The sequence below is a fragment of the Maribacter sp. 6B07 genome, assembly GCF_002700155.1.
GTDB lineage: Bacteria > Bacteroidota > Bacteroidia > Flavobacteriales > Flavobacteriaceae > Maribacter > Maribacter dokdonensis.
The window spans coordinates 662779-778121 of the sequence record NZ_PDUT01000001.1 but is presented as its reverse complement, the minus strand read 5'-3'; the positions used below and the strand labels follow the sequence as shown (position 1 = coordinate 778121).

Annotated in this window: 91 protein-coding genes and 2 tRNA genes (2 of these 93 only partly in view); 41 read left to right on the top strand and 52 right to left on the bottom strand. The window is 35.9% G+C overall.

The features are described from left to right. The 3 genes from CSC80_RS03320 to CSC80_RS03310 all read right to left on the bottom strand — a co-directional run. Positions 1 to 203 carry the 5' end (the start) of a thioredoxin domain-containing protein gene (locus CSC80_RS03320; protein WP_099189752.1) on the bottom strand. 1852 nt of this gene lie to the left of the window's left edge, so only the first 203 of its 2055 coding nucleotides appear in the window; it begins with the start codon at positions 201 to 203; its stop codon lies beyond the left edge, outside the window. Positions 204 to 268: 65 nt separating this feature from the next. Beyond that, on the bottom strand, positions 269 to 469 hold the full coding sequence (locus tag CSC80_RS03315) for a dodecin family protein (RefSeq protein ID WP_036151958.1): 201 nt from the start codon (positions 467 to 469) through the stop codon (positions 269 to 271). A 71-nt stretch (positions 470 to 540) separates the two neighbouring features. Then, positions 541 to 1452: a NifU family protein gene (locus CSC80_RS03310; protein ID WP_099189750.1), complete on the bottom strand. Its 912-nt coding sequence runs from the start codon at positions 1450 to 1452 to the stop codon at positions 541 to 543. 123 nt (positions 1453 to 1575) lie between these two features. Here CSC80_RS03310 and CSC80_RS03305 point away from each other — a divergent pair, with 123 nt between their 5' ends. Next, positions 1576 to 2598, top strand: a complete 1023-nt coding sequence (locus CSC80_RS03305) for a type IX secretion system membrane protein PorP/SprF (protein ID WP_058103916.1) — start codon at positions 1576 to 1578, stop codon at positions 2596 to 2598. 48 nt (positions 2599 to 2646) lie between these two features. Here CSC80_RS03305 and CSC80_RS03300 read toward each other — a convergent pair whose 3' ends face one another. After that, positions 2647 to 3822 carry a vWA domain-containing protein gene (locus tag CSC80_RS03300; RefSeq protein ID WP_099189748.1) on the bottom strand — a complete coding sequence of 392 codons (1176 nt, stop codon included), beginning with the start codon at positions 3820 to 3822 and terminating at the stop codon, positions 2647 to 2649. A 202-nt stretch (positions 3823 to 4024) separates the two neighbouring features. On the opposite strand from CSC80_RS03300, the gene CSC80_RS03295 reads away from it, so the two are divergent. From CSC80_RS03295 to CSC80_RS03265, 7 genes are all read left to right on the top strand, one after another. After that, entirely contained in the window at positions 4025 to 6226 is a 2202-nt protein-coding gene (locus CSC80_RS03295; protein WP_236973315.1) for a histidine kinase, read from the top strand. Continuing rightward, on the top strand, positions 6223 to 6954 hold the full coding sequence (locus CSC80_RS03290; protein ID WP_099189746.1) for a LytTR family DNA-binding domain-containing protein: 732 nt from the start codon (positions 6223 to 6225) through the stop codon (positions 6952 to 6954). Before CSC80_RS03295 ends, CSC80_RS03290 begins: the two co-directional genes overlap by 4 nt. 7 nt (positions 6955 to 6961) lie before the next feature. After that, positions 6962 to 7471 carry a gamma carbonic anhydrase family protein gene (locus CSC80_RS03285; RefSeq protein WP_099189745.1) on the top strand — a complete coding sequence of 170 codons (510 nt, stop codon included), beginning with the start codon at positions 6962 to 6964 and terminating at the stop codon, positions 7469 to 7471. A 76-nt stretch (positions 7472 to 7547) separates the two neighbouring features. Continuing rightward, positions 7548 to 8435 (top strand): ACP S-malonyltransferase, encoded by an 888-nt coding sequence (gene fabD, locus CSC80_RS03280; RefSeq protein ID WP_099189743.1) that lies wholly within the window; start codon positions 7548 to 7550, stop codon positions 8433 to 8435. 156 nt (positions 8436 to 8591) lie between these two features. Beyond that, complete coding sequence (locus CSC80_RS03275; protein WP_099189741.1) at positions 8592 to 13352, top strand: Calx-beta domain-containing protein; 4761 nt, start codon at positions 8592 to 8594, stop codon at positions 13350 to 13352. An 8-nt stretch (positions 13353 to 13360) separates the two neighbouring features. Continuing rightward, positions 13361 to 14341 carry a type IX secretion system membrane protein PorP/SprF gene (locus CSC80_RS03270; protein ID WP_099189739.1) on the top strand — a complete coding sequence of 327 codons (981 nt, stop codon included), beginning with the start codon at positions 13361 to 13363 and terminating at the stop codon, positions 14339 to 14341. Between the two features lie 11 nt (positions 14342 to 14352). Continuing rightward, the gene (locus CSC80_RS03265) at positions 14353 to 16266 is read left to right on the top strand and encodes an OmpA family protein (RefSeq protein ID WP_099189737.1); all 1914 of its coding nucleotides are present in this window, start codon (positions 14353 to 14355) and stop codon (positions 16264 to 16266) included. An 18-nt stretch (positions 16267 to 16284) separates the two neighbouring features. Here CSC80_RS03265 and CSC80_RS03260 read toward each other — a convergent pair whose 3' ends face one another. The 5 genes from CSC80_RS03260 to mutS all read right to left on the bottom strand — a co-directional run bounded on the left by CSC80_RS03260 (position 16285) and on the right by mutS (position 21188). Continuing rightward, positions 16285 to 17535 (bottom strand): divalent metal cation transporter, encoded by a 1251-nt coding sequence (locus CSC80_RS03260; RefSeq protein WP_099189735.1) that lies wholly within the window; start codon positions 17533 to 17535, stop codon positions 16285 to 16287. A 35-nt stretch (positions 17536 to 17570) separates the two neighbouring features. Continuing rightward, positions 17571 to 18206 carry an ElyC/SanA/YdcF family protein gene (locus CSC80_RS03255; RefSeq protein ID WP_099189733.1) on the bottom strand — a complete coding sequence of 212 codons (636 nt, stop codon included), beginning with the start codon at positions 18204 to 18206 and terminating at the stop codon, positions 17571 to 17573. A 101-nt stretch (positions 18207 to 18307) separates the two neighbouring features. Then, positions 18308 to 18394, bottom strand: a tRNA-Leu gene (locus tag CSC80_RS03250). 43 nt (positions 18395 to 18437) lie between these two features. Further along, positions 18438 to 18510: transfer RNA gene (locus CSC80_RS03245), tRNA-Gly, on the bottom strand. 95 nt (positions 18511 to 18605) lie between these two features. After that, positions 18606 to 21188, bottom strand: a complete 2583-nt coding sequence (gene mutS, locus CSC80_RS03240; RefSeq protein WP_058104321.1) for a DNA mismatch repair protein MutS — start codon at positions 21186 to 21188, stop codon at positions 18606 to 18608. 165 nt (positions 21189 to 21353) lie between these two features. Between mutS and CSC80_RS03235 the strand changes: the two genes are divergently transcribed. After that, complete coding sequence (locus CSC80_RS03235) at positions 21354 to 21884, top strand: RNA methyltransferase (RefSeq protein WP_099189731.1); 531 nt, start codon at positions 21354 to 21356, stop codon at positions 21882 to 21884. Between the two features lie 112 nt (positions 21885 to 21996). On the opposite strand, the gene folK is transcribed toward CSC80_RS03235, so the two are convergent. Then, entirely contained in the window at positions 21997 to 23145 is a 1149-nt protein-coding gene (gene folK, locus CSC80_RS03230) for a 2-amino-4-hydroxy-6-hydroxymethyldihydropteridine diphosphokinase (protein ID WP_099189729.1), read from the bottom strand. Positions 23146 to 23217: 72 nt separating this feature from the next. Between folK and sppA the strand changes: the two genes are divergently transcribed. Genes sppA through CSC80_RS03215 form a run of 3 tightly spaced genes read left to right on the top strand, consistent with a single transcriptional unit; the run spans position 23218 to position 28467 of the window. After that, entirely contained in the window at positions 23218 to 24978 is a 1761-nt protein-coding gene (sppA, locus tag CSC80_RS03225) for a signal peptide peptidase SppA (RefSeq protein WP_099189727.1), read from the top strand. A 4-nt stretch (positions 24979 to 24982) separates the two neighbouring features. Then, the gene (locus tag CSC80_RS03220) at positions 24983 to 25699 is read left to right on the top strand and encodes a queuosine precursor transporter (RefSeq protein WP_099189725.1); all 717 of its coding nucleotides are present in this window, start codon (positions 24983 to 24985) and stop codon (positions 25697 to 25699) included. 32 nt (positions 25700 to 25731) lie between these two features. Continuing rightward, complete coding sequence (locus CSC80_RS03215; RefSeq protein ID WP_099189723.1) at positions 25732 to 28467, top strand: AsmA-like C-terminal region-containing protein; 2736 nt, start codon at positions 25732 to 25734, stop codon at positions 28465 to 28467. Here the strand turns inward: CSC80_RS03215 and CSC80_RS03210 are convergent. Continuing rightward, positions 28460 to 29254 (bottom strand): DUF2797 domain-containing protein, encoded by a 795-nt coding sequence (locus CSC80_RS03210; RefSeq protein WP_091606769.1) that lies wholly within the window; start codon positions 29252 to 29254, stop codon positions 28460 to 28462. The two genes, CSC80_RS03215 and CSC80_RS03210, sit on opposite strands and share 8 nt — an antisense overlap. 79 nt (positions 29255 to 29333) lie before the next feature. Here CSC80_RS03210 and CSC80_RS03205 point away from each other — a divergent pair, with 79 nt between their 5' ends. Together CSC80_RS03205 and CSC80_RS03200 are read left to right on the top strand one after the other, a co-directional pair. Continuing rightward, positions 29334 to 30848 carry a GH3 auxin-responsive promoter family protein gene (locus CSC80_RS03205; RefSeq protein ID WP_099189721.1) on the top strand — a complete coding sequence of 505 codons (1515 nt, stop codon included), beginning with the start codon at positions 29334 to 29336 and terminating at the stop codon, positions 30846 to 30848. Positions 30849 to 31100: 252 nt separating this feature from the next. Further along, entirely contained in the window at positions 31101 to 31661 is a 561-nt protein-coding gene (locus tag CSC80_RS03200) for a hypothetical protein (RefSeq protein ID WP_099189719.1), read from the top strand. 78 nt (positions 31662 to 31739) lie between these two features. Here CSC80_RS03200 and clpX read toward each other — a convergent pair whose 3' ends face one another. The 6 genes from clpX to CSC80_RS03170 form a co-directional block, all read right to left on the bottom strand. Next, on the bottom strand, positions 31740 to 32975 hold the full coding sequence (gene clpX, locus CSC80_RS03195; protein WP_058103897.1) for an ATP-dependent Clp protease ATP-binding subunit ClpX: 1236 nt from the start codon (positions 32973 to 32975) through the stop codon (positions 31740 to 31742). A gap of 87 nt (positions 32976 to 33062) precedes the next feature. Continuing rightward, on the bottom strand, positions 33063 to 33743 hold the full coding sequence (gene clpP, locus CSC80_RS03190; RefSeq protein ID WP_058103896.1) for an ATP-dependent Clp endopeptidase proteolytic subunit ClpP: 681 nt from the start codon (positions 33741 to 33743) through the stop codon (positions 33063 to 33065). 87 nt (positions 33744 to 33830) lie between these two features. After that, positions 33831 to 35153, bottom strand: a complete 1323-nt coding sequence (gene tig, locus CSC80_RS03185; RefSeq protein ID WP_099189717.1) for a trigger factor — start codon at positions 35151 to 35153, stop codon at positions 33831 to 33833. Between the two features lie 100 nt (positions 35154 to 35253). Next, positions 35254 to 35601, bottom strand: coding sequence for a phage holin family protein (locus tag CSC80_RS03180; protein WP_074672087.1), 348 nt, complete (start codon positions 35599 to 35601; stop codon positions 35254 to 35256). A gap of 27 nt (positions 35602 to 35628) precedes the next feature. Further along, entirely contained in the window at positions 35629 to 36405 is a 777-nt protein-coding gene (locus CSC80_RS03175; protein ID WP_099189715.1) for an alpha/beta fold hydrolase, read from the bottom strand. Continuing rightward, complete coding sequence (locus CSC80_RS03170) at positions 36402 to 37115, bottom strand: pyridoxine 5'-phosphate synthase (protein ID WP_099189713.1); 714 nt, start codon at positions 37113 to 37115, stop codon at positions 36402 to 36404. Before CSC80_RS03170 ends, CSC80_RS03175 begins: the two co-directional genes overlap by 4 nt. A 92-nt stretch (positions 37116 to 37207) precedes the next feature. Here CSC80_RS03170 and CSC80_RS03165 point away from each other — a divergent pair, with 92 nt between their 5' ends. The 7 genes from CSC80_RS03165 (at position 37208) to CSC80_RS03135 (ending at position 44411) form a co-directional block, all read left to right on the top strand. Beyond that, entirely contained in the window at positions 37208 to 37864 is a 657-nt protein-coding gene (locus tag CSC80_RS03165; protein WP_058103891.1) for a CBS domain-containing protein, read from the top strand. A gap of 1 nt (position 37865) precedes the next feature. Next, complete coding sequence (locus tag CSC80_RS03160) at positions 37866 to 38747, top strand: NAD kinase (protein WP_099191392.1); 882 nt, start codon at positions 37866 to 37868, stop codon at positions 38745 to 38747. Positions 38748 to 38859: 112 nt separating this feature from the next. After that, positions 38860 to 39546 carry a DUF6089 family protein gene (locus tag CSC80_RS03155; protein WP_091606752.1) on the top strand — a complete coding sequence of 229 codons (687 nt, stop codon included), beginning with the start codon at positions 38860 to 38862 and terminating at the stop codon, positions 39544 to 39546. A gap of 8 nt (positions 39547 to 39554) precedes the next feature. Beyond that, positions 39555 to 40295 (top strand): isoprenyl transferase, encoded by a 741-nt coding sequence (locus CSC80_RS03150; RefSeq protein ID WP_099189711.1) that lies wholly within the window; start codon positions 39555 to 39557, stop codon positions 40293 to 40295. A gap of 4 nt (positions 40296 to 40299) precedes the next feature. Continuing rightward, entirely contained in the window at positions 40300 to 42894 is a 2595-nt protein-coding gene (locus tag CSC80_RS03145; RefSeq protein ID WP_099189709.1) for a POTRA domain-containing protein, read from the top strand. Positions 42895 to 42997: 103 nt separating this feature from the next. After that, on the top strand, positions 42998 to 43849 hold the full coding sequence (locus CSC80_RS03140) for an OmpH family outer membrane protein (protein WP_099189707.1): 852 nt from the start codon (positions 42998 to 43000) through the stop codon (positions 43847 to 43849). A gap of 52 nt (positions 43850 to 43901) precedes the next feature. Further along, positions 43902 to 44411: an OmpH family outer membrane protein gene (locus tag CSC80_RS03135; protein WP_071341305.1), complete on the top strand. Its 510-nt coding sequence runs from the start codon at positions 43902 to 43904 to the stop codon at positions 44409 to 44411. A 50-nt stretch (positions 44412 to 44461) separates the two neighbouring features. Here CSC80_RS03135 and CSC80_RS03130 read toward each other — a convergent pair whose 3' ends face one another. The 4 genes from CSC80_RS03130 to gcvP form a co-directional block, all read right to left on the bottom strand. Next, positions 44462 to 45316, bottom strand: coding sequence for a glycosyltransferase family A protein (locus CSC80_RS03130; RefSeq protein WP_099189705.1), 855 nt, complete (start codon positions 45314 to 45316; stop codon positions 44462 to 44464). A gap of 14 nt (positions 45317 to 45330) precedes the next feature. Further along, a complete protein-coding gene (locus CSC80_RS03125) occupies positions 45331 to 45852 on the bottom strand; it encodes a methyltransferase (protein WP_071341307.1) in 522 nt (173 codons plus the stop codon). A 2-nt stretch (positions 45853 to 45854) separates the two neighbouring features. Continuing rightward, positions 45855 to 46913, bottom strand: a complete 1059-nt coding sequence (locus CSC80_RS03120) for a ketoacyl-ACP synthase III (protein WP_099189703.1) — start codon at positions 46911 to 46913, stop codon at positions 45855 to 45857. Between the two features lie 162 nt (positions 46914 to 47075). After that, a complete protein-coding gene (gene gcvP / locus CSC80_RS03115) occupies positions 47076 to 49928 on the bottom strand; it encodes an aminomethyl-transferring glycine dehydrogenase (RefSeq protein ID WP_099189701.1) in 2853 nt (950 codons plus the stop codon). Between the two features lie 129 nt (positions 49929 to 50057). On the opposite strand from gcvP, the gene CSC80_RS03110 reads away from it, so the two are divergent. Further along, a complete protein-coding gene (locus tag CSC80_RS03110) occupies positions 50058 to 50885 on the top strand; it encodes a hypothetical protein (RefSeq protein WP_099189699.1) in 828 nt (275 codons plus the stop codon). Here CSC80_RS03110 and CSC80_RS03105 read toward each other — a convergent pair. Next, the gene (locus tag CSC80_RS03105; RefSeq protein WP_317038724.1) at positions 50878 to 51108 is read right to left on the bottom strand and encodes a hypothetical protein; all 231 of its coding nucleotides are present in this window, start codon (positions 51106 to 51108) and stop codon (positions 50878 to 50880) included. The genes CSC80_RS03110 and CSC80_RS03105 overlap by 8 nt on opposite strands. Positions 51109 to 51110: 2 nt before the next feature. After that, a complete protein-coding gene (locus CSC80_RS03100) occupies positions 51111 to 51665 on the bottom strand; it encodes a sigma-70 family RNA polymerase sigma factor (protein WP_058103880.1) in 555 nt (184 codons plus the stop codon). A 69-nt stretch (positions 51666 to 51734) separates the two neighbouring features. On the opposite strand from CSC80_RS03100, the gene CSC80_RS03095 reads away from it, so the two are divergent. Continuing rightward, positions 51735 to 52088: a rhodanese-like domain-containing protein gene (locus CSC80_RS03095; RefSeq protein ID WP_099189697.1), complete on the top strand. Its 354-nt coding sequence runs from the start codon at positions 51735 to 51737 to the stop codon at positions 52086 to 52088. A gap of 33 nt (positions 52089 to 52121) precedes the next feature. Here CSC80_RS03095 and CSC80_RS03090 read toward each other — a convergent pair whose 3' ends face one another. The 5 genes from CSC80_RS03090 to CSC80_RS03070 form a co-directional block, all read right to left on the bottom strand. Further along, positions 52122 to 52520 (bottom strand): response regulator, encoded by a 399-nt coding sequence (locus tag CSC80_RS03090; RefSeq protein WP_058103878.1) that lies wholly within the window; start codon positions 52518 to 52520, stop codon positions 52122 to 52124. 7 nt (positions 52521 to 52527) lie between these two features. Continuing rightward, positions 52528 to 56694 (bottom strand): PAS domain-containing protein, encoded by a 4167-nt coding sequence (locus CSC80_RS03085; protein WP_099189695.1) that lies wholly within the window; start codon positions 56692 to 56694, stop codon positions 52528 to 52530. 275 nt (positions 56695 to 56969) lie between these two features. Continuing rightward, positions 56970 to 58994, bottom strand: coding sequence for a M3 family metallopeptidase (locus CSC80_RS03080; protein WP_099189693.1), 2025 nt, complete (start codon positions 58992 to 58994; stop codon positions 56970 to 56972). A 51-nt stretch (positions 58995 to 59045) separates the two neighbouring features. Beyond that, positions 59046 to 59534, bottom strand: coding sequence for a 5-(carboxyamino)imidazole ribonucleotide mutase (gene purE / locus CSC80_RS03075; protein WP_099189691.1), 489 nt, complete (start codon positions 59532 to 59534; stop codon positions 59046 to 59048). A gap of 5 nt (positions 59535 to 59539) precedes the next feature. Beyond that, entirely contained in the window at positions 59540 to 60694 is a 1155-nt protein-coding gene (locus CSC80_RS03070) for a 5-(carboxyamino)imidazole ribonucleotide synthase (protein ID WP_099189689.1), read from the bottom strand. 135 nt (positions 60695 to 60829) lie between these two features. Between CSC80_RS03070 and CSC80_RS03065 the strand changes: the two genes are divergently transcribed. From CSC80_RS03065 to CSC80_RS03055, 3 genes are all read left to right on the top strand, one after another. Next, complete coding sequence (locus tag CSC80_RS03065) at positions 60830 to 61939, top strand: adenylate kinase (protein WP_083414243.1); 1110 nt, start codon at positions 60830 to 60832, stop codon at positions 61937 to 61939. 53 nt (positions 61940 to 61992) lie between these two features. Beyond that, a complete protein-coding gene (gene obgE, locus CSC80_RS03060; RefSeq protein WP_099189687.1) occupies positions 61993 to 62994 on the top strand; it encodes a GTPase ObgE in 1002 nt (333 codons plus the stop codon). Between the two features lie 66 nt (positions 62995 to 63060). Then, positions 63061 to 63579, top strand: a complete 519-nt coding sequence (locus tag CSC80_RS03055) for a DUF4136 domain-containing protein (RefSeq protein WP_058103871.1) — start codon at positions 63061 to 63063, stop codon at positions 63577 to 63579. 98 nt (positions 63580 to 63677) lie between these two features. Here the strand turns inward: CSC80_RS03055 and CSC80_RS03050 are convergent, their stop codons facing one another. Both CSC80_RS03050 and CSC80_RS03045 read right to left on the bottom strand, forming a co-directional pair. Beyond that, on the bottom strand, positions 63678 to 64685 hold the full coding sequence (locus CSC80_RS03050; RefSeq protein WP_099189685.1) for a transglutaminase domain-containing protein: 1008 nt from the start codon (positions 64683 to 64685) through the stop codon (positions 63678 to 63680). Next, positions 64682 to 65416: a carboxypeptidase-like regulatory domain-containing protein gene (locus CSC80_RS03045; protein ID WP_099189683.1), complete on the bottom strand. Its 735-nt coding sequence runs from the start codon at positions 65414 to 65416 to the stop codon at positions 64682 to 64684. Before CSC80_RS03045 ends, CSC80_RS03050 begins: the two co-directional genes overlap by 4 nt. Before the next feature lie 269 nt (positions 65417 to 65685). Between CSC80_RS03045 and CSC80_RS03040 the strand changes: the two genes are divergently transcribed. After that, positions 65686 to 67734 (top strand): M13 family metallopeptidase, encoded by a 2049-nt coding sequence (locus CSC80_RS03040; RefSeq protein WP_099189681.1) that lies wholly within the window; start codon positions 65686 to 65688, stop codon positions 67732 to 67734. 166 nt (positions 67735 to 67900) lie between these two features. Here CSC80_RS03040 and CSC80_RS03035 read toward each other — a convergent pair whose 3' ends face one another. Further along, the gene (locus CSC80_RS03035; protein WP_236973314.1) at positions 67901 to 73936 is read right to left on the bottom strand and encodes an MG2 domain-containing protein; all 6036 of its coding nucleotides are present in this window, start codon (positions 73934 to 73936) and stop codon (positions 67901 to 67903) included. Between the two features lie 251 nt (positions 73937 to 74187). Next, on the bottom strand, positions 74188 to 75330 hold the full coding sequence (locus CSC80_RS03030; RefSeq protein ID WP_099189676.1) for a histidine decarboxylase: 1143 nt from the start codon (positions 75328 to 75330) through the stop codon (positions 74188 to 74190). A gap of 170 nt (positions 75331 to 75500) precedes the next feature. On the opposite strand from CSC80_RS03030, the gene CSC80_RS03025 reads away from it, so the two are divergent. The 3 genes from CSC80_RS03025 to CSC80_RS03010 all read left to right on the top strand — a co-directional run bounded on the left by CSC80_RS03025 (position 75501) and on the right by CSC80_RS03010 (position 81511). Then, positions 75501 to 75953, top strand: coding sequence for an Lrp/AsnC family transcriptional regulator (locus CSC80_RS03025; RefSeq protein WP_099189674.1), 453 nt, complete (start codon positions 75501 to 75503; stop codon positions 75951 to 75953). A 254-nt stretch (positions 75954 to 76207) separates the two neighbouring features. Beyond that, positions 76208 to 79771 carry a metallophosphatase gene (locus CSC80_RS03020; RefSeq protein WP_099189672.1) on the top strand — a complete coding sequence of 1188 codons (3564 nt, stop codon included), beginning with the start codon at positions 76208 to 76210 and terminating at the stop codon, positions 79769 to 79771. A gap of 144 nt (positions 79772 to 79915) precedes the next feature. Beyond that, positions 79916 to 81511: a choice-of-anchor I family protein gene (locus CSC80_RS03010; protein ID WP_180268577.1), complete on the top strand. Its 1596-nt coding sequence runs from the start codon at positions 79916 to 79918 to the stop codon at positions 81509 to 81511. Positions 81512 to 81600: 89 nt separating this feature from the next. On the opposite strand, the gene CSC80_RS03005 is transcribed toward CSC80_RS03010, so the two are convergent. Further along, positions 81601 to 82092 carry a hypothetical protein gene (locus CSC80_RS03005; RefSeq protein ID WP_099189668.1) on the bottom strand — a complete coding sequence of 164 codons (492 nt, stop codon included), beginning with the start codon at positions 82090 to 82092 and terminating at the stop codon, positions 81601 to 81603. Between the two features lie 11 nt (positions 82093 to 82103). Continuing rightward, positions 82104 to 82865: a DeoR/GlpR family DNA-binding transcription regulator gene (locus CSC80_RS03000; RefSeq protein ID WP_071341332.1), complete on the bottom strand. Its 762-nt coding sequence runs from the start codon at positions 82863 to 82865 to the stop codon at positions 82104 to 82106. Between the two features lie 308 nt (positions 82866 to 83173). On the opposite strand from CSC80_RS03000, the gene CSC80_RS02995 reads away from it, so the two are divergent. From CSC80_RS02995 to CSC80_RS02985, 3 genes are read left to right on the top strand one after another with little or no spacing between them, the layout of a single operon-like run. Next, entirely contained in the window at positions 83174 to 84733 is a 1560-nt protein-coding gene (locus tag CSC80_RS02995; RefSeq protein WP_343224329.1) for a glycerol-3-phosphate dehydrogenase/oxidase, read from the top strand. 57 nt (positions 84734 to 84790) lie between these two features. Continuing rightward, positions 84791 to 86287, top strand: coding sequence for a glycerol kinase GlpK (gene glpK / locus CSC80_RS02990; protein WP_058103860.1), 1497 nt, complete (start codon positions 84791 to 84793; stop codon positions 86285 to 86287). 28 nt (positions 86288 to 86315) lie between these two features. Beyond that, positions 86316 to 87053: an MIP/aquaporin family protein gene (locus CSC80_RS02985; protein ID WP_099189664.1), complete on the top strand. Its 738-nt coding sequence runs from the start codon at positions 86316 to 86318 to the stop codon at positions 87051 to 87053. A gap of 5 nt (positions 87054 to 87058) precedes the next feature. Here the strand turns inward: CSC80_RS02985 and CSC80_RS02980 are convergent, their stop codons facing one another. From CSC80_RS02980 to CSC80_RS02930, 11 genes are all read right to left on the bottom strand, one after another. Then, a complete protein-coding gene (locus tag CSC80_RS02980; RefSeq protein ID WP_143751716.1) occupies positions 87059 to 87649 on the bottom strand; it encodes a hypothetical protein in 591 nt (196 codons plus the stop codon). 149 nt (positions 87650 to 87798) lie between these two features. After that, positions 87799 to 88251, bottom strand: coding sequence for a hypothetical protein (locus tag CSC80_RS02975; RefSeq protein WP_099189660.1), 453 nt, complete (start codon positions 88249 to 88251; stop codon positions 87799 to 87801). Positions 88252 to 88314: 63 nt separating this feature from the next. Next, positions 88315 to 88881, bottom strand: a complete 567-nt coding sequence (locus CSC80_RS02970; RefSeq protein WP_099189658.1) for a Crp/Fnr family transcriptional regulator — start codon at positions 88879 to 88881, stop codon at positions 88315 to 88317. 214 nt (positions 88882 to 89095) lie between these two features. Next, positions 89096 to 89530, bottom strand: coding sequence for a DoxX family protein (locus CSC80_RS02965; protein ID WP_201796619.1), 435 nt, complete (start codon positions 89528 to 89530; stop codon positions 89096 to 89098). 50 nt (positions 89531 to 89580) lie between these two features. Continuing rightward, positions 89581 to 90057, bottom strand: a complete 477-nt coding sequence (locus tag CSC80_RS02960) for a Crp/Fnr family transcriptional regulator (protein ID WP_099189656.1) — start codon at positions 90055 to 90057, stop codon at positions 89581 to 89583. Between the two features lie 106 nt (positions 90058 to 90163). Beyond that, positions 90164 to 91348, bottom strand: a complete 1185-nt coding sequence (locus tag CSC80_RS02955) for a YHYH protein (RefSeq protein WP_099189654.1) — start codon at positions 91346 to 91348, stop codon at positions 90164 to 90166. 171 nt (positions 91349 to 91519) lie between these two features. Next, positions 91520 to 92305 carry an SDR family oxidoreductase gene (locus CSC80_RS02950; protein ID WP_099189652.1) on the bottom strand — a complete coding sequence of 262 codons (786 nt, stop codon included), beginning with the start codon at positions 92303 to 92305 and terminating at the stop codon, positions 91520 to 91522. Positions 92306 to 92361: 56 nt separating this feature from the next. After that, positions 92362 to 92679: a cupin domain-containing protein gene (locus CSC80_RS02945; RefSeq protein ID WP_099189650.1), complete on the bottom strand. Its 318-nt coding sequence runs from the start codon at positions 92677 to 92679 to the stop codon at positions 92362 to 92364. 88 nt (positions 92680 to 92767) lie between these two features. Beyond that, positions 92768 to 94942 (bottom strand): OmpA family protein, encoded by a 2175-nt coding sequence (locus CSC80_RS02940; protein ID WP_180268576.1) that lies wholly within the window; start codon positions 94940 to 94942, stop codon positions 92768 to 92770. A 1-nt stretch (position 94943) separates the two neighbouring features. Beyond that, the gene (locus CSC80_RS02935) at positions 94944 to 95897 is read right to left on the bottom strand and encodes a type IX secretion system membrane protein PorP/SprF (protein ID WP_099189646.1); all 954 of its coding nucleotides are present in this window, start codon (positions 95895 to 95897) and stop codon (positions 94944 to 94946) included. A gap of 3 nt (positions 95898 to 95900) precedes the next feature. Then, positions 95901 to 98753 (bottom strand): gliding motility-associated C-terminal domain-containing protein, encoded by a 2853-nt coding sequence (locus CSC80_RS02930; protein WP_099189644.1) that lies wholly within the window; start codon positions 98751 to 98753, stop codon positions 95901 to 95903. Positions 98754 to 99006: 253 nt separating this feature from the next. Here CSC80_RS02930 and CSC80_RS02925 point away from each other — a divergent pair, with 253 nt between their 5' ends. After that, on the top strand, positions 99007 to 100362 hold the full coding sequence (locus CSC80_RS02925; protein WP_091606642.1) for a Mur ligase family protein: 1356 nt from the start codon (positions 99007 to 99009) through the stop codon (positions 100360 to 100362). Positions 100363 to 100468: 106 nt separating this feature from the next. Here CSC80_RS02925 and CSC80_RS02920 read toward each other — a convergent pair whose 3' ends face one another. Further along, positions 100469 to 100912 carry a DUF1569 domain-containing protein gene (locus tag CSC80_RS02920; protein ID WP_091606640.1) on the bottom strand — a complete coding sequence of 148 codons (444 nt, stop codon included), beginning with the start codon at positions 100910 to 100912 and terminating at the stop codon, positions 100469 to 100471. Between the two features lie 57 nt (positions 100913 to 100969). On the opposite strand from CSC80_RS02920, the gene radC reads away from it, so the two are divergent. From radC to CSC80_RS02890, 6 genes are all read left to right on the top strand, one after another. After that, the gene (gene radC / locus CSC80_RS02915) at positions 100970 to 101668 is read left to right on the top strand and encodes a DNA repair protein RadC (RefSeq protein WP_058103845.1); all 699 of its coding nucleotides are present in this window, start codon (positions 100970 to 100972) and stop codon (positions 101666 to 101668) included. A gap of 48 nt (positions 101669 to 101716) precedes the next feature. Further along, the gene (locus CSC80_RS02910) at positions 101717 to 102970 is read left to right on the top strand and encodes a polysaccharide deacetylase family protein (protein ID WP_236973313.1); all 1254 of its coding nucleotides are present in this window, start codon (positions 101717 to 101719) and stop codon (positions 102968 to 102970) included. Next, complete coding sequence (locus CSC80_RS02905) at positions 102957 to 103646, top strand: YjjG family noncanonical pyrimidine nucleotidase (RefSeq protein ID WP_099189640.1); 690 nt, start codon at positions 102957 to 102959, stop codon at positions 103644 to 103646. The genes CSC80_RS02910 and CSC80_RS02905 overlap by 14 nt, the downstream gene beginning before the upstream one ends. A 49-nt stretch (positions 103647 to 103695) precedes the next feature. Then, positions 103696 to 104241: a hypothetical protein gene (locus CSC80_RS02900; protein WP_091606629.1), complete on the top strand. Its 546-nt coding sequence runs from the start codon at positions 103696 to 103698 to the stop codon at positions 104239 to 104241. Beyond that, positions 104238 to 105680 (top strand): DUF5723 family protein, encoded by a 1443-nt coding sequence (locus tag CSC80_RS02895; RefSeq protein ID WP_099189638.1) that lies wholly within the window; start codon positions 104238 to 104240, stop codon positions 105678 to 105680. Before CSC80_RS02900 ends, CSC80_RS02895 begins: the two co-directional genes overlap by 4 nt. Before the next feature lie 77 nt (positions 105681 to 105757). Then, complete coding sequence (locus CSC80_RS02890; RefSeq protein WP_099189636.1) at positions 105758 to 106660, top strand: hypothetical protein; 903 nt, start codon at positions 105758 to 105760, stop codon at positions 106658 to 106660. Here the strand turns inward: CSC80_RS02890 and CSC80_RS02885 are convergent. Next, positions 106657 to 107934, bottom strand: coding sequence for a replication-associated recombination protein A (locus CSC80_RS02885; RefSeq protein WP_099189634.1), 1278 nt, complete (start codon positions 107932 to 107934; stop codon positions 106657 to 106659). The genes CSC80_RS02890 and CSC80_RS02885 overlap by 4 nt on opposite strands. A 138-nt stretch (positions 107935 to 108072) precedes the next feature. Between CSC80_RS02885 and CSC80_RS02880 the strand changes: the two genes are divergently transcribed. Continuing rightward, on the top strand, positions 108073 to 108822 hold the full coding sequence (locus CSC80_RS02880) for a rhomboid family intramembrane serine protease (RefSeq protein WP_099189632.1): 750 nt from the start codon (positions 108073 to 108075) through the stop codon (positions 108820 to 108822). 3 nt (positions 108823 to 108825) lie between these two features. Here CSC80_RS02880 and rlmB read toward each other — a convergent pair whose 3' ends face one another. The 5 genes from rlmB to CSC80_RS02855 all read right to left on the bottom strand — a co-directional run. Next, positions 108826 to 109560, bottom strand: a complete 735-nt coding sequence (gene rlmB / locus CSC80_RS02875) for a 23S rRNA (guanosine(2251)-2'-O)-methyltransferase RlmB (RefSeq protein ID WP_058103837.1) — start codon at positions 109558 to 109560, stop codon at positions 108826 to 108828. A gap of 65 nt (positions 109561 to 109625) precedes the next feature. Continuing rightward, positions 109626 to 110372, bottom strand: coding sequence for a hypothetical protein (locus tag CSC80_RS02870; RefSeq protein ID WP_058103836.1), 747 nt, complete (start codon positions 110370 to 110372; stop codon positions 109626 to 109628). 62 nt (positions 110373 to 110434) lie between these two features. Next, positions 110435 to 113806, bottom strand: a complete 3372-nt coding sequence (locus CSC80_RS02865; RefSeq protein ID WP_099189630.1) for a VCBS repeat-containing protein — start codon at positions 113804 to 113806, stop codon at positions 110435 to 110437. A gap of 89 nt (positions 113807 to 113895) precedes the next feature. Next, positions 113896 to 114762, bottom strand: coding sequence for a hypothetical protein (locus tag CSC80_RS02860; protein WP_099189627.1), 867 nt, complete (start codon positions 114760 to 114762; stop codon positions 113896 to 113898). 11 nt (positions 114763 to 114773) lie between these two features. Beyond that, positions 114774 to 115343: the 3' portion of a SusD/RagB family nutrient-binding outer membrane lipoprotein gene (locus CSC80_RS02855; protein WP_058103833.1), read on the bottom strand. The gene runs 1107 nt beyond the window's last position; only the last 570 of its 1677 coding nucleotides appear in the window; its start codon lies beyond the right edge, outside the window — the gene reads right to left on this strand; it ends in the stop codon at positions 114774 to 114776.

The following is a 115343-nucleotide window of genomic DNA, read 5'->3' as shown; positions in this document are numbered from 1 at the left end:
TCAAAGCATTCATGCTCCATAACATGGCACCAATGACATGCTGCGTAACCAATACTTATCAATATTAATTTATTCTCGTCTTTTGCCTTTTGTAATGTGTCTTCGTTCCAGGCTTCCCAATGAACAGGATTGTGGGCGTGTTGAAGTAAATAAGGACTACTTTCTTTAATAAGGTTGTTAGTATGCTTTTGTGAATGGGGCATTGTGTAAATTTGATTTAAGGCAAAAAAAAGCGCCAAAAGGCGCTTTTAATATTGTAGCAAAATGGTTACTTCACTTCAAAAGTGATTTTAACATTTACTCTGTAATTTTTGATTTTTCCATCTTCAACGGTAGCGCTTTGCTCGTTGATATAAACCGATTTTATATTTTTTACTGATTTAGATGCTTCCGCAACTGCTTTTTTTGCTGCATCTTCCCATCCGTTGTCAGAATTTGCTAAAATTTCGATTACTTTTAAAACTGCCATAATTAATGATTTTTAGATTTCCTACAAGTTACAAAAATTGAAGGCACACTTTAATTCATTTAAATCGATAATTAGCCGTTTAGCGCAACTACCTCATTTACCTTGTCTCCCATCATATTTTTCAACATTGTTTCTATACCGTTTTTTAGGGTAAATGTAGAAGACGGGCAACCGCTACAGGCGCCTTGTAGAATTACGTTTACAGTTTTGCTGTCTGTGTCATAAGATTGAAACATAATATTTCCTCCGTCACTAGCTACAGCCGGTTTTACATATTCTTCCAAAATATCAACAATCTCTTGTGAAGTTTCATCAAGCTCAACAGTACTTTCGGCAGTAATTGTTTCGGATACTTGAGCTTCAGCTCCAATAGCTTTGGCATTATCCGCTACTATTTGTTTTCCATCGGTAATAAAATTTCTTATTACTTCTCGTAGTTCAATGGTTATATCATCCCATTCCGCAACTTCATATTTAGAAACAGAAACGTAATTTTCATCTATAAATACCTGTTTCACAAACGGAAACTGAAAAAGTTCGGTAGCTAGTTTAGAATCTCTTGCTTCGTCTATATTCTTAAATTCGAATGCAGACCCTACTATTTTTTTACTGGCTACAAATTTCATTGTAGATGGGTTGGGCGTTACTTCCGCATATACGGTAACCGGTATGGGTTTGTCCATATCTTCCTCTATGACTATTGGCTCACCTGCATTTAAATATTCAACTAGTTGCTGTGCCACTTCATCTTTTACATCTTCCCATTGAACAATATCGTAACGTTCCAATCCAATAAAATCTCCAGAAATATAAACTGTTTTAATAAACGGAAGATAGAATAGTTGTTGGGCCAACGGGCTATTCTTGGCTTCGTCAATATTTTTAAATTCGTAATTTTTTCGCTGTACTAACAAGTGGTTAGTTTCGAATTTTAATATATGTGGGTTGTTGGTTTTTACTACCGTGATTGAATACTCTTTCATATCTCAAAAATTTTAAGCAAAAATACAAAGGAAATCTTAGTTTGTAGCTACATAATAATGTTGAGGTTAACTCGTTATACACTTTATATTAGCGAAACTAACCCCTAGTTTTAAAGTCCCAAGATGAAATACCATATTCTATTATTGTTTACCGTGCTTGTGATTGGTCTTAAATCTAATGCACAAGAAGGTATTCCTGTTTATTTCGATTATTTGTCAGATAACTATTATTTGGTTTTTCCTTCTATGGCCGGTATTGGTGAAGGTGGAAAAATTAGGGCTACTGCAAGAAAGCAATGGTTTGATGTTGATGATGCACCTAGTTTGCAAACCATTAATGCCCATTTTAGGTTAGGTGATTCTCCAAGTGGTATAGGTGCAATAGTTTTTAACGATGCTAATGGCTATCATTCTCAAACCGGACTTAAACTTACTTACGCTCATCATTTAAGAATGGGCGGTAATGATGTAAGACAGTTAAATCAACTATCTTTTGGTCTTAGCGGTACTATATTACAGAGTAGCTTGGATGAAACCGAATTTAGATCGGTAACTCCCGATCCTGCCGTTTCAGGAATAAAATTAAGTTCTTCTTACGCAAATGTCGATATTGGTGTTTCATACAATTATGGAGAGTTTTACACGCATTTTGCGGTTACAAATGCATTGACCGGAAGCAAAAGAAATTTGTACTATAGGGATAGAAATGATAACCCAGATGAATTAGTAATTGATAATATTAGAAGGTTTTTAGTATCTGCAGGGTATATCTTTGGAAGAAGTGAATGGCAGTTTGAGCCATCAGTACTTTTTCAGTTAACTGAATTTACCAAGGAGAAGAGTTTAGATATTAACGCCAAGGTTTATAAAGATGTAGATTTTGGTCGTATTTGGGGCGGACTCTCATATAGAAGAAGTTTTGATGGAGCTCAATATCAAGATGCAGGTTCATTTGGAGAGCAACGCTTACAGTTGATAACCCCTATAGTTGGTGCTAATTTTAAAAACTTTATGGTGTCGTATAATTATTCGTATCAAATGAATGATTATCGTTTTGATAATGGTGGGTTTCACCAAATTACCTTAGGGTATGATTTTGGACAGACAGAGCGAAAGTATGATTGCTACTGTCCTGCCGCTAATTAAAATAAAAAGGTCAGCTAGTTTGTAACGGACCTTTTTATTGAAATTGATTTACTCCAAGCTATAATTTTTTGATTCGGCTTGCTTTTTAATCGCCTTGATCATGGCATTTTCTAATTCACCTGATTTATCAGCGTTTTGATGTTCGGCTATATATGCTAAACGTTTAGAGTTATATTCTTGAATCTCTTTTTGTATCTGTATTCTCTCTGCTTTTTTAGATTCAATATAATCTTTGATTTCTTTTTCGTTTTTGTTCTTCAGCTCATTGGGTAATTGATCTTTTTCAACAGTACTAATTTCAAATTCCTCATCGGCATAGGCATCAACTAAGTCCCATTTTTTATTATTGTAAAGTCTTGAACTTTTGCTAACAGCTCTTTTAACGGCAATGGCTTCTTCCATCTCTAAAGCATTTTCATCTTGAACTCTCTGTGCCTGGTACTTTTCTCTTCCTAAAGTACCGTACGAAATATATGTGGTGTTTAATTTTGAATTGAGCTTGATTATGATGTCATCATAAGGAGTGTTTATATGAACCACTTTTTTATTGTGATCAATAGCCATATACTCTCCTCCTGTTAATGAAGCCCCTTTTTTCCAATCTGTGTTTATACCTAATTCGTAATTTCCACAAAAAATAGTGTTGACCGTAACCCCTTTTTCATTAGCATTGGTGGTCGCATTTCTATAATTATACCTTCCTTGGTCAAAAGGCTCGTTACCGGCAATGAAAATCATTCGTAGTAAATCTGGATTTTGGTTCCATGGTAATTGTTGTAGCGATGTTTGTAAAACTTTACCACAGTATTCTTCACCACCGTTGGTGGTTAATGAGAAGAGTTTTTCAGAAATTTCATCAAGATCACTACTAAATCCAAGAACTTGTTGAATGTATCCTTCACTTGCTGAAAGATTGTCATTCCCATATTGATATATTGCAATTTGTAGGTTGGGTCTAGTGTCATTTCCGCATTTAGCCAAACTGAACTCGTTTACGATATCCCAAAGTTGAGACTTGGCTTGGTTAATTAAACCGTCCATGCTATTACTTGTATCCAATAACAACGCTATTTGAATAGTATTGTCTTTTTTTGGTTCTACTGGGTTAGTAGCATGTGCAATTAGTTCAATTGGTTTTCTTCTTTCGTTAGTATTACAGGCATATACGCTAGATATGGTCAATAGTGCAATACCTATAGATCCAAGTTGTTTTAAGATTTTCATAATTTTCGTTTTTAATTCAAGACGAAACTAACTGCTAAGTTTTTCTTAGAATAATTGAAATGAGCGAAGGTGCCTTATGGCTTAGTAAAGTGGTTTTATGGGTTTGTTAACTTATGAATAATGCTAGATTAAGTGTAAGTTTTGCAATTACTTCATTTTTTAGTACCATAATTATCAGCTAAGTTTACCATAGTAATTGAGTATGAAAGATTATTGTATTTACATAATGGTTTGTTTGTTTTTGGGGTGGAACGTTATCTATTCACAATCTCAAAACAATGCACTAAAATTCAATTTAAAAGGTAGGGTTGAGGTTAGGAGCACAGGACAACCAATTTCCGGTGTTTCTATATCAAATGATATAGGGGTGTTCGTGGTTACTAATGCCTTGGGAGAATTTGAAATTAAAACAAGAATTGGTGATCAACTCATAATTGAGCATCAGGATATTGAGACATTATGGTATAATGTAGAAAAAAATGATGATGTACTGATCTTGGTAGAAGGCTTTGAGTCTTCGGTTAGTGACAGGTCAAATTCACCGCCTGATATTTCTATAAGACATCAACAACTGTTAGATTCCGCAGAACACTACAAAGCCAAGGATATTGAAAAGAGTATTGACTTTGTGGCCCAATCTATAGCTTTATTAGGAAAAAGAGGGAGAAGGAAGGAATTGGCACGATCGCTTTCCAAACTTGGGGAGGTCTATCAATATCACAAGCAATTGGACTTAGCTATTGATAACTATGAAGATGCGTTAGAGAACAATAAGACCATTGCCACATCTTTATTGTTGGGCAGGGCGTACAATTTAACGTCAAGATTCAATGAGACTATAGGTTTATTGGATCCCTTGTCGAAGGTAAAAACTATGCCGCCTTATCAAAGTGCAGTACTTTATGAACTATTAGGTGATGCTAAAAAGGGTGAGGGCAAAACCAAAGAAGCAATAGAGTTGTATAACAGAGGTCTGTTGATTGCCGAAAAAAATCAGAATACCTCAAAAATGATCGACTTGAATTCCAAATTGGCCGATTCATATTCTATGGATAACCAGGCTATGGCGGCAGAGGCTTATTATGGAAATTCATTGGAGCTTGCGGTACAATCAGCACCAAAAAGGGCATTGCAAGAAAAAGAAAAGGTAGCGGATTTTTACAATACTAAAAGTAGGTTCAATGAAGAAATCAATATGCGTAAAAGCAGTTTACAGGAATTAAAAAGATTGAACGCGCCTAATGTTGGACTTAAAAAGCTTGAACTTGGAGATACGATAACATCCCAACGAATAAACTATAAGATTGCCAATGCCTACATCTCTCAAGATAAGTACAATGAGGCTATTCCCTTTTTGGAAAAGAGTATTGTTGAGGCTGACTCAGACGATGATTTGGTGGTGCAAAAAGATGCCACAAGAAAACTGTCTGAAGTGTATAAAGTGAAAGGGGATTTCACAAAGGCCTTGGAAACTTACCAGACCTACGTGGCATTGGTAGATTCATTATATGTACGAAAAGAACAAGAAATCTCTAGGGCTAGTCGCTTTAATAGAGAGATAGCAAATGCTCAAAACCGACTTACGGGCTTGGAACAGGAGCGAGAACTGTCTCAAAGTAAATATGATTTGGCTTTAACGGAGCAAGAGCTGGTAAAGGAAAGTAATAAGAGACAACAGCTGGTTATCTACTCTTTAATATTTGGGTTATTATTGACCCTTTTGGCAGCCTTCTTCTTTTATCGAAGTAATCAACAACAGAAATTGGCAAATAACTTATTAGCCTTGAAATCATTGCGCTCTCAAATGAATCCGCATTTTATTTTCAACGCATTAAATTCCGTTAATAATTTTATTTCTAAAAGTGATGAGCGCAGTGCTAATAGATATCTTAGTGACTTTTCCAAATTAATGCGCTCTGTACTAGAAAACTCTGAAGAAGATTTTATTCCCTTAGAAAAAGAATTACAGCAATTGGAATTATATATAAAGCTAGAGCATTCTAGATTTGAAGATAAATTTGATTATCAAATTACCGTAGATGAGTCTGTACAGGTGTCCAAGTTTCAAATACCTCCAATGTTATTGCAACCCTACATTGAAAATGCCATTTGGCATGGATTAAGATATAGGGAAGAAAAAGGAGAGCTTTTAGTTGCCGTTAAGGAGAATAGTAAAGACTCTATAATTATTTCAATCACAGATAATGGTATTGGAAGAAAGAAATCTGCAGAAATAAAAACCCAAAATCAAAAGAAACAAAAATCTAAAGGAATGGGTATTATTCAAAAACGCGTGGCAATATTGAATGATATGTATACCGATAAGGTGGATATTAAAATTTCAGATTTACAAGAGAACGGAACCGGAACTAAAGTTTTATTTATTTTAAAAAGGGAGAAATGAGCTTAAATGCAATTATAGTGGAAGATGAGGCCAATAGTAGGGAGATATTACGAAATTATATCTCTAAATATTGCCCTAGTGTTCAATTGTTGGGAGAGGCTTCATCAATTAAGGATGCTTTGACCTTAATTGGGAGTAATAGTTTGGATCTCGTTTTTCTAGATGTAGAAATGCCGTTCGGTAATGCTTTTGATTTACTGGATCAACTGCCCGATAGAACTTTTGAAACCGTTTTTGTTACCGCGTATGATCATTATGCAAAAGATGCTTTAAACAATCATGCTGCATACTACCTAACCAAGCCAATTAATATTGATGAACTGGTAAATGCAGTAGCTTATGTAGAAACTGTTCGTGAAAAAGAGGCAAGTTTGGAAGGAGAAGTACTAAGTACAAAATTTAATGGGGTAGAAGGGAAATTGACTTTGCCTCAACAAGATGGTTTTCAAGTCCTGAATATTGCCGATATTTTGTATTGCAAGGCAGATGATAATTATACTGAAATTTACCTGTTGAACAAGAAAATATTAGTGAGTAAAACCTTAAAGTATTTTGAGGATGCATTAAAAAATTATCCTTTTGCGCGTGTTCATAAATCTTTTTTGGTCAATGTGAACGAGGTGGTGAAGTATAAAAAAGGTAAAGGGGGCAGCGTGGTGATGTCTAACGGAAAAGAAGTTATGGTGTCCGCTTCAAAAAAGAAAGATTTTCTATCATATTTTAATTAATGTACAAATGATAAAAGCGGTTAAGGGTAAAGAACCAATTATAGGGGAAGATTGTTTTATAGCTGAAAATGCAACAATAGTTGGTGAGGTAAGTATGGGCAAGCAATGTAGTGTTTGGTTCAATGCAGTATTAAGGGGAGATGTTCATTTTATAAAAATGGGCAATAAAGTAAATGTTCAAGATGGTGCTGTGGTTCATTGTACTTATTTGAAGTCTCCAACAACTATTGGTAATAATGTTTCTATTGGTCATAATGCAATTGTTCATGGTTGTACCATTCATGATAACGTATTGGTGGGTATGGGAAGTATAATTATGGATGATTGCATTGTAGAAAGTAATAGTATAATTGCAGCAGGAGCAGTTCTTACAAAAGGAACCCATGTGCCGTCTGGAAGTATTTTTGCCGGTATGCCCGCAAAGAAGATAAAGGATATTAGTCCTGAGCTCAGTTCAGGTGAAATTAATAGAATTGCAGAGGCATATACAATGTATTCAGGCTGGTTTAAAGAATAATCGTTGACTCAAAAAGAATTGAGGGTATGGCAATCTAGCTAAAATACGTACTTTTGATCCACCAAAACTAAAAGTTATGAACGCATATGTTTTTCCTGGGCAAGGTGCTCAATTTGTTGGAATGGGGTTAGATTTATACGAGAAATACCCTATTGCAAAAGAATTGTTTCTTAAAGCCAATGATATTTTAGGCTTTGAAATTACTGAGGTTATGTTCAATGGTACTGCTGAAGGTTTAAAAGAAACCAAAGTAACCCAGCCTGCTATTTTCTTGCACTCCGTGATTTTAAGTAAGGTAATGGGGGATACGTTTAAGCCAGATATGGTTGCAGGTCATTCTTTAGGGGAATTTTCTGCACTTGTGGCAAACAATACCCTTAGTTTTGAAGACGGACTTAAATTGGTATCGCAACGTGCTTTGGCAATGCAAAAGGCGTGTGAACTTAAGCCATCGACTATGGCTGCGGTATTAGGGTTAGAAGATGCTGTTGTAGAAAAAGTTTGTTCAGAAATTGACGGAATTGTTGTGGCTGCAAATTACAATTGCCCTGGTCAATTGGTTATTTCAGGTGAGGTGCCTGCTGTAGAACAAGCTTGTGAAAAGTTAAAAGAAGCTGGAGCAAGACGTGCATTAATGTTACCCGTAGGTGGTGCTTTTCACTCTCCATTAATGGAACCTGCTAGAGAAGAATTGGCTGCGGCCATAGATGATACAACTTTTTCAATGCCAAGTTGTCCTATCTATCAAAATGTTCCTACAACTGCGGTGCACAGTGCAGATGAAATAAAAAAGAATTTAATGTTGCAATTGACGGCACCGGTAAAATGGACACAAAGTGTGCAGCAAATGGTCAATGATGGTGCTACTATTTTTACTGAAATAGGTCCTGGTAAGGTATTACAAGGGTTGGTAAGAAAAATTGAGCCTTCGGTTACAACGCAATCACCGCAACTAACAGACTAGCCTTTGTTTCCTTAATATTACCATTTAACCCATAAATCCTTTTTTCAACTGTTTCTGAGAGGTTTACCTTGATTTTTTTGTAATATTGAGACCCTAATTTTTGGTTGTGAATGTAGAACTTTCCCAATCATAATTTAGGGTTTGATAAAGAATGCTATGAAAATAAGTATATACTATAGTCTTTTGAATTTTCAGAATACTAAACGATTTAAGCAATTTTTCTTTGTTTTTACATTGTTGGTTTTTTGGGTTTTTTCCCAAAGTGTTTCTGCGCAATTTGTATCTATTGAAAATGATAGAGATGCAACTGAAGGTAATATTTTACCTGGTAGATTTATAGTTCGCGTGGCTTCTCTTAGTTTTTCAGGGAATGTTACTGTCAATTATGATGTGATTTTAAGTAGTACAGCAACAGAAGGTTCTGATTTTGGAACTCTAAGTCGTTCGGTTCCAATAACTGTTGATTTTTTTGGGGGAGGTAGTGAGTATATAAATGTTAGTGTGTTAGATGATTTATTTGTAGAAGGGGAGGAAACGGTAATCGTTAAATTATCACCAAGTAATGATTATAATATTGATTCTGCAAATGACGAGGCAACTGTAACTATTGCAGATGATGATACTACAACTTTACAGATTAATAATGTACAAGCTACCGAAGGAAATAATTTAGTATTTGATATTAGTACTGATCAAGCTGTTGTCTATGAGCATACCGTAACAGTTGATTTTTCTGGCGGTACTGCAACTAAAGGTACTTTAGGGTTTACTGATCCGGACGATTATAATGGCGACCAACAAGAAATTACTTTTTTGCCAGGGCAAACATCTAAACAAATGGCAGTTGTTACAGGTAACGATACTCGAGTTGAGGGCAATGAAACATTTATTGCAACATTATCAAGTGATGATAATACAAGTGTAATTGCGGGAGATACGGGTACGGGTACAATTCTTAATAATGACCTTGCTCAAGTTACTGTTTTGGCAAATAGACCAAGTACCAATGAAAATGGCTCAGGAAACAATGGCCGATTTAGAATAGAGTTAAGTGAGGAGAATGATACGGGTGGTGCCTTAACTGTAGACTATGCCATTAGTGGTACCGCAACAGAAGGCGATGATTTTACCATTACCGGTAATGCCAATATACCAGACGGTTCAGATTTCACCAATCTTAACATTGCCCCCGTAGATGATGCTTTAATTGAAGGTGATGAAACAGTAGTAATTACGCTGAACAGTATTAATAGTGCGCTTTATGAAATTGGAACACCTAATACGGATACTGTTACAATAGTAGATGACGATGCTTTCGTAGCATCTGTTACTGCTACTGATGCTACTGCTGTAGAAGCAAATAATGTAACGAATACCGGGTTGTTTACAATCAGTTTGGATCAGGTAAATAATACTGGTAATCCAATTACAGTAAATTATACGATTGCAGGTACAGCAACATCCGGGTCAGATTTTTCAGCATTGAGCGGTTCTGCTATTATTGCAGATGGCAGCCAAGATGCAACGGTTTTGTTAACTCCCATAAATGATAATTTAGTAGAGAATGCTGAAACTGTAATTTTGAATCTGGCAACAGGAACCGGATACAATTTAGGAAATGCAGGTTCTGCTACTGCTACTGTTAACATAAATGATACCGATATTTTTGAAGCATCTATTGAATCTACGGATGCCACTGCAAATGAGAGCCCTCTTGGTGTTGGGGTGTTTACCGTAGATGTAGAGAAAGTAAACGCCACAGGGGACGATTTAGAAATTGATTACACAATTGGAGGAACTGCCGATCAAGGAGATGATTATACTAATCTTTCGGGGTCTGTGGTAATAGAAGAAGGTGAGAGCACAGGTACCATTACTATTACTCCTATTAATGATGATGACATTGAAAGTAATGAAACGGTGATTTTAACTTTGGTCAATGGAACGGGATATACTGTTGGTGGTCCAAGTAATGCTACTGTAGTCATTGTTAGTGAGGATACCAATGTAGCGGAAATTACAGCTTCAGATGGTACTGCGGCAGAGAGTAACAATGCAGTTTCACCCGGTGAATTTACAATTGGTCTTAGTGTTCCTAATAATACGGGTACCACAATGACCATTAATTATACTATTGCGGGAACGGCTGGTAATGGAACAGATTATACAGCTATAAATGCAAATGCGGTAAACATTCCAAACGGTCAGCAATCTGTAGAAATAGATATTTCGCCAATCAACGATGCAATTCAAGAAGGGACGGAAACTGTTATAATTACATTGCAAAATGGTACTGGTTATTCTTTAGGTTCGGTTGCTACGCAATCGGCTACGGTTGAAATTGAGGATAATGACCAAGCGACATTAACAATTTCTAACGAATCATTAAATGAAGACGATGCTGCCGGTGAAATGGTTTTCGAAGTGGAATTGGATTTAGAGGTTATTGGTGGTACAACGGTTTCATATTCGTTTTTTGATGATACTGCAGAAGGTGGTGGTGTAGATTTTACTGGTAACAATGGTTCTCTGATATTTACTGGCGATGCCGGTGAAACTCAAACTATAACAGTAGCTATTAATGATGATGCTGTTTTAGAAAACACAGAGACTTTTACCGTACAATTGGGGTTGCCAACAAATAATGTGCAACGCGCAAATGGAGGTACGGCTACAGGTACTATACAAGATGATGATAACTGTGTGGCAGCGCCAATTTTAGACGAGTCTGTTTCAAATATTTATTGTGTTGAAAATGCTGGTGATCCCTTTTCGGCTAATCTATTTGATTATACTTCTAGTACTGCACCTGCGGGAACGGTTTTAACCTGGAGTAGGGTTTCCAATCCGTTAAATACGAATTCGCATCTAACCGTTGCAGAGGCTCAAGATGTTGATTTGCCAGCGTCTTATTATGGTTTTTTCTATGATGAAGATAATAATTGTGCAAGTGGTACTATAGAAGTACAAATTGTTCGTAATGTATTGCCTCAATTGACGGTTATCAACGATAATGAACGTTGTGGTCCGGGCACATTATTATTGAGTGTAGAACCTAGTGATGGCGCCTCTGTAAATTGGTATGATTCTTTAGATGCTGTTACTCCGATCGCCACCGGTGAAACGTTTACGACGCCTTCATTGAATGCTACTGCTACGTATTATGTTGAGGCTACCGAGAATGAATGTACTACTGAAAGACAACCTGTAGTAGCAAGAATCGGGTCTCAGGCTTCAGTCGGGACAGCAACAAATGGTTCTATATGTAATGTGGCAGCAAACGGACTTACGGCAATAGATCTAGATTCTAGGTTAAATGGTGCGGATCCTGGTGTGTGGATTTTTGTATCGGGTCCTGATAATATGACTATTAGCTCTACTAATGTTGTTGAGTTTGAAGGGGCTACTTCTGGTGCTTATGTGTTTAGTTATACTACAACAGATTCTACGGCTCCTTGTGAAAACCCTACCGTTGAAGTTACGATCAATGTGAGCGATTGTGAAACTGATGACGATAATGATGGCTTATTAGGTGGTCAGGAAGTGGTTTTGGGGACTGACTCCAATGATCCTGATACTGACGGTGATGGTATTGAGGATGGTGAGGAAGTAGGTGATGATATCAATAACCCTTTAGATGAGGATGGCGATGGTACTATTGATGCATTGGACTCTAATACGGACGATGCCGATAATGACGGGGTTAATGATCAGCAAGATCCTGCAAATAATAATCCATGTATACCTAATAGATTTAATGGTAGTTGTGATAGCGATGGTGACGGTATTTCAGATTTAGATGAACAAACAAATGGTTCTGATCCAGATGATCCTTGTGATCCGGTAGCCACACCAAATTGCGATGCGCCTATAGATTTAGAAGTGTTAAAATCAGTGGATAATATTGACGCATTGGTTGGCGATACTATCGTATTTACCATTTTGGTCACTAACTTATCAGATAGAACGGCAAGGTCAATAGTAATTGGTGATTTATTGGAGCTTGGGTTCGAATTTGTGTCCGCTGATTCTGCCGATTATGATGAAATAACGGGTAATTGGAACATTCCAGAACTTGAAGCAGGTATTTCTGTTGAATTGAATATTACTGTTCTTGTCGCAGAACAAGGTCCGTACACAAATACCGCTGTACTATTAGAATCTATACCAACGGATAATAATCCTGATAATGATGAAGCTACGGTAGATTTAAGTACTGAGGCTCCAGAAGGTGTAGACCTAAGAATTTCAAAAGAGGCTAGACCGGATAAGGTGTTAGTGGGAGATGAAGTTGAGTTTGTGATCAGGGTAACCAATATTTCTGTATCTGATGTAGTGACAGATATTATTGTGAATGATCAAATATTACTTGAAAACGGGTTTATGTTTGTTTCGGCAGAATCTGATTTCAATGGCGTTTATGATGAGAATACCGGTAATTGGAATATTCCGGCTTTGGAAAGAGAAGAAACAGCAACTTTAAGGATTAGGGCCGTGGTTCCGGCTACAGGTACGTATACAAATACCGCAAATATCGTAAGGTCTACCCCAAGAGATAGCAATACGTTAAACAATGAGGCTACCGTTGAGGTTGAAGTGATTGAAAAAAGTCCGGCAGACCCAGGCTTCTTGTTCAACCAATTTTCTCCCAATGGAAATAATCAGAATGAGGTACTGCGTATAAACCGTACAGATCCTGAAACCGGTATTGATGTTGCCTTACATTATAAGATCAAGATTTATGATCGATACGGGAACTTGGTATTTGAAACGGAAAAAGTAAATGACGGTGATGTATGGGACGGTACCTATAAAGGAAAAGAAGTGCCAAAAGGAACTTATTTTTATATTATGAATTATAGTATCAATAACGGACCCGAAACATTGGATAAGGGTTGGATACAGCTTATTAGATAAAATAAATTATGGATTATAACTTTAATAAAACTAGTTATACTATTGCCTTAGTGCTATTTTCTCTGATAGGCTTTAATGCATTTTCACAGAAAGAACCGCAGTATACCCAGTACATGTACAATATTGGTAGCTTTAATCCTGCTTATGTGGGTACGGTAGAAAACCCTGAGTTTTCTGGTCTGTATAGAGCTCAATGGATAGATATTCCCGGGGCACCCCGTACATTTCGTTTTGGAGCTAACCTTCCTTTTCAAAATGAAAAAGTTGGATTGGGTTTAAATATTGTTAGTGATCAATTAGGACCAACAACGCAAACCTATGCAGATGTTTCTTATTCATATCAAATTATGGTTACAGATGAGACTAAACTTTCTTTTGGTATAGATGCAGGAGGTTCTTTTTTAAATGTTGATTTTTCTAAAGGAACTTTTGAAAATCCGGGTGAGGACCTTAATGATGAAATGTTGAGCAAATTTTATCCAACCGTTGGTGCAGGTGCTTTCCTGTATGCTGAAGATTGGTACTTAGGTGCCTCTGTTCCTAATTTTTTGACAGAAGGTGTGTATAATGATGAAGTATCATCTATAGTTGAAGACAAACTTCAATTTAATTTTATAGGTGGCTATGTATTTGAACTTTCAGATAATTTAAAGTTTAAACCGGCATTTTTGGTCAATACTATTGCAGGTTCACCCGTGAATGTAAACTTATCGGGTAATTTTTTAATTTCAGATGTATTTACAGCTGGTGCATCCTATCGTCTAGACAATGCATTCAGTGGTTTAGCAGGCTTTCAAATATCAAACCAATTGTTTGCAGGGTATTCTTATGATTACAATACAAACTTGTTAGGTGAGTTCAATAATGGTTCTCATGAAATAATACTAAAATTCTATTTAGGTAGACAAGGAGCAGCGAAATCAAAAGGAAGTGGTGACAAGAATGCGAAAGGAAAACCTAAACAAGTAGATTCACCACGTTTCTTTTAAATAGAACTATAATGAAATTTAAATTTCTCATAACAATTCTGATTATTATACCGCTTTTGGGTTTTGCCCAAGACAAGAAGTCCAAGGCAGATAATCTTTTTTATGGATATCGCTACCAACAGGCAATTGCAGAGTATAAAAAGGAAATGGAAAAGAAACCATTGACTAACCATCAATTACTGAATTTAGCGGACTCATACTTTAGCACGGGTAAATATGATAATGCTTCAGAGCTATATTTAGAGGTCAATAAGAATGACACTATTATGTCTGTGAACAGGTTCAATAAAATGTTGCAAAGCCTTTCTAAAAATTCAGAACGAGATAGAGTGAAAACTTTTCTTAGGTCAAAAGCGGATAAATTATCTCCAGAACTTTTAGAAAACGCAGAGTTCAATTATAGCTTATTGGAAATTCCGGCAGGCAATGAAGATAAAACAATTCGCGATTTAGGGCTTAATAGTCCTCAGGGAGATTTCTCCCCAGCGTTTTATAAAAATGGAATATTATTCAGTAGTAGTAGATCTAGAAATTCTAAAAATGTATATGGCCCTACGGGCGAATCGTATTTGGATATTTATTTTGCTAGAATAAGTTCAACAAATACGCTTTTAGATGTAGAAACTTTTAAAGAAATACCGGCTACCGAGTTTCATAAATCAACACCTTATTACTCAACAAAATTGTCCACGTTCTTTTACATTCTTTCCAACACCGAAGATGGTGAATTAAGATATGATGAAAATGGGAAGAATGCTTTAGCCATTGGTACACTTTCAGAAAATGGTAGATTTAGATTTATCTTAAAGGATTTAAGTACTTCTTTTTATTATCCATTTTTTGATGATAATACTGAACGATTATATTTTGCGGCAAATTTTGATGATAGTTATGGTGGTACAGACCTATATTATGTGTACACCAATAATGGTCAAATAATGTCTGCTCCAATTAATTTGGGACCTAGAATAAATTCGCCCGGAAATGAAATAGCTCCATATATCTATGAAGGAAGCTTATATTTTTCTTCCGACGTTTTTTATGGTCTAGGTGGTATGGATGTTTATAAATCTAATATACTAGCTAATGAAACATATACCATTCCTGTAAATTTAGGTGAAGGTATCAATTCGGTATCCGATGATTTCGGCTTTATAATCCAGAAGGCTAAGGAGGGTAATGGATTGTCCGGTTTTTTCGCTTCAAATAGAAAAGGCGGAAAAGGTGGGGATGATCTTTATGGATTTATGCTCGATAAATCACCAGGATTAAAAACATTTGCACTTGGGGGCAAGGTGGTTAATCTAAGAAATAAAGCAGGTTTGGAAGGAGCACAGGTAAGACTGTTGAATCAAAATGGAGATATTTTAAAGGAAGTTGTGTCTAATTCGGACGGAAGTTTTAGAATTGAAGTTCCATGGATGTCTCAGGTCACCATACAGGCAATGAGTGACGGTTATTCTATTTTCTCCACCACCTACTCTGAAGAAGGGATGGAGGAAATTCAAAATTCCTCTTACAATATGGGTCTTGCCAAAATGGAAGATTTGGTAACGGAACGGGAAGAGAAAACAGTTATTAAATTGGATAAGTTTTATTTTGATAAGGGAAAGTCAATTTTGAATGCTCAAGTAGAGGGGCAATTGAAAAAAGTTATAGACGCGGTAGAGCGCTTTCCACAAATAAGATTAAGAATTCTTTCGTACACGGACAGTAGAGGTAGTAGTTCGTACAATAAAAGATTGTCGCAAGACAGGGCCAATACCATTAAGCAGTATTTGTTGAACAATGGTTTGGGTTCACATAATATACTTGAGGCTACGGGGTATGGAGAAGAGAATATTGTAAACAATTGTACCAATGGCGCTTATTGTTTAGATTTTCTTCATAAGCAGAATGAACGAACGCTTTTTGTAGTGGAATAGGGAAAGCAACCTTGCCTACTATAAAATGATAATATAGAAATAGTAAAGCGCAAAGAGGGAGAGAAACAAAATACCTACATAGGTTAAAAATCTTAGCTGCTTATTGGGCCAAAATTTTGGGTCTAGATCACTACTGGTAACATTTTTTAAATTCATGTATCCTACTAATGGCGCTACAACGAAAGATACAAAAGTGGCCAAAGCAACTAAATTTCCCATGTTTGCACTAAATGCGGCAATGACAACAAAGTTGATGAAGGTCAAGATGAGTATTCCTGTGGTGTAAGCGTTTTTTGTGCTATACCATTTCTCTTTTGGTTTTAATAGGGAAATAATATCCAAACTTACCCTTGCCAACGCATCATGTGCCGTCATGCATGTGCTAAACATAGTGGCAAATGCTGAAATTGCTATAAATAGATAAGCCCAAGTGCCAATATGCTCAGTAAACAGGCGAACAACTTGATCCGCAAAGCTTATGGCATTATTACTGAGCTGGGTGTTGGTTCCATATAATGTATACCATCCTATGACCATAAAAAATACCGCAAGAATTGCCGTTATAATATAGCCCATATTAAATTCTTGTAAAGATTCTTTTAAACTTGGCTTTTCTTGATTTTTCCATTTTTCTATGCTCCACAAGCTAATCCAGCTAGAAGCTTCAACGGTCGTGGGCATCCACCCAATTAACCCTATTAAAAAAAGAATTCCTACTTCATTGAAAATAGGTAGTGGTTCAAAGTCCAATGCATGGTCAACCGGTCCTTTGACAATCACTAGTACGGTTGTAACCAATAGCGCAATGAACAATATGCTTATTACAAACTTTAAACTAATCTCCAAGAATCTATATTTTCCAAAAATCAAAAGGGCACTAATGATCAAGAAAAGCGATAAAGCTACAATAGCAATAGAACTATGTCCAATATTAAACAAGTTTATGAATAGCCCTGCAGTAACGGTGTACAATGCCGCTAAGATGGTAAAAGTGGTAACAAATGTTATGATGGCATAGAACCATAAATAACCTTTACCACGGTTTAGGTATCCTTCTATCAATGTTTTATTGGTGACGTTAGTGTACCTTACTCCAAATTCGAAAAATGGATACTTTAATACGTTGGCCAGTATAATAGGTATTATCATAAGCCAACCATATTGGGCACCGGCTTTAGTAGATAGTACCAAGTGAGAGGTGCCAATGGCCATACTGGCAAATAAGATTCCTGGACCTAAATTTTTCAGTACTGTTTTAAAACTTGGCATTACTTATAAGATTAGTTGGTAAGATTAAAAGTAAGCTATTTTATTTCTATAGTGGTGCCATAGAATTTTGGTTGGGTATTTAAAAGCATATCGATAAATACCTTTACCCGTGCCAAATATTCCCTTAGCTGCACTTTTATGCCTTGACTGGTAGAAACGTCTTGAGCGTTAAATCCAATAGCGTTAAGCCCCTTTTGTTTGGCTATATAAATAGCTCTCTCGTTGTGGAATTTTTGCGAGATTACGGTAACATTGTTCAAACCAAAAATAAACTTTGCTCTAAACATTGAGTCTAAAGTCCTAAAACCTGCATAGTCCAAGAAAATTGCCCGCTCAGGAATACCAGCCTTTATCAAATCTTTTTTAAAGGTATCTGGCTCATTATAGTAAATACTGCCATTATCACCACTAACAAGTATAAATTCTATTTTACCGGCATTGTACAACGCTTTTGTGGCATTTATACGATAAGTATAATACGGATTGGGAGAGCCATTGGTTAGTTTGTTTGAGGTTCCTAAAACTAAACCTACTCTGTTCTTGGGTGTTGATGAGATGTCGGTAAAGGTTTTTCCGTCAGCGGTGTTTGAAATTATGATATTACATGTAAAAATGACGAATACTAACAGTATGAAAAGTAATCCGAGTATTTTGAGAATTTTTTTTGGCATGTAAACTATTTCAATACTAAAGTTAGTAAATAACTTTCGACTTCAATTTGTAAAGTACATAAAATAAAAAACCCCTGAAATCAATTGATTTCAGGGGTTTGTGGTACTCGAGGCGGGACTTGAACCCGCACGCCCCAAAGAGCACAGGATTTTAAGTCCGGCGTGTCTACCAATTCCACCACTCGAGCATACTTGGTTTTTTTAAAAATGTTGCTGAACAACATTTTGCAGAGCGAAAAACGGGATTCGAACCCGCGACCTCCACCTTGGCAAGGTGGCGCTCTACCAGCTGAGCTATTTTCGCAAGTTTATGAACGTGCATCTCTTAAAAGATGCGGGTGCAAATTTAATACAATTCTGTAAATTCCAAAGTAAAAAAGTGTAAAAGAATTAAATATTTTATGATGTCGCCTTTTTGTCCTTGGTTAACAGACGTTTAATCTCATTTAATTTCATTAATGCTTCTACAGGTGTGAGCGTATCTATGTCCAAATGGGTTATTTCATCCTTTATTTCTTCCAATAACGGATCGTCCAAATTGAAAAAACTAAGTTGCATTTCGTCAGAATCGTTTATAAGCTTATCCGTAACCTCACCACTTACATGTTTGTTTTCTAATTTTTTTAGAATCTTGTTGGCTTTTTGAATTACTTGTTGTGGCATACCGGCCATTTTAGCTACATGAATACCAAAACTATGTTCACTACCTCCGGGGATTAATTTTCTTAAGAAGAGAACGTTGTCTTTTAGTTCTTTGATAGCTACATTGAAATTTTTAATACGGCCAAAGGTATTGGTCATTTCATTTAGCTCGTGATAATGGGTGGCGAACATGGTTTTTGCCCTTGCTGGGTGCTCATGTAAATACTCGGATATGGCCCAGGCAATAGAAATACCATCATAGGTACTGGTACCACGACCTATTTCATCTAACAGTACCAAACTACGCTCAGACAGGTTGTTAAGAATAGAGGCGGTTTCGTTCATTTCGACCATAAAAGTAGATTCGCCCATTGAAATGTTGTCGCTGGCTCCTACACGGGTAAATATTTTATCAACGACGCCAATTTTAGCCGTTTCCGCAGGAACAAAACTTCCCATTTGTGCCAATAGCACTATTAATGCCGTTTGCCTTAGTAATGCGGATTTACCACTCATATTGGGACCGGTGATCATTATGAACTGTTGATTGGATCTGTCTAACTGTAAATCGTTTGCAATGTACTGTTCACCTAATGGTAATTGTTTTTCAATGACAGGGTGTCTTCCTTCGGTAATCTCTAAATCAGTAGAGTCGTTCAATGTAGGGCAGTTATAGGCATTCTCTTTTGCCAATTGGGCAAATCCGCAGAGACAGTCTAACTGCGCAACCAGGTGTGCATTGTTCTGTACGGGGGTAATGTATTCTTGCATCCACACAACCAATTGAGAGAAAAGCTGCTGTTCCAAGGTTAGAATACGGTCTTCAGCTCCTAAAATTTTTGCTTCATATTCTTTTAGTTCTTCGGTAATGTAGCGTTCTGCATTAACCAAAGTTTGCTTACGTGTCCAATTTTCCGGAACCTTGTCTTTATGGGTATTTCTTACTTCTATGTAATATCCAAAAACATTGTTGGACGCTATTTTTAGGGATGTAATGCCGGTTGCAGCTGTTTCCCTTTCCAACATATTATTTAAATAGTTCTTTCCAGATGTGGCTAAACCTCTTAGTTCGTCTAGCTCTTCTGAAAATCCTTGGGCTATAGTGCTACCTTTTAAAATGTTTACAGGTGCCTCTTCGCTAAGCATTTCTTTGATTTTAGCCCTTAACAAGTCGCAGGATTGTATTTGATCCCCTGTAAGTGCCAAAGATTCGTTTTCAGATGAAGTAGCCAATTGTTTGATAGGTATTAAAGCTTCGAGCGAATTCTTTAATTGAACCACTTCTTTAGGGTTTACTTTTCCTGTAGCTACCTTAGAGATCAATCGCTCTATATCGCCCATCTGCTTAATATGGTGCTGAAATTTTTCTAATGTCACCTCATTTTGGTGTAAGTAAGAAACAATTTCCTGTCGCCGGGTAATTTTTTGCAGGTTCTTAAGGGGTAGTGCAAGCCATCGTTTTATCATTCGCCCACCCATGGGTGATATCGTTTTGTCGATAACATCTAAAAGCGTCACCGCGTTTACATTGGTGGAATGATAGAGTTCAAGGTTCTTAATGGTAAACCTATCCATCCATATATAATCATCTTCAGCAATACGTTGTAATTTTGATATATGCTGTAATTGTCTGTGCTGTGTTTCTCCTAAATAGTGTAAAACGACCCCAGATGCTATAATCCCACAGGTTAGATGGTCAACGCCAAAACCTTTTAAGGTGTTGGTGTTAAAGTGTGAGGTAAGATTTTCCAAGGCATAATCTTCTTGGAAAACCCAATCTTCTAAATAAAAGAGATGGTGGTTTTTACCGAAAACATCTAAAAACTCTTTCTTATGGGCTTTAGATATCAATACCTCATTAGGTGAAAAATTTTGTAATAATTTATCAATTTGTTCTTCGCTGCCTTCAGAAGTTAAAAATTCACCTGTAGAAATATCAACGAATGAAATCCCTATTTTTTTCCTTCCAAAATGAATAGCACAAAGAAAATTATTGGTCTTTGAGTTTAAGATGTCATCGTTCATGGCTACCCCAGGTGTAACCAATTCCGTAACTCCTCTCTTTACAATGGTTTTGGTCTGTTTAGGGTCTTCTAATTGGTCGCAGATAGCAACGCGTTGCCCCGCTTTAACCAATTTGGGTAAATATGTGTTCAATGAATGGTGGGGAAATCCGGCCAATTCTGTTCGTTCTCCACCATTATTTCTATTGGTCAGTATAATACCAAGAATACGTGAAGCCTTCACTGCATCTTCACCAAAAGTTTCATAAAAATCACCTACTCTAAAAAGCAATAGGGCATCAGGATATTTGGTCTTGATGGTGTTATATTGCTTCATTAAAGGGGTTACCTTTTTTGTTTTGCTTTTTTCCGCCACTTTATCTTTATCTCATTAATTTTGCACCTTCACGAAAATATGGTTTTATCCCTGAAATTTTAATTATTGTTGATATTTGAGGATAAGTTTACGATCATATTGTGCTAATGAAATTGAATTGGGACTATGAGGAAATTACGAAATGATGAACTGGGGAGAATAGATGTTGAAGCATATAAAAGTGCAGGAAAATCACCTATTATAATTGTACTTGATAATATAAGAAGTTTAAATAATATTGGTTCGGTTTTTAGAACGGCCGATGCTTTTCTTGTTGAAAAAATATATTTATGCGGTATAACGGCTACTCCTCCCCATAAGGATATTCATAAAACCGCCTTAGGCGCAACCGATAGTGTAGATTGGGAATATGTTCCAAATACAATAGAATTGGTTGAAAGGCTTAAAAATGAAGGATGTCATGTAATTTCTGTAGAACAGGCAGAGAATGCAACTCAATTGAATGATTATGCTCCTGCTAAAGAAAAGAAGCAGGTCCTGGTTTTTGGAAACGAGGTTAAAGGTGTTGCTCAAAATGTGGTTACGGCAAGTAACGAAGTATTGGAAATACCTCAATTTGGGACTAAGCATTCCTTAAATATTTCGGTTAGTGTAGGTATCGTAGTTTGGGATTGCTGGAGCAAAATTAACGCATAAAAAAACCTGGTCGTAGACCAGGTTTTTTAGTATAGTTTGAGTTAGTTAGTTGCACGTATGCCTTCACAAGAAAAGATTTTCTTTTCATTTACACAAGAAATCCGGTAATTTATTATTGATATAAATTGGTCAGGGCGAAGTCTTCAATCTTGGTTAAAACCGTTTCATAATCATTGCTGCTACTTACGAAATCTAAGGCGCTAACGTCTATAATTAGTTGGTTTTCTTTAGGGTAGGTGCGTAAAAAGTCAAAATAGCCCCTATTGATTTTTTCTAAATAGGTAAGTTCAATATTCTGTTCGTAGTCTCTTCCTCGTTGCTTAATTTGCTGTAATAGTCGTTCTGTAGTTTGATACAGATAAACGTAAATTTTAGGTTTTTTAACTTCTTTGTACATGAAGTTGAACACTTTTCTATATAGGTCAAACTCGTTTTGTTGTAGGGTGACCTTGGCAAATATTAGGGATTTATAAATGTCATAATCACTTACCATAAAACTTTTAAAAAGATCCAATTGATTGGTGTCTTCTGTGAATTGTTGATAGCGGTCTGCTAAAAATGACATTTCTAATGGAAAGGCATATCTGGATTGGTCAATATAAAAATTAGGTAAAAAAGGGTTTTCGGCAAATCGTTCTAGAATTAATTTTGCATTGAAATCTTCAGCAATTTTTGTGGCCAAGGTTGTTTTTCCAGCACCAATATTACCTTCTATAGCTACATATTGTAAACTGGCAAAAAACGTATGTCTATTTTTAAAAAGCCTGGGCACTTGTTTGGTAATGGTGCTTTTGTCTTTACATTCTTGTAATAAATTGCGGGTGTCTTTATTAAAGATAGGATGGTAAAATTGTGGTGAAATATCTGCAAGAGGTTTTAAAATAAATTTTCTCTCTTGCATTTTTGGGTGCGGTATCGTAAGCGTTTCGGTATTTATAACCTCTTTTTCATAATATATGATGTCAATATCCAAAGTTCTACTCTCGTACGCGTCGCTGTTTTTTCTTTCCCTTCCAAAAGCTGTTTCAATGGATAATAACTTAACAAGTAGTTCTTCTGGTGTAAGTAAGGTCTGTAGTTCTAAACAGGCATTGAAAAAATCTTCGCCTTCAAAACCCCAAGAAGGGGTTTCATAGGTGGCAGATACTTGTCTTACCTCGCCCGCAACCTTGCCAATTTCAAAAATGGCCTTTTGTAATAATAATTGGCGGTTACCCAAATTACTTCCTATTGATAAAAGTGCTGTTTTGTATACTCCCATAATGTTAGAACAAAATAACTAAAACATATTCACATTAGTTATCTTTGTTAACTATTTAAAAGAAAGATTTAAATGAAGTTTTTAAGAAATTTTCTAGCATCTATTTTAGGTTCTCTATTTGCTTTTGGTATTTTGTTCGTAATGTTTTTAATATTTGTAAGTCTTGTAAGCAGTAGTGAAGATGCTGTTGCGGTAAAAGATAATTCTATTCTTGAGTTACAGTTACAAAGACCAATATCTGATTATACCGGTAGCAATGAGCTTGATCCGTTTGCGGGTATTTTTGAAGAATCACAAGGTTTAGATGAAATTATCCATGCTATTGAGGTAGCTAAAAATGACGACCGCATAAAAGGAATCAGTATCAATAATAACTTTATTATCGCCGGTTTGGCACAGACTCAGGCAATTAGACGTTCTTTAGAGGATTTCAAAGCGGAGGGTAAGTTTATATACGCATACGCAGATTTCTTTATGCAAAGAGATTATTATTTGGCCAGTGTCGCAGATTCTGTTTTTATAAACCCGGTAGGAGTTTTAGATTTCAAAGGACTTTCCACTGAGGTGCTTTATTACAAAGAGCTCCAAGAAAAATCTGGCGTTAAGATGGAAGTTATACGCCATGGAAAATACAAAAGTGCCGTTGAGCCCTATTTGGAGAATAATATGAGTGAGGCAAATAGGAGCCAATTGACCGCTTTGTTGCAGTCACTTTGGAATTCAATGGTGACCGATATTTCAGAAACACGTTCTATTTCTGAATCTGACCTGAACGTTATAGCAGATACTTTAGGTGGTAGAACGCCTAACTTTGCAAAGTTATCTGGGTTGGTAGATGATGTAGTATTTTATGATCAATATGAAAATAAATTGGCGAATGCGCTGGAACTAAAGAAGGATGATAAGATTAACTATAGTTCTTTAGATGATTATGTAAAGTATTCCAATAAAAAGACTTTGAAATCTGGTGATGATAAAATAGCCGTAGTTTTTGCGCAGGGAGAAATATTTTATGGTGAAGGTGGCCCAAATATCATTGGCCAAGGTATAATTAATGAAGCCTTGATTAAAGCGCGTGAAGATGAAAAGGTAAAGGCTATAGTGTTGCGGGTGAATTCACCTGGGGGTAGCGCTTTGACTTCCGATATTATTTGGCGAGAGGTGGAATTGGCTAAAAAAGAGAAACCGGTAATAGTTTCCATGGGTAATGTGGCGGCATCTGGAGGATATTATATTGCTGCGGGAGCTAATAAAATTTTCGCCGAACCTACTACAATAACAGGGTCTATTGGTGTATTTGGTACAGTGCCCAATTTAACTGAGTTGGCAGACAATGTTGGTATAAACGCAGAGCAGGTTGGCACCAACAAGAATGCAGTAGAATATTCGCTTTTTGAACCAATGCAAGAAAGTTTTAAAAATCAGGTTCAAGAAAGTATTGAGGAAACCTATGAAACATTTTTGCAAAGAGTGTCGCAAGGTAGAGGTATGACAATGGCACAGGTGGATAGTGTGGCACAAGGCAGGGTGTGGAGCGGTACCGAGGCTCTAGAGATTGGATTAGTAGATGAATTGGGTAATTTGGATGATGCTATATCTGCGGCGGCAGAAATGGCAGAAATAGATACTTACGGAGTTAAAAAATTTCCTAAATATAAAAGTGGCTTTGAACGTTTTATGGAAGATTTGGAAGGTGCAAGCGTAAAAATAAAAGAGAACCTTTTAAAAGATGAAATAGGGGAAGAGGCTTATCAAGTACTTAAGGAATTGCAATCTTTTAAAAAGCAAAGTGGGGTTCAGGCAAGAATGCCGTTTGCTTTAGATATTAAATAAGTATATGACCTTAAAGGATAGAAAATTAGCACACCGTATTTATCTGTGTTTAGGGGCTTTGTTTATTACTTCCCTAGTAGTCTCCAACCTGATTTTTCAAAAATTTTTTTATTGGAATCCCTTCGGGGATTTCACTGTTTTTGGTGTGTCACTTTTTGAAATATCCGTGGGTATTTTGCCTTACCCGATTACATTTTTGATTACAGACCTCATATCTGAAATTTACGGTAGAAAAATGGCTAACCAAATTGTTACGGCAGGTATCTTTGCTTCATTCTTTTCCATGGGTATAATATTGGTAGCTGAGGTTGCCCCCGCTATACCATCGTCGCCTATAGATGATACTACATTTACACAGGTTTTTGCTTTATCGCCAATAGCGGTCTTGGCTTCTATGATCGCGTATTTGTTGGCGCAATATGTAGATGTTGCCATTTATCATTTTTGGAAAAAATTGACAAAAGGAAAGTATTTATGGTTGCGTAATAATTTTTCAACTTTCCTGTCACAATTTCTAGATACGTTTACCGTTGTGGCATTATTATGTGTGTTTAAAGTATTGCCTTGGAATCTTTTTTTCGGACTTGTAGTGAGCGGATTTATTTTTAAGATTTTTATAGCATTTATAGACACCCCTTTTCTCTATTTCTTCGTATATATAATGAGAAAACGTTTTAATCTAAAGCCAAATGAAGAATTGGATTTAGATGTATTAGAATAAGAACAGTAAACTAAACAGTATAAAATTATACTATGGGTAAGAAAATATTGAAGATTGTAGGTGTATTTCTATTGCTAATTGTAATTGTATTGATAGCGGCACCTTTTTTCTTAGAGGCTAAAATTGGAGACATTATTAAAAATAATGTGAATAATAATGTAAATGCAACTTTGGATTTTTCTGAGGCAAACTTAAGTTTGGTCAAAAGCTTTCCAAATGCAGAAGTGAATTTCAAAGATGTGGTGTTAATTAATAAGGCGCCATTTGAAGGTGACACCTTGTTCAAGGCAAACAATTTGGATTTGACCATGGGAATAATGCAGTTGTTTAAAAGTACTGGCGATGCTATTGCTATTAATGATATCAATTTAGAGGGGGCTCTGGTCAATATTGTAGTCGATAAAGAAGAGAATGCAAATTATGATATTGCCATTGCTTCTGAAACTACAACAACCGTAGAAGAATCTAATTCAACAGATGGTTTTTCTTTTGATCTACAGTCTTATGAAATCACCAATTCAAGAATTTATTATACCGATAAATCTACAGGTATAGCTTTTAAATTGGATGATTTTCAACATAATGGTACGGGAGACCTGTCATTGGCAACTTCTGAATTGGATACGCATACCAACGCTCTTATTTCTTTGGAAATGGATAGTGTTAATTACTTAAACAAGAATAAGATCAAGTTAGATGCACTTATTGGTATAGATTTAAATGAGAACAAGTATTCTTTTTTAAAGAATGAGGCCTTGATCAATCAATTACCATTGGTGTTTGATGGTTTTGTTAAGTTGAACGATACCAGCCAAGAAGTTGATTTAACTTTCAAAACTCCGTCATCCGATTTTAAAAATTTCTTAGCTGTAATACCGGAAATTTATTCTAAGAATATTGAAAATGTGACCACAACAGGTGATTTTGCTGTAAATGGTAATTTTAATGGAGTGGTGGATGAAACCCATATTCCTAAATTTCACATAGAACTTAAATCTGATAATGCATCTTTTAAATATCCAGATTTACCTAAAGCGGTTAAAAATGTGTTTTTTGATGTTCAGATAGATAATAAAACAGGAATTGTTGAAGACACCTACGTTAATATCAACAAGGCATCGTTCATGATAGATGAAGATAAGTTTAACCTTACTTCTAATATTACCGAGCTTATGGGTAATACAAAGGTTAAGGCTCATATGGATGGAAATATGAACTTGGCCAATATCTCAAAAGCATATCCGGTACCAGCTGAATATAATCTAAAAGGAATGTTGAAGGCTGATATTACAACTGCTTTTGATATGGCTTCAGTAGAAAACGAGCAATATGAGAAAACGAGTACTACAGGAGATTTGAGCTTAACCGATTTTGAATATAACTCAGACGAACTTGCAAATCCGGTAAAGTTTAAGGCGGCACGTTTAACCTTTAACCCTAAGACAGTTACCTTAAACAATCTGAATGGTACTACAGGTACAACGGATTTTGATGCAACAGGAACTATAAACAACCTTTTAGGTTTCATGTTCAATGATGAAAAGGTAGAAGGTAATTTCAACTTGAAGTCTAATACTTTTGCTTTAAGTGATTTCATGGTTGCCGAGACAGAGACAACATCTTCTGCAGGTGAAAATGAATCAACTGGTGGAAATACGGTTGAAGAAGAAAAAATTAAAATCCCTTCATTCTTGGACGCTACAATCAATGCAGATGCTAAAAAAGTGATATATGATAATATCGTCTTAAGCGATGTAACCGGTGTTTTAAAAATTAAAGATGAAACGGCAACATTAAGTAATATGTCTGCCGGAATGTTTGGTGGGAAAATAGGGTTTAATGGCCAAGTGTCTACTAAAACGGAAACTCCTACTTTTAACATGAAGCTAGATCTAAATCATTTGGGTATTCAAGAAACTTTTGCTTCCGTAGATCTTTTTAAAGCAATAGCTCCCATAGCTCAAATGTTGAATGGAAAATTAACCTCGGATATTTCTTTATCAGGTAATTTAACAGATGATCTTTTGCCGAACCTACTGTCCCTGAGTGGTGATTTATTTGCTGATATCATGACGGAAGAAGTAAATACTGAATCTGCACCAGTATTAAATACCCTTGTTTCTAAGTTGAATTTTATAGATGTAAATCAGTTGAATTTAAAAGATATTAAAACATCATTGTCTTTTAAAGATGGTTTAGTTGCGGTGAAGCCGTTTACATTGAATTATAAGGATATTGCTATTAATGTAGATGGTAACCATTCTTTTGATCAAAAATTGAATTATAAAGCATCTTTACAGGTACCGGCAAAGTACCTTGGGTCTGACGTTACCAAACTTATAGCTAAAATTGATGATGCTACTTTAACCGATCTAACTATTCCCGTTGTTGCAAGTATTGGCGGGGCGTATAACAGCCCAACTGTTACAACCGATCTAACATCAGGTGTAAAGGCGCTTACTAGTAAATTAATAGAGATTGAAAAGCAAAAGTTAATAAATAAAGGTACTGATAAGGCCAAAGATCTTATTGGTAGTCTAATTGCAGGCAATAAGGCTACCCAAGATTCTGTAAGCGGTGAAACGTCTTCGACCAAAACGAGCGCAAAAGATATTCTAGGCGGAATTTTAGCTACAAAAAAAGATACAGCAACAACCGTTAAGAAAGATTCTACCCCTGCTAAAATTGAGAAAGAAGCAGTGAAGGAAAAAGCTAAGGATATTTTAGGAGGCCTATTCGGAAATAAGAAAAAAGATAGTACTAACTAATGGTTAAGCCAACATAGTAGCCCTCGCTACCCCTAACGTTGAATACAGTATTATCTTCAAAAATTAAATACTGACCTTTTATACCTTTTAATTTGCCTTCAAAAGAAGGGGTTTTAGTAAGGTTAAGGCTTTTAACTTTTGTAGGGTATTGCAATACTGGAAATTCTAATTCCGTCTCTTTGTTGGTTTCTAGGTAATACGGCAATGCTTCCTCTGGTATGTATTGTTTTAGTTTTTCTCGCCATTCTTGTAGATTTTCGTCCACGACATTATTGGTAAGCATAGTACGCCAGTTTGTTTTGTCTCCAACATGGTCTTTTAGGGCAACTTCGGTAATTCCTGCCAAATAACGATTAGGTACTTCTACGATTTCAATAGCTTCGTGCGCACCTTGGTCGATCCATCTGGTAGGTACTTGTGCTTTTCTGGTGACACCTACCTTAACATTACTAGAATTGGCTAAATAAACAATGTGAGGCTGTAGTTGTACCTTTTTCTCATAAGCTAGATCTCTATCTTCTTGATCTAAATGGGCTTTGCTCAGCTCTGGTCGCATGATCCAGTCGCCTGCAGATGGTATTTCAAAAAAACATGTTCTACAAAAGCCTTGTCTATATATAGGTCTGTCGTTACCGCAGTTAAGGCATTGGTGTTTTATGAATTCTATTTTCAGCGATTTGTCAAGTACTTGGTTCACGTTTAGGAAATCGGACTCAAAAAGCATATAATATTGAATTGGACTTCCTATTTCGGTCTGCATTTTTCTTAGTACTCCTTCGTATTGCATGTTAATTTAGCTTATTGATTTGTCAATTTGAAAATGATAATTAGATACGCTACTTTTAGCAAGACAAAGATACCTATAAATGCCAATTACCCTATTTAATTCTATTGCCTCTTGGTTGCTTAAAAAGCGATTTCACCAGATTGAACTTTTTTTAAAATATCCCGAAGAAGTCCAAGAAGAGGTTTTGTTGCAGTTGTTAGAATTTGCAGAAGATACAGAGGTGGGTAGAACCTATGATTTTGAATCTATTGAATCTTATAATCAATTTAAAGAAAGATTGCCAATTGTTTCTTACGAGGAAGTTCAGCCTATAATTGAACGTACCCGGAGAGGGGAACAGAATTTGTTTTGGCCAACCAAAGTTAAATTGTTTGCCAAGAGTAGTGGAACAACCAATGCTAAAAGTAAGTTTATACCGGTGAGCGCAGAGGCTTTGGAAGATTGTCACTATAAATCCAGTAAAGATCTTTTATGCCTTTATTTAAACAACAATGAAAATTCACAACTGTTCACTGGTAAAAGTCTTCGTTTAGGTGGTAGTAAAGAGTTATACGAGGATAATGGTTCTTTGTTTGGGGATTTATCTGCCATACTAATAGATAACATGCCCTTATGGGCCGAGTATAGCAGTACGCCTAGTAACAAGGTGTCGTTAATGAGCGATTGGGAAAGTAAGCTTTTGGCCATTATTCATGAAAGTGTTCATGAAAACGTAACTAGTTTGGCCGGTGTGCCATCATGGATGTTAGTACTTATGAATAAAGTGCTAGAGCAAACAGGTAAGGATAATTTATTTCAGGTGTGGGAAAATCTTGAAGTTTATTTTCACGGTGGTGTAAATTTTAACCCATACAAAGAGCAGTACAAAAAGATACTTCCTAAAAGCAATTTTAGATATTACGAAATTTATAATGCCTCTGAAGGTTTTTTTGCCATTCAAGATAGAAATGGTGCAGACGATTTACTGCTGATGTTAGATTACGGTATTTTTTATGAGTTTATACCTATGAACATATATGGCGAATTAAATGAAGAAGCTATACCGTTATGGGATATTGAACTTGGTAAAAACTATGCCATTGTTATAACGACCAATTCTGGTCTGTGGCGATATAAAATAGGAGATACGGTACGTTTTACTTCAAAAAGCCCGTATCGCATTAAAGTTACCGGTAGAACAAAACATCATATTAATGTATTTGGCGAAGAGCTTATAATTGAAAATGCCGAAGAAGCTTTAAAAATAGCATGTGCAAAAACCGGCGCAGAAATAATGGACTACACCGCCGGACCGGTTTTTATGGTCAATAAAGAAAAAGGTGCACATGAGTGGATCATGGAATTTAGAAAACTACCTGAAAATTTTAAAGCGTTTGTTGAGATTTTTGATAATGCATTAAAATCTCTTAATTCTGATTATGAAGCAAAGAGACTTCATAATATTACTTTGAATGCTCCCATAATTCATGAAGCCAGAAAAAATCTTTTTTATGATTGGTTGAAGAAAAATGACAAACTTGGCGGGCAGCATAAGATACCCAGATTGTCTAATAAAAGGGATTATTTAGATGAGCTTTTGCTCATGAACAAGTAATTTGCTCTATACACACTAAATATTAGTCCAATCACAACAAAATTTTATTTTTTGGCAACACTTGCTCTAAATTAGCTGATGTTAATGTAAACTTTGTTTTCAGTTAAACGCTGATGTTTCATTTTTTTATAAATCTTAAAATTAGGGACTACATCGATAATATTAACCTGTAGACAATTAAATAGGGATTGGTAGGATAATTAATACAACTTGCTGAAGCAAAACTTAACCAATACTATAAATACTATTATTATGGCAGAAAAATTAGTGATCGTTTCAGATATGTGGGGCGCTAAAAAAGGATTGTGGATTACGTCTTATTTAGGGTATCTACAACAGTATTTTGATATTACTTTTTATGATAGCCAACAATTGGCAAATTTGGATATTTTGATCCAAACGGAAGAAAATGTACATAATGCCTTTATTGAAGGTGGTACGGACACTGCTGTGTCTCATTTGTTAAAGAAAGAAACGGAGCCTTGCTACTATTTAGCTTTTAGTACAGGTGCTACCATAGTTTGGGAAGCTGCAAAAAAAGGTTTGCCTGTTAAATCTTTATATGGTGTTTCTCCAACTAGAATCAGAAAAATGAACGATAGGCCTAATATTCCTTTTCAGTTGGTATACGGTGCTAATGACGAGTTTAGACCTAGCGAAGAATGGGGTGATAAACTAGGTGTTGAAATGGAAGTATTGCCAGGTTATGGGCATACACTTTATACTGATGAGAAAATCATTAAAAAAGTCTGTATGGACTTATTGCAAGAGGTAACACAGATTGCGCCACAGGTTAAAAAAAAGGTGGTGTAATTATCTTATAAAAGAATATAATGCATAAAAAAAGCGAAGATGAAAATCTTCGCTTTTTTGTTTTGTATACATTGGTATTTATGAAACGGCCTTTAATTTTTTAATGGTATCATGAGATAACATTTCTTCGGCATATGGTTTTGTTACCTTAAAGTTGGTTTCACCTGAACTAGGCATTTCAAACATCGCATCGGTGAAAATAGCTTCGCATAAAGAACGCAAGCCTCTAGCTCCAAGCTTATATTCAATAGCTTTTTCTACAATATAATCCAATGCTTGGTCGGTAATACTAAAAGTAATATCATCCATAGCAAACAGTTTTTCATACTGTTTAATGATTGCATTTTTTGGCTCGGTTAAAATTGCTCTTAATGTTTTCTTGTCTAACGGATTCATATGTGTAAGAACCGGTAGTCTACCAATTATTTCAGGAATAAGTCCAAAATCCTTTAAATCTTTAGGGATGATATATTGTAATAAATTGTCATCATCTAAAGTACTGTCGGATTTTGAAGCGCTATACCCAACGGCTTGCATGTTTAACCTTTTGGTAATGGCGCGTTCTATACCATCAAAAGCTCCACCGGCAATGAATAGAATATTCTCGGTATTGACTTCAATAAACTTTTGGTCAGGGTGTTTTCTTCCTCCCTTAGGCGGAACATTAACCGTTGTGCCTTCTAAAAGTTTTAATAAACCTTGTTGAACACCTTCACCAGATACATCTCTTGTTATGGAAGGGTTGTCGCTTTTACGTGCAATTTTATCAATCTCATCTATAAAAACAATACCTCTTTCCGCTTTCTCTAGGTTGTAATCCGCTGCCTGTAAAAGACGGGTTAAAATGCTTTCTACATCTTCACCAACATAACCAGCTTCGGTTAATACGGTAGCATCAACTATAGCTAACGGTACATTAAGTAATTTGGCAATAGTCTTTGCCATTAAGGTCTTACCTGTACCGGTCTGACCAACCATAACAATATTACTTTTTTGTATCTCTACATCATCTTCTTTTGAGGAAGGTTGTAATAATCTTTTGTAATGATTGTATACTGCAACAGACATTACCTTTTTGGTACGTTCCTGACCAATTATAAAAGTGTCAAGAAACTCTTTGATCTCTTGTGGTTTTTTTAAAACAAGTTCAGAAGAAAGATCGTTGGTCTTCGTTTGTTTTGATTCTTCTGCTACAATACCATGTGCTTGCTCAATACAACGGTCGCAAATATGTGCGTCAAGACCAGCAATCAACAAGTTTGTTTCTGGTTTTTTTCTGCCGCAAAATGAACACTCTAAATTTTCCTTTGCCATTATCTATCTTCTCAATTCTATACCTAAACGATTTAAAATCGTTTTTGGTTTAAAAATCATCTATTAATTTGAATAAGTTAGTCGAAATTATTTCTTCTCCCTTACCAAAATTTCATCTATCATACCGTATTTTAGAGCTTCATCTGCCTTCATCCAGTAATCACGATCACTATCTTCACGTACTTTTTCGATATCTGTACCAGAGTGCTCAGCAATGATCTGGTAAAGCTCATCTTTTAATTTTAAGATTTCTCTAGCCGTAATTTCAATATCACTGGCTTGACCTTGTGCACCACCTAAAGGTTGGTGGATCATAACACGTGAATGCTGTAAACCACTACGTTTTCCTTTTTCTCCTGCACATAATAATACGGCACCCATTGATGCTGCCATACCTGTACATATTGTTGCTACATCTGGAGAGATAAACTGCATGGTGTCATAAATACCTAAACCTGCATACACACTGCCTCCAGGTGAGTTAATGTAAATTTGAATATCCTTCTTGGCATCTACACTGGCCAAAAACAATAATTGTGCTTGTATAATGTTGGCAACCTGATCATTAATACCGGTTCCCATAAAAATGATGCGGTCCATCATTAAACGCGAATAAACGTCCATTGCTACAATATTCATAGAACGTTCTTCAATAATGTTCGGCGTCATGTTCGTTGGGTACATGCTGCTCATTATAGAATCGTAATATGTGCTACTTATTCCTTGGTCGTTTATAGCGAAATTCTTGAATTCTTTTCCGTAATCCATAAATTGTATGTCTATATTTTTGAGTAAAAAAAGGTGCCGAAAATTATATTTCCGGCACCGTAAAGATACTTAATTTATTGTTTGGAATTATCCGTAAACTTCTTTCACGAAATTTTCATAGGTAACCTCCTTAGTCTTAAGGTTTGCCTTTTCTTTGTAAAGATTCAATAATTTTTGACTCATCAATTGTTCAGACAGTCTTTTTACTTCATCTTGGTTACCTAAAACACGAGCAGCTATAGAATCTAACTCCTCTTCTTTTGGATCTAATTGACCAAATTGTGCCATTTGAGAACGAATAAATCCTTTAGAGAATTCTTTCAATTCGTCAAACTGAACTTGTAACTCATTATCGCGAATTATTTTACCTTCAATAAGCTGGTAACGCAATCCTTTTTCTGATTTAGCATACTCTTCAGCTGCTTGCTCTTCAGATAATGGTTCTTCACCGGTCATTTGAATCCACTTGGTCAAGAAACCTGTAGGTAGTTCAAATTTGGTGTTTTCTATAAAGTATTCAGTAACATCGTTCAATAACTTTTGATCTGCCTGTTGCTCAAATTGCTTTTCTGAATCTTCCTTAATACGCTCTTTTAATTCCTTTTCAGATTTTACGCTATCAGGACCAAAAAGCTTATCGAAAAGCTCTTGGTTCAATTCTGCAGCTTCTCTTTCGTTAATTTCCGATATAGTAAAGGTGATTTCGGTATCCAATGCTTCGGCTTTTTGCTTGTCAATACCTAAAGCGCTAGATAGCATATGATCTTCTTTAAATAGACCTTTGGTTTTTAGTGTAACAACATCGCCTACTTTTTTACCTTTTAAAGCATCTAAAGCTTTTTTGCTTTTCAATTTGTCCGTTTCGATCATTGTTTTGCTATCGATCTCTTCAGCTTCATTGAAAAAAGTACCACTTACTTCATCGTTTTTGCTAACCTCATCTTTACTGACTAGTTTACCGTATTGTTTTTGAATACGCTCAACCTGCTCGTTGACCATTTTATCGTCAGCTACAATTTTGTATTGGGTTATTGCCTTTTTGGTCTTCAAGGAAACCTCAAAATCAGGTGCAAGCCCTAATTCAAACTCAAACGCCAATTCATCTTGGTCCCAGTCAAAATTGTCTTGTTGTTTTGGTAATGGGTTACCAAGAACATCTAATTTTTCTTCTGTAAGATATTTGTTAAGATTGTCTTGTAATAATTTGTTGACCTCATCTACCAATACAGCTTTACCATATTGCTTCTTTATAAGCCCCATAGGAACTTGGCCTTTTCTAAAACCAGGAATATTAGCTTGCTTCTTATAATCCTTTAAAATGGTGTCTACCTTATCTTGGTAATCTTCTTTTGTGATAGCAACTTTAACTACTGCATTTAAATCGTCTATCTGCTCTTTCGTAATATTCATTCCTTAATATCTATTTGCATGTGTAAAATGGGATGCAAAAATACTACATTTTGCAAAGTCAACCAATTTTTTAAAGTATTGAATTTCAAATCACAAGCAACTATGACTTGTCTTCTTTTAACAACGAAAAAAATATTGATTGTAAAAATGATAGCAAGAGGCTAAAAATCAATGCCCACCAAATGTTTCCGACAGCAAAACCGTCAATGAGGTTGTCTGCCAAAAGAATGATCAAAGCGTTTATGATCAGTAAAAAAAGACCAAAAGTTATTACCGTTACCGGTAATGTTAGGATTACCAATATAGGTTTTACCAGTAAATTCAGTATACTGAGTACAACGGCAACTATGACCGCGGTCATAAAACTATCTACGGATACATTAGGTAATACATTCGCTAAGATGATAACAGCAATTGCACTTAAAAGGATTCTCAAAATTAGTTTCATAGGGGTATATTTTATAGGGTTAAAAGTTTAGCCTTGGTCAAAGAAGTTCATTGATTTTTCAAAGAACTGTTCTGGGTTTTCCGCATGTAGCCAATGCCCAGCATTGTCGATACTTTTAACAGTAGCTTTTGGAAAGTGTCTTTGTATGGTTTCAAAATCATTTTTAGTGACATATTCAGACTTGTCTCCTCTTAGAAATAAAGTGGGTCCGTCAAAGCTATCCGTACTGTTGATATTGTCCCCAATATCTTCCATTTTTTCACTTAAAACCTCTAGGTTAAATTTAAAACGTAGTTTTTTATTTTCATCCCTTTCAAGATTTTTTAATAAAAACTGACGAATACCAGGGTTTGCTAAATGCTTTTTTAATTGCTCGTCGGCATCTTTTCTGGATTTTAAATTAGTAGTGTCAATGGCATTTAGACCGTTAATGATATCTTTATGATGTGGCGGATAGTATTTTGGTGCTATATCGGCAATTAATAATTGGTTAATACGCTCAGGATAGGTGCAGGCAAATTGCATGGCGGTCTTACCACCCATTGAATGTCCAATTAAAGCAGTGGTTTCAATTGTATGCGCATCTAAATAATTTAAAAAATCGTTGGCTAAAATGTCATAGTTGAAATCTGGTGAATGAAAGCTTTTGCCGTGATTTCTTTGGTCTATTAGGTGTACGCAGAACCCATTTTCTGCATATTGTGCTCCTAATGTTTTCCAATTATCTAGCATGCCCAGGAAACCGTGTAAAATACATAGGGGTTTGCCTTCGCCTAAAATTACCGAATGTAATATCTGTTTCATTTTAATCTTTGTAAATACATGTTTACTACATTGTCCAGCCCTAAATAAAGTGCTTCACTAATTAGAGCATGGCCAATGGATACCTCTAGTAAGTTAGGAATATTTTTTGCAAAATATTCAATATTGTCCAAGCTTAGGTCATGACCTGCATTGATGCCCAAACCTAGTTCATTTGCTTTTTTTGCAGCTTCTACAAAAGGTAGTATGGCCTTCTCTTTATTTTTTTCATAATCGACAGCATAGCTTTCCGTGTAAAGTTCTATTCGGTCGGTACCAACAACTTTTGCTCCTTCTATCATCTTTGGGTCCGGATCTACGAAAATAGATGTTCTGATTCCGGCAGATTTGAACGTTTTTATAACATCGGTTAAAAATTCTTTATGTTTTATGGTATCCCAACCTGCATTAGAGGTGATTGCATCAACGGAGTCCGGTACTAACGTCACTTGTTCTGGCTTTACTTCTAGTACCAAATCAATAAATTTTGATATTGGGTTGCCTTCTATGTTGAATTCTGTTTGAACCGTTTTTTTTAGATCTCTGGCATCTTGATATCTAATATGCCTTTCATCTGGTCTTGGGTGAATGGTTATACCTTGGGCGCCAAAACTTTCTATGTCTGTAGCTACCTTGAGTAAATTTGGAACATTACCGCCACGGGCATTTCTAAGAGTTGCAATTTTGTTAACGTTAACGCTAAGTTTTGTCATTGTGTCTTATTTACCTTTTAAGAGCATCAAAAATACAAATAAGGCACGCCTTTTGATATTATTAATTGTTATTTTGCGTTATAAATAGGCTTATGCATATTCAAGAACATATCATTACGAACTTACCGGTATTCGATATCAAGGATACTTCTGAAAAAATATTGGAGTTTTTTCAAGACACTACCTATTCCCATATTGCTATATTGGAAGATGGAAGGTTTTTAGGTTTATTTTCCGAGATTGATGCGGACGGTTTATTGCCGGACTCAAAAATAGAAGACTTTAGGTATGAGCTTCAAAGTTTTTTTGCCCGTAGGGAAACCAATTGGCTTGATGTTCTTGAGGTTTTTGCCCGTAACGAGGCTAATTTACTGCCTATTTTGAATGAAAAAGAAGAGGTGGTAGGTTACTATTGCCTTACCGATATTGTTGCGGAGTTCATTGATACCCCTTTCTTTACAGATCCAGGTAGTATTTTGGTAGTGGCTACAGGTATTAAGGATTATTCCTTTAGTGAAATTGCACAAATTGTAGAGAGTAATAATGCCAAACTCATTGGTGGATTTATTACCGATACCCAAAATGATATCGTACAGGTGACCTTAAAGATTACCGCCAATAACTATAATAAGGTAGTACAGACATTTAGGCGTTATAATTACCATATTTTATTTGGTAATAGTGATGATGAGTTTCTGGAAGATTTGAAAAAACGATCAGATTACTTGGATAAATATCTTAATGTATAATATGAAAGTAGCGGTATACGGTCAAACCTATCAAGATAATGCTATTGAATATCTCATTGAACTGTTAGATGAGTTGAACAAAGTATCTGCAGAAGTTTCCATAGAGAAAGATTTTTACGAGCTATATAAGTTGCATGATGAATCTGAAACATTTCCAATATTTACTATTGAAAAGGGTTTGGATGCCACTTTTGATATGTTCGTGAGTTTTGGTGGTGACGGTACCATATTAAGAGCTACAACATTTGTTAAAGACTTAGGTATACCTATAGTAGGTGTAAATACAGGTAGATTGGGATTTTTGTCAACGTTTAAGAAAGAAGATGTTCGTAAAGTAGTGCAAGAATTTAAGCAAGGGGCGTATACTGTGGTAGAACGTAGTTTGGTTCAACTGAATACCAAGGAGTTGGATGTTGAGTTCGGGGATTTGAATTTTGCTTTGAACGAAATTACGGTCAGCAGAAAAGACACTACCTCTATGATTACGGTGGAGACCTATTTAAATAATGAATACCTTACCTCTTATTGGGCAGACGGTTTAATAATTTCTACACCAACAGGTTCAACAGGTTATTCATTAAGTTGCGGTGGTCCTGTCATTGTGCCTACTGCTAAATCATTGGTGTTAACGCCAATTGCTCCCCATAACTTAAATGCAAGACCGTTGGTAATATCAGATGACACGGTAATTCGGTTAAAGGTTTCGGGTAGGGAAGATAACCACTTGGTGTCCTTAGACTCTAGAATAGCTTCTTTGGAGAATGGTGAAGAGATAACCATTAGCAAAGCTCCTTTTACAATTAAAATGATAGAATATACTTCAGAAAGTTTTTTAAAGACCTTAAGAAATAAGCTGCTTTGGGGTGAAGATAGACGAAATTGAACCTCCTTTAGAACAATAAATACTTTCAATTGCTGTTTATCCTTTGAGAACATAAAAATTATGGTACCCATTTTTTAGAGCCCTATAGTGCCAATAATTAAAAACCCATTTTATGCGTTATATAACGTTATTGATCCTTTTACTTTCATTTTCGGGTTTGCAATCGCAGACATATGAAGTAGGTATTTTTGCAGGTGGAGCCAATACTATAAGTGATGTAGGTAGAACAAATTATATTTTACCTTCCGATATTGCTTTTGGCGGATTGTTCAAATGGAATATCAGTAAAAGATATGCTTGGAGAGGAAGCTTAACGTACGGCAAATTCACTGCAGATGACAATAAATCTAGTTCTACGGCCAGGCAGCAAAGAGGTTATGTCATAGATAATTCTATTTTAGAAGGTTCGGTTGGGCTAGAGTTTAATTTTGTTGAATATAATTTGCACAAACTGGGTCCGGCATTTACACCTTATTTATATACCGGTCTTACTTACTTTAGATATGATTACCAGTATTTTAATGGTGGGGTTCTTCAAGAAATAAATCAGAAAGAAGGTAGTTTTGCGGTGCCAATGACCGTTGGTTTTAAGTATCGTATCAATCAGTTTCTTATTTTTGGAGGCGAAATAGGGGCTAGGTATACCTTTACCGATAATTTAGATGGTAGTAATCCAGAAGGTTCTAACTTTGAGGAATTCCAATTCGGAAACATTTTTAGTGATGACTGGTATGTTTTTTCTGGATTAACCTTGACCTATACTTTTGGCAGAAAGCCTTGTATGGATTGTTTTGAGTAAATATAAAGATGAGCGATAGTAACGAAATTGACAAGCTGAATGTTCCAAAGCACCTTGCTATTATTATGGACGGTAATGGTAGATGGGCAAAAGAACGTGGTAAACTAAGGGTGTTTGGTCATGAACATGGGGTAAAGACCGTTAGGATAGTTGTAGAACAATGCGCTCAATTAAAAATAGATTTTCTTACACTTTATACATTTTCAACAGAAAATTGGAACAGACCAAAGATAGAAGTGCAAACACTTATGCGCCTTTTGGTCTCATCTTTAAAGAAAGAACTTAAAACTTTTAACAAAAATAACATACGTTTAAATACTATTGGCAACATAGATGCATTGCCTGCAAAAGCTTATAAGGAGTTGGTAGATGTAATGGAGCAAACTAAGCAAAATACAGGGATGACATTGACCCTTGCCTTAAGTTACGGGGCTCGCGAAGAGCTACAGTCTATGGTCAAAGAGATCAGTACCAAAGTTAAAAATAATATAATTTCAGTTGAAAAGATTGACCAAGACATTATAAATAGCCATCTTTACACGCATGATTTGCCTGACGTAGACTTACTTATCCGTACTAGTGGAGAACATCGGATCAGTAATTTTTTATTATGGCAAATAGCTTATGCGGAGTTATATTTTATTGATGTATATTGGCCTGATTTTAGAGAGCATCACTTAGTGGAGGCCATCAAAAACTACCAGAACAGAGAACGAAGATTTGGAAAAACTAGCGAACAACTCACTTAAAGATATGACTAGGTTCATATCCTTGAACCAATTTTTAACCACCCTTTTATTTTTAACCACCTTTATTGCCGCTGCACAGGATCAATCCTATGAAGATGGCAAAAGTTATATTTTAGGAGGGTTGGATGTAACTGGTCTTCAAAGTTATAACGAGCAAACGGTTAAAACCTATACAGGTTTAAGAGTAGGGCAGCCTATAACGTTGCCAGGAGAACAAATTAGTGAAGTCATTAAAAAACTTTGGGGTCTAGAACTTTTTAGTGAAATTGACATTTTCATTACCAATATAGAGGAGAATACTGTTTTCTTAGAGTTGAATATTATTGAAAGGCCTACCTTGACCAATGTTAAGTTTTATGGTGTTAAAAAAGGTAAGGTAGAAAGTCTTATTAAAGATACAGATCTAAAAAAAGGAAAGAAAATTACTGAAAGTTTAATTTCCAATTCAAAAAACTATATTACTAATAAGTATAAGAAGCAAGGGTATTTAAATGCCGAGGTTACTATAGCCACTTCTAAAGATACAACGGATACCAATACCCAGAATATGGTGGTAAACGTTAATAAAGGTGATAAAGTAAAGATTCGTAGTATTAGTTTTGAGGGTAATGAGCAATTATCCGATAAAAAATTACGTAAAGCCTTAAAAAATACAAAGCAGAAAAAATTAGGTCGTTTTTGGAAAAAATCGAAATATATTGAAGAAGATTATGAAGAGGACCTTGGTCTTTTGATTGATAAGTTTGCTGAAAATGGATATCGTGATGCTAGGGTAATCTCTGATACTATAATCAAAGTCGATGAAAACAATATCGATTTAAAGATTAAAGTGGAAGAAGGCGATAAGTACTACTTTGGTAATATTGATTTTGTGGGTAATACCGTTTATACCGATCGTCAATTGAATCAAGTATTGGGTATAAAAAAGGGAGATACCTACAATGGTGTTTTATTGCGTGAAAGAATTGCGGATAATTCTAAACCAGACCCTAATGATGTCACTAGTTTGTATCAAAATAATGGTTATTTGTTCTCGACCATTAATCCGGTAGAAATTTCAGCTGCCAATGACACTATTGATTTTGAAATTAGGATTATAGAAGGTAAAGAAACGTTTTTAAACCATGTAACCGTTTCTGGTAATGATAAGACAAATGACCATGTCATCTATCGTGAACTGCGTACAAGACCAGGTCAAAAATACAACAAGGCAGATATTATCAGAAGTATTCGTGAGTTAGGTCAGTTGGGCTTTTTCGATGCTGAACAAATTACTCCAGATGTATTGAACGCCAATCCTAATGAGGGTACTGTAGATTTAGCTTGGAGTCTGGTAGAATCCGGGTCAAGTCAAATAGAACTACAAGGTGGTTATGGTGGCGGTGGCTTCATTGGTACTTTAGGGTTATCTTTTAGTAATTTCTCTATTCAGAATTTATTCAAAGGTGAAAAATATAAGCCGGTACCTATGGGTGATGGTCAAACCTTTGCACTACGTTTACAGGCCAGTCAAACGTATAGAGTCTATAGCTTAAATTTTGCTGAGCCATGGTTGGGTGGTAAAAAGCCGGTACGTTTTAACCTTAGTATGTCTAGAACACAGCAATTTGCTGCCTCTTATGATAGTAGTGGCGATATTGATATAGATAAGGATCAACAATTTTCTATTACGGGTATTACGGCAGGTTTGGCAAAACGTGTACAATGGCCAGATGATTTCTTTACCATTTCACATTCCGTAAGTTACCAGTTATATGATTTTAGAAACTATAATATTGGTCTATTTAACTTTGGTGATGGTAAGGCAAATTCATTAGCGTATACCTTTGGTATTTCAAGAAACGCAACGCAAGGTGGTAGAATTTTCCCAAGAGGAGGGTCTAATTTTGAAATTAGTGCCAAGTTTACTCCTCCTTGGTCTTTGTTTAGTGATAAGGATTATAGGTCATTACAAGATCGATCTAATGAAATAGAAAGTATTCCTGCTGCAAGTAGAACTAGTACTGAACAGGCAGAATTGGAAGATTTGGATCAGGAAAGGTTTAGATGGTTAGAGTATTATAAAGTCAAATTCAAGGGAGATTGGTATACTACTTTAGTAGACAAGTTGGTGTTGCGTAGTAATGCTGAATTTGGTTTCCTTGGTAATTATAATAGTGCTGTAGGAGATGTACCTTTTGAACGTTTTTATGTTGGTGGTGATGGTTTAGGTAACTTTACATTAGACGGTAGAGATGTAGTACAATTAAGAGGTTATGACAATCAATCTATAACCCCTTATTCTGAAGGGGCAACTTCACCCGATGGTGCTTTGATCTATAATAAATTCTCTTTAGAGCTTAGATATCCTTTGACTCTGAAGCCGTCTGCATCCATTTACGGACTAGCATTTTTAGAAGGTGGTAATGCGTTCAACAATTTTCAAGAGTTTAATCCGTTTGAATTAAAACGATCGGCCGGTGTGGGGCTGCGCATCTTTATGCCAGCATTTGGTTTACTTGGTATTGACTTTGGTTACGGATTCGACGAAGACTATGTGCCAGGTTCTGTAGGACCAAGCGGATGGCAAACGCACTTCATCATTGGTCAACAGTTTTAGTTTTCATTGAATTATTATCATTGTGCTTTTTGCTAATCCTTTAATTTTAAAAGATTTAGTAATTTTGGCACGATATTTTCTATAGGATTAAACGAGATTAACAATGAGTACAAAAAGAAAAGTTCTATTAGTTGTATCGGTCATATGTATGACAATACAGGGTTTTGCCCAACGTGGTGTAAGAATGGCTTATGTGGATATGGAGTACATCTTGCAAAATGTAGAGGAGTACAGAGAGGCAACAGAACAGTTAGAGACTAAGGTGCAACGTTGGAAAGTTGAAGTAGAGCAGAAGCAGAGTATTGTTGAGCAGATGAAAAAGGATTTAATGGCAGAGAAAGTGCTATTAACACCTGAACTTATAGAAGAACGGGAAGAAGAAATACAGATTTTGGAACGTGAAATGATCGAGTATCAACAAGATCGTTTTGGACCTCAAGGGGACTTGGTGTTGCAAAAAAGAAGGTTGATTCAGCCTATACAAGATCAAGTGTTCAATGAAGTTCAGAAAATTGGGGCTAATAAAAAGTATGATTTTATTTTTGATAAATCTGCGGATGTTGTAATGTTGTATTCCGAAAAAAGGCATGATATTAGTGATTTAGTGCTTAGGGGTATTGCTAGAACAAGAAAAATTAGCAAACCTGCTAAAAAGTCAAATGATCGTAGTAGATTAGATGATTTTGAGGGCGAAGAAGAGGAGGAAGTTAGTGAAGCTTTGCAAGAGCGTTTAGATAAAGCGGCACAAGCTGCTGAAACTAGGGAGAAAAGTGCAGCAGATGCCAAAGCGGAACAAATGAAATTACGTGAAGAGCGTAAAAAAGCCTACGAGGAAAGAAGAAAGAAGTTATTGGAGGAGCGCGAAGCTAAAAGACAAGAAAAGTTAAAGGAAAGAAACGATAATAAAGAAGAAGAAAATAGCGATACCGAAAAAGATGATAACGGTACTATTTAAATAGGTTTAACGACCGCACATTAACACTCAAAATTGAATTAAAATTACACTCATGAAACAAGTAAAACAAATTGTGGTAGCCTTATTGTTGTTCGTAGCAACGACAAGTTTTGTAAATGCCCAAAGTAAAGTAGCTCACATAGATGTTACTCAATTATTATCTGCAATGCCAGAGATGAAAGCTGCAGAAGCAGAGCTTAAGAAATTACAAGAAACTTATAATGCCGATATTCAAGCTTCAATGACAGAATTGCGTAACAAGTTTACTCAATATCAAAATGAAGCAGCTTCTAAGTCAAAGGAAGAGAATGATAAGAGAGCAGTAGAGTTGCAAGGCTACGAAAAGAATATTGGTGAGGCGCAACAAGCTGCTCAGCAAGAATTCCAAAAGAAGCAAGCAGAATTGTTTGCTCCAATTTCAGAAAAAGCGAAAGCTGCTATTGAAAAAGTTGCCGCAGCACAGGGGTTCGACTACGTAATTGATGCACAAGCAGGTGGTGGTTTGATCGTTGCAAAAGGTAAAGATCTTTTACCAGATGTTAAGAAACAATTAGGTTTCTAAATAGAAACCATGATAATAAAGAAAAAGCCATCAAATTTAGGTGGCTTTTTTTATACTCCTATTTTTCTTTTAATATTTGTCCAGCGTAGCTTTCTGATAAACTTACCTTCTTCTTCTGTGACCAAATAAATATTGTTGTTTTTACTGGCATTTATGTAGCCGACCATATTATTCCAGAATGATTTAATGGAATTGTTCTTCAAGGCCATTTTCAAAGAGGCAATAGTTGTGATTATAATTCCATAACGCATACTATACATTGCTTTTCCCTGTAACCTTTTAGCTTTGGCGTTATAGGCTTTTCCTGTGGGTCTTAAATGCTTTACCTTGAGTTCATCATCCGTGTGCAATGTAAAGCCGTTATATCGCGCTAATAGTTCATCTACGGTATCCCAGCCCATGGCATTTTTTAAGCCTCCTATTGCCTTGAAACAATCTTTGGAATATGCTTTTATGGCACCTCTAATGTGGTCTTTGTCCATAGGATGGTTTAAAACCCATTCTCCGTTATTTTTTTGCTCATAAATGAATCCGCCACAAATCCCTAAATTTTTCTTTTGTTTGAAATGATTACTGATGGTTTCAAAATAATTGGAGGGCAAAATTAGATCGGCATCTAGTTTTACTATAAAGTTGTAATTTTCATCAAGCTGTTCCAAACCTTTGTTGAAAGCATTTACCACCTTGCTTCCTGGCATATGCTGAGCTGATGATATTGAATTTATTTTTTTGAAAACACTACTTTTAAGGATGTATTCATTTATGATATTTTCAGTATTATCAGTAGAATTGTCATTGACAAGAATTACTTTCTTGGGTGCTAATGTTTGCTCCAGAACGGAGTTTAAGGTTTTCGGTAGAAAATCCTCTTCATTATGTATGGGTATCACCACGTAGTAATCCATAGTTTATAGGTGCCTTATTTTCGTGTAGCGTACACAATATAATACCTTGGCGTAAATAGCCTTAAAAATGGTCTAAAACCAAGTTTCTTTACAGGATTGGTCCACTTCATAGAATCTTGAATTTCCCAACCTGCTTTTTCTAGAAGCCAATCAAATTGCCAATCTTCAAATTCGTGGTAATGTCGGTCCCATTTATCGGTCTTGCTTCTGTATGCTGGTGAAAACCATAGTTTCAATGGTATACTGGCCACTAATTTTTTGGAAGTTGTATTGTTCAATAAGTGTAATGGGGCCAAAAGATGTTCAAAAATTTCAAAAGCTGTTAGAACATCTGCATTTGTTTTGGTAACGGCATCAAAATTGAAATCTAAATCTTCGCCTTTGGTATTAGTAACGTGGTAACCATCTTGGCGCATTATCTCAGTAAACGGATTTTCTACCCCTAAATCCAGAATAGATTCAGAGGGGTCAATATGTTTTCGTAAAAACTGAAGAGTATGTTTATAGCGTTTGTTCGGAAAGTTGTTTTCGTACATGTTTAAATTCTGTATACCATTGCATTGACGTTCATTCCGGCGCCAACACTAGCAAAGATAACAACATCTCCCTTTTTAATTTCCTGATTTTCTAATTTACCTGCTTTAACCATATCAAATAGTGTTGGTATGGTTGCCACTGAGCTATTGCCAAGCTTGGATATACTCATTGGCATAATGCCTTCCGGCATTTCTTTATCATATATTTTGTAGAAGCGTTTTACTATGGCTTCATCCATTTTTTCGTTGGCTTGGTGAATAAAAATCTTTTTTACTTCGTCAATTTTTATACCGCTACTATCTAAGCATGAAGCCATTGCTGATGGTACGTTGGTGACGGCAAATTCATAAATTTTTCTACCGAACATTTTAATATAGTATGCCTTTTTTTCATCTTCTTTATTATAGGTGTCGCCAAAGAAAAGGAAATTGGCTTCGTCATTGGCATAGGTGGCAGATTCGTGGGCGATAATTTCACCTCCGTCATCTGATCTTTCAACTATGGTGGCTCCTGCACCATCTGCATAGATCATGGAGTCCCGGTCATAGTCGTCAACTATTCTTGATAATGTTTCGGTACCTATTACCATACATTTATTGGCTATACCACTTTTTATAAAAGCGTTAGCTTGAATCATACCTTCTAACCAACCTGGGCAACCAAAGATGAGATCATAGGCCACACATTTGGGATTGTTGATCTTTAATTTATGTTTCACCCTTGTGGCCAAACTAGGTAATGTGTCACCTTGTATATAGCCTTCCTTTAGGTCCCCGAAATTATGCGCAACAATTATATAGTCTAGGGTTTCTTTGTCTAGCTGTGCATTATTTATGGCTTTTTCTGCTGCAAAAAATGCAAGGTCCGATGCGTTATACTCTTTTGGGGCATATCTTCTTTCTTCAATACCGGTAATGGCTTTAAATTTCTTAATAATGACCTCGTTTTCTTGCTTGAACGCTGTGCCGTCTAGGTTTAAAAAATGGTGGTCATTAAAATCTTTATTGGAAACTTTGAGTTCAGGAATATAGCTACCCGTACCCGTAATTGATATGCTCATCTGTAATTATTGAATTGTAATTGAAATATAATGAAATGGCGTAAAAATAATATGCATGCATAATAAATTTTACGATGGTCAGTTCATTATTTTTCAAAATGATGCAACTAAAAAAGCCTTTTCAAAATCTAGAAAAGGCTTTAAAATATGGTGATTAGAGAGTTATTCCGTTTCCATATATGCTTCAATAGGAGCGCATGTACATATTAAATTACGGTCTCCATATGCATCATCAACTCTTCTAACGGATGGCCAAAATTTATTCTCGGCTACATAAGGTAATGGAAAAGATGCCTTTTGTCTTGAATATGGAAATTTCCATTCATCTGTTGTTGTCATTTCTAATGTATGCGGTGCATTTTTAAGCACGTTATTGGGCTCGTCAGCACTAGATTCATCTATTTCTGCACGAATGGATGCCATAGCATCGCAAAATCTATCTAACTCCGCTAGGTTTTCACTTTCGGTAGGCTCTATCATAACCGTACCAGCTACAGGAAAAGAAACTGTTGGGGCATGAAAACCATAATCCATAAGTCGCTTGGCAATATCCGTAACTTCTATTCCGTTTTTCTTGAAAGGTCTACAGTCCAAAATCATTTCGTGGGCTGCGCGTCCTTTTTCGCCTGTGTATAGCACATCAAACTTACCTTCAAGTTTATGTTTGATATAATTGGCGTTCAAAATGGCGATTTTTGTGGATTGGGTTAAGCCTTGTTCCCCTAGCATCTTAATATATCCATAAGATATTAGACATACCAAAGAACTACCCCATGGCGCAGCAGAAATAGCTGTAATAGCATCTTTTCCTCCGGTCTCTATGACAGGGTTGCTAGGTAAAAACGGAACCAACTGGGGTGCAACACAAATAGGACCTACGCCAGGACCGCCACCGCCGTGAGGAATAGCAAACGTTTTGTGCAGGTTTAAGTGGCAAACATCTGCGCCTATAGTTGCAGGATTGGTCAACCCAACTTGGGCGTTCATATTTGCACCATCCATATAGACTTGGCCACCATGGTCATGTATTATTTTGGTAATCTGCTTTATAGACGACTCAAAAACGCCATGAGTAGAAGGATAAGTAACCATTAATGCGGCTAATTTATCTGAATGTAATTTTGCTTTTTCTTCTAAATCGGCAACATCTATATTGCCTTTTTCATCGGTCTTGGTAACTACGACCTTCATGCCTGCCATAACTGCCGATGCCGGATTGGTACCATGGGCAGATGAAGGTATAAGGCAAATATTTCTTTCTGCTTCTCCTCTAGATTCGTGGTATGCTCTAATAACCATTAATCCTGCATATTCACCTTGCGCGCCGGAATTTGGTTGTAAAGATGTATCTGCAAATCCTGTTATTATAGATAGATCTTTGGCAAGTTCATGTAGTATGGTTTGATAACCTTCTGCTTGGTCTACTGGTACAAATGGATGGATATTGCCCCAGTTAGATGAACTTAACGGTAGCATTTCACTAGCCGCATTTAACTTCATGGTACAACTACCCAAAGAAATCATACTATGATTTAAGGCCAAGTCTTTGCGCTCCAATTTTTTAATGTAGCGCATTAATTCTGTTTCTGAGTGATAGGAATTAAAAACCTTGTTCTCCATGAATGAACTGCTACGTTCAATATTTTCAGGTATTGATGTGGAACTTAATAGTTCTGTGATCTCAGATGACTTTTTACCTACAGCTTCGGCAAAAATTGAAATAATTTGGTTAAGATCTTTTATTGAAGTAGCTTCATTTACCGCAATTGAAATAGTGTCGTTATCCACATAGTAGAAATTAACTTCATTGGCTTCTGCGATGGGGCGAACTTTTTGTGAATCTGCCTTAACCGTGATAGTATCAAAATAAGCGGTATTTACTTGATACAAGCCTAAATTTTCAAGAGCATCTGTTAAAGTAACTGCGGTAGCATGAATTTTAGATGCAATATATTTTAATCCTTTTGGACCATGGTACACGCCATACATACCTGCCATAACCGCCAATAATACTTGAGCGGTGCATATATTTGATGTGGCTTTATCTCTTTTTATATGTTGTTCCCTAGTTTGCAAAGCCATTCTTAGCGCAGGTTTGCCATCGGTATCTTTGGTGACACCGATTATTCTACCGGGAATATTTCTTTTAAATTCTTCTTTCGTGGCAAAGAATGCTGCATGAGGTCCGCCATAACCTAAAGGAATACCAAAGCGTTGGGTGGTACCTACTACAACATCTACCCCAAATTCACCTGGAGGTGTTAATAGAACTAAGCTCATAATATCGGCAGCCACAGCTACCTTAATGTCGTTCTCCTTTGCTTTGGATACAAATGAGGAATAATCATAGACTTGACCATATTTCCCTGGGTATTGTAACAATGCACCGTAAAAATCCGAACTAAAATCAAACTCATCATGCTTGCCAATTACTAATTCGATACCTAGTGGAATTGAACGCGTTTTTAGTAGGGACAACGTTTGTGGTAATATTTCTTCCGAAACAAAGAACTTTACTACTGCGTTTTTTTTCTGCTCTCTACTTCTAACGTCAAAAAGCATAGTCATAGCTTCTGCAGCAGCGGTGCTTTCATCCAGTAAAGAGGCATTTGCCAGTTCCATGCCCGTTAAGTCGGAAACAATGGTCTGGAAATTTAGAAGCGCTTCTAGTCTGCCTTGTGCAATTTCTGCTTGGTACGGAGTATAGGCTGTATACCAACCTGGGTTTTCAAGAATGTTTCTTTTGATGACCGACGGTATTAAACTTTCATGGTAACCTAAACCAATGTATGTTCTAAACACCTTGTTTTTCTTGGACAAAGCTTCACAATGCGCAAGAAACTTATGTTCGCTCATTGGTGGGTCAAGCTTTAAAGGCTCCTTTAAACGAATATGATCAGGTATGGTCTCAAAAATAAGCTGTTCCAAATTTTCAACACCTACAGTATTGAACATACTGTTTAAGTCTTCTTCCCTTATGCCGATATGGCGTAGAGCAAACACGTCAGTCTTCATAGATACGATTGTTATATAAAGTGCAAAATTACCACTTTTATGTGTTTAATTTGTGCTTGGTTGGGCGCCTAATGGTGAAAGTTTTTAACCAAAACCAAGGGTTATAAACACTTTAACTATTTTTGTTCAATGACCATAATCAAAAAGATTTTTGATTTTTACTTAGATGCTAGTATTCACGTGTCTTTAGGGGTGTTTAGTTTGGTTCATGTTACTGCATTGACCTTAAACATAAACGTACCGCCGGAGCTTTATTTTTTTATCTTTTTTGGGTCAATAGCGTGCTATAATTTTGTAAAATTTGGGGTAGAGGCAGAAAAGTATTTTCTGGTTACCAATACCTATCAAAAAAACATTCAATTTTTTAGCCTTGGGTGTTTGCTTGTTGCTGGCTATCAATTGTTGTTTCTTTCTGAAAGGGTTTTTATAGGATTACTGGTATTAGCTGCAATTACGGGTCTTTATGCGCTTCCGGTCTTGCCCAGGCATAAAAACTTTAGAAGCTTAAGCGGACTGAAGATTTTAATTGTCGCTGCTGTTTGGGCAGGTACAACCGTAATACTGCCGGCTATTTCAGTGCTTGATACTATTTCGTGGAATATAAAGGTAGAAACGGTTCAGCGATTTCTGTTTGTGCTAATACTTCTGATTCCTTTTGAAATTAGAGATTTAAAATATGATAGCTTGCTATTAAAGACCTTACCACAGAGGGTAGGCGTTAAAGGAGCAAAAATTATAGGTTATGCATGGATTGCACTTTTTTACGGCGCTTCATTTTTAAAAAAGGACTTGGACATAAACCGAATGTTGGCAATGACTATAGTATGTTCAATACTAATTCTTGTAATTTATAAGACAAAAAAGGAGCAGGGTAAATATTTCTCTTCTTTTTGGGTAGAGGCAATACCTTTATTCTGGTGGCTGTTATTTGTTTTTGCGGAGAGATTGGTTATTTAGCTTTGTTGAAGGTTTCTTTCATTTTTTTCTTGTCTTCATCAGACAAAACAGCTATCCTTGCTTGATTACAGAGCGATGTTAATTTTGTATTGTTTTTACTGTGTTTTGCACAGGTTTTACACATAAGTAAATGAAACTTCAACTTTATTTTTTCCCAAAAAGTCGCTTCTTTATATTGGGCTTTATTGCAAATATTTGCAGCCTTTTCACACGAAATCATCATAATTAAAACCAATTTTGATTTAAACAACCCATTAAGCTAGTTCTAGCTCTATGTATCATTACCCAAAGGTTAGACGCATTAATTCCTAAAGCATTACAAATATCTTCAGTTTCCATACCTTGAATAGTTTTCATGGTAAAAACCTCGGCTTGTTTTTTAGGTAATTTGGAAATGCAATTTTGAATAGCAAGACCTAGTTCTTCATTTTCCAGTAAATCATTTTCAAAATTACTATTAGGGTCGGCTATGCGCTCTTCGATCCAATCTCCTTCGGCATCGGTTTGTGAGCTGTAGCTCATACGTACCTCGGCCTTTCCTTTTTTTGAATTTGCTTTTCGGTAGTGGTCAATTACTTTACGCTTTAATATGGCGATCAACCATGTGCGTTCAGCAGCATCGCCTTTAAAGTTTTTAGCAGATTTTAAACCGGCAATAAAAGTATCCTGAACAAGATCTTTTGCAATTTCAGCATCGCTTACCCTAGTTACGGCGTAATTAAAAAGGTAATCTGCATAGAGATCTACCCACTTGTCTGGATTGAGGTTTTGTATTTCCATTTTTTCTGCATTTCAAAAGTAAAATAATTTTAGGTATAATGTTTACTTTTGGTAACAAACACTTTAATCATGAGAAATATACTATTATTTGTTCTAATTATCAGTAGTCAGTGTGTTTTAGCACAAATAGAGTCGCAACCAATATCGAAGTTTAATGGATTTGATAGCGTTAAGGAAATACTGTTAGATGTTAGAACGCCACAAGAATATAAAGAAGGTAGTATACATGGTGCAATCAATATCAACTGGCTTTCTAATGATTTTGACGAAAAAGTGACAAAACTTGATAAGACTAAAAAAGTTTATGTCTTTTGTAAAAAGGGAGGTAGAAGTTTAAAATCTCAAGCAAGATTGGTAGAATTGGGTTTTAATAATGTTGTAGACCTAAAGGGTGGATATGATGCTTATTCCAGTAAGGACTGAGTCTTTTTATAGTGTCAGCATAATTATTGAGATTTAAAGTTCAGCAAGAATTCTGGTCAATTGGTTATCTCTAATTGGCTTAACTATATAATCTGTTACCTGGTTGATCTTCTTGGTCTTGTCAAAGTCAACAAGGTCTACGGATGATGATAATATATATACCGTTATTTTTTTGGCTAGGTTGGGAATTAGACTTTCGTATTGCTGCATGAACCCGTAGCCATCCATTACGGGCATATTTATATCTAAAAATATGACGTCTGGTAACTCTTGGTCATTATTGATGTTGGCTTTTAAAAATGTCATTGCCTCTGCACCATCTGTGAAAGGAATAATATGGTTAACAGATTTATGTACTTGCAAGGTATGTAAAATGGTGTATTGAAAAACATCATCATCATCTATAATACATACATTTATATTATTTTTCATTTTGTTTTTAATTTAGTGTTATAATAAAAGTTGAACCTATATTAACGTCACTTTCTGCGGTTATTGATCCTCCCATGGCCAATACTTGTGCTTTAGTTATAAATAGTCCTATTCCTTTTGATTCTGGGTGCTTATGAAAAACCTGGTTAAGTCCAAATAACTTATTGCCATGATTTTTCAAATCTATACCTAAGCCATTATCTTTAAACTCTAATACAGTTCTATTATTATCTTTTTTTGAAGTGATGAAAATCTTCGGAACTCTATCAGGTGATCTGTACTTTATGGCATTGCTTATTAAATTTAAGAATATACTTTCTAAATAAATAGGGTTGTAATCTACGTTTTTAGCTTTAGAGAAATCATAGGATATATTAGCCTTAGTTTCTATTAAAGTTGCTGCTAGTGTTTGTTTTGTTTTGAGCAATACTTGTTCAAATTCTAATTTAGGCATGATTTCAACACCATTCTTTTTTATGGTAATGGTTTCTACTAGAGCGTTTAAGGTTTCGGTAAGGCGTTCTATTACAATTTCAAATTTTTCAAATATTTCGATTTTTTTACCTTCACTTTGCGTTTTGGTATAAAGCTTCAGTAAAGCATTTAAATTACTTACTGGAGCACGCAAGTTGTGTGATGTAATTTGATTGAACTCTGCTAACTGTTTGTTTTGTGCAGTAAGTTTTACAGTAGATTCCTCTAGGTTTTTATTAGTTTCTAAGATCTTTTTTTGTGCTAAAATTTCATCTGTAATATCTCTACACGATCCAATAACTTTTATGGCTTTACCGTATGAATCTTTAATTACTTTGCCTATTATTTCACTGAATCGAATTTTGCCATCTTGATGCAAAATTCTTTGGGTGAATTTTTCTAGGGAATTGGTTGAGATGGTGTTTTCCTTTTTATGAATTAATATCTGTTTATCATCTGGATGAATATGTGATAGAATTAAATCAAAATTAACATCTATGCCTATTTCAAAACCAAAAATTCTATACATATTATTGGACCATATAAAAGAGTCATTGGCGACGTTTAATTGCCAATACCCGATCATTGCCAGCTCTTCTGCAAAATTTAACATATGGTTTTTTTCCAATATGTCTTTTTCAATTTTTAGCTTTTCAGTGATGTCCTGGGCTGTGCCTACCAGTTCAACGACCTTTCCTAAATGATTTTTTTTAGTTTCGGCTCGTGATTCAATGGAGCGAATTGTGCCATCGTCTAAAATAATACGAAATGATAATAATTTAATTTTCTCGTCACCATTGATAGATTTTGTTATTAATGCTTTAACTTGGGCTATATCGTCTGGGTGTATTTGCGAGTAAAACTTTTCCATGTTAATGGTAGTGTTTACTTCTAAACCGTAAATTTTATACAGATTGTCTGACCATTTTAAAATATCCCGATCTAAGTCCCAATGCCAAGATCCCATATTGGAAATTTCTTCGGCATAGGATAGAAGTTGATTCTTTTCTTTAATCTCTTTACGGGCTTTAACCTTGTCGGTTACATCTTGTGTGGATCCAATTAATTCTAAAATATTTCCATGTTTATCTTCTATGACTTCAGCGATTAATTCTAAAGATCGAATTGAGTTAACACCTTTTATAATACGAAAGGTTAATATTTTTTCACTTTTGCGTGTTTCTAGAATTTTGGCAATGTGATTATTAACTTTATCCACATCATTAGGGTGTACTCTAGATAAAAATAATTCAATTGTAATTGGAGTGTGTAAATCTATACCATAGATCTGGTAAAGATTATCTGACCAAGTTGAGACCCCAGTGCCTGGATTCCATTTCCAGGATCCCATCATTGCCATTTCTTCAGATACAGAAAGTAAACGGTTTTTTTCCTTTAACTCTTGCTCGGTTTTAATTAGGCTGGTAATATCTTGGGTTGTTCCAGTCATTTCTAAATGACCGTTTTCATTGATTGCCGTAATTCCTTTTACTAGCAGTGTTTTAATAGTATCCTTATCTTTTTGAATACGATAAGTTATTTGCTTATGGTCTATTCCGTCAATTAATTCGCTAGTAACTTGTTTGACTCTTTCCAAATCTTCAGGATGAATTTTTGATAATGATTTTTCTAAATCAATGTGCTCTCCTGGGATAAAGCCATATATTCTATAAAGATTGTCTGACCACTTGAATACTTCATTCTTAGGTTGCCATTGAAAAGAGCCTAAATTGGCCATTTTTTCGGCTAAATTGAGTTGTTGGTTTTTATGAATTAGCTCTGTTTCCTTTCGTATGGCTTCGGTAATGTCTTGGCATGTTCCTGACATCTCAAGTACTTCCCCATTTTGGTTTCTAACTATTTTACCAATGGATTTTATCGTTTTTATTGAGCCATTACTTAATTGAATTCTATAAGTGGAATTTGGAAAATCACCGGCAATTATTGCATTAGAAAGTTTTGTGGATATAGCTGCCCGGTCATCTTTATGTATATAACTTATATAGGTTTCAAAATTCAGAGGTTTGTTTTTATCGTGACCATATATAGCATGTAAATTATCTGACCAATACACTTCATTAGAGGCGGTATTCCAATGCCAATAACCAATTTTGGCCATTTTTTCGGCACTGTTCAGCTGATGGTTTTTTTGAGCAAGTTCCAATTCTTTGGTTTGGTTTTCTGTAATGTCTAAGCAGGCGCCTAAAAGCTCTTGTAAACCATCTTGTGTATTATAAGTGGCTTTGCCTAAGATTTGAACGGTCTTAATGATGTTATTGTCCGTAATAATTCTATGGGTATAATCGTTGAACTTATGTTCGCTAATAGATTGGTCTATTTTTGTTTTTATAATGTCTTTGTCCGCTGGATGAATTTTATCAAAATAAGTATCAAAAGTTATCTTTTTCTCTTTTGGAATATCAAATATGGTGTATAAGTTGTCTGACCAAAACACATCATCTGTTTCCGGTTTGTATTTCCAATAACCCATGGTTGTCAAATTCTCGGCAAAATCTAACAGCTGATTTTTTTCCTTTAATTCTTTTTCAACATCCAATCTCTTGGTTATATCTTGTGTGGTTCCTATTAACTCTACAACCTCGCCTTTATCATTAGTTAAGGCATCTGAGACTACCCTAACTGTTTTAATTGTATTATTTTTTAAAATAATACGATGTGTAAAAGTGTGAGATTTCTTTTCCTTGATTGTTTCTTCAAGTTTTTCTTTAATAAGTCCTATGTCTTCTGGATGAATGAATTTTTTTAATTTTTCAAAATTCATTTTTTCACCTATACCCAGGTTGAAAATAGTATACAGATTGTCTGACCATTTAAATTCTCCACTCGCTATGGTGAATTGCCATGAACCTGCTTTATTAATGCTTTCAGAAAGCTCTAATTGTTGTTTTTTTTCAGATAATTCTTGTTCTTTAGCTACCTGCTCTGTAATATCTTGACAGGTGCCCATTAAGGAAACAACATCGCCTTTTTCATTAATTATGACTTTCCCTGAAGAGTTAAGGGTTTTTATGATGCCATCTGCTAATTGAATACGGTATATAGATTCTGGAAATATTTTATTCTTTAATGCACTTTCAAACTTGGCGGAAATTTTTTTTCTGTCTTCTTTGTGAACATAATTCAAGTAGACATCATATGATATTGGAGTATCTCTTTTGTGGTCAAAAATAGTATAGAAATTATCGGACCAAATTAATTCATCTGTGATAATGTTCCATTTCCACGATCCTGAATTTGCTAGAATTTCCGCGGTATTTAATTGCTCTGTATATTGAACCGTTTCAATATTTGAATTTTCAAATTGAGAAACCTCTACCGTTGTTCCGTGAAGATTAGTGCAACGCCCAGCTTTGATAATAGGTTGAACAGTAGTGCGCAAATTGCGCTTTTGGCCTTGTTTTGTTAGAATTTCATAAGATATTTCAAATGGTATGCCTTCATTAATAGCTTCTTTATGCAAATTGAAAAGGAGTTCTTTTTGAAATACGTTAGTGCAATTGCCATATAATCCCTCTATTGATGGAGAAAAGCTAAGAGGGACTTGGTGAATTTCTTTTAAATCATCGTTCCAATAAACGGAATTGGATGTTAAGTCTAACTGAAATATACCAATTCGAGCAACTTTTTTGGTTGCTGAAAATAGTTTGTTCTTTTCTAAAAGAGTGTTCTCTTTCTCCATTTCAAAAAGTGTTTAATAATGGCCGACTAAGACTTATGGTATAAACGGTAGTTGTAAATTCTGGTATTGATACTTACAATATAATGCTTAAATATTTGAAAAAGAGTATGTTTTTATAATTATTAGGTCTTTTTAGAAGGCTGTAGGTCTTAATGCACATATATTTTACAGTACATGTTTTCCAGCCTACTACATGCACATGTTGGTAAAAGAACAGCTATTAAAATACATGTTGATTATTTATTTTAATAGCTGTTATAAAGTGTTGAAGTATGTTAACTGGTAAGTAGGCCGGCACGTTCTAATAATGCTTCAACTTTAGGTTCAGCACCTCTAAATCTTTTGTAAAGCACCATAGGATTTTCTGTGCCTCCTTGTGAAAGTACATGGTCTTTAAATTTGGTGGCAACCTCTTTATTGAAAATTCCTTCTTCCTTAAAATAAGCAAAGGCATCTGCATCTAAAACTTCTGCCCACTTGTAACTGTAGTATCCAGAAGAATATCCGCCTTGAAAAATGTGAGAGAAAGCTGTGCTCATGCAGGTTTCTGGTGTGTCGGGGTATAGACTGGTGTCTTTAAATGCTTCATCTTCATGAGTCTTTACATTGGTTATGTTTGTTGGGTCTATTCCGTGCCAAGACATATCCAATAATCCAAAACTCAACTGACGTAGCGTCTGTATACCTTCTTGGAAAGTTGCAGATTCTTTTATTTTTTCAACCAGTTCCATCGGTATAGTTTCACCAGTTTCGTAATGCTTGGCAAATAGTTCTAAAGCTTCTTTTTCATAGCACCAGTTTTCTAAAACCTGACTAGGTAATTCTACGAAATCCCAAAATACAGAAGTTCCTGATAGGCTAGGGTAGGTAGTGTTCGCCAACATACCGTGTAAGCCATGTCCAAATTCATGGAATAAGGTAGTAACCTCGATAAAAGTCAGTAACGAAGGCTTGCTTTTTGTTGAGGGTGTAAAATTGCACACGTTGGATATATGCGGACGCACATTTTCTCCGTTACGCTTCCATTGGCTTTTAAAGGAAGTCATCCAAGCTCCACCTCGTTTTCCAGCTCTTGGGTGAAAGTCTGCATAGAATAAGGAGATAAAATTCTTGTCGGCATCATACACTTTAAAGGTTTTAACCTCTTCATGATACTTCTCAATGTCGTTTACTTCTTCAAACTGAAGGTCAAATAGGTTTTCAGCTACTTTGAAAACGCCATTGATGACATTCTCCAATTTAAAATATGGCTTTAGTTTCTCGTCGTCTAAATTAAAAAGCTCTTGTTTCAATTTTTCGGAATAATAACTACTGTCCCATTTTTCAAGTCGGTCAATTCCGTCTAATTTTTTGGCGAAATCCTCTAATTGTTTAAATTCGCGCTCTGCGGCTGGCTTCGCTTTTTCTAACAATTCATTCAAAAAGGAATGTACTTTTTCTGGCGTCTCTGCCATACGTTCTTCCAGTACAAAATCGGCATGGGTCTTATAGCCTAATAGATTGGCTCTTTCAAAGCGCAGTTTGGCTATTTCTAGCACGTTTTCTTGATTATCCAATTCATCATTATGAAAACCTTTACTGCCAAAAGCCAATGAAAGTTCTTTTCGTAATGCACGGTTTTTAGCGTACTTCATAAACGGAATATAGCTAGGATAATCTAAGGTGATCAACCAACCATCTTCTTTGCCTTTTGAAGTTGCCAATTGTGCAGCAGCTTCTTTTGCCCCTTCAGGTAAACCATCTAAATCAGACTCATCTGTCAGGTGTAATTGATACTTATTGGTTTCGGCAAGTACATTTTCGCCAAAAGTCAATTTCAATTTCGCCAGTTTGGCATCTATTTCACGTAAACGTTTCTTTTTATCTTCAGATAAGTTAGCACCGTTTCTACTGAAACTTTTATATTTCTTATCTAAAAGTGTGTTTTGCTCAACAGTAAGTTCCAGATTATCCTTTTGGTCGTACACGGCTTTAACTCTTTTAAAAAGTGCTTCGTTCAAAGTAATGTCATTGCCAAATTCAGATAAAAGCGGAGAAATTTCTTGAGCTATTTTTTGAATCTCTTCATTAGTTTCTGCGGAATTCAAATTGAAAAATACACTTGAAATGCGATCCAATTGCTGACCCGAAAATTCTAGGGCTTCAATGGTGTTTTCAAATGTTGGTGCATCTGTATTTTCTGTAATGGCATCTATTTCCGCTCTTGCCTCTTCTATAGATTGTAAAAATGCTGGCTTAAAATGCTCGTTTTTAATTTTTGAAAATGGAGCGGTGTCAAATGGGGATAATAATGGATTCATATTTCTAGTGTTGAGAAATTAGATTTGAGAATTGAAATTTCTTTTAAATGACTATTTGCCATTTACAGCTTTAGCGCCATCTATTACTTTCTGCTTTAAACCTTCCTTGTAAAGAATGATTTTATCCAATACACATTTGTCTGAGCTACCAATGATCTGGGCAGCTAATATTCCTGCATTTTTTGCTCCGTTCAATGCTACGGTAGCAACTGGTACACCACCTGGCATTTGAAGTATAGAGAGTACAGAGTCCCAACCATCAATAGAATTACTGCTTTTAACAGGTACGCCTATAACAGGTAACGGGGACATTGATGCTACCATCCCGGGTAAATGTGCAGCACCACCGGCACCTGCAATAATTACCGAATAGCCATTGGTATGTGCGTTTTTACTAAAATCGAACAATTTTTCGGGTGTTCTGTGGGCAGATACAATGTCTACGTCTACCTCTATATCAAAACCTTTTAAAATATCTATGGCATCTTGCATTACAGGCATATCACTTGTGCTGCCCATTACTACGGCTACTTTACTCATGTTATTTATTTTGAAATCACTTGAATTGTTTCCTTTACTTTTTCGGCAATAGCTCTTGCCTTATTGAGATCACTATTTACTATGGTTACATGACCCATTTTACGAAATGGTCTGGTTTGTGCTTTTCCGTAAATATGCGGGGTAACACCTTCCATAGCTAAAATTTCGTTTATATTTTTGTAGACGACATTACCTGTGTGTCCTTCGGCACCTACTAAGTTTACCATAACCCCGGCTACTTTACTGTCTGTATTTCCTAATGGAAGACCAAGAATGCTTCTTATGTGCTGCTCAAATTGATTGGTATAGCTTGCTTCAATACTGTAATGTCCACTATTGTGAGGTCTTGGGGCTACTTCGTTCACCAAAATTTCATCATCTTCGGTTTGGAACATTTCAACGGCAAGTAATCCTGTCAAGCCTATTTTGTCGGCTACTTTAAGTGCTAAAGCCCTTGCCTTATCTGCAACTTTATCATCAATACGTGCAGGGCAAATTACATATTCCACTTGGTTGGCTTCTGGGTGAAACTCCATTTCTACCACAGGGTAGGTTTTTATATCTCCTTCCGCATTTCTAGAAACAATTACGGCTAATTCGTTTTTAAACGGCACCATGGTTTCTGCAATACATTCGCCGGTAGGTAATCCTTCTAAATCGGCTAAACTTCTAACTACTTTAACGCCTTGTCCGTCATATCCAAATTGAGCTACTTTCCAAACAAAAGGAAATTTTAATCCTCCGTTCCCAACACTATCCTCAATTTCGCTCAAATAGGCAAACCGCTGAAAATCTGCGGTAGGTATATTGTTATCCACATAAAACAATTTTTGTTTTGCTTTATTTTGAATAATACGCAAAGCCTTAGGCTGTGGGTATACCTTTACACCTTCATCTTCTAATTTTTCTAAGGCATCTAAATTTACATTTTCAATTTCTATGGTTAATATGTCTACATCTTTTCCAAAATTATAGACCGTATCAAAATCTAAAAGACTGCCCTGTACAAATTCATTGCATGACATTCTGCTTGGGGCATCGGCTGATGCATCTAAAACTTTTGTGAATACATCCCATTTTCGGGTTTCGTAAAGCATCATTTTGCCAAGTTGACCACCTCCTAAAATGCCTAATTTGAAATCTGAAGAAAAATAATTCATATAATTGTGCTTTTGGCATGTAATAAAATGCCTTAAGTGTTACAAAAATACGGTTAAATCTTAGAAACCAATTCCTTTCTAATTAAAAACACAAGCCAATACCTTATCTTTGCAAACCTTGATAATCTATGAAAATTGATACAAATTCACGATAAGTTTTTCAAACCTTTTCTAAGCGAGTCTGAAATTTTGCAGGCCGTTAAATCTGTGGCAGATCAAATAGCGGCAGACTATAAAGATGAGGTGCCTATTTTTGTTGGTGTTCTAAACGGGTCTTTTATGTTCGTTTCTGACCTTTTAAAGGCTTATGAGCATCCATGTGAAGTATCTTTTGTAAGATTGAGCTCCTACCAAGGCTTAACTTCAACGGGCATAGTGGAAACCTTATTGGATGTGCCCGATAATATTGAAGGACGAAGTGTTATCATTTTAGAGGATATTATTGATACCGGGCGTACCTTGCAGCAACTTGTGCATTTGTTCTCGAAGACGAAGGTAAAAGAGTTTAAAATCGCCAGTCTTTTTTATAAACCAGATGTTTACAAAGGGGAGTACGCCATAGATTATTTCGGACTGGCCATACCAGATAGTTTTATTGTAGGATATGGGCTAGATTATAACGAGCAAGGAAGAAACTTAAAAGAAGTATACCAATTAAACCAAAAACATATGATCAATCTTGTACTCTTTGGTAAGCCAGGAGCCGGCAAGGGCACACAAGCACAATTTTTAAAGGAAAAATATAATTTAAAGCACATCTCTACTGGAGATGTATTTAGATTCAATATCAAAAATGGAACGGAGTTAGGTACTTTGGCCAAATCATATATTGATAAAGGTGAGTTGGTGCCAGATGAGGTTACTATTAAAATGCTACAGGACGAAGTGGAGAAAAACCCAGATGCCGATGGTTTTATTTTTGACGGTTTCCCAAGAACTGCTGCACAGGCCGAAGCACTTGATAATTTCTTAGAGTCTAAAGATATGGGCATTAACGCTACTATTGCTTTAGAGGCAAATGATGAAATTTTAATAGAGCGCCTTTTGGAAAGGGGTAAAGTAAGCGGTCGTAGTGATGATCAAGATGTTGCCAAGATTAGAAATCGTTTTGATGAATACAACGAAAAAACCACGCCTGTAAAAGAGTTTTATGAAGCGCAGGGTAAATTTCATAGTGTAAACGGAATAGGTACAATTGCAGAAATTACCGAACGTTTAACCAAAGTGATAGAGGATATAAAATAATAAGAACCTTGTCTTAATGTAATCGGCAAGGATTTTGAACTGAAAAGATACTAATGACCGAAGGTAATTTTGTAGACTATGTTAAGGTAAGTTTGGCTTCTGGTAAAGGAGGCAAGGGATCTGTGCATTTGCACCGTGAAAAATTTATTACCAAAGGTGGTCCAGACGGTGGTGATGGTGGTCGTGGAGGTCACATAATTGTTCGCGGTAATGAAAACCTTTGGACATTGGTGAACTTTAAATACAAAAAGCATTTTAAGGCAGGTCATGGGGCACATGGTAGTAAGAGCAGAAGTACCGGTGCAGATGGGGAAGATGTTTATTTAGATGTGCCGTTAGGTACTGTAATAAAGGATTTTGAAACCAAAGAAATTCTTTTTGAGATTACGGAACATGGCGAAGAAAAAATACTTTTGGAAGGTGGTATGGGCGGTAGAGGTAACTGGCACTTTAGAACGGCCACCAACCAAACACCAAGATATGCACAGCCAGGTGTAGATGGTTTGGAAGGCGAGTTTTTACTTGAGCTTAAGGTATTGGCAGATGTTGGTTTGGTAGGTTTTCCCAATGCCGGGAAATCAACTTTATTATCTGTAATTACCTCTGCAAAACCAAAAATTGCGGACTATGAGTTTACCACCTTAAAACCAAACTTGGGGATTGTGGAGTACCGTGATTTCAAAAGTTTTGTAATGGCAGATATTCCTGGTATTATTGAAGGTGCCGCAGAAGGTAAAGGTTTGGGCCATTATTTTTTAAGACATATAGAACGTAATGCTAATTTATTGTTTTTAATTCCTGCAGACAGTAAAGACATCAGTAAGGAATATGAAATTTTGTTGGATGAATTGCGCCGCTATAATCCAGAATTGTTAGATAAGGAACGACTTATCTGTATTTCTAAAAGTGATATGTTGGACGATGAATTAATGAGCGAGATGAAGGCAGAGCTCAATACCGAGTTTGGCGATACACCTTTTATGTTCATATCTTCAGTTGCACAAATGGGTATAGTAGAATTAAAAGATAAACTTTGGGCTATGCTTAACGCTTAGTCGAATACCTGTGTAAAAACATAGTTTACTCTTATATTTTCTTTAATTTTAAGAAAATACCTTGTTATGAGAACAATTTTAATTGGTGCTTTATTGGTTGTTTTGACTTCTTGCGGTGTGGCAAGGGTTAATTATGATTATGATAGCCAAACCGATTTTTCTTCCTATTCTACTTATAACTATTTTGGTGATATGGAAACCGGCTTAAGCGAATTGGACGAAAAAAGACTCATGGATGCCCTAGATGCCACTCTCGGTGAAAAAGGTTACATGTTTGCGGAAGAGCCAGATGTTTTTATCAATATTAAAAGTAGTGTTTTTAGATCTCAATCTGGGAACAACGTTGGTGTAGGCCTTGGCGGCGGAGGCGGTAGAGTAGGTGGTGGTGTTTCCATTGGCATACCCGTAGGTGGACCTAAACTTACCCGCGAACTGCAAATTGATTTTGTTGATGCGAACAAGGATATTCTTATTTGGCAGGCAATAAGTGAAAGTCCGTTTCGTGAAGGGGATTCACCTCAAGAAAAATCAGAAAAATTACAAGCGGTTGTAGATAAGATATTTAGTAAGTATCCACCGGAGTAATTTTATTGGCACCGTCAAAGGGTATAATACCCCGAGGCTTGGCTCAAATTTAAAAATTTGTTTTCTTTGAATGCCTCATGGGCTTGCCCTAAAGTGCTTTATTTTACTTTGATTACATAGGTTGCTACAAGATAGTCTTTGGTAGATATATGTACATCATAACTTCCTTTTTTATCAAACGTATGTTGTAAAATGATTTCGCGTTCCTCTTTGGTAATGGTGGGTTCTATAACTTTTTGACCACCTCCTTTATTTAACAGAAGATGTATATTTTCATTGAAATCATCGGGGACTTTCAATTTGAACGATACACTGGTTCCCTTGGTAATTTGGTTATGCATGTTCTTTGGTGCAATTGAAATTATTGGCTCAATAAAAGCTTCTTTATACACAACTGGTGCTTTTATAAATGATTTGAACGTTTCAGTATTTATAGTGTTTTGCTTAGCTGTATTTATGGGGAAATGGTTTTTAGAGAATAATTCTGGTTCCGCTAAAAAATATCCATCAAAGTAATCTGGGTTAAACATAGGTTCACCGTTAAGAATAATAGTTTCCCCTGCTGACCAAGTTGCATCGCACCAATACCATTTGTTATTCACCTTTATCCTGTTCCAAGAATGATTAGGGGCGCTATCTTCTTCTAAAAGTAAGGTAGGGGTTCGTCCGTAGCCATCAATAATATCACATTCAAATCCTGCCAGGTTGGTCATTTCCTTAACCAAATAAGCGTAACCTGTACAGGCAGTTTTTTTATGTTCCAATAAAGCTTTGAATATTTTTGGTGTAATGCCAGTGTTCCAATCTAGAAAGGCTTGCCTGTCTTTAGCAAGCCTTTTTCTTTTGTGGCTTATTTTCAGGTATGACGAATAATCATTTTCAATATTGGTTCCTATCCACGTATAGATTGCCCTGATCTTTTCTATATCGGTTTGTAAAGAAGAGGTTAGATTGTGGGTAAGTACAGGAATGTTTTTTAGACTTGCACCTTTGTATTTCAACGCAATACTATCGGCTTTAGTAAAATCGATTTCCTGAAAATCCGATCGTTGGGCAATGCACGTTATAGCGCATAACAACATGAATAGCAATTGGCTAATTCTCATTTTCTGAAGATATCTCCAATTTTCTGAAAAATATTTCTTTTGCTGGAATATGCACCGCCTATAACCACTTCGCCCATTAGTTCAACATCATAAGTGTCAAAAGAAATGTTCAGATTAATATTAGCGTTTTCATTAGCCTTTACTTTGTAAGTTTTGGTTTCGTAACCAATAAAACTAAAGACCAATACATCATTCTCTACCAGCTGTTGCGGAAATTCAAAATTACCATCAAAATCTGTTTGTGTACCAATTGCTGTACCCTTTAGAACAACATTTACTCCCGGTAGCGGCTCATTGGCTTCATCTACTATAGTACCGGTCACTGTATGTTTTTCTTGTATTGTCTCAACGTATGAAATATCGCCCATTATATCTGTGGAAACCACTTCTGTTGGGGACTGAATACTCGCAGATTCTTGACCTTTAACTTCTGTTGCGCAAAGAGCTAATAATGAAAAACCCATCATAGCTATGCCTTTATGTATCATTGAACTGTTCATAACGTGTAAAGAATTGGTTTCATAGGTTTTCAGTTGAGAAGCTTTGAACATTCCACAAGTTTTCTTTTTTGTAGTGCCTAGGTAACGTACAAGTTCTTTATCTGAAAACTTGGTGAAGTCTATAACTTCTTTTTCACAGCTTTGGCAAAATCCTCCTTTTTCAGTTGTACTAAAATTATTAAATTTTTCTTTGCAGGGTTCTTTTACTGAAATTGTTAATGTGCTTTTCATAATGCGGTTGTTTTAATTATAGTTCTAAAGTAGGTTTAGGGGTATTCTTATAAAACTCATAATGAGTAAAGTGGTGTTTTCAGTGAGTTTAGAAGATTTTTCTCGTATTTTTCAATTCTTTTTTTATAGATAAATTGCTAGAAATCAAATATTAATGTTGTGAATTGGTAGTTATTTTTTTATATGTAAAAATAAAATCGTGTTGTTTTTGTAACAAAACTCAAAATGTACGTCTTATAAATCGACACGTTTAAAAACTAACTCACAAAATGAAAAAAGTTTATTTATTTGCTGCCGGTCTGGTAGCATTGGCTTCTTGTAAAGAAGAGGCTAAACCAACTGCCGAGGCAGAAAAAATTCCTGGTATTGTTCTTGCCAATATGGATACTACCCAAAACCCTAAATCAGATTTCTATAATTACGTCAACGGAAATTGGATGAAGTTTACTGAAATTCCTGATGATAGAACAAGTTGGGGAGGCTTCAGTGTACTTCGTAAATCTACAGATGACGATGTGTTGAAAATATTGGCTACAGCAAAAGAGAGTGGTAACTACGCTGCAGATACCGATCAAGCTAAGGCTTTGGCCATTTTTGATACAAAGTTGGATACCGCAGCTAGAAACAAGGCAGGTATTTCTCCTTTGGAACCTGCTTTTAAGGAAATTGAATCGATAAAAAATCTAAAAGATCTACAGACCGTTTTGGCTACCAATGCCGCGGTGTCTTCTCCTTTCCTTAATATTGGTGCTGGTGCAGATTTAAATAATAGTAGCATGAATGCCGTTTATTTAGGAGCTAATGGATTAGGGTTGCCGGATCGTGATTTCTATTTGGAGGAAGATGAAAAATCTATTGAAATTCGTGAAGAGTACAAAAAACACGTTTCTAAAATGTTGCAGAAATTGGGTGACTCTGAAGCAGATGCTAATAAAGCAGCGGATAAGATCTTAGCATTGGAGACACAATTGGCAGAACCTCGCTTAGATAAAGTAGAGCGTAGAGATGCTAGAAACTACAATAATCCAAGAACTGTTGCTGAAGTTGACGAGATGATGTCGACTATTGATATGAAAAAGATGATTTCCGATTTAGGAATCACCAAAAAATTCGATACCCTTTTGGTAACCCAGTTGAGGTATACCGAAGCTTTGGACAAGTTTTTGAAAACAACACCTATTGAAGATATTAAGACATTGATTAGATGGGATACGTTCAACAGCGCAGCCGGTAAATTGACTACTGAAATTGAAACGGCCAATTGGGAATTTTATAGCAAATACCTAAGAGGGGCTAAGGAACAACGCCCAGCAGATGAGCGTGCATTGGCAACCGTAAATGGTACTGTTGGTGAAGCTTTAGGTCAGTTATACGTAGATGCTAAATTTCCGCCAGAAGCAAAAGCGAAGGCAGAGTTAATGATAGCCAACGTGATCGATGCTTTCAAAGAGCGTATTGCTGTTTTAGATTGGATGAGCGATTCTACAAAAACAAAGGCTATAGAAAAGTTGGATAAATTCACTGTTAAGATTGCTTACCCAGATAAATGGGAAGATTATTCTACAATGGAAGTTTCTGCCGATAAGTCTTATTTTGAGAATATGACCGCTGTTAATAAATGGGGAGAATTAAAGAACTACTCAGAAATTGGTGAGCCAGTGGATAAAACGGAATGGGGAATGTCTCCACAGACGGTAAATGCATATTTTAATCCACTGAATAACGAGATTGTTTTTCCTGCAGCAATTTTACAGCCTCCTTTCTATAACTATACTGCAGATGAAGCCGTAAACTATGGTGGTATTGGTGCTGTTATAGGACATGAGATTTCTCATGCATTTGATGATAGCGGCTCTCGTTTTGATGCCGATGGAAATCTTAAGAATTGGTGGACAGAAGCTGATTTGGCAGCTTTTACAGAAAGAGCCGATGCTTTGGCGGTGCAGTATGACAGTGTTATGGTTTTACCAGATGTATATGTAAACGGTAAGTTTACCTTAGGTGAGAACATTGGAGATTTAGGTGGTTTGTTAGGTGCTTATGATGGTTTACAGAAATACTACGCTGAAAATGGGCGTCCTGAAGATATTGATGGTTTTACGGCAGAGCAGCGTTTCTTTATGTCATGGGCTACGGTTTGGAGAACTAAGAGTAGAGATGAAGCTTTAAGAACGCAGATCAAAACGGATCCACACTCTCCTGGTCTGGTTAGAGCTACTCAACCATTGTTGAACATTCAGGCATTTTACGATGCTTTTGATATCAAAGAGGGTGATGACATGTACTTAGCTCCAGAGAAAAGAGTAAGTATTTGGTAATTTATTAATTATCATAATATAGAAGGGCGCTACTATGTAGCGCCCTTTTTTTTTCAATACATCATTGCGAGGAGCTTTTTGCGACGAAGCAATCTGTCTGTTAATGGTCACGAATAAGTATTTAGTCAGCCAACAAGCAGATTACTTCACTACGTTCGTAATGAGGTTAATCTTCAACAGATACCCGAACACCTTCACTATGACTGCTAAACTCTGGTGCATACATACTTTCTATGGTGGTAATACCATTACTGAAGTTACCTGCATTGTTGACCCTTACATCATACTCAAATACATAAACCCCTTTAGGTAAATAGTCAAAAAAGAAGTTGGTGCTGGCATCTTTGGTGCTTTCATAATAACCCAGCCCATCTTGCCACTTGTATCTAGATATTACGTTCACCGGTTCAAAACCTGCTGCCCTCATATCTTTCATGTGAATAAATTCCATGTCTCGGTCAGATTTTAGTTCAATACGTATATGTACCAAATCGCCCACCTGTAATGAGGTTTTATCGGTAATTTCAGAGAGTACTTCTCCAGAATTGGTATTCTTTTTCAAAAAGATTTTTTTCTTCAATTGCAACGGCGTTTTTGCGCTTGTTATTTGATCTAAATCTTCAAAGTACTGCCAGTACAATGCGCCCCAAGCAATACCATTTCCTTTTTTAGTTATTTGGACCTCGCCCATTTTTGGTGCAACTTCTTTACCGTTCCACGCGGTTTTAAAATACCCTGTGCCAGCTTCTACTTTGACATCTTCCAAAGTGGAAGGCTTTAGTTTTTCTCCGCCAATAATTACAGCTACGGCATCGGTTACGGATAACCAATCGCTGCCTTGTAATAATAAAGCATAAACAGCTTCGGTAGTAGCTTTGGTGTTACTCCATTGATTGGTTTGCTTATTTTTTAATAGCCAAATTTTTAGATTGTCAATGGTTTCAACATCTGTTGGTTTAATTTCTGAAAATGCTTCTATGAGTAATGATTGGGTCTCAATAGGTGCTTGGTACCAAAACCATGAACTGGTGTTACTTTTCCAATACATACCCAACTCATCATTGGTTATACTGTTTTCTTCTAAAGCACGTATTATTTTATTAGCTGTATTGGTATCGTTCATACGATGTAAGGTCAATGCTAACATGCCTTGAGCGTATAACCCTCTAGAAGTCCAATATTGCTGTGCTTGTTTTGTATAGTAAGCTGTAATTTCCTGCACCTTTTTAGAAGTTTCTATTTCAGGGAAAAAACTACGCATATATAAATAATGTACTTGGTGGGTACTCAAATGGTCGTCATCAATATTGGAGGTATATTTTTTCATTTGTTCGTATTCAGCTACGAATTCGTCATCAAGATATTCAATAGCTTTTTCAATCATTTCTGATTTGGAATTGAATAAAATTGACAAATCATTGGTGTCGTTAGCTTCTGAGTCTGTCAATTTGTTCAAATGCCCCATACCTGTGATGATATGCTGAGTAATATACCTGTTGTCCGGACCGCCTTGGAACCATGACCAAGCTCCGTTAGAATTCTGATTCTGTACAAGTTTGTTCAATGCTGATTGTTGCTCATTTTTCATTTTGCTCAAATTGAACAACAACCCTATTCTTTTCTTTTGTTCGGTTTCAGATTGTGCATCTCTGAGCCATGGGGTTTCTTGAATTAAAAGCGATTTCAATTCTTGATTTTTCTCTAGGTTGCTCAATAATGCATCTGAATTTGCCCATTGATCGAATACTTCACGAATTCTAGGGTTGCTGTTGGCAATGTGGCTTGCCAATGTATTTGCATAATATCTAGAGAAGGTCTGCTCGTTGCAATCATACGGATACTCCATTAAATAAGGTAGCGCTTGTACTGCATACCAAGCAGGATTAGATGTCATTTCTAAAGTTAACTTATGATGATCTAAAGTTGCTGAAGACGTGTTTTTCAATTTGTTAAGGGTAAAGGTTTTCGTTTGGTTACTACGAACCCACATAGGTAAAGTTTCGGTAACTAGGGTTCTGTTGGATAGCACCGGTAACATGTTTTGTTCACCATCTGAATAATCACCTGCTTTTGCAATGATTCTATATTGAACCGTTTGTAGCCCTTCAGGAATTTTTAGGTTCCATGATACTTGAGTGTTACCAAGAGAATCTATAGAAAATGAATTTTGTTGCTGAGCGTTGGTTAACAACTGCGCTGTGATATCTGTACCTGTCAACGCATCGGTTAAATCTAATTGTACTATTCCTTTAAGGTTCTTATTGGTTAAGTTAGATATTTTACTGCTTATGGTAATAGTATCCCCTTCACGTAAAAAGCGTGGTGCATTTGGTGTTACCATTAGTTCCTTTTGAGTAACGGTGGTTAAATTAATAATGCTGCTCTCTAAAGCTTTAGTGTGTGCCAATAATTGAATATTCCACCGAGTTAGCGCTTCGGGAGTGGTAAACGTGAACGAAATATTACCATCTTTATCCGTTAATAATTTTGGGAAGAAAAATGCCGTTTCTTGAAGGTTTTTTCTAATGGATAGCGCATCTAAATCCGTTTCTTTTGTTGGTTCCAATATCTCTGTTTCTACGCCGGCAACTGCTCCAGATAATTCCGATGCTACAGCTGAGCCCGTAACCACCATTTCATCTAAACCTGCGTCACTAGCCATTTGAGCCTTTCTCATTGGAGATTTTGAGTATGCCAATGCGGTAGACCGTGTTTCATAGAACATGCCGCCAGTGACAAAATTTAGCCCAAACCAGTCAAAGGAATCATATGACAAGTTAGGATAGCTTACACCTTCATAATTTAATTGGGTATAGAAACTACTTGTGGCAAAACTATGTTGTGCATTGGTTCTGCTTTCTGAATAATAGTTTGGTTTGCTTAATGGATTAAAATTCCAATAATGTGGTCTGAATTGATTTAAAGAAACATCGAACATGTTGGCTAAAAGTTCTGCACTTACCTTTTCGCCCTTTGGTCCTTTGATTTTAAATGACCATGTTTCTTCTGTACCAGGGGCTAACTTATCTCTAAAAGTAATGGTTTCTATTTGAAGATCTGTAGCAGGATAGGGTACTGAAATGGTCTGCTTGTTCGTGGTAAAGTCATTGGCAAAAGCGTAGCTGTAATTTACGTTGAATCCGCCTAAATCATCCTTTGTTACGGGTATGGAAAAGGTTTTGGAATCGTTGTTCAGCGCAAGGATTTTTACATCTGTAATTTTCTGGTCCTTTTCTATAACAACGGTTACGTTCAAATTCTTTGCACTTGAAAGAAAAGTGACCTTTGCGGTATCTCCTATTTCATATTGATGTTTATCGGTTTTGACCTGAAACAATTGGTTGTCTGCCAATACGTTTTCCTCACCAGAAAATGTAATAATGGCAACATCTTTTACTAGTTGTCCAAATTTATCTTTTACACTTAACTCTAGTCTGTATTTGCCTGATTTCCAATTTTTTGTTTTGCCAAAAGCTATTTCTTTTGATTCGGCCGTATTGAAATTAGATGACCAGATTACCTTTTCTTTTTCCCATTGACTAGGGTCGTTTTCATTTTTAAAGGCGTCATGTGGGTAGAGTTCTTTAAATTCCTTTTTGGTAAAACCGCTATAATCAGGTGCAGCCCAGGGTCTTGGTCTTAAAACATGATCTGGTGCTTGTAGTTTGTATAATGTTACTTCGCCCGTTGTAGCTGCAAATTCACCATTTAAATTGGTGCTGGCAATGTTGATCTTGTTATCTTTTTTTGTTTTGTCAAAGAATTCCGGTACTTGTAAAGTAACGTTTAAGGAATGGTATCCAACGGCAACATGGGTAGTCGTACTTCTTGTTTCACCATTAATATCAGTGACATCTGCGGTAACTTCAAAATTAAATGTTGGTAGATTAGAACTGTCAATACTATTGTCTGGAGCAGCAATAAATGATATTTCATAGTTGCCATTTACATCTGTAATGGTTTCGCCATGGGTTATTTCTTGAGGTGCGATATTAAAATAAGGTCTTGACCAATAATACCATCTAGGTAAGTTCACTACTCGCTTTACCCGATACACCACTTTTGCGCCAGAAATAACGCTGCCTGCATACGCTTTTGCTTCACCTTTTACTACTACGCTGTCATTTACTTTATAGGTTTCTGTAACAGGTTTAAAATTGGTTTCAAACTTGGGGCGTTTGTATTCCTCTACAGAAATACTAGCGTAACCCGATAGATCAAATTCATCTGAATAGGTGTGTAGGGAGTAGCCGCCCGTAAGACCGGAGTTTGGTAAAATGAATTCTCCTGAGACAGAACCATATTCATTGGTTGTTAGCTTTAATGTCTCTAACTTTTGTCCGTTTACATCATGCAGTTCTACTTCAATCTCTTTGTTAGGTAAAACCTGAGAAACTCCGTTTTCTTGTTGTATGGCAATACCTTTGAAATACACAGGCTGTCCTGGTCTATAAATGCTTCTATCGGTAAATAAAAAACAAGAATGCCTAGTGCTAGACTTGTTTTGGCTATAATACCTATTTAAATAGTAATTCTTAAAATAGGCAGTTTCATTATTTTTTTTGACAGTAAGATCAATCTGGCTCCAACTGTCTTTACCTTTTGCTACTATAATTTTACCGTATTTATCTGTATGGTAGGTTTTGGAGTTTATATTGTCTCTATAATTCTTTTTATACGCGAGCACAACCTCTGCGTTATAGATCGGTTTTCCGTTGCTACGATCAATAACTTGATAATGGTTGTGGGTGCCTGTCTGTGTCTCAACTATAGCTAAGTCGGTAACTTGTACGGTTGTGAAACTAAAGAAATTACCCAGTTCATCTTTAGATGTTGCAGTAATTACGTAATTGCCGTTCGTTAATGATGGTAAAGAAATTTCAATGCCATGCATTTGAAAATCATGTTCCGTTTTTAAGGGAGCAGTCCATGAAGTATCTATAGGTAAAGCATTGATGAATTTTTGTTTGTTGGCAGTGTCATAAAGCTCATCTAATTTGTTTATTTGCTTTTGGGTGATGTTCCGAGCTGTAAGGTCTAATTCTTCTACATTTTTATAGTTGACTAGAATACGACCTACAGTGTTCTTGGCTAAAAATTTTTCGGTAGTTAATTGAATGTTGGGTTTTTGGATTTCAGATTTTAAGGCAATGCATTTTTGTTCGGCAAGGGTGTTTGGGAACTTGGCAATTACACCATCTAACAAATCTACAGCTTGCTTTAGTTTCCATTGGTAATCAGTACTGGTAGATGGATTGTATGTTTGCCCTATTTCTTGGTAATGTTTTGCTATTTCATAGGAGTATAACCCTGAAAGCGGACTATGTTTAATATTCTCTGCAGAGTTTTGAAGTACCTCTAGGAACAAATTGTCCTTGTTGGTGAAAACGGCATTTTTATGAATGAACAACAGGCGCGCTATATCTACCATTACCAAGGGATTAATATCGGGGTTACCAAAGTGAAACGCTACTAGTTCCTGATAAATGCCTAAAGCTTTGGCTTGTAACGATGTATTTTTGAGGTCGCTGAACTTCAAAAAACTAGAAGTATATGCCTCACACAAAATTTTAGGGTCATCTATTTCAAATGTATTAAGTGGCCTGTTAATGCTATTTTCATTTGATGTATAAAAATTTAAGGCGGTATGTGCCAATACATCAAAAAGTGTAGGTCTATATATTCTGGTTTTTTCTTGAATATGTAGTATTTCGTCGAAATCTGAAATAGCTAAACTTTGGGTTTTTTCTGCACTCATTAACGAGGCCGAAAAATGTTCGTCTATTTCCTTAAAAAGGGTGTTTAGATCCCATGTTCTAAAATCTATTGGGTCAACTTTGCTTTCGGTGGTTGTTCTATTGTAAAATTTGTATCGGTTGTATTGAAAATACTGCCAGTATAAGTTAGCCAAATGACTATGCAGAATTTGTTTGGTAGGGGCATCTGCTAGTTCAATTTCAGATTTAAACTCATTTACAATGTTCAGTTCAGCATCTTCCTCAAGTGTCATTACATAAGCAGACTTATGCAATAATGACTTAATGGTTTGCGTATAATTGTTTTCTTCTTTTGCCTTTGAAAAAATCGTTTCTACAACTTGTAGTGCAGATTTGGTCCTGTTCTCTTGCTCATGTTTGTCTACCAGTTGCCAAAGTTGATCGTACGAATTATTTGCCTGGGCATTACCAAATTGTGAAAACATGAATACAGTTAAGATTAAATATAGTTTTTTCATCATAGTAAAATTACAATACAAAACTGTGCCAAGGTAATTTTAAATGCAATGAAAAATGAGTGAACTGTCGCTTTCAATTAGTAATGTTCGAAAATGTTATGAGGAAGTATTTCTGAAGATTAGCTTGTTGTATTATGGTATTACTGCAAACACCCTGCTCAAAAAAAATGAGACAGGGTGTTATTTATATAAGTTGAAAGTTTAAACTTTGTGAATTTTTAATGTAATTGAAACTCTTTATGAGTTGTCTCAGCTTTTGGTTGCATATTTTCAGCCACCAAATCTTTTATAAATTCATCAATTTGAGACTTGGTTACATTGGGCATGCAAATTACATGTGTAATATCATCTGTAGCCAATTGCCATTTCTTTTTAATGGTCTCGGACACCTTGGGAAGTACAACGGTAATGGCACCTTTATTGGTCCAGGCGTTAATTCCTATTTTCTGTAATTCTTCCTTGCAATATTCGGCGGTCTCTAAACTATGTCGGTACCGTGCTTCTAACCCTTTTACGCCCATTTTTTTAATGGCATACCATAAGAATAATGGACTATGGCCATTTCTAGAGCCGGTTATGGTAGTGTCTAAAGAACCAATGTATGAAATGCCCCTTGCAATACGATCTCTTAATGAACGCTTTGCAATGATTACTCCAGAAGGAAACGGGGAACCAATAAACTTGTGGCCACTAATTGAAATGCTATCAGCACCGTCTTGAAAATCGAACGGTATACGAGGTTCAATAAATGGACCGTAAGAACCGGCCAAGGCAGCATCGCAATGTATATAATGATTTTGAATAGCCAATTTCTTCAGTATTCTCTTTACTTCAGATACATCATCTTTGGCTTCTGTCATTGTGGTGCCAAAGGTGGTAAGGATAATGGCAGGTTTATCTCTGTTCAGCTGTAACGTATTCTCAAGATCTTCGTAATCTAATTCACCGTTTTCTTGAGCTCTAATGGTAATACTTGGTAAGTTAAGCAAGTGTATGTTTTTCTTTACACTGTAGTGGGTAGATTCAGAAAAATAAACCATGGCTTTTGGGTGAGATTCCCTTGCTAAGTATAAACCATATAAATTACTCTCGGATCCTCCATTGGTAACATACCCCCAGAAATCGGTTGGGTCTGCCCTAAAAAGCTTTGCGAAAAAATCAACGACTTCGCGCTCCATTTCATGGGTTTGTACTTTGTATGTATTGTCCTCATAGGGATCGCCAACATTGTTTATGGGGTGTTTTAAAAATTCATATAGCCTAGAATAATCAAAGTCCTTTGCAACCGGGTAACCAATAACTCTATCTTTTTCTTGAATTAACTTGGTCAACAGCTCATCTATCTTTTGTTCGTTATTCATTTATTATTATTTTTTAAATATGGATTTTTATCACTGTAAAATTACAATTAATGGTATTGTGATTCTTTATATTATCAAATGTTAGCATATATATCTTTTTATTTGATATTTTTAGATTTTTAATACTGTTTAAACTTGGATTATCTTGTTAGATAGAATAATAAACTACTATGGATGTTACAGATAGAAAAATTTTAATGCAACTGCAGCAAAATGCTAAGCAAAACACCAAAGAAATAGCCTCTAAAATAGGTTTGAGTGTTACGCCAACTTATGAAAGAATCAAAAAGCTGGAACAGCAAGAGATTATAAAATCATATGTAGCCTTAGTAGATAGAAACAAAATAGGAAAAGAACTTATAGCCTATTGCCAAGTAACCCTTTCCAAGCAGCAAAAGAAACTTGCAGATAACTTTAAAAAGGAAATATTGTTGCTGCCAGATATTATGGAGTGCCACCAAGTATCTGGTAATTTTGATTACTTATTAAAAATAGCGGTAAATGATATTTCTTCATTTCATAGCTTTATTAATGAAAAGCTCTCCATTATAGATGGTATTTCTACCATACATAGTTCTTTTGTTCTTGATTCTGTTAAAGATACTTCTGCCTTTAATCTATAAGAATGATATAAGACTATCATAACATACAGGCGTAGCAGATTTTTAAAGTCATTTAAAAGATGTTTTGGGTTAGCATGATATCAGTCAATATCTAACTTTGATTTCTGGTAAACTAAATCAAAAATTCTACAGTTTAGATGGTATTCGATGGTATTTTAAATCATCTTTTCCTTTTTTTGGATATTTTCTATTTGGTCTGAGATGAACATCATCAAAACCGAAACTTTGTAGAATGCTAACAAACCTTGGTATACATGCGTTCACTATTATTATTTTCTTCCATTATATGTTGCTTTTCCTATTCGTTCTCGCAATGGACAGAACCTGAGAATTCTAATTCAAAAAAAGAGGTTTCGCATTCTTTTTATATCAGCTCGAATGTTGGAAATGTACCTTTTAACGAAGCTCAAAAAATTCTGGAACAAATCAATAACGCCTCGGTAAATGATAATGAAGCTACCTTGTTGTTAATTGGTAATGTATTGGATAGGGAAGGGTTTTCTTCTCATGATGATGAGCAAAATGAAGTTAAAAATAATCTGCAACCATTGATGAACTTATGGGATAATTTTAATGGAAACGTAATCCTGACCCCTGGAGAAAATGAATGGTTGAAAGATGCGCCGCAGAGTATAGATGACCTAGAATCGTTTTTGCAAGATAATAGTAAGGCTAAATTTTGGCCCAATGATGGTTGCCCATTGGAAAAGGAAACAATTAATAATGAGGTGGTGCTAGAAATGGTAGATTCTCAATGGTTTTTAGAAGATTGGGACGATCACCCATATATTAATGAAAAATGTGAGCATAAGACAAGAGATCAATTCTTGGCAGAATTTAAAGATGATTTAAAAGATAGTCAGGGTAAAACCGTAATTGTAGCGGTCTACCAACCGGTGATGAGCAATACCAAGGTTTCAGTTGTTGATAAAATGGGTGGTTTTACACCAGAGTCATATCAAAATAGCCAAAATAGACAACTGCGTGGTAGAATGGAAACTATTGCTAGTCAGTTTGAAGATGTTATTTTCGTTTCTGGTAAAGACCGTAATCTACAGTACTTGGAAGATGATGGTATTCCACAGATCATCAGTGGTGCAATAGGTGAAACAGATAGGGCTAGAGCTCCAAAAGAAGAGCATTTTGAGAGTGAAAAGCAAGGATATGCAAAATTGACGGTCTTTAAAGATGGTAGTTCTCAAGTAGAATTTTTTAAAGTAACGGATAATACTTCTCAATCAATCTTTACAAAAACCATTAAAAGGGAGCGACTTTCCGCAGATGAGATATCCTATCCGAAGAAAGCATATGATGCAACTACAAAGGCATCGATTTATACAAAAGAGGAAACCGATAAAACAGAGTTCTATAAATTTCTGTGGGGAGATCATTTTAGAAATCTTTACAGCAAAGAAATTTCAGCTCCGGTATTGGATATTGAAGAACTACCAGGTAATGTTAAACCTATTTCAGAAGGAGGCGGTACACAATCTAGATCATTACGATTGATCGATGATAATGAACATGAGTACACGCTAAGGGCTTTACGTAAAAGTGCTGTTCGTTTTCTGCAGACAACCGCCATAGATAATCATTATGTTGAAGATTACCTTAAAAACACTATTGCTGAGCGTTATTTATTAGATTTTTATACCACTGCCCACCCTTATGCGCAGTTTTCCATGAATGAACTTTCTGCGTCTTTGGGCGTGCTACATGCAAATCCAAAAATCTATTATGTACCCAAACAAAAAGGCTTGGGTATTTATAATGAAGATTATGGCGATGCACTTTTTATGTTAGAGGAGCATGTAGGCGATGAGAATAAAACCTTTGAAACCTTTGGGAAGCCCAATGATATTTTAAGTACTACGGATTTACGTATGGAACTAAGGGAGTCAAAAAACGCTTTTGTTGATGAGCCTAGTTTTATACGTGCGCGATTATTTGACATGCTGGTGGGTAACTGGGATCGCCATCAAGATCAATGGCGCTGGGCAGAATTTAAAACGGCCGATGGCAAAAAAAGATATGAGGCAATACCTCGCGATTGGGATCAAGCTTTCCCAAAGTATGACGGACCAATAATTTCTTTGTTAAAGTTTAGTTTTCCATTACTGCGAAAAATGGAAAGCTACGATGCTGATATCAAAAATGTGAAGTGGTTCAATTTTTCAGGATATCCTTTGGATAAAACTTTTATAAAAAAAGCAAATTGGGAAGATTGGAAATCTCAGGTAGATTTTATTCAAGAGAACCTGTCTGATGCGGACATAGAATCGGCATTTGAAACTTTGCCCGTAGAAGCTCAAGATGAAAGTATAGAAACGATTAAAAAGAATTTAAGGTTACGCCGAGACGGACTAGAATCTATTGCCAAATCATATTATGATTATTTAAGCAATTTTGAGGTAGTTCTTGGTACCGAAGATGATGATGAATTCTTGATTACCCGTAAGCCAGGCGGCATTACCGAAATAACTATAGCAAAAGATTCGGTGGTTTTTCAAAATTCATATAACAATAAGCAAACCGATGAAATTTGGATCTATGGTCTTGATGGTAATGACACGTTTACTGTAGAAGGTAATGGTGAAAAGCCTATAGATATTAAGATAATGGGAGGGAAGAAAAATGACACCTATGATTTTAAGAATACCAAAAAGGTAAAACTCTATGATTATAAAAGTAAGAACAACACTATAGTAAATTCAAAATCTAGAAAATGGCTTACAGATTCTTATGATGTTAATAATTATGACTACCAAAAGAGAAAGTATCATGAAAATATTGTGTTTCCAAGTATAGGTTATGATGCCGATACCGGATTCAGATTCGGATTAAAAAATCGTTTTACAACATATGGGTTGGTCAATAATCCTTTTGAGGCGCAACATACCATAGGTGCCGAGTATTTTTTTGCTACAGATGGTTTTGCGATCGATTATAATGTTGAATTTGCTCATGTATTTTACAATTGGAATTTAGGTTTCGATCTTCGCTATGCCAGTCCCAATTTTACAATGAACTATTTTGGAGAAGGAAATAATTCTGCATTTGATGGTGACCTTGATAGAGATTTCAATAGGGTGCGCATGCGCCAGTGGAAGTTCTCTCCTTATTTAGTGCATAAACATAGGGGTAACAGTTTTTATGTGAGGACCGCATTAGAATCTTTTGATGTGTCAAATGATGATGATCGTTTTGTAGGGCAGGCTTTTACATCTGATAATGATGTATATGAAGATCAATTATATGTCACCGCTGAGTTAGGTTATAATTATAAAAACCAAAACGATCCGGCGTTTCCAAATAGGGCTATGGAGGCAGATGTTATTACTGGTTACAGATCTAGTATTAATGGTTTTGATAATCGTTTTGGTTATATAAAACCTACACTGAAATTAACGTATCCGCTACATCCCAGTGGTATTGCCGTAATAGCAACTAAAATTGCGGGCGAAACGGTAATAGGTGAGAATTATGAATTTTATCACGGTGCTATTTTAGGAGGCAACCAGAGTTTAAGGGCTTATAGAAATGAGCGGTTTAATGGTAAAACGGCTTTTTATCAAAGTACGGATGTAAGGGTGGGTTTAACTAGATTTAAGACCAATTTTATTCCGCTTCAATTAGGTGTAAGTGCAGGCTTTGATTATGGACGAGTGTGGACGGAGAACGATACTTCTTCAAAATGGCATAATGACTACGGTGGCTCTGTGTGGGTTTCGGGCTTTAGTGCACTAACCGGTAACTTAGGTTTTTATCATGGGGAAGATGGTAACCGTGTCATATTCAGTGTAGGCTTTAATTTTTAATTATCGTTCTTAATGTGAATTTTACAAAGTAGAATTGCTTGTTTACAAGAACTTAATGCGTTCATAATAATTATTTCCGCCACAGTTAACTCGAACTTTACATTGATCTTTTTGTTTTGATACTTAAAACCAAAGTGTATTAAAATGAAAAATGTATTACGACCTTTTTGTGTAGCAATTCTTGGAATTTCTATTTTATTTACCTCATGTGCCGATGATGGTGTTGACGGAGTAGATGGTGTGGATGGCGTAGATGGTGCTGATGGTGCCGACGGGGAAGATGGAGCTGACGGAATGGATGCCGAATTTCCAATCACGATCGATCAACTGAGCTTTTCTAAAATAGGAACTTTCACCAATGGAAATGATGAAGCTTTTGCAGAAATCTCCGCTTTTGATGCCGCTACAAATAAATTGTTCATTGTTAACCCTGAAGAAAATGAGGTTTCGGTGTTAGATTTGACAGATGCTTCAAATCCGGTTAAAGGGACTTCAATTGCATTGGCTGGAAATCCAAATTCAGTGGCGGTTCATAATGGAGTGTTGGCTGTTGCTGTTGAGAATATGGATAAGCAAGCCGATGGAACTATTGAAACCTACGCTACAGATACTCAATCTTTATTAGTGTCTTACCCGGCGGGTGCATTGCCAGATATGGTTGCTTTTTCTCCTGATGGTGAATATATTGTTTCTGCTAATGAGGGCGAACCAAATGATGATTATACGGTAGATCCAGAAGGCTCGATCACAATTGTTGAGGTAGCTACCGAAACGGTAACTCAAGTTTATTTTACCGGACAAACAGATCCCGGAAACGGATTCAGAGTTTTTGGTAATAATGGTATGTCAACATTTGTACAAGATATAGAGCCGGAGTATGTTGCCATTTCAGATGATTCTGCCACAGCTTACATTAGTTTGCAAGAAAACAATGGTATGGCCATTGTAGATTTAGCTTCAAAGACCATTACCGGTCTTGTAGGTTTAGGTACAAAAAATCACAATGTTTCAGGGAATGAAATAGATGCCTCTAATGATGATGGCATTCCTGGGAATTTACAGAACTGGAATGTTCTAGGTTTTTATATGCCAGATGCTATAGATTATTTCACGGCAAATGAAAATGGTTATGTGGTTTCTGCGAATGAAGGAGATGCAAGGGATTATGATGGATACTCTGAAGAGGTGCGTGTAAAGGACCTAGAATTAGACCCTGCTTTTTATCCAGATTTTGATATGTTGCAAGAAGATGAAAATTTGGGTCGTCTAAAAACTACTACTGCAAACGGAGATGAAGATAATGATGGGTTGTACGAGCAAATTTATGCCTATGGTGCCCGTTCCTTCTCTATTTGGGATGCAAATGGTCAGTTAGTGTATGACTCTGGTTCTGAAATTGCCAGAAGAACATTGGCATTGGCACCTTCAATATTCAATCAAGATGAGGGCGAGGTAGATGAGCGATCAGATGATAAAGGGGCGGAGCCCGAAGCGGTAGTAACCTTAAAAGTAGGTGATGAAACTTTGTTGTTCGTAGGATTGGAAAGAACAAGCGGAATTTTGGCTTACAACATTACTAATCCATTCAGTCCTGTTTTTGTTACTTGGATTTATGATGGCACTGATATTTCGCCAGAAGGTATAATCGTAGTTGATAAAGATGATAGCCCTACAGGTAACTATTTAATGATAGCAACTCATGAGGTATCTAGCACTATAGCTATTTATGAATTAAAATAACGTTTTTGAATTTGCTCCTTGAGCAATACTCCAAAATTAAAACGCCAAATAGAAATGTTTGGCGTTTTTTTTATGATTTAATATGGATGTTAAGAGGTTAATATTCTTTTTAGCTCAGCAATAGTATGTTCTTTTTCCAATTGAAACCCAATATGGGGCAATGCCGTAAATATGACTAAAATAGCCAATGGAATCAAAGCAATATATGGCTCACTACCTTGGGTGGTTACCATATAAAGCGTAACAAGAAATACACAGAAAATTACTGTAATGAACAAGTAAAGAAATATAGTTATAAATGAATCTACCCTTAGATTGAATTTTACGTTCGTCCCTTGGGGTGTTTCTTTAAATGTACCGGTTGCTTGGGGTAGAAATGAATTTCGTTGGTACGTAAATTTTTTACAGCTAAATCCATTAGGGTAAACGTGACCAATGAAATAACCACCCTTAGTATCTTCTTTATTAAAGCTGACTTTATAGCTTTTATGCTCCCTAATGTTTTCCATTAGAAGTTTCTCTATTTCAGCTGTAGTAAATGCCGTTGTTAGCTCAATTTTTTCTGACGGAATAAGTTTCATGACCTTCGTTTTTAAACGATAGTAAGTTCTACACCTAATTTAATGAGTCTTGCTTTTGTCTTTTCGTCAATACCGGCATCCGTAATAATGTGGTCAACTTCATCTATTCCACAAATTCTACCAAATCCTTTTTTATTGAATTTAGATGAATCTGCTAGTACAATAATTTTTTGTGCAGCTTTTATCATTTGTTTGTTCAAAGATGCTTCCATAGAGCTTGTAGTGGTAAGCCCAAATTCAAGGTCAATACCATCAACTCCCAAAAATAATTTGGTAAAGGTGAACTCCGTAAGCATTTTCTCTGCTATTGGGCCCACTACCGAAGATGAACTGGACCTTATGTTACCACCAAGTTGCATAACATCTATTTCATTGTGTTCCCCCAATATTAATGCCGTGTTTAAAGATGCGGTTAAAACGGTAAGGCCTTCAATTGGTTTTATATGCCTGGCAAATTCTATTACTGATGTACCTGAGGCTATTATAATACAATCATTAGGTTCAAGGTTAGAAGCTGCGGCGATCGCAATTTTATTTTTTTCTTCCTGATGAAATTTCTCTTTAATATTAACTGAATTTTCAACAATATATGGGTTGGCAGGTATGGCTTTACCGTGAGATCTAAAAAGTAATTTTCGATCTTCTAATAATTTAAGATCTTTTCTAATGGTCACTAGAGATACGTTGAATTCCTTGCTAAGGTCATTCACCTTTACAAAACCTTGCTCTTCTAGTTTGCTTAAAATTAATTTATGGCGGTCTACAATATTCAACGTAAGTGGGTTTCGGTTTATACAAATATATAAGCTTTTATGTAAAAGGGTGGCTATGAACAAGATTCATAATAGTAACAAAACGAAACTTTATTTCAAAAATAGCGTAGAGGATTAAGAGTCTATATTCGTATTGTCTGAATCAAGAAATAATTGAAAAGTTCGTAATTTTTATGCTTCATAATTGTTTAAATGAGTTTTTTTATACTATTTCTAGTAACATTTAAATAATATTTTATTTTGAATTGTTTCTATTTATTGTATTTTTAGCGTCAATTTTGATATAAAACGTAACAAAAGGAAATTTTGTGAAAAGAAAAGAAATGATTAGTAAGTTGAAGGTTACACCTAATACTTATGACTTTATTATAATTGGTGGCGGTGCTACGGGAATTGGAATAGCATTAGAGGCATCGGCTAGAGGGTACTCGGTCGCTTTGTTGGAGAAATCGGATTTTACTAAATCAACATCCAGTAAAGCAACAAAATTGGTGCATGGCGGAGTGCGATATTTGGCTCAAGGAAACATAGGCTTGGTGCGGGAGGCGGTTGTAGAAAGAGGTCTTTTGTTAAAAAATGCCCCTCACATAACCAAAACCCAATCTTTTGTGATACCAACACATGGCCTATATGATGAAATTCTATATACTATTGGCTTAACATTCTATGATTTGTTAGCGGGTAGATTAAGTCTTGGCAGGTCTAAACGTTTATCCAAAACAAAGACCTTAGAGCGAATCTCTTTAATAAACCCTGATAAAATATCGGCAGGTGTGCTATATTATGATGGTCAGTTTGACGACTCTCGTTTGGCGGTCAATACCTTACAAAGTGCTGTGGAATTGGGCGCTGTTGTGGCTAATTATTGTGCTGTTGAAGGTTTGTTGAAAGATGCCAACGGTAAAGTTACCGGAGTTAAGGTCTTTGATGAGGAAGGCAAAGAATCTTTTGAAATCAAGGGGAAACAGGTGGTGAACGCTACTGGGGTATTTGCTGATGATGTGTTGCAAATGGATGCTCCCGGGTCTGAAAAAACAATTGCTCCAAGCCAAGGTGTTCATCTCATGTTGGATAAGTCTTTTTTACCTGGTGACGATGCCATTACTATTCCTAAAACAGATGATGGTAGGGTGTTGTTCTTAGTGCCTTGGCATAATAAGGTTATTGTTGGTACTACCGATACTCCCGTTAAAAAAGAATCTTTGGAACCTATAGCTTTAGAAGATGAAATAGGATTTATTTTAAACACTGCAACCAGATATTTGACAAAAGCCCCAAAACGAAGCGATGTCTTAAGTGTTTTTGCGGGGTTAAGACCGTTAGCGGCTCCAAGTGAGGACGGAAATAAAACAAAAGAGATTTCGCGCAGCCATAAAATCTTTTCATCAGATTCCGGTCTGTTGACCATTGTTGGCGGAAAATGGACCACGTTTAGAAAAATGGGCGAAGATTTGGTTGATAAAGCGGAAAGGAACCAGCAATGGAAACATATTGCTACTAAAACCAAAAACCTTAAAATTCATGGTTATAAAAAAGATGTAGACTTAAATAACCCCCTATATTTTTATGGTAGTGATGAAGAACCTTTGTTAAAACTTTCCAAGGAAAAGGGGTGGAACGCTACTCTTAGCAATTCATTAGGTGTAATAGAAGGACAGGTTGTGTGGGCCGTTCAAAATGAAATGGCTCTTAATGTAGAAGATTTTCTTGCCCGTAGAACCCGTTGCCAGTTATTGGATGCCAAGGAAAGTGTTAGGATGGCCCCAAGAGTGGCAGAAATTATGGCAAGCGAACTAGGTAAAGACTCCGAATGGCAAGCCAAACAAGTAGAAGATTACAAGAAGGTAACTTCCAACTATATTATTTAAAATAACTATTCAATTTATGTCAACTTACAATTGAATTAACTTAAAATCAACAACTCAATGAATACCAAATTAATTTTAGCATTAGATCAGGGTACAACTTCTTCACGTGCCATTTTGTTTAATCATGCCGGTGAAATTGTAAAGGTTTCTCAAAAACCATTTGAGCAGATCTTTCCAAAACCAGGATGGGTTGAACATGATCCTAATGAAATTTGGTCCTCACAAATATCTGTAGCGGCGGAGGTAATTGCAAAACAAGGTATCACCGGTGATAACATAGCAGCAATAGGAATTACCAATCAACGAGAAACAGTTGTAGTTTGGGATCGTGAAACCAGTGAACCAATTTATAATGCCATTGTTTGGCAAGATAGAAGAACTGCCAAGTATTGCGATGAACTTAAGGATAATGGTCATGTAGATTTAATTAAAAAGAAAACAGGTCTGGTCATTGATGCTTATTTTTCGGCAACAAAAATTAAATGGATTCTTGACAATGTAGAGGGTGCTAGGGAAAAAGCTGAAGCAGGAAAACTCTGTTTTGGTACTGTAGATACTTGGTTGATTTGGAAGTTGACCAGAGGTAAAATGTTCATTACAGATGTGTCTAACGCAAGTAGAACCATGTTGTTCAATATTCATACGTTAGAGTGGGATCAAGAACTTCTTACCCTTTTGAACATTCCCAAATCAGTACTGCCCGAAGTGAAACAAAGTAGTGAGGTTTATGGAACAACGGCTACAACATTGTTTTCAACAAAAATTCCTATAGCAGGTATTGCGGGCGATCAGCAGGCAGCTTTGTTCGGTCAAATGTGTACTAAACCGGGTATGGTCAAAAATACCTATGGTACAGGCTGCTTTTTGTTGATGAATACTGGCGATAAAGCGGTGTATTCTAAAAATAATTTACTTACTACCATAGGTTGGAAGATTAACGGAGAAATTACATATGCCCTAGAAGGGAGTGTTTTTGTTGGTGGGGCTGCAATACAATGGTTAAGAGACGGTGCTAAAATGGTTAAAACTGCACCTGGAATCAATCATTTGGCAGAAACGGTTGAAGATAACGGTGGAGTGTATTTTGTGCCGGCCTTAACTGGATTGGGCGCTCCGCACTGGGACCAATATGCCAGAGGAGCCATGATGGGAATTACAAGGGGTACAACAGATGCACATATTGCACGTGCAACCATTGAAGGTATTGCATTTCAAGTTTATGATATCGTAAAGGCCATGGAGGCAGATTCAGGTGAGGAAAGTGTTGAACTTCGTGTAGATGGTGGGGCAAGTGCCAGTAACCTATTAATGCAGATACAATCAGATTTGTTCGGCTTTAAAATTATTAGACCAAAAACTTTAGAGACAACGGCAATGGGTGCAGCGTACCTTGCAGGTTTGGCCGTTGGGTATTGGGACAGTATAGACGATATACAATCGCAATGGAGCATTGATAAAGAGTTTTTTCCAGAAGCTCCAAAAGAGAAAATAGAGAATATGCTCTATTACTGGAACAAAGCTGTAAAATGCGCACAACATTGGATTGAAGAATAAAAACTGACCATTAACCAACTTTTTAGATATGTCAATTTTAATAGCGGAAATTATAGGCACTATGTTACTTATTCTTTTAGGTAACGGAGTGGTAGCGAATGTGGTTTTGAACGGTACTAAGGGCAATGGCTCTGGTTGGATAGTTATTACCACGGGTTGGGCACTGGCCGTGTTTGTTGGTGTTGTTGTTGCAGGTCCATACAGTGGGGCGCACTTAAACCCCGCGGTAACCATTGCTTTGGCGGTAGCCGGCAAAGTATCATGGGGCCTTGTTCCTGAATATATGGCAGGAGAACTGATCGGCGCCATGTTGGGGGCGTTTTTGGTTTGGGTGTTTTATAAAGATCATTTTAAAATTACAGATGATGAAGGTGGTAAGTTGGCTTGTTTTAGTACGGGACCAGCTATTAAAAATACTTTTTCCAATTTAATAAGTGAGGTGATCGGAACTTTTGTTCTGGTATTTGTAATATTCTATTTTGCGGGTCCTGAATTAGATATTATTGGTGATGTAGACTCACGCGCAATTATCGGATTGGGCTCTATAGGAGCGCTGCCCGTTGCTTTTTTGGTTTGGGTTATAGGTTTGTCCCTAGGCGGTACTACAGGTTATGCCATAAACCCTGCTAGAGATCTTGGACCACGTATTGTTCATTCATTGTTACACATTAAGGGTAGTAGTGATTGGGGTTATGCTTGGGTGCCAATAGTAGGTCCGTTAATTGGCTGTTTACTTGCTGCTTTCCTGTATTTGATCCTTCTGTAACTAATTCATGGTTTATTTTGATTTACGCTTTTATACTGTTCAAGTACTTTTCTTAATTGTACCCCAAATTCTTTGTTTAAAGATTTCCCATGGTACGTTAGATTATGCTGTTGGCAATAAGCTATGAATTCTTGGTATTTGACAGCATTAAATTTTATGATACTTTGATGCCCGCTCAAAGTATCAATACTTTGATTCTTTATTTTACCATTTAAAAAGCTATAGGTAATTTTGAATTTTCTAGGTTTCCTCTGTAGTGCCACGTCAAGAAAATTGGTGTTCTCTTCAATGGTGATAATTGTGTCCTTGTTAACGCTAATGTCCAATAATGATATATGCGAATCAAGTTCTTTGCCCCATAAAATTATGTCCATCAATTGTTCTTTACTTTTTATTTCTTTACTTCCATCCATAAAAAGTTCATAATAATGATCATGGATCAAAGTGTTCACCTTTTCAACATCATAATTATTTCTAGCCTCAATAAACGATGTTACTAGGTCTTGGTTCTTTAAAGTTTGATTGCCAAACATGCTCATAAAGATCATGATGAATAGGGAAAGAATAGGGTGGTGGTATAAATTGTGCATATTCATTTAGCTTCTTTGAAATGTTGGTTCAAATAAAATGGTCATTCTAAATTAGTAAATATGTTACAGCTTTCGCTATCGTTGATTTTGTTTATGGTATTTGAAGTTTTATAAAAGGGATTTTAGTTAGAACTGCATTAATACAACACCATTATTTAAAATCTAATTGTACTACAATATGTCCAGAAAATAAACAGAATTTGTAGCGGAATTCTAAACCATAAATAAGAAAGACCGTGACCATCAAAAGTTCCATTTTGATAGTTGATATTGTGTATAGCTGCATAAATATTGGCAGGTAATAATACAATGAAAAATATAATCAATACCCACGCACCTAGTGAAGAATACTTGGGTATTAATATTCCTATGGCAAGTGAAAGCTCAACAAAACCCGTGGCATACACGATCAATTCTTTGTAGGGGATAATTTCCGGTATCATCATGGTCATCCCTTTTGTAAAGACAAAATGACCAAATGCCGTAAAAAGGAGCATTAAGCTCATAGCAATTCTAGCTGCTAGTTTATAGTCATAAGTTTTTGTAATGATTTTAATCGCAACTAATGAAATGGCAAAACCTATTAGAAGGACAAGTAGTGGTTTCATGATTCTTTATATTTATTAAAACACAAAGGTCATGAAAGCGTATTTGGAATTAATGAACCTAGGTTAAGTAATACGTTTTCTTATTCTGCTTAGTGCTTGCGGAGTAACACCAATATAGGAAGCTATATATTTTAAAGGTATGTGTTGCAGCAGATTTGGTCTTTCATTAAATAAATCCAAATAACGCTCTTCTGCTGTTTTGCTTAAAAGGGAAAGTTCTCTTTTAGACTTTATCAAATACATGTTTTCTGCCATTTTTCTACCTATGATGTTGCCAACAGATGTATGCGCATAGACTTCCTGTAAATCCATGTTATTAATTTGCCACATTTCCGTTTCCGTCAAAGTTTCTATTTCATATGCTGATGGCGTTTCTGTTAAAAGTGAATCATAACCTGTAACGAACTCATTTTTAAACAAAAAACCAAAGGTGATGTCAGCATCTTCTTTAGGTATATAGAGGCGAATAATTCCTTTAGTAATAAAATATAAATGCCTTTCTATTTTTCCTAATTCTAAAATCTTTGTGTTTTTGCTGTACTTGACTTTTTTTAGTTTAGAAGAAAAAAAAGCCCAGTCAGTATTGTTCATTTTAGAAATCTTATCAATAAAATCTCTGATTTCATTCATATAATAGGTTTAATAGCATAGCCTATTTTAAAAGTAGTGAATTTTAGATGGGAATTTAGGTAGTTCTTTTTTATGATGAAATGAAAGTATACAAAAAGGGAAATACAGGTTATTATCTAAAAGTAATAACCTGTATTTTGTAGTTCTTTATAATAGCAATATGACCATTCATTTAAATCTGCTTCTGTGATCTAAGCAAATATGGTACATGTATTTATTTTGACAGTATGGGAGCTTTTTTACTTCTGCCCCAAGCTATGAATAAGGCAATGCCCATGATTAAGATGTTTGTGATTATAGCAGAATATTCACCTTTAGATGCGTGAAATATAGCAGCTAAAACCATAATTATAGCCAAACCTAAAGCTGCCCAAATAGTTAGAAATGGTTTAAAACGAAAAATACCGGGAATCAATAACCCTAATCCACCTAGGAGTTCACTTATACCAATAAAACGAATTAGACTTACGGGTGATGAGGCAACCCATGGTAGTGATACAGCTAATTCTTCTATTGGCTGGGTGGCTTTCATAACACCTGCCATTATAAACATAACAGCTAATAATCCTTGGGCAATCCATAATCCTATATTCAATGCCTTGTTGTTCTTTTGTTGGGTCATTTTAATTTCTGTATTGGTTTTCAGCAAATGTCATAGGTTTTAATAGCCTATGCATTGATGTACATCAAGAAATTATATTAGCCGTTTTTTTGGGAAAGTTTATGCCTAACACGACTTAAAGCTTCAGGTGTAATACCTAAGTATGAGGCGATCATTTTTAAAGGAACTCTTTGTGTAACATTTGGATAGGTTGTAATAAAATGCTCATATCTTTCTTTTGCATTGGAACTCATTAACATGATAATTCTATTTTGCATTACCCTTAATCGTTTAGCCAAAGCTTTTAAATCCGGACTTGATTTTAGTAACTCTTCTTTGGTGGTTATGTTTATTATTGAGTTTTCAATGGCATCTATAAATAGTTGGCAAGGTTCATTTAGTTGACAATTGTCCGCTACTATCCAATTCTCTGGTCCAAACATGTAAATATGCTCTTTTCCTTTAGCATCAATAGTGTAGCTGCGTAGTAAACCGCTCTCAACTAGGTATACTTTGGAGCTTAAATCTCCTTTACGCTGTAGAACTGTTCCTTTTTTTACGTGTACTTTCTTCAATTCTTAAAGTTTATTCTAAGAGGATATGTAAAACCATGATAACTGAAGTAATTAGATTTCTTTGCGCTAAAAATTAAATGCTACAACTGAAATCTAATTCAAACTATTATTCTTTTATTTCTGTATATCCTGGTAATCCGTGTAGGCATTTTATAATTTGATTTCCACCTGGTTCACCTGCGTGATAATGATATCCTCTAATATCATCAAAATGTCCGCCGCATTCATCCAAATCGCTAGGCTTATTTCCGTTTTTATCCAATAACGTATAAATGCCGAAACCGTCTATGGCATAACCAATAATTGCAGCGTGGGTATCATTTTGTACAATTTCTTTTGTTGAGCCGGTTACCGCGTGATAATGATAGCCGCCATGCGGATTTACATGCCCGCCATGATCATCTAGAGGTGCAATGGTATGTGCTGCCAATATAGCGTGAGTAGGTGCAGGTGGATCATAGTTTACGCCGTTAAAAGCTATTCCTATTCCTCCTCGACCAAAATTTTGAACCGATTTTAAATAAGTTGGTGTTGCGGGTATAACAAAAGTTGTCACTTGGTCTTTAAAGTACTCCGGTAAGCACTCCACACAATAGTTGTGGTAATCATCATCTACTTCTGGTTTGGCGGCGGCTAAGCAAGCTTCTTCAGTTTCAGTAACTTTTATGGTGCCGTCTTCTCTGTAAAGCAACCATTTGTCATCACTATAAAATTCGTCTAGATTGGCAATAAAGTGTCCTGATACATCGTAAACTTTATCATCTTTGAACCAAATTCCAGCTTTCTCCATTCCATCGCTTATATGCCTTGGGCACCAAGGACCCATTTGATGCTCCGTTGCCTGAGAGTGGGTTTTAATGATATAGCATAAGGTTTCAATACCATTAAGTTCCACTGTTTTCTCTTGAATTTCGCCAATAATATTTTCGGTTATAAAATAATCTGTGTTAACAGGTACTACCTTTGCGGAAGTTTCAATTTCATTTGATAAATCAGCATTGCTTTCTTCTTGCCTAGGAGGTCTATTCTCTCGGTTTTTTTCTGCTTTGTCAAGTTCTTCAAGCGATATGAAATTATCGTTATCACTGTCTATGTTTTCAAAGTCATTGGCAATTGGTCCTTTAACTTCATCCATAGATAATTTTCCGTCTTTATTGGCATCCATTTCTGAAATTAACTGAGAAGAAGTTGGTCTTTCGCCATCCGGTTGCTGTCGTTCTTTATTTTCTTGATTTGTTTTGCAAGAAAATATGAGAGTAAGGGCGAACATTGTAAGTACTATTTTCTTCATCTATTTGCTTAATTTAATGTATGTATTTAGAGGTCACAATACGTATTACCTAGTAGGAAGATAAGGTTTTTTAATGTGCTACAATATGGGTGAGGTGTTTTAAAGAAAATAGCTATGCTAACAAGGATGATATTTTAGGTGAGAATTTTCTAAATGCTACTCATGTAATATTTACAGGGATTTTAAAAGTCCGCCATCAATAGGGATATTGGTACCGGTAATATATGCCGCCTCATTAGATGCTAAAAATGCTACCAGATAACCATATTCTTCTGGTTCTCCAATTCGTTTTACGGCTACCCTTGATTCCATTTCTTTAAGAACTTCACTTTGATCAATACCAAGCTGCTCCGCTTTTTTAGCGTTTAACTGTGCAATCCGGTTGGTATTGAAGTATCCTGTTAATACACTATTTACCGTAATATGATGTTTACCAACATCTGTAGCCAAGGTTTTTGCCCAAGTGACAACCGCTGCTCTTATGGAGTTGGACAATGCCAGGTATGCCAAAGGTTCCTTTACTGAAACTGAAGCCACATTGATAACCCGTCCCCAGTTATTGCTTCTCATTGATTTCAAAGCCAATTCTGTTGTATAAACTACGGTTTTGAACAATAGGTCAAAGGCATTTTGGTAATCGTCAATGTTTTTTTCGGTAGCACTTCCGGCGGCAGGTCCTTGGGTATTGTTTACCAATATATCAACCGTATTGTTCTCAAAATAAGTGCTAATTACTTTTTTGTAATCTTTAAAATTATTGAAATCTACCGCAAGATATTGGTGCTGTTGTCCTTGGTCTGTAGGTAGTTGTGTAACTATGTGGTGTAATTTTTCTTCGCTGTGAGACATTAAGGTAACACTCGCGCCACTAGCTGCTAGTTGTTGTGCAATTGCTTTTCCAATACCACCGCTACTGCCACCTACCAATGCTTTTTTGTTTTTTAAGGATATGTTCATTTTTAGGGTTCTGTTATATTGAGTAATTAAATATGGTAAAGTTGATTATTAAGAAATTAACGATATTCTTCTCTTACAGGGCTAAATACATCTAATAACCTGCATGGGGTAAGTGCAATTCCACTATGTTTTTTGTGGGGAGCAATAATAACAATATCTCCAGGGTGGTAGATTTTTGTGTCGCCCTCTAATGTAAACTGAAATTCACCTTCCATAACATGCATAATCTGCTCGTTCATGTGTGCATGTTCAGGTACTATAGCACCTTTTTCCACCTCCCAAAATGCCATGCTCATATGCTCGGAATGTACTAATTTGCCGTGTAGCCCGGGCATTATTTCTACAGGTTTGATATCTGCAAGGTTTAGATTCATAATTTAAGTTTTAAGCACTTAAAGATACATGAATCAATTTCAATTGTAAATGTTGGAATTGAAAAATTGGATCAGATTTTAACTAAGACTATTGGGTATAGTCCCATCCTATAACCACAAATTCGCATCTTCTGTTCCATTCATGATCTTCTTCTGAGCACGCGCTTTCAGTGGCGCAAACCACAATGGGTTTTGATTCGCCGTAACCTTTAGATACTATCCTGGCAGATGCAATACCATTTTTAACTAAATAATCCCTTGCAGAATCTGCGCGTTTTTGAGATAGGTCTTTATTGTATATGCTATTTCCCCTAATATCTGTATGCGTGCCAATTTCAATTATAATGCCTGGGTTTTCTTTCATTACTTCAATTACCGTCTGTAAGCGTTCTCGAGATTCTCTTCTTAAATACCAAAGACTATAATCAAAATGAATTTCTTCTGTTTTTATAATTGTTCGGTCGGTTTCTTTGACCAATGCTTCTTCGGTTTTTATGGCATCTTCAATTTTCTTTACCAAGGCTTTTTCTGTTTTTGCTTTTTCAATGATTCTCTCTTGCTCCAAGCGTTCAGCTTTTTCCTTGGCTTGTTTTTCTGCCATTAATTGGGCTTTTTTCTCATCTTCTAATTTTTTGATTGCCAATTGTTCCGCACGTAATATTTCAGCTTCTTGTTTCTTTTGCAGAGCCAAAGCGGCTGCCTTTTGCTTTTCATGAACGGAGTAAAGATCCATTGATGCATCATGTTCGGCATTTCTTTTCTTTGAACTACCAATATTTTTTGAATTACCTACATATTCAGCTTTCGAAGCTTTTACGGTATACATAGCCTCACAGTCAATATTGAATTTGAACGCACCGTCCTCTGCTGTAATGCGGGATTCAATGATCTGATTTTCGCTATCCAATAAATCAACGGTAACATCCATTAAAGGCTGTAGGGTAGTGCGGTCGGTTATAATGCCCGTTATAAATTGCTGGCAGTCCTCTATCTTTAATTCTTTGGTTTCTTTAAAACTATAGATGTCATCGCTTCCTTTACCTGTGGGTCTATTGCTCGCAAAATAGCCAGAATTGCCATCACTGTTCAAAACATATGCAAAATCATCATAACCACTATTTACGGGTAAACCTAAGTTGTCAGGTTTTTGAAAAATACCCTTTTCGTTTATAGATATAAATACATCTAAAAGCCCAAAACCCGGGTGCCCGTTAGATGAAAAGTAGAGGGTGCCATCACTGGCAATAAAGGGAAATTGTTCTTTCTTACCCGTATTAATAATACTGCCTAAATTAACTGGTGTGCTAAAGGAATTATCATCCTGCAGATTCACTACGTAAATATCAAAAGAACCATAACCGCCAGGTCTGTCCGAAGAGAAATATAACTTGGAACCTTCTTTATTAATAGCAGGGTGTTCATTTGAAAAGTCATCACTGTTAAAAGGTAATTCAGTAATATTTTTCCATTCCCCGTCCAATAATTGAGCACTGTAGATCTTTAAATTTGAAACCTTTTCATCATCTGTTTTTCGTTTTCCATTCTTATAATTGTTGCGGGTAAAGTACATGGTTTTTCCATCAGGAGTGACAGTAAAAGATCCTTCATGTAATTTGGTATTTATCGTATTGGATAAACTTATACTAATACTATCCCCTAAATGTTCCTTGTCAATGGCATGGGTGTAGATATCCAAATAATTTTGATTATTCCACCTATAGGTTTTTTGATTGTTTTTTTTCTGTGTTGCGGTATACCAAATAGCATTGCCAATTTGCATTGCCCCAAATTCTGAGGTCGTAGTATTGAAATTACTGTTTTCAATGGCAAAGCGATCACCAATGGCACTTACATTTTCTAGATATGCAATATCTTGTTTTAACTTCTCTAGATGTTCTAGCTTGCTTTCCTTGGTGTAAAAATCGGTCAGAACATTATTTGCTTCTTCATATTCGCCAATAGCTTTTAATGACTGGCTTAGCTTAAAATAATACTGCTCGTTAACCTTATCACTATAATTTGAAATTAAGTAACGGTACCAACGTGCAGCAGCCTTAAGGTCAAAGGTATGGTAGTAGCTATCTGCCAAATTTTTAATAACCTCACTATTTTTATTGTTGGGCAGGGCAGCTTCGTACAAGGAAATGGCATCTGCGTAGTGGGCTTTGGTAAACAGATCATTGGCACGTTTTAAGTCTTGTTGAGACCAAGCTGTTTGAAAAATGCCGATACAAATGATGAAGTATAATTGTATTTTTTTCATATTAGTAGAATCTAGGAGATTTATCATAGCCCTTTTTAAGTCCCCAAAGGTCTAAGTTGAACAATACAAATATTTCATGTGAGCCATTATTGAATGCCCCTAAATTTGATAAGGTATAGTCATAAGCATAACCTATACGTAGTGAGGGTATTATGGAAATATTGAACATGGCACTTACCGAGTCATCTGTTCTATAAGAAATTCCTCCTTCTAAACGGTTATTGAACAGCGCGTTGAACGAAAAATCTGCTGTTACAGGTGCGCCGGATACCATTTTTGTTAAAATAGATGGTTTTAATTTTAAATTGGAATTTACGTCAAACACATAACCGGCCATTCCAAAAAGATGAATGGCTTCTGCGCCCAAACGTGTAATACCATCTTTATTTTCAATATGTTTAGATGTCAGTAAATTGGGTATGGACAGACCGGCATAAAACTTGTCACGATTATAAAAAGCTCCAATGCCAATATTAGGGTAGGTGTTATTAAGGTTTTCATTGAATGCTGGATCATCTTGTACTTCTGGTAACCTAAAGCCATTGAAATTGGTTTCAAATGTGGTAATACCTCCTTTTAATCCTAAGCTTAAATTGCTCTTTTCATCGAGTTTCAAAATGTAGGCAAAATCTACATAGATATTGTTTTCTTTTAAAGATCCGTCTCCTATATCATCTGATATTATAGAGGTGCCCATTTCAATTTTTTTAGATAGTGGTGTATGGGCAAAGAAGGTTAGGGTTTTTGGTGCGCCTACCGCATTTTCCCACTGGGTCCTGTATAATGTACCAAAATTGAGCATTCCTGGTTCATTGGTGGTATATGCAGGGTTTACCACGTTCATGTTGTACATGTACTGGGTATACTGTGGGTCTTGTTGACCTTGCAGTTTTATTAAGAACAGAAGCATAACTATGCAGATGCCCCAAGTTGTGTTTGTAATTTTTTTGTGCATGGGTTATCTGTTTAAGTATAGACGCCCTTGAATAGGTGCGGCATTACCTTTGTTATAGTTAATAATGTAGAAATATACCCCGTTAGGTGCTGTTGACGATCCATTACTACCATCCCAGGCAGGATTGGAAATATTACCTTTAAATAATGTGGAGCCGTATCTGTTCAATATTTCTAATGTGAAATTGGGGAATATGGTTTCTATATTAGGAATAAAGAAAGTATCGTTTTTGCCATCGGCATTCGGTGAGAATCCGTCCGGGATGAAAAAATCATAATTTTCGGGGTCACAATCACTGAAATCTATGGTAACGGGAACCCTTGTTGCAGCAGAGCATCCGGTAAGTGAATCATAATTTTCTGCGTAGTACGTGGTATTTTCTAGTAACAAGTTATCATCTTGTAATGGCGAACCGCCGTTTTCGGTAATAAACCAACGTACTTCAAAGTCGGCTTCATTTTCCAATGATCTTAAGTCTGTTATGGTCGGATTATCCAGTCCGCAGACCTGTAAAATATCTGAAGTTAAAGATGTTGGGGTAACAGTAATCACTGTAGGGATTATTTCTAAACGATCGGAACTGTTACAACCGTTACTGTTGGTGGCTGCAAAGTAAGATTGATTGTCAACCAAAATAGTTGATGCTGCTAATTCACTTCCACCGGTAGCGGTATCAAACCAAGTAATAGAACTACCTGCGGTAATATCAATAGATATGTTGGAAAGGGTCGGATTCGTTTCCGCACAAAAAAGCGGATTAACCGTACTTGCCGTTGGGGCATCGGGATTACTAAAGCTTACCGTAATTTGAACCCGATCGGTACCTTCGCAATTGGTGAGTGGATCACTATTGGTTACATAATAATCTTCACCATCTACCAGTGCCGTGGAAATGGGCAGAATATTATTGTCCGTTTCGGTATCATAGAATAATACATCTCCATCTGCTGTAACCTCAATATCTATTAATGTAGCTCCATCAGGATATTCGCTAATGCAAAATATCTGGTTGGCAACGGCTTGTGGGGCATCTGGAACACCTCCTCGGGAAAAATTTTCGGTCTCTTCGAACTCAAAGTCCAATCGGCAAGGGGTGGTATCGTTTTGAATACTGCGTACACTTGCGGTATAATTACCGGTAGGTAAGGCATCAACGTCTATTTGATAGGCGGCAGTACCACCTGTAAAGTTGATCGTATTCGTGGTTAGCACGGTATTGGAACCTAATTCGGTAACATCATAGGTTATCGTATATGTACCATTGGGTAGCGTAGGTGCATCTACCAAAACATCTATTTGTGTTGCATCACAACTGTTATCTACAATGAGGTCCAGTTGAATGGCATCCGGTAAAGGGGTAACTGTAAAAGTATCTACCAATGGGCAACTTGTTGCGTAAATGCCTGAAATAGTAGGTCTAATAGTGTATTCCCCGTCCAAAGTGAAATTACTCTCAGGCACTATAAATGAAGCAGTACCATTGGTGAATTCAAGCTCAAATGTTGGAGAACTTGTGGTACTTCCATCAGGAGTTGTCAATGCGTACGTCGTAGAGAAGTTGCCAGTTGCAAAATTGCCGTCTGCATCAAGAATTTCAATAATTTGAATGGTATTTTCTGTCTGTATGCATATATTTTCAGCAGTAATATCTGAACTTGTTACTAAAAAAGTGGTAGGTGGTACTATAACTCTTGGGCAAACATCTCGGGGAGGCGTTACACTTCTTATACCAATAACTTCTAAGGAAACCTCTTCATTTAGAGGCACCAAACCTTGGTCAATTACAAAACTTCCATTGCCGTCAATCAAAGTTGTTGGCGATTCACCTACGTCATTGTTAACGAGATACTGTAGTATAAAATCGCCATTGTGTAAAAGCGTATTGTCATAAGCTAGTTCAACAACATAGCTTTCCCCTACACAGATATCATCAGCAGCAATTGTGCCATCTAATATGGGTAATATTCTTATGCTTACTTCAGACACTCTTTTTTCACAAACCGGATGGCTGGGGAAAACGGTGTAATTGAAAGTGAAATCTCCATACCCAAAATTGTTATATATTTCTTCAATATTAATGATAGTATCATTAAGGTCACTTAATTGGTTGGTTCCATTTTCTGTCCAGGTGCCGTTAGGGTCTTCGCCTATTAAATGTTCGCTAAGATCAAATGCGGTGTAAGCCGATAGATCATCTCCTGCACAAAAGGTTAGAACGGGTGCAGTACCTGCATTTGGTGGTGGATGCACCTCTAATATTACTGTTGAGGTTCTTCCTGAACAACCATTTACATCAGGTACCGTATACGTAAAATTGTATATTCCGGGTCCTGCTTCTCTTGCATTGAATAAATTTTCATTTAATTGACCGGTAAAAGTTGCAGGGTCTTCTTCCCACAGGCCATTAAAATCTTGTACTTTACCGTCTACATTACTGCCTAAAAAACCATGTAAGTTCACACTACTGTCATCACCACATGCATTAGCGCTACCATCTATATTATCTTCGCCGGGGTATCCTCCAAGAACTATGGTTAACGTTGCACTTTGGTTACAATCCGCATTGGTGTAAACAAAAGAATGGGTGCCATAATTATTAATTCGCCAAAGGTCTACGATACCCGTATTTTGGTTTAAGGCATAAAAATTTTCGGGGTTGTTGGTTGCCCATGTACCACCAGAAGTAGGTGTGCCACCTAATCTAGAAAATAAATCAAAATTACGATTAGCAACATCGGCGTCTTTCTCACAAACTTCAACTGTTGCATTTTCACCGGCGCATTGAGCTTGAACTTGGCTTAGAATGCCGGTCAAGAAAAACAGAAATGTTAAGAGCTTGAATTTTAGGTTATTCATTCACAGGGGGTTGGTTGCTGAATATGTTTTTGATAACTGCTAAGGTATTTTTGTTCCTATATGTAGGAAATTATTTGTTGTAAAACACTTAAAATGTAAGGTGAATACTACTAAAACTGTTAGAAAGTGTTAAAATTATGTGTATTTCATCGATATATGATTACACTTTTTACATGTAACCGTTGGCCTTAGCTTATAGGTATTCCATAGATTTAATTGGACAATACGTATCTTTGCCACCTAAAATTTAGGAATGCGAATACATTTTATTGCGATAGGAGGAAGTGCCATGCATAACTTAGCGTTGGCCTTGGAACATAAAGGATACATTATTACAGGAAGTGATGATGTCATTTTTGAACCTTCTAAATCTAGATTGGATGCCAAGGGATTATTACCTGATGAATTTGGTTGGTTTCCTGAAAAAATCACTATGGATCTAGATGCAATTGTACTTGGTATGCATGCAAAAGCAGATAATCCTGAATTGTTGAAAGCCCAAGATTTAGGAATTACCATTTATTCTTATCCTGAATTTTTATATGAACAATCAAAAAATAAAACTAGGGTAGTAATTGGTGGTAGTCACGGTAAAACCACCATTACCTCAATGATTTTGCATGTACTTAATTTTCATGATATTGATGTGGATTATATGGTAGGTGCACAATTAGATGGTTTTGATCGCATGGTGCATTTAACAGAGGATAATGATTTTATCGTTTTAGAAGGCGATGAATACCTGTCATCTCCAATAGATAGGCGACCTAAATTCCATCTGTATCAACCTAATATTGCCTTACTAAGTGGAATTGCCTGGGATCATATTAATGTATTTCCAACTTTTGAAAATTATGTAGAGCAGTTTAAAATATTTGTAGATAGTATTGTAAACGGTGGTTCTATTACTTATAATGTTGAAGATGATACTGTAAAAGATGTAGTAGAGTCCTCTGAAAATGCCATTAGAAAATTACCATATTCCACACCAGAATATACTGTAGAAGACGGAGAAACCCTTTTAGAAACTAATGAGGGACCAATGCCAATTGAGGTTTTTGGTAAACATAATTTAAGCAACTTAGCGGGGGCAAAATGGATTTGCCAGAATATGGGAGTAGATGAGGAAGATTTTTATGAGGCCATAGCTACATTTAAAGGCGCATCTAAAAGATTGGAGAAAATTGCAGAAGGAGCAACCAGTATTGCGTATAAGGATTTTGCACATTCACCAAGTAAAGTTGCGGCAACTACCAGAGCAGTTAAAGAACAATACCCAAATAGAAAACTGACAGCCTGTTTGGAGTTACATACTTACAGCAGTTTTAATCCAGAATTTTTAAAGGAATATAAGGGCGCCTTAGATGCTGCAGATGAAGCGGTCATTTTCTTCTTGCCAGAATCTGTAGCCATAAAGAAATTAGAGGCGGTGACCGCTGATCAAATATCAGAAGCATTTCAACGCAACGATTTAAAAATCTTTACGGACGCCAAATCATTTCATGATTATTTAGAAACACAATCTTACAAGGATACTACGCTGTTATTAATGAGTTCAGGTAATTATGGCGGATTCGATTTAAACAAATTGCACGGGTTGTTGAGTTAAGGAGGAATACAAAGTTGGAATAAAGTAAAGGGTAAAGAGAACAAAGTATGAAGTCTTTTTGAACTTGATTTTGTTTCTATCCAACAACCAACAACCAACAACCAGGTTATACTCCAAACTGCTTTAAATGATGGTCAAGGTGTTTGTATTGAACTTGACCCCACTGTTCTTTTGTAAAAGTACCAAAAGCTGGGTGTGGGTGCCATTCTTCTCTGTCTTTTACGGCATAAAAATCGCTCACCAATTTTTTTAATAGTTTATGCTCCGTTTCAAAGTCTTTATCTTCCTTAGCTTTTAATTGTGGAGCTGTAGGCATATTTTTTCTCCACGGTTTGTCATTGTACAATGATTTTTTGAAGAAAGTCTTTATGAACCAATTTCCTTTTGAATTGTTAGGTTTGTTTTTAATAGCCAATTGTAGAGGGTATTGACAGTGCCAGCACATTTGACCAACGCTCATTTTACCCCATCCTTTTTCTGAGTTTAGGGTTAAAAGATCAATTCTTTGATTAATTTCTTCGTATGCTTCTTTTGTTAATAATGATTTCATGATTTTAATTTGATGTATAAATTTAGCATAAAATAATTTGTTCTGTATCTTTAGCCAATGCAGGATAAATCCGTTTCGTTCTCCATAAAAAATTGGTCAGATGATGATAAGCCAAGAGAAAAGCTGGTCAACAAAGGCCGTGCTGTTTTGTCCGATGCAGAATTGATCGCTATTTTGATAGGTTCGGGTAGTAGATCAGAAAGCGCAGTTGAGCTTTCAAAACGTATTTTGGCATCGGTGGATAACAATTTAAATGAATTGGGTAGATTGTCCATAAAGCAGTTAATGGCTTTCAAAGGTATTGGCGAAGCCAAAGCAGTAAGCATTGCGGCAGCTTTAGAGGTGGGTAGAAGAAGAAGAGGTGAAGATGCTCCTAAAATTGAGAAAATAGGTAGTAGTAAAGACGCTTACCATATTTTACATCCCATGCTGGGAGAATTGGAACATGAAGAATTCTGGATTCTTTTTCTCAACAATTCCAATAAAGTGTTACATAAGGCTCAATTGAGTAAAGGTGGTATAACAGGTACCCTTGTAGATGTGAGAATTGTAATGAAACAGGCGTTAGAGTTAGGTGCGGTTGCTATAATATTAGCCCATAACCATCCATCTGGCACTTTGAGACCTAGTGCAGCAGATAAACAGATTACCCAAAAGATTAAAACGGCCAGTGAAACTTTAGATATTAAAGTGTTGGACCATTTGATCATTACCCAAAAAAGTTACTATAGCTTTGCAGATGAAAATATGCTATAAATGTTATTGATCTACACACATAAAATAACACCGCGCCTTACCTATGTTATGAGGCATATCTTTGTGGGTATTTTGGGGATTGAGATTGATTTCACCACCAAAGTCGAAGATTTTATAAAACATACGGGGGCAAAAATCACGTATACAAAACAGCCCTTACAGAATGAATTTTTTGTTCGTAGTAATGAATTGTTGTTTGAGCAAGGCATTAACGATGTTCAATTGAACATTGGTGATTGGGAAGGTACACCTTGCTTTTTTCAGACAGGTGATAAAAGTACTTTACCTTTCGATATTTTTGCTGCCAGTTTTTTTATGCTTTCTAGGTATGAAGAGTATTTGCCACACGTAAAGGATATTCATGGCAGATTTTCTCCTAAAGATAGTGTAGCCTACCAGAATGGTTTTCTTTTAAAACCAGTTGTTGATATTTGGGCCTATAAATTATTAGAAGCACTAAAGGAACGTTTTGAAGATTTGGAATTTAAACACAAATCTTATGACTTTATATCCGTTATAGATGTAGCTACATCACATTGTTATGCAAACCGGGGCGTTGTACGTGGTTTGGTGGGTATGTTGATGGATTTGGGGACGTTGAAATTTAAACGTGTTTACGAGCGTATTGCAGTAGGATTGAACAGACAAAAAGATCCTTATGACAATTATGCAGAGCTCATAGATTTACATAAAAGATATAAGGTAAAATGTAATTTCTTTTTTCAATTTGCAGATTATTCCAAGTACGATAAAAATGTTTCTACCAATAGTATGAAATTTAAGTCGCTTATAAAGTACGTGGCAGATTATGTGCCCGTTTCCATGGCGGCGAGTTATAGTTCATTTTCGGATTTAGAGCTGTTGAAGAAAGAAAAGGCAAATTTGGAAGAGGTCATAAATAGACCAGTGAACAATTCTAAAATGAGATATAATAGGGTAGATGTGCCACAAACCTATCGTAATTTAATTGCAGCCGAGTTTACAAATGATTATACCATGGGATATACCTTTGAACTTGGGTTTAGGGCCGGAACATGCACGGCATTTCAGTTTTATGATATACCATTAGAGGTAAAGCAGCCAATAAAAATACATCCGTTTGCTATACATGATATTTCATTATCAAAAATTAAAAAGGACAACGATGTTTTAAGTCAGGTAAAAGCGTTGACTAATGAGGTACGTAAAGTAAATGGTACGCTTATTACAATGTTCTCTAATGAGGTCTTAGGCAATAAAGAAGATAGGGATTGGATGTCTTTATATGCCGAAATAATCAAACAACAATATGTTCCACAATAAGGTTACCAATGTTTTCTTTGATCTAGATCATACCCTTTGGGATTTTGACAAGAACTCTGCAAATACATTTCAGAAAATTTTTAACGAGCAAAATATCGATATAGAACTGCATGATTTTTTAGCAGTTTATGTACCTGCTAATCTCAAGTTTTGGAGACTTTTCCGTGAAGAGAAGATAACCAAAGCAGAATTACGCTACCAAAGATTAAAATCTGTTTTCGATGAATTGGATTACCCGGCTTCTGATGAGGTCATTCATTTATTATCCGAAGAATACATTAATCACTTGTCTTCATTTAATGCTTTGTTTCCTAATACTATTGAAGTATTGAACTATTTACGACCTAAGTATAAGCTACATATCATTACCAATGGTTTTCAAGAGGTACAAGAAAGGAAACTAAGAAATTCTGGGATTTATGATTTTTTTGACCAAATTATAGATTCTGAGATGGCGGGAGTCAAAAAACCAAATCCTATCATTTTCAATTTAGCTTTAAATAAGGCAGGTGCCACACCTGAATGTTCAATTATGATCGGAGATAGTCTAGAGGCGGATATCATGGGGGCAAAAGCTTTGGGTTTTTATACCATTCATTTTAATGCGCATAAAGAAAAAAAGCATGATCTGTCACCTATTATTTATGATTTGGAAGAAATAAAATCGTTTTTATAGAGTTACTAATAGTACAGATTTCTGTCTTATTTTAAACTTCGTAGGGTCGATGAAAGGGTTACGCACTATATATATGCTATTATTAGGTTTCCTAATATTAACCTCTTGTTCTGAAAATCAAGACTTTGATCAAATAGATGAGCTGGCCATTGTTCCTAGTTATGAAGCTAGTATTTTTTACGTAAAGGCTCAAGAGACTTTGATCAATAGAGTATCCGGACTCAATTTTTTTACCCAAGATTTTAATTTTGATGCGTTTGAAGAACCTTTTTTTACTGAGAGGGTAATATCCGGTGTGTTAACCTATGAGCTGGAAAATACAACAAGTAAACCTATTGAAATAAGACTTGAATTTTTAGATGTAAATGAAAATGTTATAGATACCGAAGTGTTTAGTATGGATCCGGCACCAACTTCTGTTTTAAGCAGAGATGTGGCATACGGTCCAACAGGTAAAAGTTTGGATATCATTAGAACAACATCTAAAATAAGATTGACCGCTGTTAATTTAGGGGATAATAGTAGTGAATCCGATATTCCAGACTCGGCAATAGAGCTTCGTTCTAGTGCACAATTTACATTAGAACTGCAATGAGATTCAACCATTGCCTTTTTGTTATTGCTATTTGTTTTGTAGTGGGTGTCAGAGCTCAAAATAAACAACTGCTCTATGATTTTAACGAAATACCTCAATCACTTTCCTTAAACCCTGGTGTTGAATCAGATTTTAAATGGTTTGCAGGTGTACCCTTGCTATCCGGTATTTCCGGTAATTTTGGGTCTAACGGTATTTCTGTTCATGACCTCTTTGCAGATGATGGTTTGGACATTAATGTAAAATTTAGGGAGCGTGCCTTAAATAGTCTTGGTCCAAGAGATGAGTTTAGCACAACAGTTCAATTAGAATATCTTACGGGCGGTTTTAGAGGTAGAAATCCTAATTACTTCTTTTCTTTTGGAGGGTATTTGGAAATGGATAATATTACTTACTGGCCCCAAGACTACGCTTTTTTAGTTTTTGACGGCAATGCAGGGCAGCTAGGGAGACGTTATAATTTAGGAGACCTAAAAACCCGTGGGTCTTTGGTAAACGTTTTACATTTTGGGATAAACAAAAAGGTAGACCGTTATTTAACCATAGGTGCTAGGGGAAAAATTTATTCTGGTATTGTGGATTACAGTTCAACGCGTAACAGTGGGTCCTTAAGAAACATAGAAGGTCGGAATAATATTATATCATCAACCTTAAATGCCGATCTGCTTTTACAGACCTCTGGTTTTCAAGATTTGGATAATGCAAGCGATGATGATTTACTTACCAATGAAATTATAAATAGGGCGCTTTTTGGTGGAGACTTAGGTGTAGGAATTGATGTTGGGTTTACTTACCATTTGAGTGAAAGAACTACGGTAACAGGTAGTTTGTTAGATATAGGTTTTATATACCATTCTAGTGATCCTAAAAGTTACAGTTTAGAAGGAAATACCACTGTTGAAGGTATAGAGATAGATATTTTAGAAAATTTTGCCAGTCTGGATAGGGATTTTTGGCAAGATTTGGTAGATGAAGTTGAAGCTGCTGTGCCATTTGATACAAATACTAAAAACTATATCACTTTTAGACCAACAAAGCTATATGCTTCTATTAGAAATGATTTTGGAGAACCTGTTGGTAATAGTGGACTGCAGAATTGTGATTGTACGGCGGGATCTTCTGGTGGAGGAGAATTGAGAACAAAGTATAGAAATTCTTTTGGGGGACAATTCTATATGATCAATAGGCCAAGGGGACCACAAATGGCTTTAACTGGGTTTTATACACGTAGAATAGGCAATATTTTGGCATTTAAAGGTACTTATACTGTAGATAAATTTAGTTATACCAATTTAGGCTTAGGGATGAATCTACAGGCCGGACCCGTTAATTTTTACATAATGGCAGACAACTTATTATCTTATAATAATATAGCCGATAGTAACTATGCCTCTTTTCAGTTCGGTTTAAATATCATTTCATGGGGTAGTGGAAAATAGTACATCTTCTTACCTCTATTTTAATTTTTTGGCATGCTTTTTTCATATATTACATTGAATTTAAATTTTATGTCGTTTTGAAAACAGTTATTACAATTCTTCTTACATTCATTGGGTATGCAACTTTTGCCCAAGCAAACTTGGACGATTACAAGTATATTATTGTTCCAAAAAAGTTTGATGCTTTCAAGAACATGAACGAGCATCAAACAAGTACATTGATAAAATACCTTTTTACGGGTAAAGGTTTTACTACGGTATATGACGATCAATTACCGGAAGATTTAAAATTCAACAGATGTTTAGGTGTAATTGCAGATCTGCAAGATGATAGTACTATGTTTTCTACCAAAACGATCATCAATTTGATTGATTGTAATGACAACATTGTGTACAGTAGTATGCAGGGCATTAGTAAAGAAAAGCAATATAAAGTGGCCTACAATGAAGCTATTAGGGAATCTATGCGTTCATTTAATGGAATGAATTATTCATACAGTGGTAAAAATGAAAAGAATGAGGCTATTACGGTTAGTTACAAAAATGATGTTAAAAAGTTGGACCCATCTTCTGCCAAAAAGGTAATAGAAGCAGAAAAAGAAATGGCAGATATGCCGGTTAAAAAAGAAGCTACCGTTGTTTCAGAAGAAACCGAGAAAACACAGTATTATAAAGATCGTACTCCCGTAGCATCTAATATTAAAAAGGCGGAAATGGATAAGCCGGCTCTTAAGAGTTTAGAGGTTAATAAGTCTGCAATTAAAGATATTTGGTATGCACAAGCTACTGAAACCGGATATCAATTGGTAGATAGTTCGCCTAAAGTGAGAATGAATTTAATGAACAGTTCTACGGAAAATGTTTTTATGGCAAAGACCGATTCTAAGAATGGTATGGTTTACCAAAAAGATGGTACTTGGGTTTTTGAATATTATGAAAACGATACTTTGGTTAAAGAAGAACTGAATATTAAGTTCTAAAAATCATACTTGTCTTTCCATCTGTTCTTTAGAAAATCGCTAAGGTTTTTTTCTCTCGCATTGTTACCAGGTTTGTAAAATGTAGTACCGGTAATTTCATCCGGTAAAAATTCTGCATTCACAAAATTGTTCTGGTAATCATGGGCATATTTATATTCTTGACCATAACCAAGATCTTTCATTAGCTTTGTAGGTGCATTTCTTAAAGGTAGAGGAACAGATAGGTTACCTGTTTGCTTAACTGTCTGTTGTGCTTTGCCTATTGCCATATAACTGGCATTACTCTTTGCCGACGTAGCTAAATAGATAGCACATTGGCTAAGTATTATACGTGCTTCTGGATAACCTATAGTTGTTACCGCCTGAAAAGTGGTGTTCGCCATGACCAAAGCCGTAGGGTTTGCCAAACCAATATCCTCAGAGGCAGAGATGAGCATTCTACGCGCAATGAATTTAATATCTTCACCACCTTCTATCATACGAGCCAACCAATATACTGCTCCATTAGGGTCACTACCGCGTATAGATTTAATAAATGCAGAAACAATATCATAATGCTGCTCTCCTGTCTTATCGTATAGTACGGTGTTTTTCTGAACCTTGGAAAGTACCAATTCATCGGTGATAACAACGGTGTCGCTTTCTTCAGAATTAACTACCAATTCAAAAACATTTAATAGTTTTCTGCCATCTCCTCCAGATATTCGTAATAAAGCTTCAGTTTCCTTAAGATCTATTTTTTTAGACTTTAATATCGAATCCTTCTCCATTGCCCTTTTGATAAGGTTTTCCAAGTCGGTTTTTCCAAAGGCATTTAAAATATATACTTGGCAACGAGAGAGTAAAGCGGGTATTACTTCAAAACTAGGATTTTCGGTAGTGGCACCAATTAATGTGACCCAACCTTTTTCTACGGCCGCTAAAAGTGAATCCTGTTGAGACTTACTAAAACGGTGTATCTCATCAATAAACAAAATCGGATTTTTTGCAGTGAATAGACCACCGGCTTGTTTAGCTTTATCTATAACTTCGCGTATGTCCTTAACTCCGCTATTAATAGCACTAAGAACATAAAAAGGTCTTTTGCTTTCTTCCGCTATAATATTGGCCAAAGTTGTTTTTCCCGTGCCAGGAGGTCCCCATAAAATTAAAGAGGGAATAATACCCTTCTTAATTTGATGCGTAAGCGAGCCTTTCTCACCCACCAAATGGTGTTGACTAATATATTCGTCTAATGTTTTAGGGCGTACACGTTCAGCTAAAGGTTCGTTCATATTACAAAAATATGATAATCTTAAAAGAGATTATAAAGTTAATAGCCAATTGATCGTTAAGTAAGTATTGAAATGACAATATGACCAATTAATATAGATTGGTAGTATAATTGTAATTTATATAATAAAAAATAGCTTATGTCAGAAATGGCACATTTTAAATTTTCCAATAATGTTGTTGCCGTACCACTTTTGGCAATGATTATGATATGGGCGGTATACTGGGTAGAACTTTCCTTAGGTGTTAATTTTAATGAACTTGGGGTAATGCCAAGAACATTAACCGGTTTACGTGGCATAGTATTTAGTCCGTTCATTCATGGGTCTCAAGAACATTTATATAACAATACCATACCCTTGGCAATATTGCTCTCGGCACTAATGTATTTTTATAGAAGTGTGGCTTGGAAAGTCATATTTTATGGCATTCTTTTATCTGGCTTTATGACTTGGGTCATAGGAAGAACATCTTATCATATTGGTGCAAGCGGACTTATTTATGTTTTAGCCAGTTTTATATTCTTTAAAGGAATTTTTAGCTCATACTTTAGACTTGTAGCACTTTCTTTAATTGTAGTCTTTATTTATGGTAGTATGCTTTGGTATATATTCCCGGTTAAAGAAGGTATGTCGTGGGAAGGGCATTTAGCCGGTTTTATTACCGGTTTGTTTTTAGCGAAAGTAGTTAAAGCACATATTCCTAAAACAACTAAGTTTGATTGGGAAAAAGATGATTACAATGAAGATGACGACCTTTTTTTACAACATTTTGATGAAAATGGAAATTTTAGGGAGTTGCCAAAAGACGATGCTGAAGTCAATGAAGAAACATTGAAAATCAACTACATCTATAAAGATAACGGTGATAATAAAAGTAGTGAAGTATGAAAATTATAGACGCTGGCGAACAGCTTCATATAAAAATACTGCACATGCCACGGATACATTTAGTGATTCAATTTCTCCTAATAAGGGAAGTTTGGCTCTGTAATCTGAAGCTTTTAAAATTGATGGTGTAATACCACGGTCTTCCGCTCCCATTACTATGGCAATAGAATCTTTGAAGGGTACATCATATACGGAGTCATCTGTTTTTTCTGTAGCCGATACAACTTTTATTCCCGATGCTTGTAAATAAAACACAGCATCTTTTAAGTGGTCAACCTTTGCAATGGGAACTTTATAGGCAGCCCCGGCACTGGTCTTTATAGTATCTGCCGTAACAGGAGCAGCACCTTTCTTTTGAACGATAATACCATCAACACCGGTACATTCCGCTGTTCTAATAATAGCACCAAAATTGCGAACATCAGAAAGTTGGTCTAACAATAGAAATAGGGCAGGACCCTCTTTTTCGCTTGCTTTTTCTACTAAATCTTCAAGGGTATGAAATGAAATAGGGGAGATATTGGCAACGGCACCTTGGTGATTGTTTTTGGTAAGTCTATTTAATTTTTCAACAGGTACGTATACCATATTGATTTCATTACGTCGCAATAAACCTTCCAATTCTTTCATAAGATCTCCTTTAAGACCTTTTTGTAGAAATACCTTATCTATTTCCTCATTGGAGTTAACGGCTTCTATGATGGCTCTTAAGCCATAAATTTGAGTGGTTTTTTGCATGGAGCAAAGGTAAATAAAAACCGCCCAACTATTGTTGGGCGGTGATTAATCTTAAGATTTAAATTTTAACTGTTTAAGTAGTCAAAAACTTTTGCTAAATCTTGCTCGTTCTTAATATTTAGATTGTTCTCCTTTAAAAAGATTTTTAAATCTTCTCTTTTAGAGGCATCTATTAATTTTAAAAGCTTTTTATTTTTTTGAGGTATCTGATCAATTCTATTTACACCATCTTTTTGAAAATAATATTCTGTAAATTTAGTAAACCTACTAGGAACTGCTGCTACAAATGAATTTTGTGCAGGTTGACCTTCGGTAAATTTAACAAGTGTTCTTTGGTACAAATCGTATGTATTTCCTTTTTGTAGCAAGGTTAAATAGCCATTTATAGTTTCATTTTTTTCAGTAACAAAAGTTTTGAAACTTAAAGGTTTTGCATTGATAAGTAAACTAACTTCCTTGTCCTTAACTAAGGCTTTGTACGGTTCGTCTTCAGAAGAGGTTTTTTTAATTTCTATTTCTTCGTTCAAAGCATTGTACCTGTAATAAATATTACCAACAACTTCGTCATTATATTTTAAGATGGTTGGGGCAAACGTATTGGATGTGTAGGGTGAGCCTTGAAATTTATCCAAGTCTATTTCTCTTCTTTTTTGGTAGGCTTCATTAACTGGCCCTAAGAAGTTGGCTATAGCAGCACCAGCGGCCGCATTTTGACTAGCTCCTCCCATATTTGTTGGTACTTGGCCAGAATATTGAGCTTGTAAAGTTGTACTAACTATTGCTGTAATAGCTAACATTAAAATTTTTCTCATGGTATGGTTGTTTAAGATGTTTAATTTAGATATTTTTTTTAAACATCTTATAGTCAGTATGTTTAATTTTTTGTTAATTCGAAAGTTCTCAATTTATCGTTGTTTAAACCTGCAACAACTATCGTCTTTTCGTTGAATTTTAATGATTCCATACTTTTTACATTTCCTCTAAGATACATACCTGTTTTTCCTATGGAGGTGGTAGTATATCCATCTTTTCCGTTGGAAATTAATGCCAAACCGGTTATGGCATCAAGCCTTGGAGTTTCAACCTCTGTTTCATAGATGTTACCAGATAGTACGCAATCTTCAAAACCATCGTTGTTCAGGTCAAACAATAAAATTGCTAAAGTGGGAAATAATTGAGATTCATTAGGTAAGGTAACTTTTTCAAAAGTATTATTTCCTTGGTTCACCAATATTATGGAGTTAAAGTCTGTAGCTTCGCTTGTGTACGCATCTTTAAGTTTTTCTCCATAAATATCCTCCATAGTTGCATGTGCGAAATCATTATAGGTTGAAAATTTTTCTTTGATAAAAGGCATTTGCTGAGATGAACATTCTCTACCTCTAACAGGAACATAAGTTTCATGGTATTTCTTACTTAACACAACGTCGTTTATTCCGTTATTATCAAAATCGGTTGCAAATATTTTAAATGGTTTTTCTTCACTGGCAGTAAACTTTATATTTCTACCTACATTACCTACTATATAATCTTTGTTACCGTCATTGTTAATATCGGTTTCTTTTATTTTAAACCACCATCCTTTAGTATTTAGCACTGAGTTTTCTGATGCTAGACGTTGAAATTTTCCATTTTTGTTCTCAAAAATACCAATTGGCGTCCATTCCCCCACGGCAATAAAATCCTGCCATCCGTCATTGTTGAAGTCTGTAGTGATAATACTATTGATCAGTCCAAAATTCTCTAATTCCGGGGCAATAGTATTTGTAACATTTTTTAAAACACCGTTATCGTTTTCATATAATATGGATGCACTGAATTTTGGATAGTTGTGTGGTATGATTCTATTACCTACTAAAATATCGTTATCGCCATCTTTATCAAAATCCAATATGGTTACAGATTTACCACTTTTTGGAAAAGATTGTAAAATTGGTGTGTCACGTTTTTCAAAATTTCCTTTTCCGTCATTTATATATAGTCTATCTGCATAATATGAGGAGCTTTCTCCATATTCGTTACCACCACTAACTACATATAGGTCCAGATCGTTATCATTATCAAAATCAAAAAATACGGATTCGGCATCCTCTTTTTCCTTGTCTAATTCAAAAGATTGCTGTGGGTTCTTGACAAAACCATTTTCAGTTTGTAAAAATAAGGTACCTGTTTGCCTAGAGCCTCCACCAACATAAATATCTTCTTTACCATCACCATTGACATCCGCTTTAGCTATAAATGGACCAGTGTTAGACTGTTTGTAGGGTAGTAGAATTTCTTGCTCAAAATCGTCGTATGTTGTTTCTTGGTGACTGTAATTCAAGTTAAAATCAGTAGCGTTTTTTTGAGAAAAAAATGAGTTAAACGCTAGTGAAGATTTCACGTTTGGTACTACTGCTTTATCTTCAGAGAACGTTAAAAATGAGTTGGCTTTTATATTGTATTTGTATGATATTTTTCCACTAAGCCATTCTACCTTAACTGTGTCAATGACGGTTGTTGTACCAATACCAAAATGGGCAGCGTTTTCTTGTGAGGACATGTACCCTCTAACTCTTTTTATCTCATTAAATTGCTGTTTTTCAGCATATGAAATGGTTACTTTGGCAAAAGATTCGGGTGTAGAAGCCGAAGTGGTAACTTTCAAGAAATTGCCTAATTGGTTTTCAACCGTGTTATTTTTGTATACCAACGCTTCTTGGTCAATATTGTTGATCACTAGGTCTAAATCACCGTCGTTGTCAAAATCAGCTTGTGCGGCACCATTGCTAAAGGTAAGTTCATTTAATCCCCACTCAGTACTTACTTCTTGAAATTCTAAGTTTCCGTTATTTTGATACATTAAATTGCTAAGACTTTCAGAAGGCATTTCATTGTAAAGTTGTTGCTTTAAATTAATGGGTATGTTTCCTCCATATTTTATTTTGGCGTTATATACTTTGTTCTGAAAATCATTATCTAATGCATACTTGCGGTAACCGTTGGTAATGAATACATCTTTTGTGCCATCGTTATTATAGTCTGACATTAAAACAGACCAGCTCCAATCAGAGCTCGCCATACCGGTTAATTGTGAGATGTTGGAATAATGGTTTTTATCTTGATTAAGCTGTAAGGAGTTAAACATGTATTGATGTTGAAATCCGGCTGTTTTTGTTAAGAAGTCGAATCTCTCTGTACTCATAGATGCCATAAGGGTTTTAGCCCTAAAATGGTCGTTCGAAGCCATATCTAATACAAATATATCTTGTAAGTTGTCATTGTTGATATCGCCAATGTCCAAGCCCATACCGTAAAATGAAATTTGTTGTGTTAATTGATTGACTTGGTTTGTGAATTTGCCTTTTTGATTATTGATGTATATAGCATCGGGCAGGTAGTAATCACTTGAAAGGTAGATGTCCAAATAACCATCGGAATTTATATCGGATACACAAAGACCTAGACCGAATATCGGGTTTTCTAGTCCTACTTCTTTTGTGACATCCACATATTTGCCATTGACATTTTTGTAAAAATGGCTGCTATTGAAATACTTAGATTCTTTGGTGGTATTTACTGTTTTTAATAAGGATATTGGGTCTAAACCATATAATTCATTTTCGTTCATGACTATGCAATCTAAGTCACCGTCGTTGTCAAAATCGAAAAATGCAGTTTGTGTAGAAATTCCAGGATCGTTTAAACCATACTCTGTGGCACTTTCCGTAAAAGTTAAGTCTTGGTTATTAATATATAAGAGGTTGTTTCTATTACTTCTATTGTTAGGGCCGCCCTGTGATACATATATATCTTGCCACCCATCATTGTTAATGTCTACGAAAGTAACACCGTTGCACCATTTTTTATTAATGTTGATACCGGCGGTAGAGGAGATGTCTTCAAACTTAAAATTCCCTTTATTTAGATATAATTTATTGTTAACCTGATTTCCGGAAAAGAAAATATCTAATAAACCGTCATTATTAATATCTTCCACGCCTACGCCAGCCCCATTGTAGAAATAATCAAAATTAAAAACGTTTTCATAAGTTTCAACATTCTCAATTAAGTTATTGCTAAAGTCTATAGCACTATGTTCACTGGTGATTTTTTCAAAAATTTTTGTTGTTTCTTTTTTATTTACAGCAATTTCTTTTGAGTTGCTATTTGTTTGTTCAGAGCACGAGTGCATTATTAGGAGTAATGACAAAATTAGAATTTTCGTCATTTTCTTTATTCTATTGAACTCTAATACAAATTTCATAAGGGGAAGTTATATGTTGTTGTAAACAAAATAGCTGCCTTAATTTTTAAATAAGGCAGCTATATTAATGAATGAAATATTATTTAAGACTACCCTCCACAGATATTCAATGTTTGAACACCTACAGCTGGCGTTGGACCGTCAGAAAGGGCTAATTCTCCAGTTGGCGCAATAATTTCATAAGTAATTTCACCATCCCAGTCACCTGAAGAAAATGCTAAAGTAAATTCAGCTGTTCCCTCTGGTACTGTAAATGTTTGAGAACCGGCAGCACCACTATCAAGAGTGTAAGATGTTTCAACACCATCAATAACAATATCAATAGAAGCTCCGTTCCATCCATCACCATAACTATCTTCCATTTCAATAGTGTACTCACCTGCAACTGGTGCTGGAGGAATACATTTTATGATAGGTGCATAGAAATAAGGTGCATTAAAGAAAGAACCTGTGATTGTACCTGTACTATCATCATTGGTAAAGGTTCTTCCGTCAGTTAAAGTTAAAATTAAACGGAATTGAATAGCATCTCCACCGTCAAAATCACCTTCAACTAAACCTAGTTGAGAAAGTGCGTTAGCTAAAGTGGTTTCATAACTAGCTCTAGGTAAACCAAATTCACCATCTGTAAAATCTGCAGGTAAGAAAGTTTCAATTAGAATTTCGTCTACAGTGGAATCACCATTAGCTTCAGTATTATCTTCAAAGCTAATATATAGATCTACTTTCTCCAAAAGATCACCATCTTCGTAATCTTGCTCTTCAAATGTAAACCCATAGGTAGTTGAAGTATCAAAACGATCAAAAATACCGTCTGCTTCAATTGTTCTAAGAATTGCACCTCTAGTTGTTTCGTCAAAAACAGTGTCAATAACTTTGTCACCATCATCACATGATGATATTAGTAGCGTAGAAACACCTAGAATAGCGCCTAATATTTTATTGTTTATTTTCATTTTCTTATTTTTTAGTTAGCAGATGGGAATGCTGGTCCGGCTGGATTTGTATCCCAAAATACTTGAGTTGATAAATCTGATTTCTGCGATACATTTGAGTTTGTAATAACCTCTGTCTGAGGATACAAAAATGATCTTGGGAAAGCACCTGGATTTAACTCCCAGTTTGGAGCCAATGTAGTAGGGAAGCCAGTTCTTCTATAATAGTTATATGCTTCAACACCACCACCGTAAAGTGCTATCCAGTATTGTTCAGATAAAATATTCATTTGATCATCTCCTGTTGCCGCTAGGTAATCAGCAACTGTATCTTCAATGTAAGTAGTTACTTCATCATCAGAAGGGGCTACAGATAAATCTGCACCAGAATCCAATGATCCAAAACTTTGAACTTTAGCTATAGACTTGGTCATTGCAGACTCTAAGAAAGTTGCTTTTTCAGCTGCAGATGAAGCCATTTCAGCTTGCCAGAAATCAACATAAGATGCTAAGATGATCGGCTCTATACCGCCACCTCCGCCACCAAGGCCAAGACCTACAACATCAAAGCTGCTATCGTCAAAACGACCTCCTGCAGGGTA

Coding starts and splice junctions, on each gene's coding strand:
- CSC80_RS03100 (WP_058103880.1), bottom strand. CDS start 51,665: ATGGAAATACAAAACCTCAATCCAGACAAGTGGGTAGATCTCTATGCA.
- CSC80_RS03300 (WP_099189748.1), bottom strand. CDS start 3,822: ATGAAAATCTTAAAACAACTTGGATCTATAGGTATTGCACTATTGACC.
- CSC80_RS03275 (WP_099189741.1), top strand. CDS start 8,592: ATGAAAATAAGTATATACTATAGTCTTTTGAATTTTCAGAATACTAAA.
- CSC80_RS03025 (WP_099189674.1), top strand. CDS start 75,501: ATGGATGTTACAGATAGAAAAATTTTAATGCAACTGCAGCAAAATGCT.
- CSC80_RS03055 (WP_058103871.1), top strand. CDS start 63,061: ATGAGAACAATTTTAATTGGTGCTTTATTGGTTGTTTTGACTTCTTGC.
- CSC80_RS03050 (WP_099189685.1), bottom strand. CDS start 64,685: ATGAGAATTAGCCAATTGCTATTCATGTTGTTATGCGCTATAACGTGC.
- CSC80_RS03120 (WP_099189703.1), bottom strand. CDS start 46,913: ATGAGCATATCAATTACGGGTACGGGTAGCTATATTCCTGAACTCAAA.
- CSC80_RS02895 (WP_099189638.1), top strand. CDS start 104,238: ATGAGATTCAACCATTGCCTTTTTGTTATTGCTATTTGTTTTGTAGTG.
- CSC80_RS03220 (WP_099189725.1), top strand. CDS start 24,983: ATGACCTTAAAGGATAGAAAATTAGCACACCGTATTTATCTGTGTTTA.
- glpK (WP_058103860.1), top strand. CDS start 84,791: ATGAATACCAAATTAATTTTAGCATTAGATCAGGGTACAACTTCTTCA.
- CSC80_RS02955 (WP_099189654.1), bottom strand. CDS start 91,348: ATGAAGAAAATAGTACTTACAATGTTCGCCCTTACTCTCATATTTTCT.
- CSC80_RS02870 (WP_058103836.1), bottom strand. CDS start 110,372: ATGAGAAAAATTTTAATGTTAGCTATTACAGCAATAGTTAGTACAACT.
- CSC80_RS03205 (WP_099189721.1), top strand. CDS start 29,334: ATGCCAATTACCCTATTTAATTCTATTGCCTCTTGGTTGCTTAAAAAG.
- CSC80_RS03090 (WP_058103878.1), bottom strand. CDS start 52,520: ATGAAAAATAATATAAATGTATGTATTATAGATGATGATGATGTTTTT.
- CSC80_RS02860 (WP_099189627.1), bottom strand. CDS start 114,762: ATGAAAATAAACAATAAAATATTAGGCGCTATTCTAGGTGTTTCTACG.
- CSC80_RS03285 (WP_099189745.1), top strand. CDS start 6,962: ATGATAAAAGCGGTTAAGGGTAAAGAACCAATTATAGGGGAAGATTGT.
- CSC80_RS02905 (WP_099189640.1), top strand. CDS start 102,957: ATGTTCCACAATAAGGTTACCAATGTTTTCTTTGATCTAGATCATACC.
- tig (WP_099189717.1), bottom strand. CDS start 35,153: ATGAATATTACGAAAGAGCAGATAGACGATTTAAATGCAGTAGTTAAA.
- CSC80_RS03200 (WP_099189719.1), top strand. CDS start 31,101: ATGGCAGAAAAATTAGTGATCGTTTCAGATATGTGGGGCGCTAAAAAA.
- mutS (WP_058104321.1), bottom strand. CDS start 21,188: ATGAAGCAATATAACACCATCAAGACCAAATATCCTGATGCCCTATTG.
- clpX (WP_058103897.1), bottom strand. CDS start 32,975: ATGGCAAAGGAAAATTTAGAGTGTTCATTTTGCGGCAGAAAAAAACCA.
- CSC80_RS03290 (WP_099189746.1), top strand. CDS start 6,223: ATGAGCTTAAATGCAATTATAGTGGAAGATGAGGCCAATAGTAGGGAG.
- CSC80_RS03255 (WP_099189733.1), bottom strand. CDS start 18,206: ATGCCAAAAAAAATTCTCAAAATACTCGGATTACTTTTCATACTGTTA.
- fabD (WP_099189743.1), top strand. CDS start 7,548: ATGAACGCATATGTTTTTCCTGGGCAAGGTGCTCAATTTGTTGGAATG.
- CSC80_RS03170 (WP_099189713.1), bottom strand. CDS start 37,115: ATGACAAAACTTAGCGTTAACGTTAACAAAATTGCAACTCTTAGAAAT.
- rlmB (WP_058103837.1), bottom strand. CDS start 109,560: ATGCAAAAAACCACTCAAATTTATGGCTTAAGAGCCATCATAGAAGCC.
- CSC80_RS03265 (WP_099189737.1), top strand. CDS start 14,353: ATGAAATTTAAATTTCTCATAACAATTCTGATTATTATACCGCTTTTG.
- CSC80_RS02930 (WP_099189644.1), bottom strand. CDS start 98,753: ATGAATAACCTAAAATTCAAGCTCTTAACATTTCTGTTTTTCTTGACC.
- CSC80_RS03005 (WP_099189668.1), bottom strand. CDS start 82,092: ATGAAACTTATTCCGTCAGAAAAAATTGAGCTAACAACGGCATTTACT.
- CSC80_RS03080 (WP_099189693.1), bottom strand. CDS start 58,994: ATGAATCCATTATTATCCCCATTTGACACCGCTCCATTTTCAAAAATT.
- CSC80_RS02880 (WP_099189632.1), top strand. CDS start 108,073: ATGTCAGAAATGGCACATTTTAAATTTTCCAATAATGTTGTTGCCGTA.
- CSC80_RS03135 (WP_071341305.1), top strand. CDS start 43,902: ATGAAACAAGTAAAACAAATTGTGGTAGCCTTATTGTTGTTCGTAGCA.
- folK (WP_099189729.1), bottom strand. CDS start 23,145: ATGGGAGTATACAAAACAGCACTTTTATCAATAGGAAGTAATTTGGGT.
- CSC80_RS03175 (WP_099189715.1), bottom strand. CDS start 36,405: ATGAAACAGATATTACATTCGGTAATTTTAGGCGAAGGCAAACCCCTA.
- CSC80_RS03270 (WP_099189739.1), top strand. CDS start 13,361: ATGGATTATAACTTTAATAAAACTAGTTATACTATTGCCTTAGTGCTA.
- CSC80_RS03235 (WP_099189731.1), top strand. CDS start 21,354: ATGAGGAAATTACGAAATGATGAACTGGGGAGAATAGATGTTGAAGCA.
- CSC80_RS02940 (WP_180268576.1), bottom strand. CDS start 94,942: ATGAAAAAAATACAATTATACTTCATCATTTGTATCGGCATTTTTCAA.
- CSC80_RS03145 (WP_099189709.1), top strand. CDS start 40,300: ATGACTAGGTTCATATCCTTGAACCAATTTTTAACCACCCTTTTATTT.
- CSC80_RS03085 (WP_099189695.1), bottom strand. CDS start 56,694: ATGGAGAAAGAGAACACTCTTTTAGAAAAGAACAAACTATTTTCAGCA.
- purE (WP_099189691.1), bottom strand. CDS start 59,534: ATGAGTAAAGTAGCCGTAGTAATGGGCAGCACAAGTGATATGCCTGTA.
- CSC80_RS03105 (WP_317038724.1), bottom strand. CDS start 51,108: ATGATGATTTCGTGTGAAAAGGCTGCAAATATTTGCAATAAAGCCCAA.
- CSC80_RS02945 (WP_099189650.1), bottom strand. CDS start 92,679: ATGAATCTAAACCTTGCAGATATCAAACCTGTAGAAATAATGCCCGGG.
- sppA (WP_099189727.1), top strand. CDS start 23,218: ATGAAGTTTTTAAGAAATTTTCTAGCATCTATTTTAGGTTCTCTATTT.
- CSC80_RS03305 (WP_058103916.1), top strand. CDS start 1,576: ATGAAATACCATATTCTATTATTGTTTACCGTGCTTGTGATTGGTCTT.
- CSC80_RS03110 (WP_099189699.1), top strand. CDS start 50,058: ATGACCATAATCAAAAAGATTTTTGATTTTTACTTAGATGCTAGTATT.
- CSC80_RS02885 (WP_099189634.1), bottom strand. CDS start 107,934: ATGAACGAACCTTTAGCTGAACGTGTACGCCCTAAAACATTAGACGAA.
- CSC80_RS02970 (WP_099189658.1), bottom strand. CDS start 88,881: ATGAATGAAATCAGAGATTTTATTGATAAGATTTCTAAAATGAACAAT.
- CSC80_RS02920 (WP_091606640.1), bottom strand. CDS start 100,912: ATGAAATCATTATTAACAAAAGAAGCATACGAAGAAATTAATCAAAGA.
- CSC80_RS03130 (WP_099189705.1), bottom strand. CDS start 45,316: ATGGATTACTACGTGGTGATACCCATACATAATGAAGAGGATTTTCTA.
- CSC80_RS03165 (WP_058103891.1), top strand. CDS start 37,208: ATGCATATTCAAGAACATATCATTACGAACTTACCGGTATTCGATATC.
- CSC80_RS02900 (WP_091606629.1), top strand. CDS start 103,696: ATGAAAGGGTTACGCACTATATATATGCTATTATTAGGTTTCCTAATA.
- CSC80_RS03180 (WP_074672087.1), bottom strand. CDS start 35,601: ATGAAACTAATTTTGAGAATCCTTTTAAGTGCAATTGCTGTTATCATC.
- CSC80_RS02910 (WP_236973313.1), top strand. CDS start 101,717: ATGAGGCATATCTTTGTGGGTATTTTGGGGATTGAGATTGATTTCACC.
- CSC80_RS02865 (WP_099189630.1), bottom strand. CDS start 113,806: ATGAAATTTGTATTAGAGTTCAATAGAATAAAGAAAATGACGAAAATT.
- CSC80_RS03150 (WP_099189711.1), top strand. CDS start 39,555: ATGAGCGATAGTAACGAAATTGACAAGCTGAATGTTCCAAAGCACCTT.
- CSC80_RS02980 (WP_143751716.1), bottom strand. CDS start 87,649: ATGAATATGCACAATTTATACCACCACCCTATTCTTTCCCTATTCATC.
- CSC80_RS03155 (WP_091606752.1), top strand. CDS start 38,860: ATGCGTTATATAACGTTATTGATCCTTTTACTTTCATTTTCGGGTTTG.
- CSC80_RS03260 (WP_099189735.1), bottom strand. CDS start 17,535: ATGCCAAGTTTTAAAACAGTACTGAAAAATTTAGGTCCAGGAATCTTA.
- CSC80_RS03010 (WP_180268577.1), top strand. CDS start 79,916: ATGAAAAATGTATTACGACCTTTTTGTGTAGCAATTCTTGGAATTTCT.
- obgE (WP_099189687.1), top strand. CDS start 61,993: ATGACCGAAGGTAATTTTGTAGACTATGTTAAGGTAAGTTTGGCTTCT.
- gcvP (WP_099189701.1), bottom strand. CDS start 49,928: ATGAAGACTGACGTGTTTGCTCTACGCCATATCGGCATAAGGGAAGAA.
- CSC80_RS02975 (WP_099189660.1), bottom strand. CDS start 88,251: ATGAAACCACTACTTGTCCTTCTAATAGGTTTTGCCATTTCATTAGTT.
- CSC80_RS03215 (WP_099189723.1), top strand. CDS start 25,732: ATGGGTAAGAAAATATTGAAGATTGTAGGTGTATTTCTATTGCTAATT.
- CSC80_RS03125 (WP_071341307.1), bottom strand. CDS start 45,852: ATGTACGAAAACAACTTTCCGAACAAACGCTATAAACATACTCTTCAG.
- CSC80_RS03095 (WP_099189697.1), top strand. CDS start 51,735: ATGAGAAATATACTATTATTTGTTCTAATTATCAGTAGTCAGTGTGTT.
- CSC80_RS03310 (WP_099189750.1), bottom strand. CDS start 1,452: ATGAAAGAGTATTCAATCACGGTAGTAAAAACCAACAACCCACATATA.
- CSC80_RS03070 (WP_099189689.1), bottom strand. CDS start 60,694: ATGAATTATTTTTCTTCAGATTTCAAATTAGGCATTTTAGGAGGTGGT.
- CSC80_RS03030 (WP_099189676.1), bottom strand. CDS start 75,330: ATGAATAACGAACAAAAGATAGATGAGCTGTTGACCAAGTTAATTCAA.
- CSC80_RS03295 (WP_236973315.1), top strand. CDS start 4,025: ATGAAAGATTATTGTATTTACATAATGGTTTGTTTGTTTTTGGGGTGG.
- CSC80_RS03020 (WP_099189672.1), top strand. CDS start 76,208: ATGCGTTCACTATTATTATTTTCTTCCATTATATGTTGCTTTTCCTAT.
- CSC80_RS02925 (WP_091606642.1), top strand. CDS start 99,007: ATGCGAATACATTTTATTGCGATAGGAGGAAGTGCCATGCATAACTTA.
- CSC80_RS02935 (WP_099189646.1), bottom strand. CDS start 95,897: ATGCACAAAAAAATTACAAACACAACTTGGGGCATCTGCATAGTTATG.
- clpP (WP_058103896.1), bottom strand. CDS start 33,743: ATGGATTACGGAAAAGAATTCAAGAATTTCGCTATAAACGACCAAGGA.
- CSC80_RS03315 (WP_036151958.1), bottom strand. CDS start 469: ATGGCAGTTTTAAAAGTAATCGAAATTTTAGCAAATTCTGACAACGGA.
- CSC80_RS03210 (WP_091606769.1), bottom strand. CDS start 29,254: ATGCAATACGAAGGAGTACTAAGAAAAATGCAGACCGAAATAGGAAGT.
- CSC80_RS03160 (WP_099191392.1), top strand. CDS start 37,866: ATGAAAGTAGCGGTATACGGTCAAACCTATCAAGATAATGCTATTGAA.
- CSC80_RS02950 (WP_099189652.1), bottom strand. CDS start 92,305: ATGAACATATCCTTAAAAAACAAAAAAGCATTGGTAGGTGGCAGTAGC.
- radC (WP_058103845.1), top strand. CDS start 100,970: ATGCAGGATAAATCCGTTTCGTTCTCCATAAAAAATTGGTCAGATGAT.
- CSC80_RS03045 (WP_099189683.1), bottom strand. CDS start 65,416: ATGAAAAGCACATTAACAATTTCAGTAAAAGAACCCTGCAAAGAAAAA.
- CSC80_RS03040 (WP_099189681.1), top strand. CDS start 65,686: ATGAAAAAAGTTTATTTATTTGCTGCCGGTCTGGTAGCATTGGCTTCT.
- CSC80_RS02985 (WP_099189664.1), top strand. CDS start 86,316: ATGTCAATTTTAATAGCGGAAATTATAGGCACTATGTTACTTATTCTT.
- CSC80_RS03035 (WP_236973314.1), bottom strand. CDS start 73,936: ATGTTTTCACAATTTGGTAATGCCCAGGCAAATAATTCGTACGATCAA.
- CSC80_RS03140 (WP_099189707.1), top strand. CDS start 42,998: ATGAGTACAAAAAGAAAAGTTCTATTAGTTGTATCGGTCATATGTATG.